Raw genomic sequence first — 100728 nt, forward strand, 5'->3', positions numbered from 1 at the left:
TTATGCTGTAAATATGATCTATCTGCTCAAAAAATGCTTTATATAGCGCACTGAGCAGTCTAAAGATTTCCCCTTCCACACCCTTTTTGTAAAGGGCAGCATCCCTTTGCCCTTGAGGTGAAAGAAACAGCACTCCAAAAATGCGGACATCCTCCAGCTGCAAGCGCTCCAATTGAGCCAGCTTCAAAAGCTCCAGCTTTATATCTGGCATTACTACCTCTATAAAGTCAGGATGTATGTGCTGTTCTGTTAAAAAGACAAATAATTCTTCTGCAACAAAGAAGGGCTTGCTGCTTTTTTTCACTTCAAGCAGGAACCGTTTTTTAACACGCTTAACAAATTCCTTATCATCAATAAAGAAAGAATGCGCATGCAAAAGATCTGCCAAATTGGCTAGGAATAATTCAAGCGAGTGCCGCTGACTGAGTTTATCGTCTACATGAAGAAATAGGACCTCTTGATAGGACCCTTTAATATCATCCATAAAGAGAAGAACCTGCTTATATAAAAGTGGGTATTTCTGCAATAATGTCCAAATCTCATGAGCAAGCTGCTCATCATTGAAATAAGCAAGTGTTCTTACCGTAAACTCTCCCGCTTCGACCTGACGAGTTATTTGGTTGATCGCAAACACAGCCTTCATATACTCTTTTGCAATCGCCGGGTCTTTTTGGAGCCTTTCCCTGTGCAGAATCTTCCCTGTTATGTCGATTATTTCTGGTTTTTCTTTATGGTTTTTTTGAAGCAATGCCAATAGAAGCTGCAAAATACCTAGCTTATCCCGTTCATAACCATCATAAGCGGTTTCCTCCAGCAAATAGATGGCACATAATCGATTATAATAGCTGATATTCAGTTGATCAGCCAGCTTTAAACCTTTCAGTGCCCTTTCTGCAAATAGGAAAAAATCATCCAGTCTTGAAGCTGTCTGCAGGGCATCATATGCAAAATCGAGGTATTCATGTTTTTGTCCTTCCATATCCACACCACTTATTCTTTTCGTTGTAAAATCAAAAACAAACTGATTTTCGAATACATGATTTCTTAATCGAATGCTCCCTGGCTCCACAAACATCAAATGAACATATTTTTGCTTTGCTGCAGCTTCCTTGAACGATACAGCCCCCAATACTGCCCTCGCAGCATATGGCAAATGTATGTACAGCAGTTCTAATAAAGTCATTGCATGCCTACTATGCTCAAGAATAGGTACATCTAGGGATATATAAACGGTTTTTCCGCTTTCTGTTGCAGCTAAACAAGCCAACAACAGTTTTTTAAAGATGCTTTCATCGATTTTCAGGCTGTAAAACAGCTCCTGCTTTTTTCTATATATATTTTCCGTCTTTTTGCAGGGAATATCCGCTAATTCTGCCAATGATTCCTCATCATCCACTTCCGTCCCATTTGCAAACTGGGCATGAAACAGTTTTTCAGGATTTTTAACCCACTCATCCTTACTCGCACCAGGAATGATAAAATAATGCGCCGATAGTATATTAGACTGAGCATTAAGCAGCTGTTGGCCGATGACAAGTTGTCCTGTTTCAGGCTGGATAAGCAGAAAAGAAGGAGGATAGTTATCCTTATGCTTATTATCCTTCTGTATCTCTGAACTGGAAAGAGGTTGAAGATACTTTTCAATAAAGTCCTCATCAAGCTCAGGAGTGAATATGGCTCTGTCTATTCCTTCCCCGATCCCTTTTTTACTCTTCATATATATGTATTGCTGAATAAAGTTATTGCCCACATGGCGCCCCTCCCTTCTGTGAAAATTGCCGATCATAAAAGAGAAACATATTTTTTAAAGCTTGCTTTGGACGTATATAGCTCGTCCGCCAAATGTTGTTTTTTATTTGTCATATAATGCAAATATTACACTATATTAGTACTACCGTAAACGGATTATTATTAGTATAATAGAACGTTTTGCAAGAAAACTGTACGAGCCGTTATATTTGCAGCAAATAAAAAAAGCAGACACGTAAATACGTGCCTGCCTATACAGAAATTGAAATACTGTCTGCTGCTTTTTTTACTGCTTTATATAGACCAAAACCGGCCATTGTGCCCACCGTGTTTAAAATAAGATCATCCACATCGCTCCATCTGTATTCCATAAACCATTGGATGGATTCAATCGCTGCCGATAAGCAGCAGCCAACTGCCGTACATAAGATAAATTGGTTAAATCTCGGTAAAGCAAGCGGCAGAAAAAAGCCGAATGGCATAAACAAGGCGATATTGCCAATGTTGTTAACGATGAAAGTAAAAACGGACCGCTCAACAAACATTTCCTTTATCATCAAAAACGGAACAAAGTTATGCCCGCCTGGTTCAATTCCGATACCTAAATAACGATTTGGAAACATTGTCATGATAAAAATAAAACAGATGGAAGCAAGCAGCATCAGCCTTTTGTTCCTTTTATTTAATTTGACCACCTAATCATCTTCCTTGCTCTTTCAATTTTGAGTTTTGCTTATCATAACACATTTTCCAAAATTTCCATAAAATAATCCTCAAACAAAAAAGAGCCTGCCTTTTAAAATAAAGGCATGACTCCTATTTTCATGAATTATCGAATTGTTAACAGCTTATTGTTTATAGAAAAGCTGCTGATAGTAAGCGATGGCAAAATCAAAAAAGTACATTAGCGAAAATCTTTCTGAGGAAAATCCTGTTTTGTCATGAGTGTCACCATTTAAATAATAAACAATATCAGCATTTTCTAAAAGGTCTTCATCCTGATTATGTGTTATTAGGATGATTTTCGCCTTCGTTTTTGTCAGCTTTGTCATTAATTCCTCATTGCCTTTAACAAATCTTCCCGACGGACTTGCAACAATCGCAACGGAATTTTCATCTAAGTCGTCCATATCTGTCTTTTGTTCTTGCACATCTGAATAAGCGCTTACAAATTTTCCTAATCTTACAAGCCTGAATTGAAAATCCTGTGCCATTGCTTGAGACAGCTGTGTGCCATAAAAAGAAACCTTATTAGCATGGTGAATGCATTCCATAATGCCCTGCACCTTTTCCACATCAATAATATTCTCTGATGCCTTCAGCCAGCCGACAATCTTTTCATAAAGCACTTTTTGCAGGACTTCGCCAATCTGCTCTGGATTATCCACTTTCTGCGACTGGAAAGCTGGTGACGCATCCATCACACTTATTTTGGCATAATCCTTAAATTCCTGAAAGTTCTTGTAGCCAATCCTGCGGCAAAACCTCGTAACAGCAGCAGGTGAAGTAAAGCAGGAATCTGCCAATGCACTTATATTCATATCTGGAATCTTATAAACATCGCCTAGCAATTTCAATGCAATGAAATAATTCGTATCCCTCGTTTTATGATTATTAATAAAGTCCAACAATCTAAATATAATATCCTTCATCTTTATCACCACTTGCTTCATAGTTGTATAGCTAAAATGAAAACCCTGCCATCTTTCCTAGTTTTATTTTGATTTCATAAGAATGAAAAAGCAAGTCTTTTGATACATACAAAAAAAACCACTCTATTTAATAGAGCAGTTTTCTATGTATATTTCTCTTACTTTTTACTGCGGAGCTCTTTAATCACTGCCATAACATCCATCTCTCCAAGCTCGCCATCAAGGGCATCCTTGTATGTATGATAGGCAGAATTTCCAATCGCATTTAATTCTCCTGTTTCCTTAGCAAGACGCAAATCCTTTGCCATATGCTTCAATGCAAAGGCAGCCGGATACTCATCCTTTAGAATGGCTGGTGTTTTCATTTTAGAAATCGCCGTTCCTACTGCACTCTCATTAATGATTGTGAGCATGTCTTCTATTTGAATTCCTTGTTTTTCGGCAAACATTACAGATTCGGCAATTCCTTGCACAGTAATGCCAAGAAGCAGGTTGATTGCAAGCTTCGCATTGCTGCCAGATCCGCTTTCTCCTAAGTAAATGGACATTTTGCACATCGGCTCAAACAATTCCTTCACCGAGTTAAAAGTTTCCTCTTCGCCACCTGCAAGCACAAGCAATTTGCCTTCCTTTGCAGGAGCAACACTTCCAGACACAGGAGCATCTACAAAGCCGATTCCCTTCTCCTTCGCCGCTGCATAGACCTGCTGCGACGTAGATGGTGCGACCGTGCTCATATCAATGAAAACCTGTCCCTTCTTTGCTGAATCCAGCAGTCCTTTTGAAAAATATAAATCCTTAACTGCTTCATCATCAGAAACCATCGTGAAAATAACATCACTGCTTTGCACAAGCTCTTCAAGGGATTGTGCTTGTATTGCTCCAGCTTCAATCAGCTCACTTGCCTTTGATGCTGTTCTGTTAAAAACTGTCACACTGTAACCTGCCTTCAACAGATTTAAGGAGATTGGCACACCCATATTTCCTAAACCGATCCATCCTAACTGCATTATTAAAGCACCATCCTTGTGGATTATTTTTCTTATATTTTACCATAATATCCATTAGCAGTGACTGGGTTGCGATAAGCGATAATCATGAAAAATAATCAAGAATGAGAGAAGTCAGCAGCCCTAAGGCAGTAATTAATCCTGTAACAGATCCACCTTCTTCATATGCTTCTGGCATCATCGTCGAGCCTACCATGGCAATAATTCCCCCGCCGGCAAACGCACCTATTCCAGCCATTAATTCTTCTGAAGCATGATCAAGGAAAACATAGCCGCAGAAGGAGCTCGCTGTTGAGATTACTAGCACACTGATCCACAGTACGAGAATCTTCTTTTTAGAATAGTTGCTTTTCAGCAGCCCAGTTGTACTAGAAAGTCCTTCTGGAATATTGCTGATAAAGATGGCGATCACAAGCAAAGCACTCACACTGTTTTGTCCTATTAAACTGGCCCCAATCATAATCGACTCAGGAATCGCATCCATAACTGTCCCAATAAAAATCGCCAGCCCTGATTGATTGCCCTCTTTGTCACCAGAAGACCTTTTCCTGTCCTTCGCACCATTTCGCGATACAAGCAAATCCAATACAAAAAAGACAACTGCCCCAGCCAAAAATCCTATACCTGTCGGCAGCAAACCTCCGCTTTCCACCGCATCACCAAGGAGCTCATATGTAGAAGCACCAATTAACACTCCTGTACCGAATGCCATTATAAAGCCTATTATCCTCTTTTTAATCGGCAGTAATAGTGCAGCTAAAGCACCTAATAAAACAGCCGAGCCAGAAATACCACCCCACATCGCTGCAGACCACATGCGTAACCCTCCTTATTCTTATGTCTTTTATATCTTTCTCTTTTTTTGTTCTATTAAAACCAGTGGTTGGTTTGGCAGAACTACAACAATGGAAATTTGCTCCATATAGTAAATTTGTGGTTATCTTAACATCATTAATTAGGAAAAAGCTTCTATATTCTCTCAGCAAACACTAACCACACTGCCCCTCCCTCGAATCTGCTATAATATTTTTAAAATAACTTATGAAAGGAGGACAACTCGATGCTAAACAGCGACAGTTCTATCCCGCTCTATTTACAGTTGAAGCAGGCCATAACGGAGAACATTAATCGCGGGGTATATTTGCAAGGTGAAAAGCTGCCGACAGAAACGGAGCTTTGTGAGGCTTATAATGTCAGCAGAATTACTGTCCGTAAAGCAGTGCTGGATTTGGTTGAGGAAGGTCTGCTTGTGAGGCAGCAAGGCAAGGGGACTTTTGTGAAGCGGCCAAAGCTGAAGAGAGAGCTTGTTTCTGTGAATGGCTATTCAGAATATATGGTGTCATCGGGAAATACACCGCATTACAAGCTGCTTTCTTATACGATTAAAGAGGCATCAAAAGATATTTCTGAGAAGCTGAATATTCCAATCGGCTGTAATGTGCTGGAGCTGAGAAGAATTCTGTACCGTGATAAGGAGCCTCTGTCTTATGAAATTTCGACTTATTCTCTCGATCTGTTTCCTGATTTGGATCAGCATATTTCAGAGGGTGTTTCCATGCACGGCATTTTAAGGGATAAATATGATGTTGCTCCTGCCCGTAACAATAAGATTCTGAATGTAGTCTTTGCGAGTTTTGAAGAAGCTGAGGCTTTAAGCTGCGGTATAAGTGATGCTTTATATGAACTAGAAAAGATTGCGTATAATGATGAACAGGTGGCTATTTATATGTCTATTCTTTACTATCACACAAATCATGTCAGCTTTACGATTTCAAGCCCCTTTGACCAACAATAGGCTGGCATCTCTTGATGCCAGCCTTAGTTTGTTTCTTCCTATTAATATTCCAATTTCCACATATATCTTCTTTTTGTAAGTGGATGATTGCGGACGATTGCCAGCTGCTCTGCATAAACTCGGATGACTCCAGAAATCAACATTGGATTAAAGTAGTCGACTACTTCGCTTGAAATCGCGGAGCCAAGGCCAAAGTCTTTCGCATCCACAACCGTTGTTTTTGCATCAAAGCGCTGGAGGAATTCTAATGCTCTCGCATCCATGCTTCTTGTTCTGCCGTCATTCATCAGCAAAAGGAATGGCACGTCTTTATCCACCACTTCGAATGGGCCGTGGAAGAACTCTCCGTCATGGAATGTGCCTGAATTAATCCATTGCATTTCCATCAGCAAGCAAATCGAGAAGGAATAAGCTACCTCATGTGTGGCACCGCTGCTCATTACATAGATGACTTCATCATCCTTATACGCATCAGCAAAATTTCTAGCTTGTGGAACAACAGAAGCTACTGCATTGTTTATTAAGCCATAAATTTTATCAAAACCATCGAGCATTTTTTCGTAATGCTCATATCCTTCAAATTGATTCAATATTTCTGTTGCCAAACCTAATACTTTTGTCATTTTTTCCATTTTAGCTGCATAGCTCTCATGAAAGCCATGGTACACAACATATTCAGCATCTGATGTAATAGCTGAATCTTCCACATGTGTAACGGCAATGACATGTGCTCCTCTTTCCTTAGCAAGAGAAGTTGCTTCGACTGTTTCCGGAGTAGCTCCTCCTAGTGAGCATGTAATAACAATGCTTGTGTCATCAACCGAAACAGGTGTAGCAAAGTTAAATTCATTCGCAGTATAAAGACTTGTTCTAAGCTGTCTTGCATTTCCTTCTAAAAAGTATTTGGCCGGATACAGCTCCGCTTTGGATGCACCGCACCCAACGAAGAATACACTTTTAATTTCGGGTTGTTGTTCCTTAATAGCTGAGATAATTCTATTCAATTCCATTTTTTCATTCCTCCTAAAGTTTTGATATATATTGTGACAGGCAGCAATGCTGCCGAATTCCCATTTTTCAATTGCTGAAATAAGGTTCAAATGCCTTCATATTGCGCTTGTCATGTTCACCAGGATTTGTGAAATATCTGGAGTCAGTAATTTCTTGGCCTAAATAGCCTGTATAGCCGTTTTGCTTCAGCGTGGCCAGAAATTCGCCGAGGTTATGATGACCATCTCCCCAAATCAAATGGCCATAAGGATTGCCGTCAACAAAATGAGTATGGATGATGTTCGCCCCAAAGACATCGAACCAGTCTTGCAATGTTTCCCCTGCAACACCCATTGCAGTTGTGTCTACCAGAATCTTCATATGTGGATGATTAATTTCATCAAACATTCTTTTCGCATCATTCACCGTAATAACAAGATTGGATTCTTCTGGCCGCAAGCTTTCGAGCGCCAAAGTGACACCTTCCCTTTCAGCCGTTGCAGTGAGTCTGGACAGCATTTCACTGGATCGCTTCCACGCTTCCTCTCGATCTTCATCAAGATAGCCCCAGCCTGAATTGCACTGCATGATTTCACAGCCCAGCTCAGCAGCTGCTTTAATGCCATTAGAGAAATATTCAAAGCTTTTTTCAAAGATTTCCGGCTTTGTTGCCGCGAACTGGTATTGGTACATACAGTTTTCCGGAGTGAAACAGACGAGCTGCAAGCCTCTTTCTACTAGCTTTTTCTTAAGAACCTTGCAGTCAGAATAGACCGTCGGATCTAAATAATAATGGGGAACTCCCGTCCAGAATTCGATAGATTGGATTCCTGCTGCAACTTGTGCATCCAAAAAGGAGTCGAGCGAGTAACGCATATAATGAATATTCATACCTGCTACTTGGTCTCTTCTTATAAAAGACATCCTTTATACCCTCCTTGTATAGTTATACCGTTTCATATACCTTGCCGTATCCGAAGGAGCCATCTACTAAGCATTGGTTTGAAGCGAAATCAGCGGCTGTCTGCAAGCTTTTCTTAATCACAGCATCCCTGCCTTCCTGCCCTTTTCCATTTAAATAATGGATAATGAAGGAGGTGATAAATGAATCTCCTGCCCCCATCGTATCGACAGCTTTTACAAGCTTTGGCTCCTGCATATAAAATCTTGCTCCATCAAAAAGCAAAGCTCCCTTTTCACCCAGTGTGCATAATACAAGCTCGCATCCTAAATCGATTGTTTTGGTCATTAAGTTTAAAATATGGTCTAATTTCATATGACTGCAGGAATAATAGGCAAAATCTATTTGGGGTGCAATCTGATTGACCTGTTCTTTGGTGAAATCAGACGAAAAATCAAAGCCGATTGGCACTCCCAGTGCTTTTATTTTCGATAATTCCTTTTCTGCGAAACCGTAAAGCCCTGTATGCACTAAATCAAATGTGCTTATATAACGATAATCTTCGTCTGTCAGGTTCAAGCCGTATTCCCGGAGAACGCCGCAGCGATTGCTGCCAATAAACACCCTGTCTCCATCCACTAGCGTTACTCTGGCACAGCCATTTTCCCCTTCATACACTTTGCTTCGGGAAACATCTAATCCAATTTCCTTAATGCTTGCTTGAACATGGTCTGCTTCTTTATCTGTTCCAAAAGCTCCTAAGAAGGCTGCTGCTGCGCCAAACCGCTGTGCATATACGGCAAAGTTGAGCGCGTTGCCCCCGGGATACATCGTTTGAGTATGTTCATATTTATCGACGACATTATCGCCTATTCCGATTACTTTCAGCATAGCTCCCACCTCATTTAAAGAACTTTTGATAGAAAATCGATGGTTCTTGGATGCTCAGGCTTCGCAAAGAAATCTTGCGGGTTATTTTCCTCAAGGATTTTTCCTTGATCGATAAATAAAATCCTGTCTCCGACCTCTTTGGCAAAGCCCATTTCATGTGTTACAACAACCATTGTCATTCCTTCCTTTGCAAGATCCTTCATGACGGCAAGAACCTCTCCGACCATCTCTGGATCAAGTGCTGATGTCGGCTCATCAAACAGCATCACTTCCGGCTGCATCGCCAAAGCCCGGGCAATGGCAATCCGTTGCTGCTGCCCGCCTGAAAGAGAGGATGGGTAAACATCCATTTTCTCCAAAAGTCCAACTTTTTTTAACAGTCCGATTGCCAAGTCCTTTGCCGCTCCTGTCTTCAATCCCTTTACACGGACAGGTGCATGGCAGATGTTTTGACAAACGGTTTTATGAGGGAAAAGATTGAATTGCTGAAAGACCATCCCCATCTTCTCCCTGACTTTATCAATATTGGTATCCTTCGATGTGATGTCCTGCTCATTCACATAAATATGACCGCTTGTCGGTATTTCAAGAAGATTTAAACAGCGCAGTAACGTGCTTTTTCCAGAACCGGAAGGACCGATAATGACGACAACCTCCCCCTTTTGGATGGTTACATCAATGCCTTTGAGCACTTCACTTTTCCCATAGCTTTTATGCAAGTTTTTAACGCCTATCACTTGTTTTCAGTCTCCTTTCAACCACTGCCAACAGTCTCGACAATGTAAAAGTCATGATTAAATAGCCAATAGAGGCAATGATGATTGGCTCTAATCCTAATGCCGTATTTCCTCTGACAATCGTTGTTTTGTACATTAGCTCTGCAACACCGATAATAGACACGATAGACGAGTCCTTAATGCTGCCGATAAACTGATTTCCAAGTGCTGGCAAAATATTCTTGAATGCTTGTGGAAGAATGATGTCAAACATTGCTTGTCTCTGACTCATACCAAGGCTTCTTGCTGCCTCCATTTGCCCAATGTTTACTGCATCAATTCCGGAGCGAATAGTTTCTGAAATATATGCTGCTGCATTAAGTGATAAAGCAATGGCGCCTACTGCCAGATCAGGAATGTCATAGCCGACGAACAACAGCGGCACCCCTATGTAAATGATGTAAATTTGTGCAAGCAGCGGTGTACCCCTGATAAACTCGACATATATATCGCCAATCCACCTTAAAACAGTAAATCTTGACCGCCTTAGCAGTGTCAGACCAACTCCAAAGATGCTTCCCAATATCACGGCAATGACAGCCAGGATAATAGTGATGTATGCCCCAGTTAAAAAGAACTGATAGTAATCCCCGAAAAATGAAAAGTTCATTGTGTCACCCCTTATCCCAAAACTGTCTCACATACAATATTTAGAGAAGGCAGCTCACAGCCCAATAAGGGGAAGCTGCCAGCCATGCTTATTAGCTATAACTACTAAACAATCAGTCTTCGAGCTCTACACCATCCATGGCATCTTTCAGCCATTTCTCATAATCTGGCTTAATTCTTTCAATTGTTCCATTGATAGCATTCATAATTTCCTCATTTGTGCCATTCGGCATGGCAATGGCTGCACCAGCAGAAGGATCTTCATAGTAAACTTGACTTGCGACAATGCTGCTGTTTGCTTTAGCAAGGAGCGTTGCTGTCGGAATGTCAACAAGCACCGCATCGACTTTCTTGTTAGCTAAATCAAGCGACAGTTCAGTAGATTTCCCAAGAAGCTTTAGGGTTGCATCTGGCAGTTCACTTTCTAAAATAGCTTGCTGAACGGAAGTTTTAATTGCTCCTATCTTCTTATCTGCAAAATCCTCTTCAGACTTGTACTTGTCCAAATCTCCCTTCCTGACCATCATCACATTGCGCCCTTTATAGTAAACATCTGTAAAGTCAGCATTCTTTTCTCTTTCCTCTGTCGGGCTCATCGCCGAAATAATCATGTCAATCTTTCCGCTTTGCAGTGCGACAAGCAGCCCGTCAAAGTCCATATCCTTAATCTCGTACTCGACCCCTAAATCTTTTGCTACCTCATCAAGTAGTTTAATGTCCGACCCGACAATTTTGTCCTCTCCATTCTCGACAAGATGGTATTCATATGGCGGGGTTGCAGCCATTGTGCCTACGACAATCTTTCCTTTTTTCTGCAGGTCTTCCAGACTGTCGACAGCGCCGCTTGAACTAGTAGCCGATGAAGATCCACATGCTGCTAAAGCCAAAATAGTTGTTCCTGCCATCATTAATGTTGTCATTGCTTTAAAGAGCCTTTTCTTCATTCATTTCTCCCCCATTTAAATAATAGTTTTATCTAACTCGGTAATAAGACTAAATATTCAAATAACTCTTTAGAAAAATTTACGGCTATTTTACTGTCCTTGCTTATCAGCTAATATTTCAACTGATACATATAAAGCTCCTTACAATTAAAACGAGTAATCCTGTATTCTCCAACAGTTGTTTTTCATCTATTTGTTATATAACGTTATATAACGTTATAATAATACCCACGCTAACACCTGTCAATATTATTCTGAAAATTTCTACTAAACTAAAAATTAATCGTACTTTCCTCCCAAAACAAAAAAAAGATAGAGCATTATACTCTATCTCTACTAAAATATTAAACTTTCATCAGGCTGTATGTCTGCCGCGCAGTGTCCAAATTTGATAAACCATCATTGCAGATTTAATGACTGTCAAATAAGTCAGCACAACCCAGCCTCCCATCAAGTACGGTTCAACATTTGCTTGCACAGAAGCGCTCGTTAAGAAATCGCGTTTATCGTAGCATAAGTAAGCAATTAACGCTACGCCAAGTATACTTAATAAAATACCTTGTGCCAGTTTACTTTTTGTTTTCCCTGATTCTGCTGCATATTGGTTTGCCCAGCCGTCCTTCTTGTTGGCGGAAAGCTTACCGAGCCATACTTGGCCAAATGTCATTAAGTTAACCCATAAATACATTTCGGGACTTATCAATAACCCTGCCATCACCACATCTATCGGTCGATACATCGGTGTTTTTATCGCAAGAATTATATTTAACACAGATGCAAGGGCAATAGGTGTCAGCCATATCCATGACCAATAATACTGGTCTGTTGCAAGGGCGAGCGCTAGCAAGACGATAAACATCACACGAATAAGCAAGTCGGAAAAGAGCTTAACCTGATTTCGCCAAATTTTCCCCTTATGTCTTGTCTTCACACTCAAATCTTTATTTGTCAGCAAGTCCACCGTTCCTGAATTCCATTTATTCCGCTGCTCCCGGAAGGTATGATAAGAACGCATCGCATCAACAAAGCAGCGTCCTTCAGGGCTGATTAACGTTTTCCAGCCGGATTTCTGCAGCTGCCAAGTAAGCAGCATATCCTCTACATCACTGTCATTTTGCCACGGTCCATCAAGTTTATTATCATTCACAACCTCCTGCAAAGCTTCAGGTCTGAACAATGTTGCCTGACCGCCAAGAACATAAGTGCTTCCGCCATGGTATTGAAGATCAAGGAGCCAGCTCGCCATATCCTGCTTCTGCTGATGTGTCCACCATCTTGCCATCGGTCCGCCATATTCTCCGTTTGCAATCTTTTCTTCATAGAAAACATCGTCCTTGCTCAGCAAGCTTTTCTTCTTAGGCATGCGCATCGTATACTTGGCCATAACGCCGCCAATATTTCGTGCGCTCATCAGGCCTTCCCATAAATGCTTTAAGCAATTAGGAGCAAGCCTGCTGTCTGCATCCATTCCAAGCACGCCTTTAATGCTTTGTTTATAGATGATTTGCGAGTCTGTCAGCTCTTTATCGTAAATATCTAGCAAATCGCCGTATAACAGCTTCCAACCAGAATTCAACGCACCAACTTTACGGAGCTTGTTTCCGTCTGTCACGATGACCTTTAAGTTCAGATTGAATTCCTCACCTGCTGCAATGGCTCTCTCCTCTGTGCGATCAGAACAATTATCAGCAATAACATAAACATCAAGGTCTACACCTTTTGGCAATGTTTGATCTCTTAAGCCAGCAAGGCAATCTCGAATCGAATTTTCCTCATTATGAGCAGGAATCAACGCAATGATCCGCGGCCTCATATATGTTTTTTTTACACCTGGCATACTAAAAATCGACATTCTACCTTGTTCTCTTTGTACTAATAATGACATATGAATTCACCAACTCTCTCTTTTTTGTTTTATAGAAAACGTATCGTTTGCTTGTTCTTTAAAAAGAACGTTTCAACCAAAAAAATAGGAAAAAGAAACTGTTCTATATTTTTCTTTCAGTTGTTCTTAACTAAGAACATATTAACATCTCTCTATTGCAGCGTCAATTTATTTTATAAATAAACCGACAAAAAATTAAGTGAACCATTCGTGAAATCCTTATCATAACCTTTGTAAAGGCAAATAAATTATTTCTTTATAAAGAACAGCTGGTTTTTACTATTATGATTATTAAATATTGTATTCCCGCCAGTATTTCATTATTATTAATGCAGCAAAGATTATAGTAAGTTTTAATGAAAGGATTGCCCATGATTGAGTTAAAAAACGTTTATAAAACATTTATACAAAAAGACAACGAAGTGCAGGCATTAAAAAATATAAATCTTAAGGTGGAAACAGGAGATATCTTTGGTGTCATCGGCTTTAGCGGTGCTGGCAAAAGCACGCTCATCCGCCTTGTTAATCTGCTGGAGCGGCCGACTAAAGGAGAGGTAATCGTTGGCGGTCAATCTCTGCTAGACCTTAACAGTAAACAGCTGCGGACAGCAAAGAAGCAAATTGGCATGGTTTTTCAGCATTTTAACTTATTAGAATCAAAGAGTGTGTTTGACAATATAGCAATACCTCTTATTCTGCAAAAAAGAAAAAAGGGAGAGATCCGCAAGCGGGTTATGGAGCTTCTTGAGTTTGTCGGCCTGGCAGACAAGGAGAAAGCTTATCCTAATGAATTATCGGGCGGACAGAAACAGCGTGTCGGCATTGCAAGAGCACTTGCCACCAATCCTTCTGTCCTGTTATGCGATGAGGCAACATCCGCTTTAGACCCGCAAACGACAAGGTCAATCCTCCGGCTGTTAAAGCGAATTAATGAAGAATATAATATTACGGTTATGATTATTACCCATGAAATGGCTGTCATTCAGGAAATCTGCAATAAGGTTGCCGTTATGGAACAAGGAGAGATTATTGAACAAGGCACTGTTCTTGACGTATTCTCCAATCCTGCTCATCACACTACCAAAAGCTTTGTGAGCACGATTGTTCAGCATGATCTTCCTGCAAGCATGAAAGGCAAATACAAAAACGAGCCTGGCAGCAGATTAGTTAAGCTAGAGTTTCTCGGAAGTGAAATGGCACAGCCATTTCTTTATGAATTAGTTACTCGCTTTGGAGTAAGTCCGAGAATATTGTTTGCCAACACGGTCGAAATTCAGGAGCATTTGATCAGCACAATGACTGTCACACTGAGTGGCGAAGACGAACAGATTATAACAGCACTTTCTTATTTAAAAGAACAAGGAATACAAGTGAAGGAGGTGGCTGAATAATGTTTGATACATTTATAACGACAGATTTATTTATGCAGGCAATCGTCGAAACTTTATATATGGTAGGATGGTCGCTTTTAATAGGTACCTTGATTGGAGGACCGCTCGGTATCCTGCTTGTTGTAACAAGAAAAGGCGGGGTCTTGGAAAACAGGCTCTTGTATAATATCCTGAATCCGATCATAAATATTATCCGCTCCCTGCCATTTATTATCCTGCTGATTGCCATCATTCCCTTTACCAGATTTGTCGTCCAAACGACGATTGGGACAGAAGCAGCGATTGTGCCGCTGATTATTTATATTGCACCATACATAGCCAGACTTGTTGAGAATTCCATCTTAGAAGTGAACCCTGGTATTTTAGAAGCTGCTGAATCAATGGGAGCAACTCCCTTTCAAGTTATCTGGTATTTTCTGCTGCCAGAGGCCTTCGGTTCGCTCATCCTCTCGATTACAACGGCAGCAATCGGCTTGCTTGGTGCGACTGCAATGGCCGGAACAGTCGGCGGCGGCGGTGTCGGCAGCCTTGCGTTAACATATGGCTATCAGCGTTTTGACACATTCGTTATGGTAATAACAGTGATCGTCCTTATTATTCTTGTCCAAGTGATTCAATCTCTAGGAACCTTTTTAGCCCGTAAAGTTCGGAGAAGATAAAAAAAAACACAAAAAAACTGACCGCTTCAATAGGTCAGTTTTTTTGGTTGTTAGGAAAATTTCCATATTTACGTGCATTCATTTAATAGAAACCACAATTCTAAATGGTAAAATAAGATAAAAGGAGTTGGTCTGATGTTTTTTAAAGAAGATAAAAATTTCGACAGGGTAAGTATAAATATAGCAAGCTATTCTGCTTTTATTTATTGGGGAATTTTTTTACTTATTAACGGCTTTTACGAAACCTATGGAAAAGGGCCGCTAGTCAATTCCCTATTTCTGCTGAATTCGGGATTAGTCATCTTTTTCACTAGTGAAATACTTGCTAAATGGATAAGAAAAAGAAGAACCAATGCATGATTCTTCCTTGTGAGTACTACCCTATTTCTTCAACAATTCCAGCACTGTCTCCAACAGCAGGTTAACTCCTCTTTCACAATCCTCCCATAATGTCAGCTCTGCTTCGCAATGGCTTTTTCCATTAATGCTCGGCACAAACAGCATTGCTGTCGGAATGTAGCTGGCGATAAATTGGGCATCATGACCTGCGCCGCTTGCCATTTTTCGATACGAATATCCAAGCTGTTTAACGGCGTTTTCCATCACAGCTAGAATAGCTTCATCAAACCAGACAGTCGTCCGGTCCCACTGCTTCTCTGCCTTCATTGCACAGCCTTCTAAAGCAGAGACCTCTGTAAGACTCCCAATAATATTCTCCACTTCACGAATGACAGCTGGTTCCTTATGTCTGGCTTCTAAAGTGAAGACAACTTTATTCGGGATGACGGTGTGTATATTTGGGGAGATATTCATTCTTCCAATTGTGTATACAAGGTCATCTGCTAAAGCTCCGAGCCTTGTTCGTATCTCTGCGATAATATTATGACTTGCAAATAAGGCATCTTTTCTCATATCCATTGGTGTTGTTCCCGCATGGTCCGACTCACCTGTCACTTCTATTTCATAACAGACCATCCCGACAACACACTCCACAATGCCAATCGACAAGTTCTCACGCTCAAGCACTGGTCCTTGTTCAATATGCAATTCTAAAAATGCCGCTGCTTCCTTTAAACGGGACTCTTTTAGCCCTGCATACTCGATTTTGTTTAATGCCTCCTGAAAGGTAATACCAGCTGTATCTGTTTTTTTCAGCATGGTATCTTTCTCAAATTTGCCAGATAGAATGCCTGATGCCATCATTGATGGTTCAAACCTTGCTCCCTCTTCGTTAGTAAAGTTGATGACCGTTATCGGAACAGCAGGTTTTACATTGTTTTCAACAAGTGTGCGCACAACCTCAAGGCCTGCGGCAACACCGAGGACACCGTCAAAACGTCCGCCTTTTTTAACCGTATCGAGATGGGAGCCGATTGCTATCGGCGGCTTAGCCTCTTGGCCGGGAAGAGTCGCATACATATTGCCTAGATCATCAACTGTCACTGCCATGCCAAGCTCTTCACAACAATCGTAAAAATAATCCCTTGCTTGCCGGTCCTCCTCTGATAGAGACAGCCTTGTTACTCCATTGTTCTTTGTTCTGCCAAAGTCTGCAAATCTCTCTAATGAATCTTGCAATCTCTTGCCATTAATCAACAGCTTTTGCCCTTCCATGCTAACTCCTCCACTTCTTTAACTTATTTAGCAAAGTTTACTGCTTGCTGCTCTATCAGCTTTACAGCAAAATATTTCCGAGCATTCGCTGTTGATAGATGCACTGTTTCCATCTCTGCCTCTTCTTCCTTAGCATCTCGTTTTGCAAAATCTACAAACGCTCCATCTAAGTTCTCTGTTACTTTGGCGATTTTATACCCTTTTTCCAAGAGGATATCCATCTGCTCTCTCTCTTGCAGGAACTGCTCATAATCTGACATAAATTGAACCCTCCTTTTACACTCTTTCAGCAGCAGCATCTGTAATAACTTCTGCCTCTATGTCTGCTCCCTCTACTGCCCAATCGCGGCCTGCCGTTATTCCTAAATACTGGCTGTCATCTGGATCAACCATTTCTGCCTGCGGATATTTTTTGAACCACCAATATTTTGCTAAAATATAATAAAGCCCAGCACCCACCACAAAGCCGACAATAGAGGAATAAGCAGACAGCATGTTGGCGATGACTCCACCTACAATCCAGGAAATGAAGCCTGCCAGATTAAAACCTTTCAAATAGCGGAACTGGCCGTCTTTTTCATATAAGTCCTGCACATTCACTCTCCTTTTACGAAGCAAATAATAATCGGCGAACAAGATGCCGACAATGCTAGTAAGAATCCCGCCAATTACAAGCAGAGCACTGTTAAGAACAGTAAACAAACTCCAAGGCTGGGCGAGCATGCCGATGATGCCAGCAAGGACAACTCCCACCCAGAAGGGCATTTTCGGTCCGCCCACATTAGAAAAGATGGTCGCAGCCGGTATAACATTGGCCGATGTATTAGTTGACCACTGTGCAAGCACAATCATAAGCATTAGAACACCTAATGTAATTCCGCTTGCCGTTTCCTGAAGGGCGACAACAGGATCGGAGTTAGCTACAGCCATATAGGAAACAGCACCAATAATGATCATAAAGGTATTCACAATTGGCATGATGATAATGCTGCCCAACAGCTGTGTTTTGTTTCTTTTAAACCAATTTCGTTCCTTTTTCGGTGCCCGGAAATAGCGGGAAAGTGTTGGCATATCGGCTGCAAGGGTAGCCCAAAAACCCATATTGCTCATAACGACAACCATAAAGGCAGTAAATGCTGCTCCCCCTGTGACTGGACTTTCCACCCATGTCCAGATATTCTTTCCCTGCTCTACCGCTTTGTCAGACAAAGCAATATACATCCAGCAGGAAATTAAGATAATAATAGGGGCAGCCAAATCGGCAAAGCGTTCGATTGACTTGATGCCAAGAGAAGTATTAATCAGCTGGAATGCTGCAAACAGCAAGAAACAAATAAACCAATTATCAAAACCAAATAATAGATTCAAAATGGCATTGATTGCTGTCGAGCCAAAATAGGTGTTAATCCCAAACCAGCATGCGGCAGTGATGCCGCGGACAATCGATGGAATATGAGTTCCGATTGTTCCAAACGGCGCCCGCATATAGACAGGAAAGGAAAGGCCATGCTCAACTCCAATATCACCGATGATGGTCATTAATACTCCAATTGCCACAGACCCAAGAAGTGTTGCCAATATCACCAGGCCAAGGGGCAGGTGTATAATTGCGCCTCCTCCAATTGCAAAAGCTGCCAGCACGATGGCCATACCGACCCAGATGACGGCAAATCCAAACGGACCAATATTCCGTTCACTTGAAGCAATCGGCAATAAATCAGGTGATCGTAAATAATTGCTTTTCTTTTCCATACCTATCTTCACCCGCCTAAACTTATTTGAATATTGAAAATATTTAAATCACAAAGCAGGCTGATTTTATATCAGCCTATTCTGTCTTTTAAATCGTAATCGTGCTGCCTGCGGAGATTTTCTTTGCTTCTCCATATTTTGCCCGTTTAATGAATTGCCCTGCCCCAGCTTGACCTGTAAACAGTTTATCTTTAATAACAAACTCTCCTCTGGACAAAACAGACACAGGCTCACCTGTTACTTCCATACCTTCAAAAGGATTATAGTCGACAGCCATATGATGTGTTTCTGCAGAGATAACCCGCTTTACATCAGGATTAAAAATGACTAAATCTGCGTCAGAACCGACGGCGATTGTCCCCTTTTGCGGATAAAGGCCAAACAGCTTTGCTGCTTTTGTTGACATGATATCCACAAACTGGTTAAGAGATATCCGTCCACCAACCACACCCTCTGAGTATAAAATACTGACACGGTCCTCAATAAGAGGACCGCCATTCGGGATTTTAGAGAAATCATCTTTGCCTAAATCCTTCTGTCCTTTAAAGTCAAAAGAGCATTGGTCAGAGCCGAGAGTCTGGAGCTGACCTGTTTTTAAAGCATTCCACAGAATTTCCTGATTATGCTTTTCTCGAAGCGGCGGTGACCAAACATATTTCGCTCCTTCAAAATCAGGCTTCTCTAAATAGGATTGATCGAGCACTAAATACTGGGGACATGTTTCTCCCCAAATATCAATTCCGCTATTTCTTGCGGCTGCGATTTTTTCTGCCGCCTCGGCACAGCTTACATGCACAACATACAGCTGTGATTTTGCCAGCCCTGTTAATGCTGCTGCCCTGCCTGTCGCTTCTCCCTCTGCTTCCGGCGGCCTTGTTAAGGCATGATAAATAGGTGCTGTATTGCCTTCTTGCAATGCTTTTTTCACTAAATAGTCGATTACATCGCCGTTTTCAGCATGAACCATCACTAATGCGCCCAATTCCTTGGCTGCAAGCAATGTTCGAAAAAGAGTCTCGTCATCTGCTTGAAACTGGTTTTTATATGCCATGAACACCTTTAAGGAAGTAATTCCTTCCTCATTAATCATCGCAGGCAGCTCGTTCAAGGCAGCTTCATTTGCTTCCACAATTTGAAGATGAAAGCCATAGTCTATGACCGCTTTTTCCTTTGCTTTTGCATGCCATGCTTCTACTGCAGCCTTTAAAGGCTTACCTTTTGTAGTCAGACAAAAGTCGATAACTGTTGTTGTTCCGCCGAAGGCTGCCGCCATTGTTCCTGTTTCAAAATCATCCTTTGTGACAGTGCCTCCGAATGGCATATCTAAATGGGTATGCGGGTCAATTCCCCCTGGAAAAATATACGAGCCAGCTGCATCAATAATCTCTGCCCCGGTTTCATCCAATTGACTGCCAATTTGGGCGATTATGCCATTTTCTATACATAGATCTGCCTGATACGTATCTGCTGCTGTCACGATTATTCCATTTTTAATGATTTTTCTCATCAATCACCGCTCCTCGTAGTTTTTTATGGACGAACAGAATTTGCTAATGCACCTAATGCGCCTTGGCGCTCGTTCCAAGTCATTGGCGGAAGTCCATTTTGCATCTGAACCATATCAATCGCCCCCTCCACAGGGCATACAATAGAACATAGATTGCAACCGACACAATCTTCCTCTCTCACTTTTAAATAGCTCATGCCGCTTGCGTCCTTTAGCATATCAATGCATTGGTGAGAAGTATCTTCACAAGCGATATGGCATTTATTGCAATTGATACAAACATCATTATTGATTTTGGCAACAACGCTGTAGTTGAGATCCAAGTCGCCCCAGTCAGAATACTTCGGCACTGACTTTCCGACTAAATCCATGACAGATGACAGTCCCTTTTCCTCTAAGTAGAAGTCGAGCCCTTCTATCATATCCTCGACAATTCGGAATCCGTGGTGCATGGCGGCCGTGCAAACTTGCACACCTGTGGCACCCATCAGCATGAATTCGACTGTATCTCGCCAGCTCGATATCCCCCCAATACCGGAAATCGGCACATTGATATGCGGGTTGCGGGCACATTCTCCAACCATATGAAGGGCGATTGGCTTGACGGCTGGTCCGCAATAGCCGCCATGGGCGCCTTTCCCAGCAACATGGGGAATTGTTTCCCATGTGTCAATATCAACACCTGCCAAGCTGTTAATGGTATTGATCATGCTGATGGAATCGGCGCCGCCATGAACAGCTGCTTCAGCTGTTGCGGTAATGTCTGTAATATTTGGAGTAAGCTTGACAATAACAGGTGTTGTGGCAACTTCCTTCGCCCAGTATGTCTGCTTTTCAACCAGTTCAGGCACTTGGCCTGAAGCGGCTCCCATCCCCCGTTCTGCCATACCGTGAGGACAGCCGAAGTTCAGTTCAAGCCCGTCAACGCCGACAGCCTCCACTCTTTTCACAATTTCATGCCATTTATCCTGCTGCGGTTCCACCATCAAGCTTGCTATAATCGCATGATTTGGGAATCTTTTTTTCGTTTCATAAATTTCCTTCAAGTTTACTTCTAATGGTCGGTCTGTAATGAGTTCAATATTGTTAAAGCCTGCCACTCTTTGCCCATTAAAGCTGACTGCAGCAAATCTCGAGGATACATTTAATATCGGGTCACCGAGTGTTTTCCAGACAGCTCCTCCCCAGCCAGCTTCAAACGCACGCTGCACTTGATAGCCTGAATTAGTTGGGGGAGCGGACGCAAGCCAGAACGGATTAGGTGATTTAATGCCTGCTAAATTAATGCTCAAGTCTGCCATAAACGACCTCCTAGTTTTAGTAAAAAGGCATGCTTATTTAAGCTGTCTCTGCTGTTTCTTGAGTCAGTTTCCTGTGAATCGCATAAGCACTTTCCTTCCCTTGCTGTGCGGCAGACACAACCATTGCCTCTCCCTGTCCTTTGCCAAAAATCGCATCTCCGCATGCAAATACCTTTTCGTTAGAAGTTTGATAAGAATTCAAATTAATAGAAATGACTCCGCCATCATGATCAAGTTCAAATTGCTCAATCAGGGGCAAATGACGTGATTGCCCAATCGCCTTTATTACGACGTCAACATCAAGCTTGAATTCCGAACCACAGACAGCTGCGGGCTTAGAGCGGCCATCCTCGTCAGGCTCGCCAAGCTCCATTTTCACACACTCCAGAGCTGTGACGTTGCCAGCCTCATCGCTGATAATCGTTTGAGGAGCTGTCAGCCACTTAAACTCTACTCCATCTTGTTTAGCAAATTCGTATTCAAATCGATAGGCGGTCATTTCCGCTGCTGTCCGACGATATACAATCTGAACTTGCTCTGCTCCGAGGCGGACAGAACAAGTAGCAGCATCAATCGCTGTGTTTCCTGCCCCGATAACTGCTACTTTCTTTCCGACTAAGTGATTCGTAATGGGCTTTGTCTTTGTTTCCTTCACGAATTCAATGGCATCATACACACCATTCAGGTTCTCACCAGCTATATTCAAGTCAGGGACATTCGCCATCCCTATTGCCAAGAGAACAGAATCATAGTTTTCGAGAAGAGCACTCGCAGAAATATCAGTGCCTACTCTTGTATTTGTGCGGATTTCCACATCAAGACTCTTCACCTGCTCCACTTCCCAATAGGAAATTTCCTTCGGAAGGCGGAACGAGACAATTCCATAAGTGTTCAGCCCGCCTGCCTCCTTCTCTGCTTCAAAGATGGTCACCTTGTAGCCAAGCAGTGCAAGCTCTCTTGCCGCAGACAGGCCAGCAGGTCCTCCCCCGACAATCGCTATCCTTTTGCCATTGCTTATGCCTGCCTTAAACATTACTTGCTTATTCTTTATTGCCCAATCTGTCGCATAACGCTGGAGATTGCCAATCATGATTGGCTTTGTAGAGGAGTTCAACACGCAAGCTCCTTCACACAATTCCTCTGTCGGACATACTCTTGCACAGCTGGCACCAACAGGATTGGCTGTCATAATTGTTTTAGCAGACCCTTTCATATTTCCTGACGCGATTTTTTTAATAAAAGACGGAATATTAATTCCTGTAGGACATGCAGTAATACACGGCGCATCATAACAGTAAAGACAGCGGTTCGCTTCTTCTGTTGCCTCCTGTGCTGAAAGAGGCGGTGCTGCTTCTAAAAAATTAGCGGATAAATTTACTTTTGAAATGAGACTCATAGAAACCTCCTTATATTTAGGGAAGGATTTACTTCCTATTGATCTATTGGGTATTCTTGTTACTCGGAGTTTTATGGTAAGTCTAGGACGAAGATTCATTGGTGGAAGGAAAGCTTACAATTTAAGGAATAGTTTCATAAATTATAATTGGTAATTATTTGTTAGTCTATATAGTATTCAATCAAGTTTAGCTTCATTACGAACAGGAGAACAAGCTCTTATCTTGCTTCATGCCAGTAATACCAATGGGAGAAGGCAAATTCCCCCATGATGGCATCCGTTATTCATTAATATTATTAATGGCAGATAATCTTACAATCTACTGACAAATATTCTCAGCCAATACTTTCTTCAATGTCCCAATCAAATACATGAGATCTGCATCTGTACTTGATAAGGGCGGACAAATGGTCAGCACATTATTGTAGCCGTCGACAGTGTCGCCATTCTTCCCAATAATGAGTCCTTCCTGCCGGCACGCTTGAACAATCTTGGCAGCAAAAGCAGACGGTGCTGGCTCTTTGCTTTGTTTATTAGCAACAAGCTCGATGCCGACAATCATTCCTAATCCGCGGACATCCCCGATGTTCGGGTGAGTCTCGGCAAGGGGCAGCAGCTCCTTGAGAAGAAAGGAGCCTTTTTCTGCTGATCTGTCTACCAGATTCTCCGCCTCGATAATTTCAAGGTTTTTCAAAGCGACAGCACAGGCGGATGGATTTCCGCCAAATGTATTGATATGGCGAAAATGGACATTCTCTTCAGTTCCTTTGAACTTCTCAAAGATTTCCTTTTTTACGGCGGTCACAGATAAAGGCAGATAGGCACTTGTCAGCCCCTTGGCCATCGTCACAATATCCGGTTTTATTCCAAAATGCTGATGACCGAATTTTTTCCCTGTTCGGCCAAACCCGCAAATCACCTCATCAATGATGAGAAGGACACCATATTTCTCGCATATCTCTTGCACCTTTTCGATATACACTTTATCTGGAATCAGAATGCCGCCGCCTGTAATTAACGGCTCCATAATAACAGCGGCGATGGTTTCCTTCTGCTCCCAGATAATTTTCTGTTCCAATTCCTCTGCCCTTAAATTACTATGCTCTTTTGCTGTCATGCCGTTAGGTCGGCGGTACGGATCGGGAGGTGCTACGTGCAGGAAGCCAGACGCTAAAGGCTCATATTTATATTTCCGCAATGCCTGTCCTGTTGCAGCTAACGCTCCCATGGAGCTGCCATGATAAGCTCGATGCCGGGAAATGAACTTATAGCGGCCTGAATTCCCATTTTGCTGGTGATATTGGCGGCTGATTTTAAAAGCTACCTCATTTGCTTCTGAACCGCTGTTTGAATAGAAAATCATATATTCGCCTTCCAGCCATTCATTGATTTTTTCTGCAAGCTGTATAGCAGGCAAGTGGCTCTGTGTTAACGGGGCATAGCAAAGCTCCTTCATCTGCTCAAATGCTGCTTGGGCGAGCTCCTCCCTGCCGTATCCGATATTCACACACCAAAGCCCTGACATACCGTCCATATACCTGTTCCCTTCATGGTCAGTCAGCCATGCTCCCTCTCCTTTAGCTGTTATCATTGCCGGCTTTTCCTCCACATATGGAGAGATATGATGCCAAACATTCCCTTGATCCTTTTCAGTCCATGAAGCAGTTCGCAGCTGATCCATTTTAATAACCCCTTTCTTTGTGCCCGTGCCCCTCCAATTGGATTGACGGCAAGCCATTTTTTAAGATAGTATCTAATTTACAGATTATTTAAATAATTGTCATTTAACATCATGTAACATAGTAAGCTAAATCATTTAACAAAAGTGGGGGCTAAAGTGATGAAGATGATGCTGACAGTTGAGGATGTTTTGCAGCGCAAGCCATTTCATTCTGCAAAGGTGCTTGCAGGGAGGAAAGGACTAAACCGTCCCGTGAAGTGGTCTCATATATTAGAAGTCAATAATGCAGAGGAATTTGTAAACGGCGAGGAGCTGATTTTAACGACAGGCATGAATCTGCAGTACGGTCAAAAAAGTCAGTTAGCTTATATAGAAAAGCTGATTAAGCTGAATACTGCTTGCATATGTATCGAGCTTGGCTCCTCCATACTTGGGATTGCACAAGATGCACTGGCACTTGCAGAGATGCATGATTATCCTGTTATTGTGTTTGAAGAAACAGTCAAATTTGTCGAAATCACGCAGGATTTGCATACTGCAATCATTAATAGTCACCACGAAATGCTGACTGACCTTGACCGGCTGTCAACGGAATTTCACTCCCTTTCCTTGCAGCCTAACGGCATCATGAAAATATTGCAGGCTGTTTACCAGTATTTTCACAAGCCAGTCTGCTTTCTCTCACCAGACTCTATTCAATATTATCCAGTTAATAAAAAGGAAGCTGCGTTTTTTATAAAGGAACTAGACTTAGAGAATCGGCCATATATGGAGCATAATGATGACATCCTTCTTTCAGCAGCAGTTCGGATGTTTGACCAGGTGTGGGGCTATATCGTCTTAATGGAAGCTGATCAAATCCATCATGATTTCTCCACACTTGTACTTGACCGAGCGGCAACTGCCATATCACAAGTGACTCTGCGCTATAAAGAATTAGCAGAAAAAAAGCATTGTTTAGAAGAGGATTTCATTCGCTCCTGCTTGTCCAACGACTCTGTCGACTTTAATCGTTTTCATTCTATCTTGCCTACCTATTATGCAAATGCAGCTTACCGGCTTCTGTGTATTCCAACACATCAAAACCTGCTTAGCTTCATGAACAGCAAAGCGGATTTTCAAAACACGCATACGGCGATGATGCTGCGGACATTATTGCAAAAGGAAGGATATTCTCCTATCATTTCAGTTCATCCACATGAAATTATTTGTATCATCTTCTCTAGTCCCAGTAATGTAAATACTAATGGCCAATGGGAAAAGCTCCGTGTAAAGCTGACTCAGCTGTGTGCTAAGCTTTTGAATGGTCAATTATTTGGAATAAGCTCGTCTTACTCGAGCCTTGAGCTTGTGACAAAGGCTTATGAAGAGGCAAATGACGTCCTGCATTTACGAAAACAGGCTGAAACAATCAGCCCTTTTTTCGACAATCTCGGCATATACCGGCTGTTGCTCCCCCTTCAGAAAACAGGGGCATTACAGCGCTATATCGAGGATTATATAGGGGGAATTATTGAATATGATAAGGTAAATAACAGCGAGCTCCTCAAAACATTGGCCGTGTACTTTGAGTGCAACGGCTCCAGAAAGATGGCGGCAGAAAGGCTGTTTATCGTCAGGCAAACCTTGTATCACAGGCTGGAGAAAATACGGAGTCTCCTTGGCGATGGGTTTACTGAGCCAACGAGCCGCTTGGCTTTAGAAGCAGCAATTAAAGGCTATGAACTTGAAAATAGCCTTCGCAAAAAGCAGGAAAATCTGCTGATTCACGAAGGCCGGAACTAATTTACGTACATTGGAAGGAAGAAATGCGGTCTGCATCTGTTCCGTAATACACCCAGCGGTTATTTCTCCAGCGCCATCCAGCAACAGAAGTTCTGCCGATATAAGTAGGATAGAACCAGAATGAGTTGCCATTGCGCAGCCACACATAAGTGTAGCGGAATCTGCATCTTCTCATAGAACCAGGATCAACTGCATACAACTGTGGTCCTTGTGGTCCCTGAAGCTGCGGTGTAAAGGTAGGCGGCGGTCCTGATGGAGGACCATATTGGTCGCCTCCTGAACCTCCTCCAAAATCCGGCTGGAAAGAAGGTCCCCCAAAATCCGGCTGGAAGGAAGGTCCTCCTGGAGAAAATGGCGGCGGACCGCTCGGAGGACCACCAGGAATAGGAAAGAAAGATCCTCCTCCGATTTGGTTTAAACGATATGGATCTTGTTCATTTGCAACATTGTATGGATTAATAGGCGGATAATACATGCATAATCCCCTTTCAGTTTTTATGCTTTACTGTATGCTGCCCGCCTAATTTGGTGCCCGTACCGTTATAAGAATCAACATTTAAATATTTAAAACGCTTTCATTAATTCAAGCAAAGCCATGGATTCTAATTTTGTTATTTTCTATGTCTACAAAATAAAACTCATAGTATGTGGGGAATGGATTGTCAACAGGACCGACCAGCACACCCTTTTCCTTTAGCTGCTCATGTGCCGCAAAGATGTCATCAGCTTGCAAATCAAGGCAATCATTGACTGGAAGCTGGTTTATTGGATTTCTCAAATAACGGTTGCATAAGGCCAATTTTGTATATTCATTTATGGTAAAGAAATAGGCGGCATCATGTCTTTCTGTAGGTTCCAGCTCTAAAATATAAGAATACCACTCTACAGCACTCTGAAGATGTTCGACATATGTCCAGATGACTACCTTGCCATTAATCATCGTTTTTGGGATAAACACTTCACTCAACCTTATCTCCTCCCCATTTTATTCTTCTTTTTTATGTACGTTATCTCTATGCTTCCTCCTCTCTTTCTTAACTATATGCTGTTAAACGATGTATTTTACATAAAAAACATAAAAGGATAAGCCTTTAAGCAACAAGGCTAAAACAACAGCTTAATGATGAGCCAAATGACAAGAATCCAAATTGGTATTGATATAATGGTGCCCCAAAAGCAGCCTGCAGCAAATGATTTTTTCACTAAATTTCATCCTTTTTATCCTAGACTGTTTTTGCTTCCTCTTTCTTTTTAAGCTTTTTCTTAAATATCGCTCCTAATACAAACAGCATCCCAGGCAGCCCTATGGCAATGCTGAGGCTGACAAGAACCCATTCCTTCTCAATGATGCCCATTGCCCGATGATGACTGCCTATCATCCAATAGCTAAAGGCACTTAGAACAAGACCAACAGGAATGATTACAGGACGATAATCCTTTAAGCCGATGATTTTTTGAACAGCTATAGAGGAGCATAAAAACGTCATCATAATTTGTGTTAAAATGGACAGCGCGAAAAAGGCAATCATAATCATTTCATAACGGTGCAAAAATAGACCGATTTCGGCACTTCTGGCCATTTGCATACAAGACACAATATATTGTGCAGCAACTTCTGGCGACAGAACACCAACCTCTAAAATCGGCCACATGACGATGATGACACCGCTGAAAATCAACCCAGACGTACTTGATCGAATCCATGTCGCACTATCTCTGACAAGGGGAAGAATCATACAAGCCATCATTGTCGCCATTGCCCAGTCTGCATCATGATGCCTGCTTGCCCATAATGTTGAGAAGAAGCCGGAGTCAAAGGTTGGCTGCAGCTCTTTAATATCAAATTCACTAATCGATCCTGCCAGAAGCAAAATATTCAACGCCATCACAGAGAAAACACCGATAAGCGCCATTCTTGCAATTACTTCTATGCCAAAATGAATGGCATATGACCCAATTAGAAAGGCAGCAACAATGAACAAAATAGTATGAGCTTCAGGTAAAAAATAATCTTTCAAATGGTAAACGAAAGTAGCCATTATCGTGCCATATGCACCTAAGAAAAACAAAAATACAAGGGCTGCGACCCCTTTGCCAATCCATTTTCCTAGTATCTGTCCATACTGATCAATCATATCTCCATTCGGGAGCCGCTTAATCGCAAAAATCACAATTGCCATAATGACAATGCCCTGAATCGAAGAAAATATCGTGGATATCCATATATCTCCACCCACTTCCCTTGCCATAATGCCTTGTGTCAGTCCAATTGACTTCGCATAAAGCATATTAATAATCAATGCCATGAACATGCCATTTGTTATTTGTACTTTCATTCTTCCTTTTTCTCCTTTTTGCCTGATGTTGTCGGCTTATAAAGCAGGGATCCGCTCTCTACTTTTGCACTAACCTTTAAATTTATCTTTACAGTTGGAAATACTTCATCCCAAGAATTAGCATAATGCTTCCACTCATATGGATATTCGTTTTGAAAAACCTTCCCTAGTTCCAATACATCTGCTCCGTAATCTTTTTGGATTTTATCCACTGTTGTCTTTATTTGACTTGTCAGCTCTTTTTCCACATTGTCTTCGAGCTTCTTTACATGCTTTTTATTAGACAGGTCAAGAGAACAGCCTGCTTCCACAACGCGGATATGCGCTTTAAAGGACGCATCATAGCTGATGTCACCATCCTTATATTTTGGCTTCACGTTAAAGGATTGATTTGTTAACTCCACACTTAGAGGCGTATTTGGATCATCAGGACAGCTCACTACTGCCACACCTGAATCGAGCTTTTCTCTGAACAAAACCAGCCCTCTCAACTCTTCTGGCTTCAATGTTCCCACAAGCTTATCCCCTTTAAAAATACCGGCCCCTGCTAAGACGACCTGCTTCGTTTGTGCTCCTTTATCAGGAGCTTTATTGTCAATTTTACTCGTTTCAAAGGCAACCCTCGCAAGCAGCGGCTCTGTCGACTCACTTAAATAAGCACTTAACAAGTCCATAATCACTGTTCTCGGCGCCTGATTAGATATGGTTGTGTAGCGAAACAGCTTTGCGAGTGCTTCGCCTGGGATTACTTCAAGACTTGTAACGGTAGAAATGACTTCATTCGCTTTCTCTGGTGTTACAGTTACCCATGTTCTCATTCTTAGTTCAGGGTTACGTGTGAAGAAATCGATGACATCCCCGATTCCTTCCTTCGCTACCTCCTCATTAATGACAATAATAAAGTTATGAGCCCAAAAAACCCTTCGTGATGACATGCTCGACATTTGACGGATTGCTTCAAAAATCGATGAGCCTTCTGTTTCCACCGTCCAAACTGGCTCTCCTGATTGACCTGATGGTGCTCCTGTCTGGCCCCGGGCATCTGCAGGTCTGGCTACTTGGGCTGTTACCTTAACTGTCCCTTCCTTTTCTCCTTTATCAAGGCCAACTGCCATCACTAAAGCTAAATCGCTAATTTCCCGCTTGCCCGAGCATGCCCCAAGCAAAAGAACAGCAGACAGCAACGCATGAAAAAGGATGATTTTTTTCATCATTTCTCATCCCCTTTTCCTTTTGGTGACTTTCGTCTCTTCAGCTGTTTAATGCCTGTCCCACCGCTGTCCTCTTTCGTTTCTGACTGCTGTTCGGCATTGCTCTCCGGCTCCTTCCGCTCAGAGGTTTCCTCTGCCTTCGTATGGGTGCTTTCTCCATGCTCATCTCCTTTTGGAGGCTGAGGCAGCTGGCTTTCCCCAATCTTAGAAGTATCATTGTCTGCTAATTGAGGGCGCTTCTTCATTGCCCACCATGGCATGCGGAAAATAGTATCCTTCTGGTCCTGCGGCTGAAAAGGCGTTGCTGGTGCTAAGTAGGATTCGCCAAATGAGCGGATGCTTAAGGCGTGAATTGCTATAAGTGCAAACATTGATGCAAAGCCAAGCAATCCTAATGTTCCTGATGCAATTAACAACGGAAATCGTATCAGCCGGATTGAATAAGAGGCTGAGTAGTTCGGAATTACAAAAGAGGATATCCCGGTAGTCGCCACGATAATGACCATAAATGGTGACACGATGCCGGCCTGAACAGCTGCTTGCCCAATAACAAGAGAACCAACGATGCTCACAGCCGAGCCGACTGGTTTTGGCATGCGCAAACCAGCTTCCCGCATCAGCTCAAAGGTCAGCTCCATCAACAACGCTTCCAGCAAGACAGGAAAGGGGACAACCTCACGCCCTGAAGCGATTGTTAACGCGAGAGGGGTTGGAATCATCTCTTGATGAAAGCTGACAAGCATCACATAAATCGACGTCAATGTTAAGCTGAGAATAAAGGCTGTATAGCGGACAATTCGAAAAAAGCTTCCTGCCATGAAACCTAAATAATAATCATCGCTCGCCTGCAGGAACTCCCAGAAATAAGTTGGTACAACAAGAACAAAGGGTGTATTATCAACAAAAATCGCCACCCTGCCCTCTAGAAGCGAGGAAGCGACCTTATCAGGACGTTCGGTGCTCATGATGGTCGTGAAAGGAGATAATGGTGCGTCCCTTATCAGCTCCTCAATATAACCGCTTTCTAATATGCCATCAATATCAATTCTATTCAGACGTTCCTTCACTTCATCGACAAGCCCTTTTTTAACAATTCCATTTATATAGGCAATATTGATGTCTGTTTTCGTACGTTTCCCTGCATTCAACTCTTCGAGACGAAAGCCTGTATCTCGTATCCTTCTTCTCACAAGAGCAGTGTTAACTCGAATGCTTTCTGTGAAGCCATCCCGCGGACCGCGCACAACTTGCTCTGCCTGAGGCTCTGATACTCCTCTTTGCGCCCAGCCTTTTGTCGGCACTTGAAAGGCTTTGTTGCAGCCTTCAACAAGCAGCACTGTGTCACCAGATAAAATCGATTTTATAGCACTCTCAAGCTCTGTCGTTTCAATGAAGTTAGTGTTCATAAGAACATGCTCTTCTAAGAGCCTCTCAATATCACGAGTATCCAAGTCATTGCGGATAATGACCTCATTTCCTTCAAACATCAGGGATTGCACTATCTTTTCAATAATTTGCGTATTTACTAAACCGTCAATATAAAAACAAGCAGCATGAACATCCTTTTTTTCTAAAAAGGTTACTTTCCGTTCAATAAAATCGGCACTGCCGCCAAGAAGCTCCTTAATGGTGGAACTGTTATAGGTTAGTGAATAGGTGAAATCTCGCTGAGGTGTATTATTTGCTACCATTATTCATCATCCTTTAATCTGCGTATCATTCACAGCTTCTTTTATCCTTCATAACCAACTGTATGCCGTTCTATTCTTTTTGTTGAAAAATGTATAATTATGACTGCTTTTGTTGATTAAATAGAATATAGTTCCAATTGCTATAATAGAATTTTACTTATTAAGGAGTATTTGCCAATGAATTTATATCATACATGGATTTACGAATATGTCCTCAATGCCAAGTGGTTCATCTGGGTGATTGTCTACACCGTGCTTGCCTTAAACGTCATGGCACCTGTGATTATTTGGGGACTGATGAATGGCACTGCTTTAAAAAAATGGGGAAAGATGATTGTGGAGAAAACAAAAAAAGAAAATGAAGCAAAAGAATCTCGAATCCTAATCTTTGCTTCATTTTCCACCTTTTATTTTATTAAATTTTTTGCAAAACCTTTTCATTCACAGACGGACGGCCAATGGAGTGGTAATGGACTCCAGCTTCTTCTGCCTCCGCAAGTGCATAGCAGTTCCTGCCGTCGTATACGTGCGGCGTTTTCATATTTTCTGTAAACAAAGTTAAAGGAGCATTCTTGATTTCCGGCCACTCTGTAAACACAAAGCAAATATCTGCATCCTGCAACGCTTCTTCTATGGTTGATGCAAAAGCCACTTCGGTCGGGTAGATTTTTTTGAAATTCTGTTCTCCTACCGGATCATAGACATGCACAGATGCGCCTTCGTTCAAAAGCAAGCGAACATTCGGAATAGACGGAGCTTCTCGCAAATCATCTGTTCCCGGCTTAAAAGTGACACCTAAAACAGCCACCTTCAAGCCAGCAAAACTGGCAAAGTCTTTCCTTGCCTTTTTGATGAGCTTAAACTTCTGCTTTTCATTAACCTCAATCGCTGCCTTCACAGTGCGAAGAACATAGCCTTCTTCCTCAGACAGCCAGTGCAGCGCCTTCGTATCCTTCGGGAAGCATGAGCCACCGTAACCAATACCAGCCTGCAGAAATTTGTCCCCAATCCGGCTGTCCATGCTCATCCCTTTCGTAACATCATCAATATTAGCACCAACTGCCTCACATAGATTGGCAATATCGTTCACAAAGGAGATTTTAAGTGCCAGAAAGTCATTGGACGCATACTTGACCATTTCCGCACTGCGGCGTCCCATATTAAGAATTGGCTGCTGGAACGGCTGGTAAATTTGTGTTAAGAGCTGTCTTGCATTCTCTGATTCTGTACCGATAACGATTCGCGATGCATGAAGTGTGTCTCTGACAGCAGTGCCTTGTGCCAAAAACTCCGGATTTGCGGCTACCTCAACGTTTATATCACGCTTCACATGCTCTTTTATAAATGCTTCGACCTTATCGTTTGTACCGATTGGAACAGTCGATTTAATCACTACTAAACAGTCTCTTTGGATATTTTCGGCTATTTGTCTGGCCACAGTGTATAAGAACGTAAGATTGGCAGAGCCATCCTCGTTTTCTGGTGTACCGACACCGATGATGATGACACTTGAATTTGCATATGCTGATTTATGGTCTGTTGTAAAAAACAGGCTGCCAGCATCCTTATTTCTGACGATCAGCTCATCTAGCTGCGGCTCATAAATAGGAGAGATGCCTTTATTCAATAAATCAATCTTATCCTGAATGGGATCAACACATGTCACTACATGGCCTGCTTCTGCCAAACATACGCCAGTCACTAATCCTACATACCCTGTTCCTGCTACTGTAATCTCCATTCGATCGAAACTCCCTTGCCTATATATTAGATAAACTTCCTATTATTTTAAATAAAAATTAATTTCCCCTTATTTTATCGGCTATATATTAAGTTAATTTGATACCAATGTAAAATTTGTATAAAACTTACCATTTACTTCGATTTAACTTCAAATGTGGAGCACCTAATTCAGCTCAATATCTATTTAGAGCTACCAAAGTTAGATTTCCACTATTCGCAGCCTGTTAATATTTCTTATATATTGAAAGCACCTAGGAAACTAACAAGAAAAAGCGCTTTTTCGGAAGGGATTTTCTGTTGAATGACAAGGACTATCAATTGTTAACCGAACAGTATACACCGATGATTCACCATTTGCTGAAAAAACTATCTATCTATAAAAATAAAGAAGAGTTTGTGCAAATTGGCCTTATCAGCATCTGGGAAGCATGGCAGAACTATAAAGAAGATAAAGGAAAGTTTCACTCTTATTTGTATATGTATATGAGAGGAAGATTTCTCGATGAACTGAAACGCCGTTCTAAAGAGGAACAGCAGACTGTATACCCTGAGGAGGCATTTTGGGAAACGGCTGGAAGTCACATGCTGACTCTAGATGAGCACTATATTCAAACATTGTGCAGTACACTTACTGCAAAAGAAGCAAAGTGGGTCAGCTATTTTTCCATCCAGCAGTTGACAATAGCTGAAATTGCTGCAAAAGAGCATGTCAGCATGTCAGCAGTGAAGGCTTGGAAAAAAGGTGCGGTAGAAAAGCTGCGTAAAATTCTTGCCCAGCAAATGTAAAAAGGACGGCTCGGGAGCCATCCTCAAGTGTTAAATCTTAAATTTATATTCACTAGCTGTTCTCATATGAAGAATAAATACCTTCAAGAGATCCTTTGTCGCTTCTAAATCCTTTATATCAATCACTTCATTTGGAGAATGTGCATATCTGGAAGGAATAGAGAGCACTCCTGTCGGTATCCCCTTACCCGCAAGGCTTAATTCTCCTGCATCTGTTCCAATTCCAGGAAACACTTCAAGCTGATAAGGAATGCTGTGTTCTTTTGCCAGTGACTGGAGCTGCTCTTTTACCTTCCTGTTAGAAATCAAGCTAAAATCCATAATTTTAATACCGGTGCCAGCACCTAAGGCAAGTGTTTTATCCATCATTTCCTCAGGAGTATCACTGACTGCTGTCGTATCAAGAGCAATTGCCACATCAGCATCCGTCTGATGGCTAACAACCCTTGCTCCCCTTAAGCCGACTTCCTCCTGAACAGTAAAGGCGCCGATAATTTCTCCTGCAAAATCAGTTGCATCAAGTTCCTCAAGTGCTTTAATTAGCACGGCACAGCCTGCTCTGTCATCAAAAGCTTTGCCGCTGATTCTTTTATCTGTTAACAGGTCGAAATGAGGCTGCCAAACAATCGAATCACCCACTTCAATCCCCAGTTCCGCTGCCTCTTTTTTGCTTGTAACACCTGCGTCTATGTATTGCTGTTTATGAGAACGAACCTTCTGCGCATCATCAAACTTCACCATATGAGCAGATATGGTGCCAATAACCCCTGAACGCAGACCTCTGCCAGTTTTGATTTGTACTCGCTGCGAAAGAAGGATTCTGTCATCATGGCCACCTAATTTCTCAAAGCGAATCAAACCATTGTCTTCTACTTTTTTGACAATAAAGCCTACTTCATCCATATGTGCAGCAACGACAATTTTTGGTCCTGGCTTGCTGCCCTTTTTCGTGACTATTAAATTACCAGCACCGTCCACTTCAATTGTATCAACAGTGCCGCGCAGGCGTGCTGCAATAAATGCCGCAACATCATCTTCAAAACCGCATGGTCCGTGCAGTGCTGTCAGTTCCTTCAATAATTCTATCACTTTGTTCCACCTCCGATAATTTCAGCCTTATTTCTATATCCGAAATAAATTCCGCCTTCCTTTATCGTAAGCTATTTTTCAGAAAAATCAATATAATAATAAAAAAAGACTGGTGTTTGGCACCAGCCTTTTAAACATTATATAAATAACCCAACTATTGTTGCAGTTAGAACAGATGATAGAGTTGCTGCAAGCAGCATTTTCAAACCAAATTTAGCAACAACATCCGCTTTTTCACCATTGATTGCCTGGATGGACCCAGAGATAATACCAATGGAAGAAAAGTTAGCAAATGATACTAGGAATGTGGAAACAATACCGACCGTCTTCTCAGACAGATTTGGAATCATTTCTTGGAACTGCAGCATCGCAACGAATTCGTTTGCCGCAAGCTTCGTACCCATAACAGAACCTGCATCAAGGATGTCATGGCCTGGTATACCCATAATCCAAGCGATTGGCGCAAAGATATAGCCTAGAATTCCTGTAAAGCCAATACCGAAGATTGCTGAAAAGAAAGAATTGATTAGTGCCAGTAAACCTACATAAGCAACAAGCATTGCCGCAACAATTAAAGCAACTCGTCCACCATCAAGAGCTCCTGCAGAGATTGCTCCGAAAATAGAATTCGTTGTAGAAACCTCTTTAATGTTGATTTCCTCGTCCTCTTCCTTTTTGATCGGGCAGAACAATGTAGAAATGATAAGGGCAGACAACGCATTAAGCAGCATGGCAATCAATACATACTTCGCAGGAATCATATTCATATATGAACCCATGATAGAAGCAGATACACTTGCCATTGCAGAAGTCGATACAACGAACAGCTTGTTGTCATTCATTTTATCCAAATGCGATTTAATCGCTAAAATAGTTTCTGACTGTCCAAAGAAAATAGAGTTAATGCTGTTGAAAGTTACAACCTTAGAAAGACCAGTAAGCTTCGCCAATGCTCCGCCGATATATTTGATAGCCAATGGCAGAACTCTAATATGAGTCAGCACAGACAATAATGTGGATGTAAAGATAATCAGCATCAGTACATTAAGGAAAAATACACTTACTCCTTCATCAACAAGACCGCCTGTAACGAAGTCGACTCCCTCATAACCAAAGCTAAGTACTTTCGACACACCATTAGAAGTAGCTTCAATAATCTTCAAGCCAAAAGTTGTCTTGAACATCACAACAGTTATTAATAATTGCATAACAATCATAATAAGAATCGCTTTAAAGTTAACGGCCTTTTTATCATTTGACAGAAGATATGACAAGCCCAATGTTAAAAGCAGCCCAATTATTCCTATTAAAATAGACATTTCCCTTTCCCTCCTGGATGTTATTCACAAATGTTGAATAATAGATTCGCACATAGTACACAATTTTTTATGATACTGGAAAGGAGCAGGAATGTCACTGCTTTTAAGCAAATAAACAAAAGTTCTATTCTTCAAAAAAGTATAGTAAATTCACAAGATTTATATAGTTTTGTGATTCAAACAATTGTTTATCCCCCCTTTTATTGGAGAGAATTTGAATTATAGAATTAAATCAGTGGAGATGTCAAATGTTAGTCTTGTTTTATTGTTTTTTTCTATTTGTCTGATTATTTTTGAGCACCTTTATCAAATTGAAATCTTAGGAACTGGATAACAAAAAACCCCTCCAATTAATGAAGGGGCTCCTTAAATCATGCAGTCTTTTCTTCTGCTTTAACTGCTGGTTTTCTGTTTGGCAATAGATTAAACAAGATGTTCAGCACAATAGCTGTAACACTTCCTGCTACAATGCCGCTTTCTGTCAGAATGCGGATTGTTTCAGGCATTTCTTTGAAGATATCTGGCACTACTGTCACACCAAGACCTAATCCGACTGAGCATGCGACAACAAGCAGGTTTCCTTGCTGGTTGAAATCAACTTGTCCCAGCATTTTAATACCGTATGCACAAACCATACCGAACATCGCTAACGATGCTCCCCCCAGCACTGCTGTTGGGATTAGGGTTGTGACTGCTGCTACTTTAGGCAGGAAGCCTAGGATAACAAGGATAATACCAGCAGAGAAAATCGCGCTTTTTGTTTTTACTCCTGTCAGCTGTACAAGCCCGACGTTTTGTGAGTAAGCTGTGTATGGGAAGGAGTTGAACACACCGCCAATTACGCTGGCAATCCCTTCAGAACGATATCCTCTTGCAAGGTCCTTTTCTGATACCTTTGTTTTTGTGATATCGCTAAGAGCTAAATATACACCAGTCGATTCAATAAGGCTGACAATTGCTACAAGTGTCATTGTTAAGATAGCTGAGAAATTAAATGTCGGCATTCCGAAATAGAATGGCTTTAAGCCGTGAACCCAGGAAGCTTCCCCAACTTCAGCAAAGTTGACTAAGCCCATGAACGCTGCAACAATTGTTCCAACGATTAATCCAATTAAAATGGAGATAGTTTTGATAAAGCCTTTTGCGTATTTGTTTAGCAACAGGATAAACACTAACACACCGAAAGACAACAGCAGGTTTTTCGGATCACCGAAGTCTGCACTGCCTTCGCCGCCTGCCATATCCTTAATAGCGACAGGAATCAATGTTAAACCAATGATGGTTACGACAGAGCCTGTCACAACAGGCGGGAAATATTTAACTAGCTTACTAAAGAAGGAAGAAATAATAATAATGATAGCTCCTGAAACGATAATCGCTCCGTATATAGCAGTTACTCCATGATTTGCACCGATTGCAATCATCGGTCCTACTGCTGTAAATGTACAGCCAAGCATGACTGGAAGACCAATCCCGAAGAATTTATTTTTCCAAACTTGCAGCAATGTAGCGATACCGCATGTCAGCAAATCAATTGATACTAAATAGGTTAATTGTTCAAATGTTAAATTCAGCGCTCCGCCAACAATCAATGGAACTAGCACTGCTCCGGCATACATTGCCAGAACGTGTTGAAAGCCTATTGACCATGTCTTTAAAGATTCCTTGCCCATATAATTAGTAACCTCCTGAATAGATGCTTTGCACTTCTCTGTCTGCAGCAAACTTCACTTTTCCTTCTTGCAGGGAAGCGATTCTTGCCAATGACTCCAAACGATATCCTTTTTTAAGAATCTCATCAGCACCAGGCTGGAAGGACTTTTCAATCAAAATACCGATACCGCTCACCTCAGCGCCAGCTTGTTCTACTAAATCTGCCAGACCGATTGCTGCCTGTCCGTTTGCAAGGAAGTCATCAATAATTAAGACACGGTCTTCCTTTAAAAGATATTTTTTCGATACAGTAATCTCATTGGATTCCTGCTTTGTAAAAGAATAAACAGTCGATGTATATAAATCGCTTGTTAACGTCAAAGATTTTCTTTTTCTCGCAAAAATGACGGGAACATTCATCGCTAGGCCCGCCATAATAGCAGGTGCAATGCCGGAAGATTCAATCGTTAGGATTCTTGTGACTCCTGCGTCTTTAAACCTTCTTGCGAACTCTAAGCCAATCTCATTCATAAGCTGTGGATCCATTTGATGATTGATGAAAGAGTCTACTTTAAGCACATTGCTGTCGAGCACAATGCCTTCTCTTTCAATTTTGTCTGTTAGTAGCTTCATTGCGTTCATCCCCCTGAAAAATAAAAAGGAGAACAGCACGTTTACTTAAAAAAGAGTAAGCGTGCTGTTCTCCAGCAGAATTAATGACACTATTCCCTAAAGAAAATAGCATCCTATTATTAATAGCTTACTCGTAGTCAGATAATTTCCGGTTATCTGGTAGAAACTCGCAGGCCATATCCCTGCTATTATACGAGATGAATATAAATGTTATATAGAAATTATATCCGAAGATTGGACTTTTGCAAACTGAATTTTTACAAAAACGAAGAATATTCGACAAAGTCCAACACGGAAGCACAAGATAAAAACCTTGCTGTCACTGTTTTTAGCCGGTTTTTCAGACTAATGCTGGGAAATGCAACCAAAAGAAGAAGCCGCCAAATTTATCGGCGGCTTTTCCTCTTATTTATATCTTGGTATGTCAAGGGTAATACTATATGACTCTAGTATATTATAAATATTATACATGCTGGATGTTTGCTTAGATGCCCAGCCAATATCTGTTGCATATTGGTGTGTAGCATATCCATTTGCAGCTGCTCCGACAGGATTCCATCTCATTTCATATATAGTATCTTGACCTCTGTCAATATAGTCTTTTCGCACAAATTCAGCACCGCCAATAATAGCTGCTTCTGGTGTAAACCAGCCTGCGCTGTACGCGAAAGCTGCTCCGCCTGAAACGGCATTATTGTCTGTTGCGCCAATTCCGTACATATTGTACACTGTCTTGCCATTGTATGTGACACCTTTTGCAAGCTGGCTCGTTCCGTTTCCTGTTTCCAAGAAGGAGTGTGCCATCAAGTAAACGGCGTTAACGCCATACTGCTCTGCAGCTTTTTGGTAGCTGCTTGCTTTTCCAGCAAGTATACCTTTTCCACTAAGAACCTTCTCATTCACTTCATCCACACTGATTGTACCCGGATCAGAAAGCTTAGCAAATTGCAGCTGTGCTTTCAGCGTTCCCTGGAAGTTAGATGGGTTGATATAATACTTCAGATCCGCTATGGAAGGCGGAACCCATCCGCCAAGCTTCATCCAGTTCATGCCGTCCGTGCCCTTTACTGTGCTAAGGACTGTGAAGTCACTGTCTCCTGCTTGGAAGCGAAGATCATGTGCACTGTAGTTCGCCCCCGGACCTGTACGAATATTCCAGCCGCCCTCAACAGCTAATCTGCCATTGCTTTTCGTATAAAAAGCATCTTCACGCAAGTAGATGTCATAGCGTTTGTCTGTTTTTGGAGCGGAATTGCTCTGGATTGTCGTCATTTGGTCAAGGGTAAGAGAAAAGTCACTGTATGTTTTAATTACTTCTTGCTTCACCGATTCGCTTATATCAAGGCTGATATTTGCGTTGCCAGTGCTCTCGAAATACTTGATTGTTACAGTGTGGTATCCTTTGTCCATGTACTTCGCTTTTACTTCTCGCTCGCCCTTCTTCGCTACCCATGAATCGATGATAGTCTTTCCATCGACAAGCAGAATGACACCGTCATCTGCATTAACAGTGAAGTCATAGTTCGTGCTCTTAGAGAAGTAGACTTGCTTGCTCATAACTGCTGAGAAGTTATCATTTGGAATACTCTTAGCAGGCGAGCCTGAACCCCAATTGAAGTTCACGTCAGATTCCTGATCGACTTCCACAAGTCCTGTGGAAGATACAGGACTGCTTGGATTAATGACGTTCGGATAATATTGAACTGTCCAAGTATCCTTATTGATTAAGCTGTTCTCATTGAATGGGGTAATCGTAAAGTCAATATTCGATTTGCCTGTCTGTTCAAGATATCTAACCTCAATCCAGTGAATATCTCCTTCTGCCCCATTCTTGACAGAAAGCTTAACTGCATCATTTTTGCTGTTGCCAGCACTCCATCTGTCGATCACAACTTTGCCGTCGACAAGCACTTGCACTCCGTCGTCAGCAATTGTGTTGATATAATAATCGCCAGCAGTCAGGCGCTTCGCCGTAACATAACGTGCTGAATAGTTATTAGCAGGCACATTTGCCATCGGCGCATCATAGCCGAAATCTTCTGTAAAGCCGTTGTTGCTGTTCGGATTGAGCACTTTCGCATTCACAGGAGCACCAGATGTTTCCATATTGTCATAATAATAGACAATCCAGTTTCCAAATGGGACTATATCAGCAAACAGAGATGCTTTTCCGGTATTTTCATAGTATTCAGCAGTAACGGTATGATTACCGCTAGAGACCTTCGGCAATGTTGCACGGTGAATGTCTCCTGAAGAGTTCGTCCACTTATCGATAAACTTGCTGCCATCAAGGCTCATGCGGATGCCGTCATCAGCAAACGCCTGTGCAAAGTAATCTTGTCCGCCTGCAATCAGTTTTCTGAAGCGAGCAGAGAAGTTATCTGCAGAAAGGCCTGAGATGGACTGCCCCGTACCCCAATTATAGCGAATGGTATCAAGCTTATTGCCGGATGTCGCTCCGCCTGCTATATTTACATAATTTCCAGACAATGTGCTGTTCGGATAGAATTGACCGAACCAGCTGTCCTTCTCAACTTCCTTATCTGCGTTTTGCAAATAGAACTCAAGACCGCTGCCGCCTGTCTGATCATAGTATTGAATTTCAATGGTATGAACATTTTTGTCAGAAGCAGAAGCTGAAGTGCGATCATTAACTTGAATAATATCAGTTGTTTCACTCTTCCAATAGCTGCTTGATTTCCATCTGTCCACAACAAGATTGCCGTCAAGATAAACACGAATTCCATCATCTGCTCTTGTGCGCAAAATATACGAACCGGCAGTTATCCTTTGTGCTGTCTTGTAGCTTACAGAGAAGTTGTCTGCATTAATCCCTGCAGTTGGTGAGCCTGTGCCATTTTCCACCTTCAGACTTTGTCCATTTCCAGAAACAGTCTTGACAGACTTAGGCATACCAGTCAGAGATGTATTGTTATAATAGGATGCAATCCAGTTTCCGAATGGTGCCACAGTTGCTGCGATTCCTGCATTGTTGGTACTTTCATAGTAATCAACAGTCAAACGGTGATTTCCAGTGCTTAAACCTGTGATTGTTCCAAAATCTGATTTTCCGGAAGAATTGCTCCAGCGGTTAATGACAGTCTTGTCATCAACGGTTGCTCTTACTCCGTCATCTGCATATGTTTGAATAACATAATCCTTGCCGCCCTCAATGAGCTTCATGAACTTAGCAGAGAAGTTGTCTGCATTCACTTCTGTATAAGGCTTGCCTGTTCCCCAATTATGAAGAAGCTCCTTCACCTTAGTGCCTGCAGTAGCACCGCCGACTGCTTTTACCGGTGTTCCAGACTGACTCGTATTATTGTAGTAAAGCTCTAGCCAGCTGTCCTTTTCAAGCTCATCACTCGCAGGATGCAGATAAAATTCCAATCCGCTGCTTTTTGTCTCCTCATGATACTCAATTCGTATGGTGTGAATATCTTTATGGTCTGCATTCCCTGTTGTATGATCCTTTACAGAGATGACATGAGTCTGTTCGCTCTTCCAGTAGCTGCTTGACTTCCAGCTGTCGACTGCAAGCTTGCCGTCAATATAAACACGCATTCCGTCGTCAGCTCTTGTACGTAAAATATAGTCGCCTGCCTTAATTCTTTGGGCAGTTGAATAGCTTGCGGAGAAATAATCGCCGCCAACCGCACTAACAGGTGAACCATATCCGTTCTCTACCTTCAAGGAAGTGCCGTCACTTGAAATTGTATTTTGTGCTGCCGGGAAGCCGCTTAAATTCGTATTGTTGTAATACCAGGCAATCCAGTTGCCCAGCGGCACTGCGTCTCCCGCTACTCTTGCTCTGCCGCCTGCTTCCATATAATCGACTTGAAGCAGATTATTGCCGGATGCAAGATCCGTAATAATTCCTGTATCCATTATTCCAGAGGAGTTGCTCCAGCGATTGATGACGGTGTTGCCATTTGCCTTTGCACGAATTCTGTCATCGGCATATGTCTGGATATAATAATCCTTGCTGCCATCAAGAAGCTTATAGTAGCTTGCTGTGAAATTATCCTCATTGATGTTTGGATACGGCTTGTTCTTATCCCAGTTATGGAAAAGCTGGCTCTGCTTTGTTCCAGCAGTAGCGCCTCCCTCAATAACAGAAGCAAGCCCGCTTAAAGAGGTATTGTTATAATATAAACCAAACCATTTATTAGCTGCAGCCTCTTGTTGAATAGTATTCAAGTAAAATTCAAGGCCGCTGCCGCCTGTTTTCTCATAATACTCGATCGTAATTTCATGGACATCCTTCTTAGAAGCATCACTTGTGCTCTTGTCCTTTATTTCGATCATATGCGCTTGTTCACTTTTCCAATAGCTGCTTGATTTCCAGCTGTCTACAGCCAATTTGCCGTCAATATAAATCCGCATGCCGTCATCAGCACGAGTTCGCAAGATATACTTGCCGGCCTTTATATGCTGAGCTGTTGAATATCTCACAGAGAAGTTATCCTTGCCAATGCCTTCTATCGGGGATCCTGAACCGTTTTCCACCTTGAGGGACTTGCCGTTTCCTTGAATAACATTCTGTCTCTTCGGAGTTCCGCTTAAAGAGGTATTGTCATAGTACCAGCCGATCCAGTCGCCAAATTCAACTGCTTCAGCAGCAAATCTCGCTCTGCCAGTCGCTTCAAGGTAATTTACCTTCATCGTCTGTTCTCCAGAGCCAACATTTGTTGCGACACCTGTATTAATAGCGCCGGATGAGTTGTAGTTTTGCTTGATTACTGTCTGACTCCCAATTTTCACTTCAATCTGATCATCTGCATAAGATTGGACAAAATAATCCTTGCCACCAGCCAACTTCTTTAAATAAGTTGCAGTGAAGTTGTCAGCAGGCAGGCCGTCCGCAGGGCTTTCACGCCCCCAGTCTTTCAGGAGCTGATCTAGCTTAGTGCCAGCTGTCGCTCCGCCTTCCACTAATGCGGGAGTGCCAGAAAACGATTTATTAGAATAATAGAGTCCTAGCCAGCTGGAATCCTCTGTTTCATCCTCATATGGATGAAGATAAACCTCAAGGCCGCTGCCGCCAGTCTTATCATAGTATTCTACCTTTATGCGGTGAAGCTGTTTGTTGGATTGACCGCTAATGTCTGCGACTGTAATCACTTTGGACTTCTCACTTTTCCAATAGCTGCTTGCAGTCCAGTCATCCACAACCTTCTTGCCATCCACATAAACTCTAATGCCGTCATCTGCCCTTGTCCGCAGGATATACTTCCCTGCAGGCATCACTTGGTCGGACTGATAAACAGCAGAAAAGTTGTCGCTGTTCACTCCGGTTGCCGGAGAATTAGTGCCGTTCTCTACTTTCAAGCCAAGCTCATTCTGGGAAATCTCCTCTTTTACGACAGGAGTTCCTGACATGCTCGTATTGTTATAGTAGCTAACAGACCATTTTGCAGCAGTTGCTGCTTCTGCATCATGACTAGCCGGAATAAATAACCCCGAAATTCCGAATGCTAAAGCCATAAATGTTACGGGTAAAAACTTCTTAATCCAAGACACCTCCTAAAAAGATTCGTCTGATAAAATAGTCTTAGCGATAAACCCTCTATAATTATGCAATATTACCCGAAATTTGTTAATAATTCTTTTGAAGCACCTACCAAAAATAGTACGATATACTCATAGATTTTGGATAAATATGAGAAAATATGTATGTTTTTGTCAAAAAATTATATTTAATGGGAGTTTTATAAATTGGTAGTCGGATAGGTATAAAGAGGTGAGGAGGCAGCATAAAAAGCTGCCTTAAAAGATGGACAGTAAATAAAAGTAATAAATTGGTTTATATCCAGCCATTATTTTGCGCCTTTGAAATTGCTTCAATTCTGTTTTTGACTTCTAATTTATTTAATACTTCAGAAATATAGTTGCGGATAGTGCCGGAAGAAAGATACAAGGTCGAGGAAATTTCTTGGACAGTTTTTCCTGCAGCCACGAGAGCTAAAATCTATTGTTCTCTTTCTGTTAATGGATTTTCTGTACCTATGCTGCCAAAAATCAATTCAGAGGCAAACTCTCTTTTTCCCTTCATAACATTGCGAATCGCTTCTGCCAGGTCCTCACTTGGTCCGTCCTTAAGCAAGTAGCCGTGAACATTTGCTTTTAACGCTTTTTCAAAGTAGCCTGGTCTTGCAAATGTGGTCAGGATAATAATTTTTATTGCAGTATTTTTTCTTTGCAGCTCTTCAGCAACCTCCAGACCGCTCCTAACAGGCATCTCAATATCCAACAGACAAACATCTGGAGAGAGGGTTTCAATCAGCTCAAGGGCTTCTTTTCCATTAGCAGCCTGCCCTATCACATCGATATCCTCTTCAAAACTTAACAGAGTACCTAAAGCTCCTCTCAGCATTCTCTGATCTTCAGAAATAATGACTGTAATCAAATTATCTCCTCCTTCCGATCCTTGATAACAATTGGGATGTTAATAGTAAGCAGCGTTCCCGCTTCTGATGACAAATGCAAGTTTCCTTCCAGTATCTCCAGCCTTTCCTTCATGCCCTTCAGCCCATTTCCGAACCAATTGCCCTCAGGTATACCCTTGCCATCATCTGTTATACTCACCGTCAGCTGTCCACTGCTGTTCTTAATTTTTATATGACAATTACTCGCACTGCTATGCTTCACTACATTTGTGACCGCCTCTTTTAAACAAAGGCTGACAATATTTTGTGTCAGTGCTGAGATGTCTTCATACTCATTGAGGCTTGCGTCTATATGGCTGACAATTCCTGCAGCCTCTAGGATAGCTTGAACTTCAACCAGTTCCTCTTGTATCGTTATTGATCTCATATCCGATACCAGTTCTCTAACCTGTCTCAATGCCGAACGAGAAATTTCCTCCATTTGCTTTGCCTCATTTTTTATCAAATCCGGCGACTTAACTGCCATCTTGCCAATCAGCTGACTTTTCAGTGTCAGCAATGATAAAGTATGGCCTAACGTATCATGTAAATCGCGGGCAATTCTTACTCTTTCCTCTCTTTTTACGAGCTCTTTAATTTGCTTATTTGCTGCATCAAGCTGCTGCTCTAATTCCATTCTTCTATCCATTGAGCGAATGCCGAATGGAGACACAAGCATGATAACAAGAAAAGGAATATAGTAAAGCAGACTACGGAAAGATATTGTCTCCCAGTGGTACAAAATCGGGATAATAAGCACGCATGCAAAGAAGCTGAGAGCTTTGGAGAATGACCGTTTGTTTGCATAATAACCAATAAAGTGGGCTGGAAAGAAACCCATAAATAACACATTTAAGTTATAAAACATACTTAAGATTAAGATGACAGCAAGTTGAATGGTCAGCCAAAAGGTATAGCCCCTTTTCTTGATAAGAAAGTAAAGCTGTCTGTAGGAGATCAGAAATAAACCAAGAAGAAAATATCCTAACACTAGTTTTGGCAATCGTTCATGTGCAATATAAACACCTGGCAAAATCATATAAACTAAGAATACATATGGAAAAAATCCAAATCTTGCAGGAAAAATCTCCAGTTTTTTAGTACTAGCCATAAATTCTCCTTATGCATATTGCCTTTTTCTAATATATATAGATAATACCATAAATAGGAAAAGGTACCCTATTATTAACAGAAAACCTTGAATTGAAGGACTGTTCCCTCTAATTATTTCCCATGCTCCTCCTGCGAAGGAATTTGACGGCAGCCATACGGAAATAGTCTGCATAAATTTCGGAAAAACTTCTACAGGCATCCACATGCCACCAGCGACTGCCAAAGCCATATAAATTAAATTGCTTATGCCAGCTGCTGTTTCTACCTTTTTCATTGAACCCACCAATGTTCCAATTGCAAGGAAAGGCAACGAGCCGAAAAGAATCCATAGCACACATAACAGCCACTGCATTGGCTCAAGGCTGACACCATTTATAATATAGCCTGCCAAAAAGATAACAAAGATCGAAAATAGATGGATAACAGTTTGTGCTGCAATCTTGGCAGCAAAATATATGCTTGTAGGCAAAGGTGTAATGTTCAAATACAAGGTCCAGCCTTCAGAGCGCTCCTGAACCATCTTGATGCCTAATGTCATAATGGAGCTTCCCATGACACTGAAGGTTGTCATCGACATTAAGTAATGGGCTTGCCACAAATCAGCATCCACATTTGGTGTGCTGACAACCTTGGTGAAGATATAATAAAAAATAATCGGCATAAGCAAAGACCAAAAAATATAATAACGGTTGCGAAACATGCGAATCAGTTCTGCCTGGCTTTGTCTGCTGAACATCTTCATTTAAACTTCCTCCTTTTTTTCCTGAAGGAGCTTGGAAAAGGCATCTTCCAATTTCCCTTGCTGAATTTCAATATCCTGGATTTTGAGCTTCATTTCGAAAATATGGTAAATTGTCTTATCTGAATCAACTGTGACAAGACTAACCCTCCCTTTCTCCCTTATCACTTCCTCTACAAATGGGATAGATTCATATATATCCAGCGCGTAATCAGCTGCTTCTTTAAAGGAAATCGTCTTTTTAGTCCATTTTGCTTTCAATTGTTCAGGAGTTCCGTCACCCACAACTTCGCCGTCACTTATCATAATAATCCTTTCTGCCGCCTCATCTGCTTCCTGCAAATAATGGGTAGTAAAAATAATTGTCTTTCCCTGACTCTTTAACGCTGCCACTGTCTCCCAGAATGCCTTCCTTGCGTTGATGTCCATACCTACTGTTGGTTCATCTAAGAAAATTAACTCCGGGTTTCCCGCGAGAGCCAAAGCAAAATGAAGCCTGCGCTTTTGGCCGCCAGATAATTTTTCTGTGCGTCTATTCCAATCCTGTTTAGAAAGACCAGTAATAGCAAGCAATTGATCAGCAGATAAAGGCTCTGGATAATAGCTTTGCACTAACTTGATAATTTCCTTTACTTTCAGACTGTCCATCACACTTGTTTCCTGAAGCATCGATCCAATTTTCTCTCTTACTTCCTTTCGTTTTGGCTCAGATTGAAACAAATGAACAGTGCCTTTTGACGGCTGTAATAGCCCAAGCATTAAGAGAATTGTCGTTGTTTTTCCCGCCCCATTTGCTCCAAGGATAGCAACTGCTTCTCCCTTCTTTATTGTAAAAGAGATATCATTCACAGCCCTTTTCTGCTGAAACTGCTTTGATACATTGGTAAGTTCGATAACCTTTTCCAAAACGTAAACCACCTCCGCTGTTGATAAACTAATTGTATAATCCTTCCACTCTCCTTTTTAGTCGTAAATGTCATGAAATAAAGATGATATTTGTCATCTCCTCAGAAAAAAGACCCCTAACTAAAGGGGTCAATCCAAAAATATCTCCTCTAAAGTCGGCTCTTCGACCTCCACACGGAAGATGTCTGTTTTGCAGGCAGTAAAGGCTCTTGTAATTTCTGCAATCTTTTTATCTTCATCCACAGTAATGAATGTCAATTTATCGCCAAACTGGACATCTGTCCCTTTGCCTTCCAACCATTGACGAAGCTTCTGTTCTTCTGAAACAGGGACAATGCTATGTCTGATTTTGACAATAATATTTGTACGGTAAAAGGCTCGCAGCTCATCCATCGTTCCAATTTTGACAATGCGTCCTTCCTTCATAATGGCAATCCTTGTACACAGCTTTTCAACCTCATCCAGATTATGAGAAGTCAAAAAGATTGTTTTGCCTTTGTTATGCAAGCTTTTAATCAGCCGCTGAATTTGAATAACGGACTCTGCGTCCATACCGGATGTTGGTTCATCTAAAAATAACAGCTCAGGATCATGAATAATCGCTTGCGCAACACCAAGCTTCTTCTTCATCCCAAAGGAGAATTTACCTGCTTTTTTATTGGCATGTTCAGCTAGGCCGACTGCCTCTAACGCTTCCATACAAGCACTTTTTTGTGCAGGCTTCCCTGAAAGAGAAGAGAAAAACCGCAAGTGCTCAAGTGCCGTAGTTGAACCATAGAAAGTAGAATAATCAGGCATCACACCGATTCTTCTTTTCACTTCTGTGGCTTCGGTATCTCCATTTAATAACGTAAATGATCCAGAAGTCGGCTTTGCAATGCCCGTCAGCATATTAATAAAAGTTGATTTTCCCGCACCATTTCTGCCAAGAAACCCAAATATCTCTCCTTTTTCCACTTTTAAGTCAATACCATTCACAACGGTTACTCCGTTATACACCTTTGTCATTTTTTGTGCTTTAATAGCTGTCATCAGCATTCCCTCCTTTTGAAGACAAGATTAGCTAAGTAAATTAGGATTCCTGCGAACAGAAGGACTACTACAAACGTATAATCCTTTTTATCGAAGTAATAATATGGATTTACATACTTCAGCCAACTAATCGCAGGATTAGTAGTGAGAACTAACCATCCCCCTAAAATAGGAAAGATTATACTTCCTATCATGCCAAAAAACATAGTAACACTTGGTTTTGGAATTAAAACTGATAAACATAGGACAAAAGCAATCTGTAATGTGAGCAGACTCATTGTCTGGGTGAATATCAAAATATTAATCTTTTTGGTAATAATGCTGATGATAAGAAATGATGTAAACAGAGAAACAAACCAAAATATCCAGATACCGAAGAATTTCCCGTAAAGAATAGAAGACCTCGACGTTTTAGTTACTAAAAACCGCATCGTCCGCTCATGTACTTCCCTGTTGATGCTATCATGGGAAAGGCTTGTAACAAACAGCTGCCCGAAAAACATAATTAAGAACATCACGCCTGCAACACTAGCTTCCTTTGTTGACAACTCCGCTATAGATGCTAATGGACCTGCGCACTTTGCAGAATAATATGCAGTAACTAAAAACAGTATAATAATCAGTATGGCTTTGACTCCTTTAAATAATTGAAAAAATTCTCTTTTGCCGATTGCAAACAAAATATTTCCCCTCCATTAAGTATCTTTATGCGTTCTTCCTCTATAATTAAGTGCCCTCCAACAGGATTATGAACAACATATGTAATATAAAAAATTCACTTCACTCCATAACTATCATTCTTTTAATTCTCATGGCTTTTTTTCTCCCACAGATGAAAGATGATCTGGCCGAACAATCCTACAATAAATAGAAGAAATAATTTATCGTAATGCTGTGCTGCAAAATCATTACCAAAATGTCTCGAAATTATAAGGAGCGCTGCTAAGGTTCCCATTACGCTGAATACTTTTTTCATTTTGTCACCTCATTTTTTAATCTATAAGGATTATATCTATCCTACCTTAACCCTGCTGAATCGGAACCTTAATTCTTCCTTAATTGCAAATAAATTACCAAAAAAATGATATGATATTTTTATATATTGTTGTATTAGGGAGATTATTTATATGGAAAATACAAGACTATTGATTGTGGATGATGAACAGGCAATCCACCAAATGTTGCGAATCATTTTGCAGAAAGAAGGGTTTGAGCGAATTGATACGGCAGAAACAGCAGAGGAAGCGCTCAGGCTTTGTGGGGTCAACAGCTACGACCTGATTTTTCTGGATGTGATGCTTCCAGACCGAAGTGGTTTTGAAATATGTCCTCTCATCAGAGAAAAAACGAATGCTAAGATTTTCTTCCTGACAGCAAGGTCTACTGATCTTGATAAACTGTCAGGCTTTGCGTTAGGTGCTGACGATTATATCACAAAACCATTTAACCCTCTTGAAGCAGTGGCGAGAGTGAAAGCCCATTTAAGGAGACATAAAGTCAGCAATGTGAAGGAAAGTGCCAATTATCAATTTGGAGATTTATCTGTCAACAGCTCTTCTGGTGAAGTTATCGTTAGAGGTGTTAAGGTGTCCTTACCAGCACAGGTGTATCAACTGCTGCTGTTCTTCTGCCAGCATCCTAATCAGCTCTTCAGTAAAGCCCAGCTGTATGAAAATGTGTGGGGGGAAGATTTTCTCGGTGAGGATAACACAATTATGGTTCATATCCGCAAGCTCAGGGAAAAAATTGAACTAGACCCCAGCAAGCCCCAATTAATCGTGACAGTGAGAGGGCTCGGCTATAAATTAGCCGCAGAAGGTCGCAACTAAATGAATATGCCTAAACGATTTATATTGCAATTCTTTTTTCAGCTTCTTCTTGTATCCTCCTTTATTGCTGTCCTTATCTTTATATTTTGGGTATTCTTCGGCTACACTTTAACAAAATTAGAAGTAAACAGTGATTTAACGAAAGCTGATGTTTCTTCTATAGAAGGCTCTTTTTCCATAGATAAAGGACAAATAACAATTGAATCTGACATAAAAAAGTTAGCTAAGAAACAGGATGGCTGGATTGCTGTACTTTCTAAGGACGGAAAACTTTTAAAAACATACAACACACCAGCAGATTTTGAGTTCACTAAAACCGATTATAAATTGCTTTTATCTGAAAATCAGTCATTGCAGCAGTACGATTATAAAATCTGGACAATACGTGAGGATACAAAAAAGCCCCTGATTATTCTCTTTGGAACAGAAAACAGCAGTAAGGGTATTTTAGAGACTATTAAAAAAGAGGTAAATTGGAAGAAAAGCCAATTGGATCTTTCAGAGGCTGTTAAAAAAAACATAAAGAACAGCCAAGGCTGGGTGCAGCTTATCAATGTGGATGGGTCAACCCAGGACGGTTTTATGGCAGATAATCAGAAGGACCACTATTCTGTTTATGAGTTATTGCAGCTGACTAAAGTGGAAAACAAGGATTCTTCAGCCTATTACTATGAACAGACAGGGCAAGTTCTCCTTGTCGGCACCGAAAAAGTGGATTACGGACAAATTGAGACTGAAATGATGAAGGCCTTTGGAAGTACTGCCTTTATCATTTTTGTTGTCAGCCTCCTTCTATTATTAGCGGTGACTATTGTGTTCGGCTATAGGTTTGGCGCCCCCCTTGTTACCATCATGAATTGGATTGGAGATCTAGGCAAAGGAGTTTATGAGGATGGACATTACAAGCACTCTGTAATAATGACGAAAAAAGGAAAGCTGAAAAAGAAATATAGAATATACAAGGAATTAATTACAACCCTGACTCAGCTGACGGAGACCTTAGAGCAAAATAAACAAGCAAGAATAAAGGCGAGTAAAGTCAGAGATGAGTGGATCAGCGGTCTTTCTCATGACTTGAAAACACCGCTTGCCTCTATTGGGGGCTATGCGGAGATGCTGCAGTCAGACCAATATTCATGGTCAGAAAGTGAGGTTCGGACATTCTCTGCCACAATTGCGGAAAAGGCGCAATATATGAAGCAGCTGCTTGAGGATTTGACCTTAACATACCAGCTTAGGAGCGACGCCTTCCCTATCGCTAAGGAAAACGTAGAGATAAATGAACAAATTAGGCGAACGGTCATTCATTATGTAAATGGACCTGCTGGACAGCAATATCAGTTTGTATTCCAGCCTTATGAAGGTTCTGTAATCGCAGCAGTAGATCCGAAATGGTTTCAGCGCATTATGGAAAATCTGCTTGAAAATGCCCTAAAATACAATCCGCCAGAAACGACTGTCACGGTATCCATCCGCAAGCTTGATCAGCATTTACTGATGATTATGATTGAGGATGACGGTGTTGGCATGGATAATGAAACATTGAACAGGCTGTTTGAGCGCTACTACAGAGGAACAAACACAAGCAGCTCTAATAATGGGACTGGACTTGGCATGGCGATAACGAAAAAGCTGATTGAACTCCAGGGCGGCTCCATCAAGGTAAAAAGCGAACTTGGTAAAGGTACTTATATTCGCATTCTCCTTCCGCTTGCTGATGAATAAAAAAGGCTTCTTCCCAATAGGAAGAAGTCTTTTTTCCATTATGCTGTCTTCGTCTTCACAGCTCTAAGCTGAACAAACAGCAAGACAAATCCGACTACTGTAATGATTGGTGCCACCAGAACAAGATCTTGAAGTGGCAAATAAGTAACCGACAAGCCTCCTGCAAATGCACCGCCGGCATTGCCGAGATTCATTGCCGATTGATTTAGCGTGCTTGCAATTGTTGGTGCTTCTGCTGACAGCCCGAGTATGCGGAACTGGAGCATTGGCACCATGGAAAAGGCAAGGACGCCGAACAGGAATATGCCTGGAATCATCAATATTGTGGAGAATTGCAGCAGATACAGAACAAAGAAGTACAGAATGAAGATAACCAATATATACTGCAAGGATAAATTAATATTCCAGTCTGCCAATTTTCCGCCCACGATATTGCCAACTGTAACTCCAAGCCCGAACACGACGAGTATCCACGATACTGCTGCAGATGGGAAGCCTGTTACATCTGTTAAAATCGGTGTGATGTATGTGAACAATGTGAACACACTGCCAAAGCAGAACATTGCAATCAACAAAGCCAGCCATAACTGATTGTTCTTGAGGACAGCAAGCTCTTTTCTTAAGTCCGCCTTTTTCTGCTCTTGCGGCTTTGGCACAAGCATATATATTCCAATAAGTGTAATAAAGCCAATGACTGCGATAATGAGGAAGCTGCTCCGCCAGCCGAGCTGCTGGCCAACAAATGTACCGAATGGCACACCGATTACATTAGCAACTGTCAATCCTGTGAACATCAATGCCATTGCGCTGGCACGGCGAGAATGCTCTACAAGACTTGCGGCCATAATTGCTCCTACTCCAAAGAACGAGCCGTGCGCCAATGACGTCAGCAAACGGGAAGCCATAAGTACACCGTAGCTTGACGCAATTGTTGCCATTAAGTTTCCGAGAATAAATATTATCATTAACAACATTAATAAGTTCTTTTGTGACATTTTATAGGTTATAAGGACAAGAATAGGGCCGCCGACTGCCACACCAAGGGCATAGCCAGTAATAAGCTGTCCTGCTGCAGCAATAGAAGAGTTAACATCCCTTGCCACTTCTGGCAGCAAGCCCATGATAACAAACTCTGTCATGCCGATTGCAAATGCGCCAATTACCAATGTCCACAATGCCACTGGATATTTTTTATTCATATAATTCCCCTTTCGATGCATCAAATAGGACCATTATATCGAAAAAAACAGCCCAATGGCTGCCTTCTCTTTAAAAAAGTAAAAAAAGAACAAGCTGCTTTTTAGCTTACCTCTACACCTCAATAAGCAAAAAGCAGCGATCATCTACCTTTATTCCTATCTCCTCATCGAGCTTTAAAAAATGGACAATTTTTTCCTTAATAGCGTGAATAGGCTCTTGTTCTTTCACCAATAAATTAAGCGTGTTAGCAGAAATGGCTTCTGTTACACCGTCTGTATATAAGAACAGTCTGCCGCCCTCTTGATAAGCAAAGCTGCTTTTTCGGAATGTTAAATCCTCAAATATGCCGATTGGCGGGATTGTTGATTTGAATTCCGTGATTTCTGTGTCTCTCCCAATCCACAACGCCGGAGGGTGACCTGCATTTATGTATTCTATCTCCTTTGTATTCGTGTCAATGGTTAAAAAGATCGCTGTACAATAATGCTTTATGCCATCACCATTGCGAAACAGAAGATGAAGCTGTGTATCAAGCTCTGCCATAATTTCCTCAGCGGTAGCGCCTTTCATAATCAACAGCTGAAACAGTGACCTGAGCGACATGGAAATCAAGGCAGACGAAATCCCATGCCCCATAACATCAAGAATGATAAATCCATACTTGCCTGGAGAAATTTGATAAAAGCTGTACATATCACCAGACAGCTCGTTTGATGACTGGTAATAAGCAGAAATGCTTATCTCCTCATTACTGAAAGGAGTGGATAAGGAAATGCCCTGAATGTTTTTAGCCAAATCCAGCTCCCTTTTGATTCGCTCCTGATATTGTTCCTTTTGTTTATTGAGTTTAATAAGCTCCTTTTGTTTAGCTTGCAATTCACAAAGAACCTTTTCAAGCTCTTTGTTTGTTTCAGCCGCTTCCTTCAAGGCTGCAGCAGCAATGTTTCTTGCCTTCAAAATCTCACTTTCAAACTCAAGTCGTTGATGCATCGGAACAAGCACACATTCAATGACAAAGACGCCTTCTTTCTTATGTCTATTTGCAAAAATCAAGGCAGGAATCTCCTCGCCGCCTTTTTTCTGCAGAGAAAAGTGCATTTCTTCAATTTTATTTTCATGACGAATTAGCGGAAAAAAATAAAGCTGGCAAAAGATCCTTGAGGGCTTCGTCAATAACTGATTCATATGCTTATTAATCAAGTCATGACGGTCAAACCCTAACAGCTCCAGCAAGGTTCTGTTAACGGACAGAATATTCCCGTTATCTGAAAGCATTAGAAAGCCGCATGGTGCTTCATCCAGTTGTCTATCCATACATCACCAGCTCCTTTCCCTTAATCAAGGGTGCCTAAATATTCTCTCATTAATTCAACCGTTTGGTCCGGATGGCTCAGATGAGGGCAGTGTCCAGCTGCATCAATTACTCTTATAAGACTGTCACGCATATTTTGATGCATATATTCACCGACTGCTTTTGGCGCAACCACATCATCTGAACATTGAATAATAAGGGATGGCACAGAAGCTTTCGCAAGTTCTTGGCGATAATCAGAGAAAAACGTAGCAATCGCAAACTGACGGGCAATAACTGGATCTGTCGAACAAATGCTGATCATCAGCTCTTCTGCAAGAGAAGGCTGGTCTTCATTCGCCATGACCATCGCAGCAAAACCTTTCGCCCAGCCGATATAGTTTTTGTCGAGCAAATCAATCAATCCGTGAAGCTCTTCCTCCTCAAATCCTCCATAGTATGGCGGCTTGTTCAAATAGCATGGTGAAGGACCAATCATGATCAGATTGCTAAAGCATTGCGGTCTTTCCAAGGATGCCAGCAAGCCGATAATGGAACTGACAGAATGGCCAACAAAAATAGCATCCTCGAGCTGCAGCTCATCGCAAATGTCGAGAACGTCCTGTACATAGCCGTGCAAGCTTTCATATTTCTCTTGATCATATTGGGAGATGTCAGATTTGCCAGAACCGACATAGTCAAACAGGACAACTTGATAGTCTTGTTCAAAAGCACTGGCTGTCCAGCGCCACATATTTTGGTCACACCCAAACCCATGGGCAAAGATCATTGTTTTGGAGCCGTTCCCACTAACTTTAACATTATTGCGATGTGTTATTTTTGGATGCTGTCCCATTTAGTCCCCTTTTACTTTTTCGTTTTAGTTGATAAGGTCATTATATGCTAAAAAGTCTTGAAAATTAAATAAAATAGTTCAAAGTTTGAATATCTTTTTTTTGAGATTTTCACTAGACAAAAAGACATCTTCCTATGAAGATGCCTGCTAGTTTATTAATTATTAATATATTTTTCAAATACGAAGCCGAAATCTTTTACATTGTATTTCTTACGGCTGTTCATGAGCCAGTTAAAAACTTGATCATTAATGTTGCGGAAATGCTCGGAAACATCTCCCTCTATTGAAGCACGCACTAATGTACTAGACGTAATTTGCAGACTTTCCTTCGCAAATTCCAAAGAAATTTCGTTTTCCTGTGTCAGTTCACTGATTCGGATTAATGCTTTATATAAATCCTTGATAGCTTCAATATGGTTTTTATGTATATCAATGCTGAATGGAACAGTTCCCATCGAAAACTTAATTTCCACATCGAGATCAATCGTGCCTGCTGTTTCCATCGACACATCAGAAATCGCATGCTCTTTATACGAATATCTTTTCAAGCTTCTCTTTTTGCTGATTGCACTCGTACCGTCAAGATGGACTAACGCCCTGTTTGTAAAGCAATATTCATCTGTCTTTGATTTAATCAAAAAGTAAATTTTTTCATTATCCTCATGAAGGATATAATCATCAGCATCTACTTTATCATAATCAGAAGGGTGAATAACACTTCCTACATCACTTAAACCTAATGCATCAGACGCGATTTTTTTAAACACGGGTGAGTTCCTCCTAAAATGGTAATCTTCTAGTATATTACTCCATTTATTTACATCCACTACTATTATTTTAGCTTATTTAAGGAAAGGTTGAAAACTATTTTTCGAAAAGTTGTGCCATTTGTATCTAGGAAGAAAGTATCTTACATAAGAAAGAATACAAACATATACTAATAATGGGGAATTTTTTGTTTATTGTAAATCTATCACACAGTCCTATCGAGGTGTTTTAATATGGAAAAGGTTTATATCGACTCTGATCTTATCGGCAGGTCATTCATCTGCTCTCTTCTATCGGCAATAACGCTTAGTCTTGTTTTTATTTTATTACGGTCAACTTATTTTTCTTTTATGGAACTTATCATTTTTTCTCTTATTATCTTTTTCTTTTATTTGTTTATCGCTACACCGCTGCAAATTAAGCTGAACCAAAAGCCTAAAAGCTTCAGTATTAAATATCTTCTCATCTATCTGATTGGCTCTGCGATTACTAATGCTGTCTTATTAATGACTATGCATCAAAATCCTTTTAATTTCCTGGAGTTTTATTTAATGGTTTTAGCTGGTGCCATTATTTTTTGGATTTATGATTCGGTTTTGCTGCAGCAGCAGGAATAGTATAAATAGTAAGGTTTTTCTTATTCCAAGATCTTAGTTTAATAGTTCTCTTCATTTTTCCTTCACAATTAATTATACTGCAACTGCCCACTTTCTTGGCAGCGTTTTCAATTCACAAACCTCTTTGCGAAACATTGAACAAAACCTTCTGGAATGCAAATCACATGATAAAATAATGCTGCATAATTAAAAGCAACCGGATTAATATTCAAGACCAAAGCCATTGGTAAAGTGCTCAAATTTTTACAACATTTCAGCTATTTCCAAAACAAACAATAAGGAGTTGAAACCGATGTCAGCAGACCAATCAGCATTTTAATTCCCATTTACTTATTCATAATGCTTGTACTAGCAGAAGAACAAAATATCGTACTAATTACCTCGATATAAAAAAAAGGGAAATCAGCGAATGGCCTGCACTCGTCCGACTTTCCCATCTGTTAGCCTTACTTTTATTCCATGTGGATGGAAAGAGGAATTTGTGAGAATATCTTTAACTACTCCAACGGTTCTCTTTCCTGTTTTTTGATCTGCTTTTAAGACGATTTCAACCGTTAGCCCGGAGGTGATGTCTTTTCTGTTTTGGCCGTTCATTAGACGCCCATTCTTCTTCGCTGGTTGTTCGTTTTTTTCGTTTGCTGGCTGTTCATCTTTTGCATTTTTGTATTGCCGTTAAGATTTGGGCCTTGCTGAGACTGTTGCTTTTTATTGGCAAGCTGCTGCTTCATTGCATCCTTTAAGCTTACTTTTTTCTTTTCTTGTTCTGACATTTTGTTTTCCTCCATTGCATTTTTGACTTGCTATTGCTACTATAACACACACCTAAATAGGAAGAAATCATTCTCTACAATTCATCGGCGAATTGATTCAGTCTTACTGCCATTTCCTGAATTTCCTCCATAAATGCACATGTTTGCTTAATGGAATTTGCCTGTGACTCCCCAATAGATGCTATCTTCTCAATCGAACGATTCATTCTGCTTGTCGCCGCCTTTATCTGTTCCATTGTAGCGTGGATTTGCTGGGTTGATTGAACAGTATCTCGGGAAAACTTTCTAATTTCATTTGCGACAACTTCAAAGCCCTTCCCCTTTTCGCCTGCTCTGGCCGCCTCGATTGCTGCATTAAGACCAAGCAAATTTGTCTGATCCGCAACCCGCTTAATAAGAGACAACACCTCTGTCGATTTATTCACCTCTCCTTCTGCTTGTTTTGATTGCCCAAGAAGTTCCTGTGAGAAATTAGCCAAAGATCCAGAGCTGTCTGTAATCATGCCAATTTGTTTGTTTGCCTGCAATAAAGAAGCGAGCATTTGATTGACAATCTCCCGCAGTTCAGTCTGCCTGCGCACTTGCACAGCAATCCCGCCAATCACCTCTCCCTTTGTATTAACAATCGGCGTTGCTGTGCCGATAAATTCAAACCCATAAAAATTTGCTGGAACGGAGGACTTGAACGCTTTTTTATCCCGAAGAGCAATGGCAAGAGGTTCCTCTCGTGAAAGCAGCTGGTTTACTTTAATTTTCAAGTCGATTGCATCTCCAGGAAAATAGGCGACAAACTTTTCTTTATCACAAATGGCAATCGACAAGTCTAACGGGATAGCCATTTTCATCATAGGGATAATGTCGATAATGCTTTCTAATGATTCTGCTCTGTTTAACAATCGTAGAACTCCCTTCCCGCGTAATACTCTTAGTATCACTTAAGCAAGGAAATACTAAACATCACTACACATTAGTTCAATCGATGTTTATAATACAAATATAACCAATTTTTTAAGTGCGGTGATTTTTTGTTCAAAATATTATTAATTGAAGATGACGCAACCCTTTTTGCTGAAGTAAAGGACCGGCTCAGCCAGTGGTCTTATGAAGTATATGGGATAACTGACTTTTCTAAGGTAATGCAGGACTTTACGACAGTAAAGCCTGATCTCGTTATCATAGACATCCAGCTTCCGAAGTTCGACGGATTTCATTGGTGCCGCATGATTCGCTCTCAATCAAAGGTGCCGATTATTTTCCTGTCCTCACGAGATCATCCGACTGATATGGTCATGTCGATGCAGCTTGGAGCTGATGATTTTGTCCAGAAGCCCTTCCATTTCGAGGTGCTAATCGCTAAAATCCAAGCAATTCTCCGCCGTGTGTACAATTACAGCCTAGAACAGACGGAAAAGAAGACTTGGTGCGGTGCAACCCTCGATTATGAAACAAACACTGTAGCTAATGAAAATGGCACAATCGAACTGACAAAGAATGAAGCTTTTATCTTAAAATTGCTTGTTGAGCAAAAGAATAAAATTGTCAGCCGAGACACGCTCATTGAACATCTTTGGAATGATAGCCGCTTTATAAGCGATAATACCCTTACAGTGAATGTTAACCGGCTTCGCAAACGGCTTGAGGAGATTGGAATCGGAAAGTTTATTGAGACGAAAGTCGGCCAAGGCTATATTGCCATTGAAGAGGACGAGGTATGATTTGGAAATTTATTAAAGAAAAACAAAGCTGGCTTTTATTTATTTTGTTTCTCCTAGCATTGAATCTGGTTGTGGCAGCACTTGATGATACAATTGCCTTCACATCAGTTCTATATACTGTATTTTTGTCTTTGCTGTTTTGCCTGCTGTATTTGTTTTGGAGATATCAAAAGGAAACAGCTTTTTATAAGACTTTGACCGAGCGGGACGATAATCTTGATTTATCAGGTATCGCTGTTCCTGAAAGTCCATTCGAGGAAATTGTCACCGAAAGTCTGAGACAACAAACCTTGTTGTTAAAAGAAGAGCTGCTCACAAATACAGTCGCATTAGAGCAAGAAAAAGACGACCTCCTCTCTTGGATTCATGAAGTAAAGACACCTATGACAACATTGCGACTTCTAATTGACCGGATTGACGATAAAGAAATGCGAGGCAATTTAACATATGAATGGCTGCGGATACATCATCTTCTTGACCAGCAGCTTCATTCAAAACGCTTGCCTTTCATGCAAAATGATTTGTATGTGGAAAAAGTATCTTTAGAGGATATTTTGTACGATGAAATTCGCACATTGCAGACATGGTGTATCCAAAAAGGAATTGGTTTTGAGGTTGAGCTTTCAGAAACCGCAGTGCTGACAGACAGTAAATGGCTGGCATTTATTATCAGACAGCTGCTGACAAATGCCGTTAAATACAGCGAAAAAGCAGATATTGTCATTACAAGCAGCAGGAAAGACGAGCAGATTATACTGCAAATCCGTGATTTTGGAATCGGCATGGAGAAAAAGGATTTGCCGCGTATTTTTGATAAAGGCTTCACATCTACAGCTAACCATCAAAACCAGCATGCGACAGGCATGGGATTATACCTTGCCAAAAAGGCAGCAGATACCCTCCATATTACAATGGAAGTCGATTCCTTGCCGCAAAAAGGAACAGCATTCACCTTGACCTTTCCAAGAAAGAATGACTTTGTCCATTTGTTAAGCAATGCAAGCATGTGACAAAACTGTCACATGCTTCTTCTATTTTGTTCGCTGATTCGAAGGATGAGACAGTTCGAGGTGCCTATAATGTAGATATAAACAAGTGGTTAGGAGAGTGACTTAATTTGATGATATTAGAAGCAAATCAAATTCAAAAAAGCTATGGAAACAAATTTAATAAACAAGAGGTGCTCAGAGGTGTCAGCCTGTCTGTTCAAAAAGGCGAGTTTGTCAGCATTATGGGAGCTTCTGGTTCTGGAAAAACAACATTGCTTAATGTGCTGTCTTCCATAGATAAAGTAAGCAACGGAACCATTAAAATTGAAGGCAGTGAAATAACCGGGATGAGGGAGAAGCAGCTTGCTCAGTTCCGTAAAAACAACCTCGGCTTCATCTTTCAAGATTATAACCTGCTCGACACACTGACAGTGAAGGAGAATATCCTTCTTCCCTTGTCGATAACGAAAACACCAAGAAAGGAAGCAGAAAACCGCTTTACAAAAATCGCCAATGAGCTCGGCATATTTGAGCTAAAGGATAAATATCCAAACGAGATTTCCGGCGGCCAGAAGCAGCGCACATCTGCAGCCAGAGCTTTTATCCATGAGCCGAGCATCATCTTTGCTGATGAGCCGACTGGTGCATTGGACAGTAAATCAGCTTCTGATCTTTTGAACAAGCTGAGCAGCTTGAACGAAACACTTGCCGCAACCATTTTGATGGTTACACATGATCCACTTGCTGCGAGCTATTGCAGCAGGGTCATTTTCATTAAAGATGGACAAATTTACACACAGTTAAATAAGGGAGAGCAGGACAGGCAGCATTTCTTCCAGGATATCATGAAGACACAAGGAATTTTGAGCGGGGTGCAATATGAACATTAATCAGCTCATTTTTCGCAACCTTGTCAAAAACATCAAGCATTATTACTTGTATGTATTTGCCTTGATTTTCAGTGTCTGCTTGTATTTCGCTTTTGTCACCCTTCAATATGATCCGTCTATGGATTCGGTGGAAGGAACGATTAAAGGCGGTGCTGCCATTAAAGTTGCCTCTATCTTGTTAGTCGTTATCGTCTCCATTTTTCTTTTTTATGCGAATATGATTTTCATTAAAAGACGCAGCAAGGAAATCGGACTGTTCCAGCTGATTGGCATGACGAAGGAAAAAATCTTTTGGCTTCTAGGAATGGAGAACTTCCTGTTATACTTTGGAGCGCTTTTCATCGGTACCTTCATCGGCTTTTCCTTTTCAAAGCTAATTATCTTAGTTTTATTTAAGATAACTGGCGTAAAAGGAATTGCAAAACTTCATTTTTCAAATGAGGCATTAGTACAGACAATTCTTGTGTTTGCAGTCATCTATATCTTCATTATGCTGATGAATTACATCTTCATTAAAAGACAAACAATCTTAAACTTGTTCAGAGTAACATCATCTGCAGAAGGCAGAGTTAAAAAAATGTCCGTCATGGAGATTATTATCGGGATTATCGGGATAGCAGGAATCATCTCAGGCTATTATGTTTCGTCAAAGCTGTTTGATGGCGATTTTCAGACAATGAATGCATTGTTTGGTGCGATGGCCTTTATATTAGGGTCTGTTATACTTGGCACCTATCTCTTCTATAAAGGGTCTGTCAGCTTTCTGTTCAATCTTGTCCGCAAAAGCAAAAACGGCTATTTAAACATTAATGAGGTCCTGTCTTTATCGAGCATCATGTTCAAGATGAAATCCAATTCGCTTCTGTTAACCATTATCACAACTGTATCAGCGCTTGCGATTGCCTTGCTGTCGTTATGCTATATCTCCTACTATTCTGCTGAGAAAAATGCAGAGACTAGCATCCCCGCTAATTTTTCATTCGGATCGAGTGAGGAAGCTGCGTTGTTTACAGAACAATTAACCAAAAATAAGATAGCATATGACGAAACAAAGATTGACGTAATAATGGCTGATATTAATATCGGCAAAATTTTAAAGGCGGATTTCAACAATCTTAATTTCGACCCGAATATGACGACACTTGCTGTTGTAAGCGAAAACAGTGTGAAAGGGGTCGATTTAGAGGAGGATGAATCATTATTCACAAACTATGATGGTGCATTAAAAGAATTTATGCCGATGAAAAACACTGGAGATATAACGCTTGAAACAAAGGACGAAGCAATCCCGCTGCACCTCATTGGTTTAGATGACGTGCCAGTTATATCCTATAAGTACACAGCTGGCGGGATGCCGACAACGATTGTCGACGAAAAGGTATTTGCTCAGCTTAACAGCAACAAAAATGACAAGCTGCAGTTAGCTTCAAGCACTTATTTCGGAGTTAATATTAACAAAAACGCGGAGATTGAAAAAGCGAATGACATTTACCATGACCTTAAATTAGAGGAGCAGGAATTCAGCCTTTCCCGTCTCGATATGGCCACTAACAACAAGTCTAATATGGGACTGACTATGTTTATCGTCGGATTTCTAGGTTTGACCTTCCTTATCACTTCCGGCTGTATTCTTTACTTTAAACAGATGGATGAAGGCGAAGAGGAAAAGCATAACTACACGATTTTAAGAAAGCTTGGCTATACGAAGGGTGATCTGCTCAGAGGAATTCAAGGCAAGCAGCTGTTCAGCTTCGGAATTCCCCTTGTGATTGGTCTTGCTCACAGTTATTTTGCTGTCCAATCAGGCTGGTTCTTTTTCGGAACAGCATGGACACCAATGCTTACTGTTATGGTCGTCTACACGCTTCTCTATTCCATCTTTGGACTATTATCTGTCCTATACTATAAAAAAGTAATAAACAACGCGCTTTAAAATCTTTACCTATTATTGGCAGTTTATCTTCTGTCAGAAGGTCTATATATACTTTATAACCTTTTAAGGAGGATGATAGAAATGAGTAACTTTGACCAATACAAAGACAAAGCTATCGATGCTGCGAAAAAGGCGCAAAGAAATGAGAAAGTCCGAGACAAAGAAAGAGATATGGGTGAAAAGTTAAAGGATAAAATGAAAGATAAGTTTAATAAATAACCCGTATAAAAAGAGCAGGCTAGTTTACGTTAGCCTGCTCTTTTCATTGGGCAAATTTGGAGTTGCTGCCCCCTCCTAACATTTCCTGTGTAAGGCTTGGCAGCACTATTTCCACAGTCGTCCCACTACCTACCCTACTTTTAATGTTTAATTGGCCGTGATGGCCCTCTTCAATTATCTTGAAGCAGGTCATTAATCCAAGTCCTGTCCCCTTCTCCTTTGTTGTATAGAAAGGTTCGCCGAGTGTCGCAAGTCTCTCTTCTTCAATGCCGATCCCTTGGTCGACAATTTGAATTGATATCTTGTCTTCTTCTAGCGCTTCTACTGTTATCGCAATAATTCCCCCGTTTGGCATTGCTTCGATCGAGTTTTGCAGAAGGTTAAGGAATACTTGCTTCAAACGGTTTTCTTCACAAAAAATCATCGGGATGTCTTCATCCATCTTCGTGTAAATTTGTGTATTATACAAATTGGACTGAGCATTGATAAAGGTGACAACATCTTTAATAATATCTTTAATATTTTTCTTTTTATAAACGTCTGCAGTCGGTTTAGAAAGAAACAAAAACTCTCCGACAATCGTATTTATTCGCTCTATTTCGGATAGAACAATATCCAAATATTCATTCTGCTTATCATCAGACTTTAACAGCTGAATAAATCCTTTGATGGAAGTAAGAGGATTGCGGATTTCGTGGGCAATTCCTGCAGACATTTGCCCGAGCAGCGCCATTTTCTCTGACTTCTGCACATATTGGTTCGTCTGCTCTTTGCGCTCTGTAATATCTGTGCCGAGGGAAAGAACGGCATCCTTGCCGTCAAAGGCAATCGACAGACAGCTGACCTCAAAATAAAACACCGATTTGTCGAATCGCATCATTTTATATTCAATATTGTGGAGCGGCTTCTTCTCTGTTTTGACAAGACTCATCCGCATTTCCCAGCGTTCCTTATATTCAGGTGCAATGAATTCTCCGAAGGACCTGCCAATCAGCTCACTAGGAGAGTTCGCCCCCATCATTAGAACTGCTGCCTTATTCACATAGATAATTTTGTTCTTGTGATGAATAAACACCGGCTCTGGCAGGGAATCAACTAGCAGCCTGTAGCTGGTCTCACTCGAACGGGCTTTTTGCTCAAAATAGCTGCCTAAGTCAATATGATAGCCGACAAACCATGCAATGGCCGTAAAAATGAAGAAGTCGATTGTAAAGAAAGGCTCTTGGTCTGCTATCTTCTGATACAACGTAAATAGGACCGAAACTAACACCAACACAACTTGTCCAGTTCTTTTCATATTTGGAGGTCTCCCCATCATATCCATTGCTCCCATGCAACATAATAGTATTAACACGTTCTTTATGATGAACATTCTTTTCTCTTATTCTACCATCTGATTGGTGGAATTGGTAAAAATTTATGATTGTTTTTTTACGGCTAGATTATGTGTCTTTTGTCAAAAAATCTGCAGAAATCGCAAAAAGATCATTTCTTTATTGTTATATAGCTTTATTTTTCTTCTACCCTTGTAGCTTGCGGTTTCAAACGCTGTCTCATTATTCACACACTATTGCAAAATAAAGAATTCTTGTTCATGAAAACCCTTTCTTATTGTACTCTCCAGAAATACAATTGTATTCTTAGGAAAAATTTATTATGATAGTTAAGTTGAATCAAGAATTATAGATAACCAGCTGAAAGATGCTTTTTAATAAAACTGCAAGAAATGAGATTGGTTTTATTCCAACTTCATCATTTCGTTGCCGGAAACCTACTCCATGAGCATTATCATATTTTGAAAATTACGGCTGCTAAATCGTGAAAGAGGGGATATAAATGTCAAACAACAACAAGCTTTCCCAAGGCTTAGAATCACGTCATATCCAGATGATTGCATTAGGCGGAACAATCGGAGTCGGACTGTTCCTAGGCTCTTCCAGTACAATCGGCTGGACAGGCCCATCCGTTTTGCTTGCATACGCAATTGCTGGAATGTTCGTATTCTTTATCATGCGGGCAATGGGAGAAATGCTTTATCTAGAGCCTAGCACAGGTTCCTTCGCCACATTCGGCCATAAATACATCCACCCGCTTGCAGGCTATATGACTGCTTGGAGCAACTGGTTCCAGTGGGTAATCGTCGGCATGTCAGAAATCATTGCTGTCGGAGAATATATGAACTACTGGTTCCCTGATTTACCGCCATGGATTCCAGGATTAATCGCCATGGCAATACTAGGTGCTGCTAATTTAGTTTCAGTAAAATCTTTCGGAGAATTTGAATTTTGGTTTGCCATGATTAAGATTGTCACAATCGTGCTCTTAATTGTAGCAGGCTTAGGCATTATCTTCTTCGGATTTGGAAACGGCGGACAAGCTGTCGGCTTATCAAATCTGTGGGCACACGGCGGCTTCTTCTCAGGCGGCTTCACAGGATTTTTCTTTGCCCTTTCTCTTGTTATCGGTGCCTATCAAGGAGTTGAATTGATTGGGATCACTGCTGGAGAAGCAAAAGATCCAAAGAAAACACTAACAAAGTCAATCAACAGCATTATCTGGCGCATTCTTATTTTCTATATTGGCGCGATTTTCGTTATTGTTACAGTGTATCCATGGGATCAGCTCAGCTCTGTCGGCAGCCCGTTTGTAGCAACATTTGCTAAAGTCGGTATCACAGCTGCTGCTGGTATTATTAACTTTGTTGTTATCACTGCTGCCATGTCAGGCTGCAACAGCGGTATTTACAGTGCAGGACGCATGCTTTATACATTAGCAATGAACAAGCAGGCACCAGCCTTTTTTGGAAAACTAACTTCAAATGGCGTACCATTATTCAGCACAATCGGCGTTATGGTCGGATTATTAGTTGGTGTTATCTTAAGCTATATCGCACCAAAGGGCATCTTTGTTTACGTTTATAGTGCAAGTGTCTTGCCAGGAATGGTGCCATGGTTTGTCATCTTAATCAGCCAAATTCGTTTCAGAAAAGCGAAAGCAGCCGAAATGGGCAGCCATCCATTTAAAATGCCATTTGCACCTGTAACAAATTATGCAACTATCGTATTTCTATTAATCGTCCTTGTCGGCATGGCCTTCAATAAAGACACACAAGTCTCTCTTGTTGTCGGAATCATCTTCCTTCTCTTAGTTGTCATCAGCTTCTTCGCTTTTGGCATCGGCAAGGAACGCCCAGACAAAAAGGACACTACTACAACAGCAAACCGTTAAATATAGAAAACAGCACTCCTTAACATTAAGGAGTGCTGTTTTTTATTTAGCTGATTTTTTTTGACCTATACAACAGGCAAGAGTTAGGAAAATGTATGGGTATGTTAATAGAATCAGCTCTAAAAATCCATATTCTCTAAAAATATGACCTTCTCTCGGGTCTGTATCATAGTAATAACCTTTACCCACCATATAGATGCCGACGAGCAAATAAGTGACAAATGATATAGTAAGCAAAACATATCCTAGTATATGGAATTTTATATTTAGAACACAATATAATAATATGCCAAAAAAGATTAATCCTAACAATAGTAACAATACACATACATATAATGGCTCATATAAATAATCACTCTCACTTCCAGGGAAGTTCATCATCCTCCCTCCTTTCTCTTATTTAATACGAGCTCGCATTTAATAAAAGGGATTCGCACTTGAATATACGATTCCCCTTTTTGCTTTCACTGCTTTTTCTTTTTACCTATACTACAGGCCAGTGTTAGGAAAATGTATGGGTATGTTAATAGAATCAGCTCTAAAAATCCATAATTATTAAAAATATGACCTTCTCTCGGGTCTGTATCATAGTAATAACCTTTACCCACCATGTATATGCCAACCAATAAATAGGTAATTATAGACAGTCCAAGAAAAACAAACCCTATCATATTAAATTTCAAGTTCAGTAAACAATATAATAATATGAAAAAAAATAGTAACCCAGCAGAAAATAACAAAAGTACTACTATCATTGGTTCATAAACAGTAGCACTTAAACTATTAATTAGCCCCATTGATTTACTCCTGTTAATAATTTTTTTTCGGATTACATGCATCTAAATATGTGTTAAGTAGAGACTTATCAGGTCTCCAAGGTTCTAAGTTCCATGATGTTTTCCAAACAGTACCTGGATTTATCGCATGACATATAAATTGATCTTTCATCCTACCATGTTTTGAGCTCGCTATACTTTTCTTGAAATTTGCATCTGCGGTAACCTCAGACCACATGTCCTTTGCAATAACAGTTGATGCAAATGTCCCTGTTAATGGTGAGCCTAAAACATAGCTTGAAGTTACGAATAATTTTGCACACGTTCTTGTATAAACAGAGAATTTACCACTGCTACTATTTCCAAAATACTTTGAGTCAGTATTATTTATGGTATCTGAACAGAACAAAGGATCAGCTTGGAGAGGGTAACTATCGCCTGTATATTCTACTGTTTGATAGATTGCATTATCCTTGAGAGTATACTGACTTTCTATAAAATCACCTTCATTATCAACAGCCCAAGGCTTCCCAATACTGAATATTATTTCTCCCTTATCATCTTTAACATAATATAATCCGTCTTCTTCAACTAAATATTGGTTTTTCTCTAACTCAATGTCAATTTTAAATTCTTTAGGCGATTCTTCAGATTCCAGTGTATAAATTTGCCTGAAACCTCCATCCAATATTTGGTTTTTCACCTGATAATCTTCATCTTCATTTTCATAAACTATAGTTCCATCATCATTTTCTTTAAACTCTAACTCTTCATCATCTAAAGAAATCTCAATACTATTTCCATCTTCATCTGTAAATTCTATACTACTTTTATCAAAATCTATCTCTGCACTGTATTCTTCTTCCTCCGATATGATACTATCCCTATTTTCTTTATAGTCACTTGTTTCAACATCTTCGATTAAATCGAATGGTAACTCCTCCATATTGGCTGCAAATTCTTCAGGAGATTTGATATTAGAAATATCCTTCGTCTCTGCTCTTGTAATTGGCAGATTAAACATACCTACAAACAGAACGGTAATTACAATTAGACTAAATATTTTTTTAAACATAAGAAATTCCCCCTCAATATTTGTAATACTTAAAGTGAAACATCTTGCTTCATGGATTTTTTTATATTTCATCTGCCCTCCTCTCTTCTTTTTTGGGTTTCTTTATTGAAGCATCCGTTTCCTTTGAGTTCACAAAATGATCATGGAAGATGGGTTATTCACATTAATTAGCACATAGTAGTATTTCTCTAAAAATTGAAAGGGAAATTTTTCATTATATTTCTACCTAAGTTAGAAGGAGAATTAATACAAAGCACTCTCTATTAATTGATGGACACAACTAACATAGAGTGCTTTTTTGGATATTTGTTCAAAAGTAAGGATTAACTATCTAAGAATAAATGCTTAGACAAAAAAGATGAGCCCAATAAAACCGGACTCACCCTTCCTTGTTAACTTTTCTGCACGACAGCTTTCCTGCCCAGATTACGAAGTCTGGACAGCCGTCTTTTAATGACAAATTTCAGCGCTGCATATCGCATCTTTTTATAAATACTTCTGCAGTTTTCCTTTGTCCAATTTAACATCACAAAATAATCATTTGCGTTTTTAGCGGAATATTTTAAGAAGTACATAACTGTAACGTACACACTGTTTCCAAACCAGTCCTCTACTTCTTTGGCATTGTAGTTGAAGTCATTAACAGCCATATTTTTGATTGTCTTTTTTTCGTTTAAATTTTCAATGATAAAGTCACTCTTTAAGTTAAAGGTGATATTATTGCCGTGAATTCGATACACACCTGCGACTGTATCAAGAAAGCCGGCATCGCCAACGAGCAGGGATCTTAAATAGATAGCAGAATCATTGACCATTTTCATGTTTACAATGTCCATCTCAATGAGCGCAGACCGCTTAAAAACAGTTGTTAGTGTGGATGCTGGCTTCGGGTAGCCTTTTTTTTCAAAGTTAATAAAATAATCATATTTTTTGACGATGGTGTTTAGCTTAAGGTCTGAAAGTTTTAATTCGAATTTGTTCGTTTTATCTAAGAATACATTAGCTGCAACAAATGAAACTTCTGGATGCTGTTCATGAAAATGGACTGCTTTGCTTATATAATTCGAATCAATCAGATAATCGTCATCATCTAAAAAGAAAATATACTCGCCGTCAGCATGTGTAACAAAGGCTTTCAACCGGTTTGTGCCTGGTCCTTCATTCTTGTTATTTCTCATATATATGACATTGGACGTACTAGCATATTTCTTCTCCATTAAAGAGCTTGTTCCGTCCTGGGAGTTATCGTCTATGATGATTAACTCAATATTTGGATAATCTTGCTTTAGAATACTGTCAATTACTTGTTCTAGAAATCTTTCTCTATTATACGTAGTAATAATAACATTCACTTTCGGTGCTGATTGTTGTGGGAACGTAAGATTATCATGCAGCGAGTTTTCCTTAAAAGCTTGAAATCTCGTTATATGAGTGAAAATTTGTTTAGCAGCTGCTTCATCTAGAAAAAATTGCGCTTCTAAATAGAAAAGAAACACTTCTTCAGACAGCTTTCCTTTTAACAGCGCAAGTAACACTTCGTTAAAATTCTCTATATAATCCTTTTGTTCGGCAGAGTCAGCTAGTTTTTCACTTAAAAACTTTTGCAGTTGTGCTATATCCACTATAGTGCTCATTTCTTGCTGATTGGTATGGAAAAAGTCAGTAATCACAGTGCCAGTTTGTTTTAGTTCATGCTCCGAATTCATAAACATCCTCCTCTCTTATGTAGAGATAGATTTTTTGCGCTTTTGTTGATTAATAAGTTTAACGATAATATCTCTTGTATATTTAAAAGCCTCTCTGTCGATAACAGCATTAACAGAAGCAAATATCACAATCGTTAATCCTAATAAAATAACGGCGCTAAGAATTGTCGTTACATAAGAAGTTGGATGAATGCTCATCGCTTTGGCTGCAGTTACGATGATTGAGAATATCACAATATTTGTCAGCCATCTTCTTATTGTCATCCACGCATTTCTTTCCAGTATCTTTTTGTTCGCATAAAGGACGATATCGATAGAGCGATATAATAATGCTGCGATTGTGCCAAGCAGCACACCATATATTCCTAAAAACTGAACAAGCGTGATGGAGCAGACTAGATTAATCGTACATTCCAATATCGCCCGGCTTTGTGTCTTCTTGAAATGCCCTGCAATATTTATGACATTATTAGAGGTTGCTCGCGCATTCACTAATAATTTAATGATGACAAATAAGGTCGGTATCCAAAAATCAATATAGTTTATATCCTTAATTCCGCTCGTATACAGCTCCATAAATGGCAAGATGAATATATAGGCGACCGTAAATAAGGAGAACACAAAGGACATGAAACAAACTTCGTAAGCATTAAATAGTTTTAAGAACTTATCTTTGCCTTCATGAAAGGTTTGTCCGAGTGCAAATGTGACACTGCTGTTGACGGTGCTGATGACTTTATCTAATACAGAAAACAGCATATTATAAAGCACATAGACACTTACAACCTTTAAATTCGTAAAGATAGTCAGAATAAGGACATCCGTATTGTTAAAGATTAGAGAAGATATTTGGTGAACCATCACTGATTTTTTTTGCGAAATGGCGTCAAAATCTGGTTTAACCTTTAAATCTAGCCATTGATAATTTCTATTAATATAGATTTGATAAATGATAATTTGCACAATCATTAACACAAAATGTGTCGATTGAATCGCAATAAGATTATAGCCTTTAAGGATAAATAGAATCTTTAATCCACTTATCACAATATTAATAAGTGTTGTGATTGATGTATCGACATAGCTTTTTCCTTCTGCAATTAAAAAAACTTTAAAGGTTCCTTGAAAATAGAAATTAATAGCTCCGCCCATACCTGTAACGAGAATTACAAACATAATCGTCATTTTATCGATGGATGAATCAATAAAAAGCGGATAGAAAACGGAAAGCAGGATAATACAGATAAAATAGTAAATACCCGTTTTTTTATAGTAGCTTGATGTAGCTGACAGGATAGAATTTATATTTTCCCGATTTGCACCTGCCACTTGTTTATATAATGCTTGTAAGGAGGCAGCTCCTACCCCTGCTTCTAATAGGGACATATAAATAATAATTTGCCCAACAGAAGATAATAATCCATTTACCTCAGAACCAAAGTTCACCAAAAGTAAACGCGGAATTAAAATGCCCAGTGCTATGATTAGTAACTGACTTATTAACCCTAAGGCTAAATTGATCAGACTTCTTTTGGCTTTCATATTTACTCCTTTTTATTTCCAGTCATTCAACAAGTATTTATCCAGCTGTAGAAACTGCAGGTTAGAATCCTTGATAATATGCTCCATATCCAGTTCTCGATACTCTACCTGTGCAAGTTCTGTAATATCAAGCTTGCCAATATCCTTGATTTCACTGTATTTTCCTTCAAAATTTATATCGTGTAACACATTGGTCATTTTTTTGCTGTAAATTATCGGAAACACTTTTTTCTTAAATAACAACCCAAGAATCATCGCGTGAAATCTTGTGGCATACATTATTTCGACTTTATGAAGCTCCGCCAATGCTGTATCTAAATCATTTTTATAGTTAACTACTTTGATGTTAGGCTTGTATTTTTCGTCCATTACTTGCAGCAGCTCAGCGATTGCTTTTTCATCACCTTCATATTTACAAAAGGAAAATAACGTGACTTGATAATCATTGTTAATAAATGATTCACAAATTTCTTTCATCTTCTGTAAATAAGCCGCTTTAAATGGTGCTAGGTTTTCCCGGTTACTCACATCTATCAGTGAAATACCAACCCTTTTCTCCACCTGAATTCCTTGTGCTTGATAATCCAAATTAAACACAACATCTTGTGCTAAGCGGACATTGGGAAGCTCTTTAAACAACTCATATGATTGATTATCTCTAAAGCAAACATCATCATAGTTTGAGAAGATATGTTGATAGCTTTCAAAAAAGCCGCTATTTTCATATGGCCCAAAATTGCAGCCTAACAAAAAATTAGACTTATTATTTAATAGCTTCGCTTTATCCTTTTTTATCTTCATTTTCCAATTCTCTTTTTCGATAAAAAGAGAGCCGCCAATATATACATGTGCGTCCATCGTTAAACCAAGCATCGTTCTAATAAAGGATTTGCTGAATAGTTTATTAGGAATCTTATCAATCACCTTATATAGGATATTCGGATAAATCACATGTAAGTTTTTTATTCCTGTGAAAGCACTAAGCTTCCCTTTATTTTCATAAATATAGAATTGTGTTTGAGGGTATCGCTCACATAAAACTTTAACGAATAAATCATCTCCTAAGTTGTTGTTTAAATATGCTGATATTAAAACCCTTTTCAAAGAAACACCTCGTTTATCCATACAGTTAAGTTAGTTAGTTAAGTTAGTTAGCTTTTTTACACAATCTTCTTTTTAAGCTGTTTCGGGTACTTTAATAAAACATCGCCTAGGAGAAACTGACCCTTTAAGTATTGATGAATTACAATTCTTTTCATTAATTTTTTTATCCCTTTATTGTTATGCTTTACGGAAGCTTCCCATTTAGGGAAGTAGCGGTCCATTGTTGTCTTTATATTCACAGCTATATTCATTCTTACAGTCGTATCTTCTACGTACATGAGTTTAAATAATAATCCATTCAAGAGATGGTCGATAAACAAATATTCAACCTTATTTAGATTCTTATTAAGCTTCCCTTGTTTTTCTAATTCCTTATACACATTTTCAACCATATAAATCTTATCGTTCAGTTTTAAAGGATTAATTGTGTTCGTTTGAGAAGTATCTCTTGAAATATCATAAAAATAGAGGGCTTGATCAATTTTTGCTATATTACTAGCATTCGCAACAACCACTGGGACAATCCCGAGATCTTCATACCAATAGCCCTCAGGAAAACGATAGTTTTCCCATAACTTTCTGCTAAACAGTTTATTACAAGGTCCGGCACTGCAGGTATGCAGTTCTGTGCCAAGATGAATATGCTGTTTCTGGCCTTGTTTATTCACTTTGTAATAGTCAAACACAATCAAGTCACATTGTTGGCTGTTGACTATATCCACACATGCTTGAACGGCATTATTGTCCAAATAATCATCGCTGTCCACAAACATAAAGTATTCGCCTTTTGCGATACTTATCCCTAAGTTTCTAGCGCTCGCTTGACCGCCATTTTCTTTGTTATAGATGCGGATTCTATTATCTGTTTTGCCGATTTCCTCTACAATGCTTAAAGAGTTATCAGTCGAACCGTCATTTATCACTACTATTTCTATATGTTTATACGTTTGATTTTTGAGTGAATCTAAACATCTCGTTATATATGCTTCTACATTATAAACAGGTATGATAATACTTATTAAAGGATTAATCATGTCTTTGTTTGTCCCTCCGCTATGTTGTACATTAGGGTAGCTCCTCTTTCGTTCATTATACTAACAATTAGAAAAGCAAAGATAATAATGGAATTTAATTAGCAGAAATAACACTAATTCTTTACAGTAACTTAAAGTTTTTCCTGTTGCTTTTAATGAACTCCCTCTCTTTATCCATCAAACTATTACAACTCTTAAAATAATTCATGGTTTAAAAAAATTCACAGCGTCTATATATAAAGTACAACACTAAAGGAGGCTGTCCAAAATGGTTAAACCGAATGATTTAAAAGACAAAACAGTGGACCGTCCACTTGATGACAAGAAAGTTGAAGAACAGGTAAAGAATATTAAAGAAGACAACAACGAGTCTGATGAAAAGAAGAATAAAGAATAAAAAATAAGCCTCCAATAAATGGAGGCTTACTTTCCGTTTATCCAAAAATCTCGCCGTCGTTTTGGTCGAGGTCCATAGCAGAGTACATATAAGCTTGATTAAAGTCAGGAGTATATTCCGGTTTATCTGACAGCTTTTTAAGATGTCTGCCTATTAAGTACTTCGTCTCACTGGAGATGAAACCAAACGGCAATTCTGCTGCTCTGCCGAAATAAATCGATGACTGCTTGCCGCTGCTTAACACAACCTTCTTGCTGTTTACCAAATATGGGCGGTCCATTTGCGTTGTATAAACGGTCTCCCAATCATTGACTGTCTCAAAGGCAATTTTGGAAAGATGGCCGCCGGAAACAGATAATAGAATAATATCTGGCTCTAAATAATCTACAAGCTTGTGCCAAGCTGGAACACCGCTTGATTCAAGGTTTTTCTGTTCACTTCTGCTGAGCGATTCCCATGTCTGATTCGTCGCAAGGGAGGAACAGATGTCTGTATGGATGGCCGTGTTTACCATATTGCCGTAGAAGCTGGCATCAAGACCGTTCAATAACGGCTCATAGGCTGGATCAAACCATTCTTTGTATGGCTTATCTTGGAAGTATTCATTTAGGGCAGCCAAATATTGCTGATTAAAATCATAATAATGATCTTTTTTCATTGGCTGAAAACGAAGGAAAGGGTCTGGGTCAGGGAACTCCTTCTTGGAAGGATTCAAACCGACTGTAATGATACGGATCGGGGATTCAAAATATTTTTTGATATTGCCAAAGTACAAAATTGGCATAGAAGATTTCACAACATAGGATAAATCTTTTTTCGATTCGAAGTTTTCCAAACACTCTTTTGCTAGACTGGTTAGTTTTGCAGGTTGAATAACAATAAAAATCACCCTTTCAAGAATTTTAAAAAAGTATTGCTCTACTAAATATTTCGCCCTCTATTTCAGTTTTCCCTTCAAAACGATTTAACACATCCAAACTTTTTTTAAAAGAATGATTCAAAATGCTTTAGACGCACGCCTTGAAACCTGCCATAATAGGAAAACCAGAGAAAGAGTAGCGTTCAAACTTTTTTTAGCAATCATTTACTATAAATGTAAAAAAGCAAACTCTTGGTTGTGGAAACGCCTTCTTTTTTAATGGATAATAATGCTAAAAGAAGGTTTGACATGATTAATGAAAAATTTTTTGCAAGTTCATTAGGAAAACAAATCCGCTATGCAAGAATGAAGAAGGGTTTATCCCTTGAACAGCTCGGCGAACGGACAAGCATGAGCCCCAATTTCATCGGCAGGATTGAACGCGGCACATCTATTCCAAAATCCTTTACTCTATATAAGCTATGCAAGGAATTGGGCATCAATCCTAGTTTTCTGTTCATTCAAGCAGAAAAAGAGTACAAGGAGCAAATTTAGCTTACTAACTCCTTTCCCCTCCCCATTTATATTCTCTCTAAATCCCTGTAATTTTTACTGTATCCAAGAAACAACAGACAATACCTCTCGCAAAAAATTTTTCCCTTCTTAAGATTAACTGCATGCAAACCTCCCTTTTCACCTACTAAAAAAGGAGTGCATCGCAATGGCTAATTTCTATGATGATTATGAAATAAGCGAAAAAACCCTCGCCTTGAAACCTGCCTATAATCTGGAGTACAGCACGATTGTTCTTGAAGGAACAGAAGAATACTATGTAAAGAAAACTCCGCTTGAGCTGATCAAACAGGCCTCCCTTTTCGGCGGGGCTGAATATGACGGACGGCGCTGTGCTGTTTCCTTTCTGACCGGCATTAAAAAGAAAATCCCCATTCCCATCAATCCGCAAAAAAACATCTACGCTTTCCCGACACAATCGCCAAGCCAAATGGACTGCCACTGGATTTTTTTCTCCCATGTTAACCTCATTTCAGGAGCATCCTCTGTCAGCAATAAAAGTACAATGATTGTTTTCCAAAATGGCAGGAAGCTGGAGGTTAAGGAATCGGCTCATATTCTCGACAAACAGATGTACAGAACCTGGATGTGTGTGAAAGCATTGAGCGGTGATTTTCCTGTCAGCACATAATCTCTTGCCAACAATAAGAAAATCGGGTATTAATGAAGAATAAAAGTTGTTACAGGAGGAAGATATGGCAGAGATTATTCGATTCATCGCCGGGATTGTCAATGAAATACATGATATTATCATGCAGGCTGCGGCCCATTTCGGCTGGCAGGCTAGTGATAAAGACTTGCATCTATGGATTATTGGCATCATTGGCATCCTCTCCTTTTTCGCGGTTCATGCCGTTTTCAAACTGCTTGCAAAATGGAGCATCACGAGCATCTCCTTCATTTATACCTTCACACTCATATTAGTACTCGTTTTTGCTATTGAAATACAACAAGGCATCACCGGCCGCGGCAATATGGAGTTTCAGGATGCAGTCGTTGGGATTTACGGATTTTTGCTGTTTTTCGGTGTTTATGTGCTGTACAGGGTTATTCGGTATGGTTTTCTGCGAATGGCACGGAAAAAGGCTAAAGCTGGGCGGACGAGAAGATCAGGGTAAAAAAAGGAAGAACCTTTTTTAGCGGTTCTTCCTTTTTCTATTTATTTGTCTTCTGTGCTGATAAGCTCATTTATTTCCAACGCACCATCTTCAAGCTTATTCACTTTATAGGAGGATTTGTACTCCTGCCTTTTTGTTGTTCCATCTTCATAAGTAATGTCATACACATCTTCTGTATCAACAACATAGCCTTCGTCTGTTTTTTCATAATCTGTCACCTCGACAGAGACAACTTCTTCTGTAATGCCCTTTTCGTAAATATACTTTACATAATCTTTCGACTCTGTGTACGCTTTGCCATTCGGATCTAAATACGGACGCACAAAGGAGAATTCCCCTGCATTCATAGCAGAAACACTAGCATAGTAATAATCTTCCATGAATGAGTTCAAAGCCTCTTCTGTTTCTTCTGGTGTATCCTCCGTAAATTCTAAATCAATATAGTTCGTGTTAATAACTTTTTGAGCAGCAGTTTTCATTACGCCGTCCTTTGTTTCATACTCTGCATGAAGACTGATAGAACCGTCTGTAGGAATTGGACCGAAATCATATACATCTGCAACCTTTTTGCCAGTACTCTTTCCATTCACAAACAGGATACTGTCATCAATATTAGAATAAATATCTACATATTCCCCTTCAAAATCAAGATAGATATCCAGCACATTAGCATAAGCATCATCAAAGTCGAGCTTTTCTGTGTGTGATAAAGAAGCATAGTCGCCTTTATAACTGCCTGCAAGCTCCGTGTCACCTGGCAGTACATCCTTTATGGTCAGATCTTCGTCCACCTTCTGCTTGCTGTCTCTATATTCTACTTCTGCTCCGTCCAAATTGGCACTTACAGTTAGCTCAAATGGAATTGCCTCGATTTTGTATTGCTGGTAAAGGCCGAATTTCTTATCTCCCTTTACAAGACGCACAATTTCATTGCTGCTGTTATCTGTAACAGTCGCCCCGGCTGTGACACCTTCATAGGAAAAGGAGCTGGATATTTCGGATTGATAGTCTTTCAGATAAGCTAAGTAGCTTTTAATGTCTTTCTCTTTGAAGTCACCATCAAATTGCTCAAAGGAAATAACCTTCTTCGCCTCTTTTACATCCTTGCTTTTGACAGCTTGTTCAAATGCTTCTATTGTCTTTTCCGGTGTATATAGACTAGCAATGAACTTATGTGCACCAAACAGAATTACCACAGCCAGCGCAGCTGAAAGGATGATGATTTTATTTTTTTTGGACATTGGCTCTCTCTTAGCTTCTGCTGTTTGATGATTAGCATTGCTGGAAGGAGCTTGGACCGTTTTGCCGGTTTGTGCAGCTTCAAATGGCTGTCCACATGAATTACAGAAATTCTGGCCTGCCTTTCTTTCCGTACCGCAATTTTTACAAAATTTCATTTTTCTCTTCCCCCATATTTTAATAAGAGGCCTGAAATACGACAGGCCCCCTAAGTTCTCTCTTTATGTTAAAAACCAAATGGATTCATCATATCGAGCATTTCCTCGATGTTTTCCAATGCTGCATCACCAATGATCATAAATACAATCGCAATCGCAATATAGGATAAAAGAATGCTGTAGAATGCATCCAATCCACCGTTACTCTGCTTTTTATAGCTGTAAATAATCAATGGAATCACAAAGGAGAATGCCGTTAATCCCAACAACAGGAAGAATACAAAAGAATAAGAACCAATTAAGGAAATAATTAGTGCAATCACAAAAAATGAGGCTGGAACTACTAAGAATGTACCAAATCTCGCTAGTACATCAAGAAAGCCGGCAGAAGATTTACCAAGCTTGACCGCTCCGAAGATAATTAGTACTACTAATGCAAGTATAATTAATAAAATAAATAATGGTTTAATTACAACAGCACCGAAGCTGATATCTGGCGAAAACCAGCCACTGTTATAGCTGCTAAATGCACTCTTTAATGCAAAATAACTCATAAGCGGAATCATCAAAGCAAATAAAACAATTGTAATGATTCCATTGATGAAATTCTCTTTCCCTGTATTTGCTGCTGCTTGAACAGGATTTTTTAATGCTGTTAAAAAGTATGAAAAGTATTGCTTGGAAACAGTCTTCGTTTTCTCTATATATGCTTGACTGCTTCCTGTCTGTCCAGCTGTTGTTGAAGCCGCTGCAGCTGCTTCCTCTTTGGACAATACTGGATTTGGGTGTGTCCCGGTTTCTGTCTGCAGATTTGCTCCGCATGATTCACAGAATCTAGCATCCCTATCATTAGGATGCCCGCACTTTACACAATTCACTGTTAAGTCTCCCCTTTTTTCTATCTATATATTGAAAATCAAGAAAAAGCTGTATTCTCATACAAAATATTCAATTCCCTAAATTTCCTCACTTATTGTAATAGGTAAATCAACTTAACACCAGTAATAATATGGTAAATAAATAATCCATTATACTCATTATCCCTTTTAAAAAATACCACTCTAGTTTTTAATGCAATTCTTAACCTCCTGCTAATACAAGGTTTAAAACAATTAAAAAAATACGGATACCCTTGTAAATTTTTCTCTGAACTTTCGTTCGACAAATTTCGAGGGTATCAGCGTAACGAATGGAATCATTTACTATTTCATCCTGCTAAAACACTACCGATATAAATTAAAAAAAGAGATTCATATAAGGACATGATGTCCAGCTGACGGCTTATCGGCCAAGGGTCTATGCCGATAAGCCGGGCTACTTTTTTCGGGAAGGATGAACACTTGTGGGGAAAATAATTTCTGGATTTTCTGCTTTTCTATTACTCTTTTCTATACCTTTAAGTACTTTTGCTCAAGAGGAGAATGTATCTTTAAAGGCAGCTAGCGTTAATACAAACTTAAACACAAGTTTGGTACCTCGGCTTGATATAAGCAAGCATCTTAACTTTGACAATGTGGAGGATTATCCGCTTATCAGGGACGGTGCTGTGGCGGGAAGCTTGACCGACAGTGTCGGCAGTACCAATACAGTTACCTATATTGGCACCTCTTCCTCTGAAACCGCAGATGAAGCGATGAATTTGCTGCTGGCTGTTCAAAATGACAGCACAAATAAGGATGCTTTTTTGGATATAGAATTTTACACAGACAATAATGGGGCCCTTGACTATATCGGCGGCATTTCAAACGATATGTCTTCCTCTTTCGGAAACATGAAGCTTGGAATAACGCTTCCAAAGTCACTTTATAAAAACAGTGCCTACATATACTTGCGTCTTGGCACCTCGAAAAGCCAGTCTGATTTATATTATTCTGATACAACTTATTTCAAGGTAGCAAACCCATTTTACACAGGAACTGCTTTAAACATAAGCAGCGGGACAAGCTATTACAGCTTAATCAGCAATGAATCTACCAATGCTTATCAAAGCGAAAATACTGGGTCATTAGAGATTAACAATGATGAATATACGTTCAACAAAAACATGGAAAAAGAAGCCTATATGCTTGATTATGTCGTTCCGTTCGAGCCAGAAGATGCGGACAAAGTAACGACTAAAAGCACCAATTCTGTAATCGCCTCCTATGATGAGGGCGACAGCAAAGCATTTTGGGTAACAAATATTGAGACAAATGAAGATTACCAGCTGACTGCAAAGCTTCTGTACAGTGGCACCTACGCAGATGTGTGGGTAAATAACAATGAAATTACGGCAGATGCGGCTGCACAGCTCGGCAAGGAATTCGATGATTCTATTCACCTTTCTGTGGCAACAAATTTCGGGAAGGAATCAGATGTTAATAATGACGGAAAGGTTAACATCCTTGCCTATGATATTAAGGATGGGTTTACTGGTAGCGGCGGCTATGTTGCTGGCTATTTCTCGCCTGTCGATTTATATAATGATACAAACTCAAATAAGTCAGAGATTTTCTATATTGATACGTACCCGCTCATGTATGACGCAGGCGATATCGATGTGTCTGAGGCTTATATGACACTTGCCCATGAATTTCAGCATATGGTCAGCTTTAACCAAAATGTGTTTATCCAAGGATCTACACAGCTGGACACATGGCTTGATGAAGGGTTGGCGATGGCAGCCGAACAAATCTATTCAAAGGATATCCTGCAAAGCAGGATTGATTATTATAATTACAGCACAAGCATCACATCAGGGCAGTCCTTACTGAATTGGGATTATTACGGGGACACGTTAGCGAATTACTCCCTTTCCTACTTGTTCCTGCAATATTTGAAATATCAGGCTGGCCAAGGGGACAGCATCTTTAAGGAAATTATCGCAGACACAAACAGCAATTACAAAGCAGTCGAGAACATCATTCATAAATATATTGATCCTAAACTAACATTCGGACAATTTATGACGAATTTTCGGGCAGCACTTGTCTTGAAGAAGGATTCTGGTCCGTATGGCTTTAAAGGCGTTTCCGCTTTTGATTCCCTTAAAGAGAAGCTGTACAGCGGGACAACAACTTTGTCTTTAAAAGGCGGCGGTGCTGTTGTAAAAGGATTAAGCTCACCAGAAGACTTTTCTGTACCATCAACGAAGGGTGCCGATATTACGTATACAATGCTGACAAACAGCAGCGGCACAGATGTGCCGACAACGCCGACTGTGTATGCAATAGGTGACAGTGATACTGCTTTAAGCGGGATTGCCGACCCATACACAACCATCTTTATTACAGCAAATGGAACAACAATCGGCAACGGCGCAGCAAGCAGCAACGGGACGTTCCAAATCACGATTCCGAAGCAAAAGGCTGGTACAAAACTAGCCGTCTATTCAATTGATACAGCTGGCAGCCGCAGTGCAGAGGCAGCTGTTACCGTGCAGGATAAAACAGCACCATCCAAGCCGAAGGTTAACACTGTCAGTGATTCTTCCACAAACGTCACTGGAACTGCTGAAGCAGGTTCGACTGTTCAAGTTCGATCAGGCTATTCAACTATTGGAAAAACAACAGCTGACAGTAAAGGTGCTTTTAAAATAACAATTACGAAGCAAAAGGCAGGCACAAAGCTGGTTGTGAATGCAACAGACAAAGCTGGCAATAAGAGCGGTGACACATCTGTCACTGTTGTCGATAAAATAGCACCAACAAAGCCAAGTGTTAGCTCGATCAGTGATGCGACAACATATGTGACAGGCAAGACAGAAGCAAAAGCAAAAGTGTATGTAAAAAGAGGCAGCACAACAATTGGCACAGCAACAGCCGACAGCAAGGGAGCCTATAAAATCAAAATAGCGAAGCAAAAGGCAGGCACATATTTAACGGTGTATGCTGAGGATGCTGCCCATAATAAGAGTAATTCTGTTTCTATTAAAGTTGCTGACAAAACAGCACCAGGCGCACCTAGTGCTAAAACGGTCACATCGAAATCAACAAGTATTTCTGGCAGTGCAGAAAAAGGAGCTACCGTTTATGTGTACAGAGGCAGCAAATATTTAGGAAAAGCGACTGTCAGCTCAAACGGAACATACAAAGTAAAATTGCGCAAACAGAAAAAAGGCACTTCCTTGAAGCTGTATGCGAAAGATAAAGCAGGCAATAAGAGTTCTTATCGAACCATAAAAGTAAAATAATAAAAACGGCGTCTCTGAAGGTGAAAACCGCTTCAGGACGCCGTTTTTTGCTAGTTAAACAAACGTTTGATTAAAGATAACTGCAGAAAAAAAAGAAGCTTCCATGGCTGGAGCTTCTTTTTTTCATCAGCTGTTCAGCTGCTTATCTACTAAATCAGCAACTAAAATATACCGTTTCGGAGCATCTCCGATATAGTTAAACGGATAGCAGGTTGTGACAGTTAATGTTGCTTTCGGTTTTGGAACGATAACCGTTCTATCATCCTTATCAACAATTCTGACCCGTTTCACTTTATACGTAAATTCCCCAGCAGCTGTCTTCACTGTTAGAAGATCACCTTTGCCAACTTCCCCAAGTCTTCTAAACACAGTATCTCGATGGCCGGAAAGCACCGTATTGTCCTCTTCACCAGGCATAACACTGCCTGCAAAATGACCAACGCCCTTTTCCAGCTCATCTTCATCTGTGCCATGAATGATTGGAAGAGTCGCCTCTAGCTTCGGAATAAGCAGATCCCCCATATAGTCCCCTACTGTTGGCATTTCTGCATAAAGCGGAGTCTCATCTGCTGGTTCTTCCGGCTCTTCCTCCACTGCCGGAGGAGCTTCCGTTTTCTCCTCTTCTTCCTTCGGCAAATCATCTGCTTTCACTTGCTCTGTCTTATAAAGGAAATAGCCCTTTAAAAAAGGATAAAAGTTGGAGCTGGTAAACCAGACTCCAACTATAATGACAGCAGCAGTCAATGAAAGAAGAATCCATTGCTTACGGCTATTTCCTCTTCTGTTTTTATTGGCTGCCCGCATTTTTTATTGTCCTTTCACCCAAACACGTCTAAACAACACAACACCAGCAAGCACAATCACAAGTCCAATGATTGTATTTTGCAAGTAGTCAGAAGCAGTGTTTGGCAGCTTTCCGCCTTTTACAGTCTTTTCAACCGCTTTAGTAGCTGTTTTCACTGGAATTTCTTTTACGATTTGTTCTGCTTCTTGAAGGTCTTTACCAGTCTCTTTGATTATTTCAGAACCGAACATTTCATTCGTTAGAATGATATCTGCCAGGAAATCACCTTGTTTATTGTAAAGCTCAATCAGCAAGTCTGCCCCATCTGTTGACGTCATCGTCATCATGCTTTGTACAGATAATGGTTTTTTCACACCATCTTTAACAAGATAATACTTCACATCAAGCTGCAAAATATCCAGCATGTCATTCGAGATATCCAATAGCTCAGCAATTTGCTCTGCTGTCAGGTCATCTGCAGAATCGAATTCACCAAATGCCATCATTCTTTCGCTCAATGTATATAGTTGATCCTCAAAATCAGGGTTTTCTTCATAAATTGTTATAAAATGCTCAAGCAATCTGTCCATTTCTTCTTCTGTCAGGTCCATGGATAGGAACAGCTCATCAATCTCTGCTTCTAAATCTGCTCCACCATTCATGTAATAATCTACAATAGAGTCAAGGTCTTCGATAAATTCATAGTGATCGATAGACTCATCAAACTGCTGAAGATACTCTTCTAATTCATCAGCAGATGCAAAGCCATATCTTTCTACAAGCTCTTGCAGGTTCTCATCATTGATAAGTGTGCCATAAGTATCATCTAAATAGTAGCCAACATAATCATAAACCTCTTCAGCGAAAAGAAGGTATTCGCTATCAAGAACGTCTTGTCCCACTTCAATATCACCATAATCAGCAAGAAGCTCATTTAACTCTTCTCTTGTTAGATCATAGTCTGTCAAAATTGGCTCGATAGATTCTTCTGTTAATGGTGTGCCCAGCTCATCAGCAGATTCGAAATCTTCCAAATACCAATCTTTGCTTTCTAAGTAATCGATATAATCCTGCTTTTCCCAGCCGATTTCTTCTAAAAATGCTTCGAAATCCTTATCATTAGATTCCATTGCAAACGAAGTTACAGGCAGAAGGCTTAAAGCCAGTAAAATAGCTGTAAACAAACAAAGTAAACGCTTCATTGGTTCCCCCTACTATCTCTATTTTTAGTTTTCAATTTATTATACTTGCAGAAAAAGGGATTAGAAACAAAAATATTTTTCTAAAATAAAATATTTTTGTTGCTTTTTTACTAGAAACCCATACTGAGTAAGAAAAGTAACTATTTTACAATAAATGCATTATACAAAGGGAGATTAGCTTGGAAAAAATCACTTAAATAAGGAAGATATCCAATCTACATCTGCCGTGTTAAGCAGCTTCAGCATCCTTTCTGCCACTTTTGATAATCTTCCTTTGTTACGGCATTTTCATAATCAAACCAAATGCCATCTTGATCTATTGATTTACTTCCCAGTCTGTACCAATTATTCATATGATGAGCTGTAACCTTATTAGGCAGAATCTCTTCTCCCCAAATCATGGTTGTTCCCTCTTTAGGACAAACAGCTAACTCCACAATAAATGAACCTCCCCATTTATTGAATTGGAAGGTAATTAAATCAATATTGTTTTCATTCCTTCTTCTGAAATGGTTAAGAGAACCTTTAAAGCCTTGTCGCCTTAAAACAGGAATGACTACCTCTTTTAACGCAATGAGCATTTCTCTTCTTTGATCTGCGAGCATTCCATTACTCCTTGTCGTGTAGTTAAGTTAGACTGCAGTACTGCTTTCCCTCAATCTTAGCAGCTGTCCTACGCTGAAAAAAACAATTTATTGCTAACACTGTAAACATTTCAAGCAAACAAGCATACTCTAACTCTTGAACAAAATAAAAAGCCCTAATAAAATTAGGACTTTTCCTCAAAAATCTTTGCACCATATATGCATGAATAACATAAGATACATCCTGGGCATAGGCAAATGCCGTTAAAAAAACACATAGAGCTCCCTTTTAGCAGGTAAGCTTACCGGCGGCCTACATTGGTATTCAGCTTTGCCAATTCAGACTCTAACAGGCTCATCAATTCCTTCACTGTAGCACCCTCATTGCCTTTATTGTACACACTCAGCAATAATGTCTTGAAGTCCTCTTTATTGTCAGCCATATTATCGCTCCATTTTTTATTTTTTTATTTCAACAAACATCAGTTCATGAACATGAAAATATTTTATATTATATGCCTGATTTCCAAGAACGTTATTTAGTGTTAAGCCCTTTCTAAAATGAAAGAGCACAATCCCTGATTGATTCCCATTTTTAACGGCTGATAAACTGGTTAGCTTGGACTAATTTACATAAATGAATAAAGCAGCTAATAACGCTTTGTTATTAGCTGCTTTTAGTTAAATGTTCTGGATAGAGAATTTTTCATGTTTATGATTAGAAGCAGAGGGTTACTTGCCGTGCATCTAGATGAATCAATATGCTATTTGATACTAAATATTTTCAAGAAGAGAAAGATATTGAAGTGAGATTTTTTATTGTTTTCTCCATTTTTTCCGCTGGAGAATAACAAATAGGGAGGATATCGTGATGCCCATCAGCAAAGCAAGCACAGCAGCGCCAATATAAAACGGGGCAGACGGCCAGTAATGGTTTGTATAGAAGATAAAACAGGCAAAAATAAGAAGAACAGCTAAAAACAGTTCAAACACTAACGTAACAAACAGAAACGCTAAATAAGGCCTGACAATTGCTTTATGCGACACATGTTCTAACGTCATGCCTTGCCACCAAAGCTCCCCGAGACGGCTGAGTTTCTTCATCCCCCATCACCTCAATTATATTGTTAATTCATTGTATGTTGGGGGTGAGGGAGATTTTCATCGTTCCTTTAAATATTATCAGCTACATAAATATTAGGATCGAGAAAAGAAGTATTGACCATTAGCAGCAAGTAACCATAAAACTTTTAATTCATTTTTATCTTCACTATTTCCTCTACGCTATTTTTATTTGTATTTAATATAAGATAGACTGCTTTAATATCTTCTACAGCAGCAGTTGCGTCTACTTCATTAAAGGAACTTTTTTCAGTTAATTCTTTAAGTGATGTTAATTTATTTGTCACCTTAACAATGGAGTCATACTCCATATATTTATATACAATTTCTAAATCGGAACTTAATAGCTTATGATAAAAATGCTGCACAGATTGTTGTATATCAGTATTCCTTACAGGAGATTTCTTAGCAATTTCATCTAAAGTATTTTCACATGTATAAATTAGCTCCTCAAGAACTTCCAATCTTACTTTAGACGCTTCTAAAAAAAGCATAAAGTTTCGCCGGTCTATTCTTTCCTTCACTATGTAGCATGTTAATAGTGTTCCAATACAAGCCACTATAACTCCAGTTATTCCTCCAATTATTTCATTAAGCATGTAGAAAAGCAGCCATATCCACAACAAAAGAAGCGCAAAAATAATTATATATACTTTATAAGATTTCATTTTTCTCAATTTACCGCCTCCTACGCCTATTATTAAGAAAAGAATATTGCTTTAATACAAATTATAACATTTTTGTATATTTATCTTAATTTAATTCTATTAAATTAAAAAACTAAAGTCGATTTCGATAAATTATATATTTATTAACTGAGCTACCAAAGATGACACTAGCTACTATAGTACTATGCTTCTGTAGAAAATTGTCGAACTTTTTTTCTTTATCTAAGTAACTATTTAAAGTAATATTAAAAATGCGACAAAATACCTATACAGGAGTTCATATGTTACATTCTATGATAGACAATCAAGAGCTAGATACAGATTGGATAGAATTGATTTCATATGCTAAGGAGATAGGTATGTCCATAGAGGAAATTAGAAAGATTCTCACTATACTTAAACCTGCTTAAGGTTCTTTTTAGCATAATAATCATTCATCATTAACTTTCTCTCCCTTCCATAAGGAAAGGAGAGTTTTTTTATTACTTTCCACTATCTCTTCTCAAATACTGGATTAAGATTTCATCCAGTCATGATAAATTCTTTATAAGATGTTGCTGCAAGTTCCCTCCCCCAATGTGTCTACAACTAATAAAAATAGCTGTTTCGCTTAGTGTTTAATGAAAAAAAGCAGGAGATTATCTCCTGCTTTTAGTACTATCTTTTATGTGATTGTTTTCACAAATATCCATTGCTCTATTCAAGCCTTACTATAACTTTTTACAGCTGTGCCGTTCTCCAAGCCCGCACATTCTCCCGTCTATACACATCTGCTTTATCCACTGACTGGAACAGATTCATTTTATATTGAACAACCTCTTTTGCAGCGTCAATGCAATCAGGATAAATAGCATTTGGATCCCACAGCTCTGTTTCAGCAAGTATTTCACGACACTTTTTGTAGAAAGCATATTTATAATCAGAGGAGATATTAACCTTCTGTATCCCGATTTTAACTGCCTCGGCAATCTCCTCATCTGGGTTGGCAGAGCCGCCATGTAAAACTAGCGGGATATCAACAACTTCTTTAATTTGGCGCAAAATATCCATGCGCAGCTGTGGCTTCATGTCTTTTGGATAAATACCGTGACAAGTGCCGATTGCGACTGCTAATGTATCAACACCAGTGCTTTCAACGAATTCCCTCGCATCTTCTGGTCTTGTGTAAATAACCTCGGTTACGCCACCTTCAATTGTTGTGCCTGTATTGCCAATTGTTCCTAGCTCTCCTTCTACTGACACGCCAAGAGGATGGGCGATATCGACGATTTGCTTTGTAACTCTGATATTTTCTTCAAGAGGTAGAAGCGAACCGTCAATCATGACAGAGCTGAAGCCGACGTGGATGGCTCTCATAATACTTTCCACACTATCGCCATGATCGAGATGAAGCACAAATGGCACATGACTGTTTTTGATCCGGGCAAGCACATAGTGAAAGAAATCATCCTTTGTGAAATCTAGCTCTGTCGGGTGCACGGCGATAATAGCTGGTGAGTTGTTTTTCTCTGCCTCTTCGACAACCACTCTTAAGAAATTACTGTCCGCTACATTAAAGGCTCCTACCGCAAATTGGTGCTCCTGTGCCACTTCTAATAATTGCTTCATGTTTACTAACATTGTCTCTCCCCATTTCGATCAGATTTTTATAAAGACTTGCCTGTTGACTCAGATAAATCCATATAATATTTAACCATTTCCTTGCCAGCCTCGACTGTACCTTGGATAAGGCGGACATAATCGACAGTCTCATTTTCCTTTAAGTATTCTTGAATGCTGTTGACTTGAGCCTTCATGAAATCAGAACCAACATTTATTTTATTGATGCCAAGGGCAATTGACTTTTTAATATTTGCTTCTCCGCAGCCTGAGCCGCCATGAAGGACAAGGGGTATATTTGTTTCTGCTTTAATTTTCTCGACTATATCAAAGCGGAATGGCGGCACATAGCCGTCTGGGTAGTCGCCATGACTTGAGCCATAAGAAATCGCTAAAGCATCAATTCCTGTTCGTCTTGCATACTCAATAGCTGCATCCGGGTCTGTGTACATATCATCATTGGTGAGATTATTGCGGGAAACAGAGCCGATATTGCCAATCTCTCCTTCCACACTGGCATCATAGGTTTGAGCAAATTCAACCATCTTTTTGGTAATCTCAATATTTTGTTCAAGCGGATAAGCAGATGCATCCATCATCACACTTGAAAAGCCGTCTCTTAAGCATCTTTTCACAAAGCCTACATCCTTGCCATGGTCGAGATTAATTGCAACCTCAACACTTGCGTCGCGTGCCATTTCGATAATCGGCTGTGTCAGCAATTTACTGCCAAGATGTGCTTGTAAATGGTCTTGCAGAAGATCAATGATAACAGGCGCTCTTAATTCTTGAGCTGCTAATATGACGGTCTTTGCTGTCTCTAAATTGAAGCAATTGATAGCCATCACAGCGTATTTTCCTTTGTTGGCACGTGCGAGCATGCCTTTCATGGAAACATACATAAGCCTCTTCCCTCCTGATTAAAATGAGATTTTTACATCAGATAAGTCCATATCTTCTTCCTCTGTTGTTTCCTCCGCTTTCTCGACAGGTTCCTTCTTCCAGAAGAACAGCATCAAGCCTGTTACAACAGAACCAATCAGTAACGCCAGACAGAAAAGAAACGGATGATTCATGGCTGGTACGATGAACATGCCGCCAGATGGGACAGGTGAGCCTACACCCCAAAGCATGGAGAAACCGCCGCCAACTGCTGCACCGAGTGTACAGGAAACAACTACTCTTACGATATCAACAGCAGCAATAGGTATTACACCTTCAGTGATCATACAAACACCCATTGGAAAGGCAATTTTGATATTATCTTCCTCTGATTTCGTATATTTCTTTTTCTTTAATGCTTTTGATAATACCCATGAGATAGCAACACCGAATGGCGGCACCATAGATGCGAGTATTTTAACGGCTTCTGGTTCATATATGCCTTCAAGCAGCAAGCCGTCGGCAAAGAGGGAGGCGACTTTATTGACAGGACCGCCGAAATCAAATGCTGCCATGCCGCCTAAGATTGCCCCAAACACAAACCTCATCGAGCCTTGCATGCTCGTCAAGAACGATGTTAAGCCATCTGTCGCCCACACAATCGGCACCCCAAGTACAAAGAACATGAGAAGCCCGACGACGAGACTGGAGATGAGAGGAATAATCATCATTGGCATAAGCCCTTCCGCCCATCTTGGCACCTTCAAGTTATTCTTTAAGAAGAGTACAAAGTAACCGACAATAAAACCGCCAAGCATGCCTCCTAAGAAGCCAGCACCAATCGCATTAGCAATCAACCCCATCAGCAAGCCAGGTGCAATTCCTGGACGATCAGCAATCGAGTAGGCAATCGCCCCGGCAATGACCGGAGCAAGCAGCCCCATTCCTAGTACACCTAATGACACAAGAGCGGATGGAATCGAGAAGGCTTCTTGGTAGTTTTCAATAACAGTCCCGCCTGTCAGATTCCCAATCGCAATTAGTAAACCTGAAGCCACTACTAATGGCAGCATATAGGAAATTGCAGTTAACGCATGCTTTTTAATTTGCAGTTTTTTCAGCATATAAAAGACCCCTTCACTGGTTTTTGTTTAATTCAGCTTCAATCTTTTTGTATAGCTGCTTAGGTGCTTTAATAGCAATATGTGTCGGCACCTCCACAATTCTTTTGCCCTTAAAACGCTCCTTTCCGCTCACCTTTATATCTGCGGCAATGATGACAAGATCAGCTGCTTTTATTTCATCCGCTGTCAGCTCATCCTCAATCCCGATTGTTCCTTGTGTCTCAATCCTGACTTTATGGCCAAACTCCTGTCCTGCCTTAATCAGCTTTTCCTTCGCAATATACGTATGAGCAATTCCAGAGGTACAAGCAGAGATTCCAACAATGTTCATAAGATATTCCTCCTGTCAGTTGTTTTCAGCAAAGATCTCAATGAATTCTTTTCTTGTCTTAAGGGACTGGAACTTTTCAATTTTCTCCTCATCAGCAAGCAAGACAGCAACCTTCTGCAGGAGCTTAATATGGGTTGTTGTCTTGTCGCTATTCTTGACAGCAAATAAGATAATAATATTAATCGGTCCCCCATCCAGCGACTCCCACTCTATCTCCTTATTTGTCCTGCCGATGGCAATTGATGTTTTTTGAACAAAGTCTGACTTACCGTGAGGAATGGCAATCCCCTTTTCCAAGCCAGTCGGCCCGGCATTTTCACGAAAAAGGACATCTTCTATAAATGCTTCTTCATCTGTTACGCAACCGTTTACAAATAAAAGGTGGGTTAATTCAGCAATAACACCAAGCTTAGTTGTCGCCTGTAAATCGAGATTAATTAACTCCTCTGTCACAACTTTTGTAAAGTCTAAGTCATCCATTTTCACATCCATTTTGATCCTCCTATTTAATTTTTTATAGCCATCATCTGTTATAGATGATTACTTGATTTTTGTAGTAATCTTTAATGAACTGATCAATCTTGTATTTATCATCTTCATTTAATATCGGGCTGACCAGGATTGTCGGCTTGTCGCTGATGCTGTGTGTTTTCACTGTGGAAATGACCAGCTCAACATCCTCATAATCAGACTGCTTAATGCGCTCTTGAGCGATGATTTTATTAATGTGAATATTCGGAAAGTTTTTCCTGATTTTTTCACTCAGCATATGAGACGTGCCAACTCCACTCGTACATTCAATTAAAATCGGAATCTGGTTCACAAAACGATCATCATAGGAAATTTGAAAATACAGCGTAATATAACCAATTTCTTCATCTGTCAGATGCTTATCATAGATACCTTCTTCCATTAATTCATTTGCCGAAAATCGAACAAGCTGAAAAATATTAGAGAAATTCGTTTTAATTGATTTCAAGATTGGATTAATAATATAAATCTGATGATTAAGGCGATAAACCATAGAGTGAAGATGCATCGTCAATCTTTCCCGCAGCTCTCTGTCCTCTGTAAAACGGTAGCCGCTGTTTCTCGAGACTCTGGAAATAAGCTGGTCTGCGAGAGCAATAACCTGGTTATTCAACAATACTTCAGACTGCTGGTTAAGCAGAAATCGGGAGTTAAGCTTATAAGCCTTTAAAATATAGTAGAGATTCAGCATTTCATAATGCTTTAATTGGAAGGAAAATTGCTTTTCAAGCTTTTCAGCTAAAGAACGAACCATTGGATAGATGGCAGAGCTGTCGTCAATCTGTTCATAGATGATTTCCTCATTAGGAAACAGCTGGAGATGATGCGCTTGCTTTTCAATAATGGATAAAAGGGAGCAAAACAAGGTTAAATAATAGGGCTGATCTAAAAGCAAGTCCTGTTCCTCCTGAAACTCATGGAGAATCTGCTTTATTTCTGCTAATCTCCCATTCTTCACCTGAATGTCCTTAATGGAATCGGGAATATCATACTGACAAAACGGATCACCAATCTGCGTTAAATAGCTTTCGATAATAACAGCCATAAGCCTATACAGAGAGAATTGATCACCACTGATGAAGGTTCCCTCATTCGTCCGAGATAAGCGGATGCCATATGGCACAAGCTTCTTCTCAATATGCTTAAAATCATTCAAGATAGAGCTCTGACTGACAAAATAGCGCTCCGAGATTTTCTGAATAGAAGTCTTGCATGGGGCAATCGAAAGGAGAAATAACAACAAATCTAAACGCCGCTCATTAGGATGCTCGAACTGATCACAATGTGCTGACTCCTCTTCTTCCAATATCTCCAGCAAATAACCATTATTCTCTTTCTTCGTGAGCCGATAAGCAGAGCAATGATTCCCAATATCCTGCATATCACGATAAATCGTCTTCCGTGAAACAGCCAGCCGCTCCGCCAACTCAGAGGCCGTCACAAACCTCCTCTCTCCCAGCAGAATTTCAATAATTTCACATTGACGCTTATTCATGAACTTTCATCACCTCGTTTCTATGCTCTTATCTTACCAACGTGTAAGCGGATACACAATTACAATTTTGGGGTGGGTTTTGTGTCCTTATTGGAGGGAGTATTGGGGGTGAAATGGAAAGAGCCCTTCCCAGTAGTGGAAAGGGCTCTTATCTATTATATTAAAGAACTATTTCTTCTTTAACCTTGAACTCTTTTACATCAGGTCTACCAATAGATTGATAGTTAATGCCTGCTTCTTTCGCTGCAGCCAATGAATAACAATTACGTCCATCATATACATATGGCGTCTTCATTTTTTCTTTGAATGAGTTCAAATCAATTGTTTTAATTTCATCCCACTCTGTAAACACAAAGCATAGATCTGCATCTTCCAAAGCCTTTTCAGGAGAATCTTCGTACACAACTTGTGTCGGATAAATCTTCTTGAAGTTCTCTACTCCAACTGGATCAAATGCATGAACTTTAGCACCTTGATTCAATAACAAACGAACGTTTGGAATAGATGGAGCTTCCCTTAAATCATCCGTACCCGGTTTAAACGTTAATCCAAGAACAGCTACCTTCAATCCTTGGAAGGTAGGGAAATCCTGTCTTGCCTTCTTAATCAGCTTGAAGCGCTGCTTTTCATTTACTTCAATAGCAGCTTTAACTGTACGAAGAACATAACCTTCTTCCTCAGATAACCAGTGCAATGCCTTCGTATCTTTCGGGAAGCAAGATCCGCCATAACCAATTCCAGGGTTCAAGAACTTATTACCAATACGAGCATCGTAGCTCATTCCGTTAGTAACATCCTCAATATTAGCACCAACTGCTTCACAAAGGTTTGCAATATCATTTACAAAGGAAATCTTTAGTGCCAAGAAATCGTTTGACGCATACTTAACCATTTCTGCACTACGACGGTTCATAGAAAGGATTGGCTGATTGAATGGTTCATAAATTCCAGTCAGCACTTCCTTCGCTCGATCACTTTCAACACCAATAACAATACGAGATGCATTCAATGTATCTCTAACTGCTGTACCTTGTGCAAGGAATTCTGGGTTAGAAGCAACTTCTACATTCACATCATGTTTTAAATGGTTTTTAATGAAGACTTCCACCTTATCATTTGTTCCAATCGGAACCGTTGACTTAATGACAACTAGGCAGTCTCTTTGAATATTCTCCGCAATTTGGCGGGCAACTGTATATACAAAGTTTAAGTTTGCTGATCCATCTTCATTTTCAGGAGTTCCCACCCCAATGAAGATAACATCTGACTGAGCATAAGAGCTTTCATAATCTGTTGTAAATGCCATTTTGCCAGCTTGAGAGTTTTTAACAATCAATTCATCCAACTGTGGTTCATAAATAGGAGAAATACCTTTGTTTAAAAGGTCAATCTTATCCTGAATATTATCCACACATGTAACCGAATGACCCACTTCAGCTAAACAAACACCTGTGACTAGCCCTACATAACCGGTTCCTGCTACTGTGATATTAGTCATAAATATTCCCCTCACATATTTATTTTCTACTCTCTTTATATTAAAGAATACAATTCCGTTATAAGACTGGTCTCAAAGACACAAATATATAAAAACACGGTGAACTATCTTTTATTAAATTATTATAAACTAAAGCTAATTTTATTAACTACTTTACCAACATACTATACATAGCTTTTTATTATTTAATACATTTTATTAAACATTAGAATCCATATTTTTCATAGACATATATACTAAAAAATAAAAGTCAAAGTATTACTCTTACATTTTTTTCTAATTCGAAATACTTGCTTTCTCCTTAGTTGTAGCATTCTTTTTCAAGGTAGTTAATAAATAGCCAGTATAAAACATAGAACTAATACCAATAACTATTACATTAGTATATGCAGCACCAAGTGCAGAGTATTTCTCAATTAAAATAATATCTAAAACCAAATTAATTACACCACAAAAAGCATTTATAAATATTAGTTGTTTTACTTTTTGCATCATAGCTAATATATTTCCAGCTGGAACTCTTAATGTGCTATCAATTAGGAATCCTATCATTAAAATTCTAAAATACATTATTCCTTCCACATACTCACTTCCAAACATTATCTTAAAAATTAAGGGAGCAAAAATCTCTAGGATTATAAAAAGAAATAAATTAAAAGAAAAAAGTGATATGGTTATCTTTTTATAATTATTAAGAATCCAATTATTATTTTTTCTATTTTTTGCAACATAAGGATAAATAAACGTCATTATGGAAACTGGTATAAATCTTAATGCAAAGGGAATTAAAGTAGCTGTTTTATACGTAGCTAATAGAATAGGGTCTTTAAGTAGTAAGCCTAGTAAAAAAATGTCTAATAGATATATAGTTTGAGCAATACCATTGTTTAGCAATGAATTTATTGCATATTTAATGAACTCTTTTTTCTCTGTTTTTTTTAATGTATAGCTGTTCTCTCTCTTAATTTCTCTACAAATATAATAGGAATACCCAATAGATACTGCATAAGCAAGATACATACCTAATATAACCCCTAATATATCAAAAAAAATAGCACCAAAAATAGAAAGAAAAAAAATACCAACTGTGTTTATGCTTGAAACCCTTGAAAATTCTTTATTTTTATAATTTGTGCGTAAATAATTTTGATAATAATCAAAAACATATATAAAGAAGGGCATTGCTATCATAAGTAAAAGTACATTTAAATTAGATTCTACATTATAATATTTTTGACTCCAAATCCCAATTACCAAACAAAGGAAAAGATTAAATGGCAAACCAATTTTCAAAGCTATATCAAAATATGCATTTTTTTTTCTAATTTCATCTGTTTCACTGCCATATTGTAAAGCAGCTGCTAAGCTTCCTAATCCTGTTAATATCATAACTATGTTTAGAATATTTTGAGAGTATACATATGCACCGAAACTTTCCTGAGTAACGAATCTAACTAAAAAGATACTACTACAAAATTGTACAACTTTATTTATTACACTTGCACCAAATATATGAAAAAAGCCTTTATTTATTATCTTAGTAATTATATCCTTCATTTTTTTCCCCTAAATTTGGTTATTTATTATTTTTAATAAAAGCCTTTATTTTTTTTAAAAATCCTAATAATGTAATTTTAGGTTTATAGCCTTTCCATGCTGTTTTAGAAAGATATTCATAATAGAATTTTTTATAAGGGTGGTTACTTTCAAGTAACCATGGTTTATAATACCCAGTAAAGTGGATTATCCCTGGAGAACTTAAAGCTTCCTTAATATTAGTAGATAAATCATCAGGTATATTTCTTGTAAACATACTAGATTGTACATTCCATTTTATATCGACAAGCTTACTACTATTATGTAACACTGCATTCAAGGCATCTTGATCATGGTAGGTTAGTTTTTCTTTATTGTTCCGTATATATTCTATAACTTTTTCTGTTATTAAATTTTCTCTCCAATATTTTAGATTCAAAACCATAACTCCTGAGTTAAAATACTGCTTTGGATTTAGCATACCTAGTTCTATATATCTATCGTAGCCTCCTAAATCACGAACTGCTCCTAAGGCATTATTTTCTAAGTCAATTGATATTAATTCATTCAAATCTTTTAAAACCAATAAATCGCAGTCCAAGTAAATAATTTTATCTATTTCATGGTTTTTTAATAGTTCTGGAATTACTAACCTATAATAGGCTTCTTTTGTAATATGCCTACTGATAGGAAATTCTAAAAAGTCATTATCATCAACTATTAAATAATTTATCTTAACATGTAATAACTTTTCAAATGTTTTATTTAGCTTCTTTTTATTTTCTTCAGTAAGATTAGAATCAATAATATATATATTAATCCTTTCAACTGATGAATTTTCGACTAATGAATATAACATAACAGCTAATGGTTGAATGTATTTATTATTCGCTACTGAGAAAACACTAATATCTTTATTATTCATTAATAAATTTCCCAACCTTCTTTATACTTATACTTTCTCGATACTGTTAATTTTAATACATTGAACACGTAACAAGAAGATAAATTTTCCAATAAACAAGACAATAAAACAAAAAGATATTTTTCATATTGGAGCACTAAAATTTTATAGCAATAGGGTATTAATATAAAAGAAGCAACTATTTCTACAAACATTTATAAAAACGTATTATTCTGATAAAAAATTTATCTTGTGTATATATTATTTCCAATAGATTTATTTACCTGTTACTTTTAATTTACTATATAGAAAACCAATTAAAAAAAGTGAAAATTTAGGTTTTGTTATAATCCTCTTTAGAACAGATAATAGTTTAAATCTTTTAATGTCTTCCTTAAATAATACCCAAGTTAATAGATTCCTATGTCTCTCCAGGCGACTCTTCAATAATACTTGAACTTCTAGTGGTATTGTATCTGACTCGTTATTTAAATAATTAGTTGTACTATTTATTAACCCCTCAAAAAGAATTTTACTATTTCTAACTAAGGAACCTTCTCTTTCTCTATAGTTATAATATCCTTTAGGTATCAATAAAACTTCTCCATGTCTTAGTACCTCTAGCAAAAATAAAAAGTCCTCACCGTATTTGACTTCTTCAGCATACTTAATATTATTCTTAATAATAAAATCTCTATTTAATATAGGTTTAAGGAGCCCTAAATCTTTATTGATAAAAAGATTTATAGGAATAGAAGTAGGTTTTATTATTTTTAATTCTTTTGAATTAAATAAAGTAGAATACGGGTTTACTTCACCATCTATAATAAAATTTATATCATCGCAGATTACATTTACGTTACTTTTTTCTATAGCTTCAATACATTTTTCAAGTCTACTATCTTCCCACCAATCATCACTATCTAATATAGCAACATACTTTCCAGTAGCCTTTTCAATTCCTTTATTTCTAGAATATGAAGGACCTTTGTTATTTTCATTAAAATATATTTTAATTCTCGAATCGCCTATATTCTCTAATATGTTTTTAGTATTATCGCTGGAACAATCGTCTACTATTATTATCTCAATATTTTTATAACTTTGACGTAAAACAGAATCCAAGGCAAACAGAATATATTTTTCAACATTATATGTAGTTATAATTACTGAAACTTTAGATAATGACGATACCAACAAATTTATTTCCCCATTTCCATAATACTATACAATATTTATTTTTTTTCATATTTAACATCTTTATATATTTGCAATATCTTCTCTATTGAATTGTAAATATTATAATCTTTTTTAATTTTTGTTTTATTGCTTTTTCTCATTACATTAAGTTTTTCTGTATCTGACAATAATAATTTTATAGCTTCACTTAAGTCCATTGTATTCCCTGGCTTAACCAACAAACCATTATCTGGTCCTAGAACAGAAGGAATTGAACCTACATCAGTAGATATAATTGGAATACCATAACTCATAGCTTCTAAAATAGACATAGGCATCCCTTCATTATAGGAAGGAAGTATATATAATATAGTCTTACTATAAATTTCTTCAATCTCCTTCTGATCAGAAATCCAACCTGGAACTATAAATAAGTCTTCCAGCCCAAGATTTTTAATTTTTCTCTTTGCCTTTTCTACTTCTCCGTTACCAGCAATTAAAAATTTATAATCATTACTTATACTATCTTTAATAAGATTAACAGCATCAATTAAGTCAAATGTACCCTTCCTCTTAGAAAGTACTCCCATACATGTTATATAGTTTTTTTCTTCATCATTACTCTCCTTAGGAAAAACAGCATTGTCTAGAGAAATGACTTTTGTATTACTTAAGTTTTTATAGTAGTCTTCCCACTGTTTCCCAAGAGCAATAATTACATTAACACTATTTATTAAATTTATAATCTCATTCTTTTTTCTTTCGCTACTACTATTAAAGAAATCCTCAAACTGGGAACCATGCATGTGTAGAATTACTGGTATTTTAGATAATTTTAAAACATTAATTATATGTTTTTTTCTCTCATAGCTACCTTTATACGACATGTGGATATGGGCAACATCATATTCTTTTTTTAGAATAACTATAAAAACAAATAACTTTATATATTGTACAATATAAAAAAACAAATTAATTAGGTGATTACTTCCGTAATAAGTTGGAAAATATTCAAACTTGGTTTTTTGTGGTAATCCTCCCTCTATATAATTTTTTACTACTCTAGTTATTCCACCTGGCACCTTAAGATGCGAACCAATCATTAGTACTTTCATGTTTACACCTATTTCTTATTGTTTTATCCATTAATAAATTCTTCAATAATATTTACAATGCTTGATGTATTGGATATATATTTTTTAAATTCCACATTATTAATCTGATCTAAGGCTTTTTCTAACTCTTCAACCTCATACACTGGATATATAAAATTTGAATCTGAGAATTCATTTATTATATCCATTTGATGATTATCTACATGTTCACCGTATTCTGCTCTCCTAGGAATACCAATAACCTTTTTCCCTTTTTTCACACTGTTAATGATAGACCCTGTTCCCCCATGACTTATAACTATATCACTGTTTTTAATAATGTCATGAAATTCACTTTTATTCAAAAAATTTACGCTCTTATAATTCCGAGGTTCATATGTTGAATAACCAATTTGAGCAAAAACCAGATCCTTTGTAATCTTTCCTTCTTCAATTAATCGATCTATTTCTATTAATATTCTATTAAATTGAAACTTTTGTGAACCTACAGTAACAAAAATCAATATATTCCACCCCCATATGTTGATTTGGGGTAAAATTCTCTTAGTTCTTCCCATTGTATAATAAACAAATCTGCAAATTTATACATTAACCTTCCAGTAATAGTAGTAGAATTGATTTTTGAAAAAGACTCAATAAATATTAGTTTTTTTTTGAAAATTTTAGCATATAGACATATTGGTATAGTAGCGAGAGCTCCCGTTGATATTACAATATCTGGCTTCTCTTTTATAAAAATATATAGACTTTGGATAAATATTAAAATCATTTTTACTAAGAATAGTAACTCACGTCTATTTACTTGTAATACTCTATATCTATTATGATTATTTGTATTATTCTCATACGAAGTTTTCTCAGTCAGAACAAAACCTCCATACTTTTCCATCAAAGGGGATAGCATCATTATTTGTTCCAAATGTCCACCAGAAGAAGCAGCAAAACATATTTTCATACATTACTCCTTTTAACAATTAAATTAGAATGCGTCTTTTGACCCAAACATTACTCTTACTGTCTTAAGTATAATTTTCATATCAAATAAGATAGATTTTTTTTGGATATACATTAAATCTAAATCTACCATTTCTTTAAAACCAATACTGCTTCTTCCGCTTACTTGCCATAATCCAGTACAACCTGGCACTGCAGTTAGTCGCTGTTTTTCATAATCTGTATATTCATCTACTTCTCTCGGTAGTGGTGGCCTTGGACCTACTAAGCTCATCTCACCCTTTAAGACATTAAACAATTGAGGCAACTCATCTACACTCGTCTTTCTAATAAATCTACCAACCTTCGTATTATAAGGTTAACCAGAAATGAAAATATTTCTAGTTGACCATTTTTTATATGGGCTTATTATAACTGTAGCCGGGGTAAAACGTAACTGCCAGTGGGACAGAGATCCCGTCTGCTAAACAG

Annotated in this window: 94 protein-coding genes, 2 pseudogenes and 1 riboswitch (1 of these 97 only partly in view); of the genes and pseudogenes, 21 read left to right on the plus strand and 75 right to left on the minus strand. The window is 39.3% G+C overall.

The window, feature by feature from the left end; all coding sequences use genetic code 11:
* The 5 genes from M3600_RS04205 to M3600_RS04225 form a co-directional block, all read right to left on the minus strand.
* Window positions 1–1750, minus strand: the 5' portion of a protein-coding gene (locus tag M3600_RS04205; RefSeq protein WP_251644791.1) for a GAP1-M domain-containing protein. The gene continues 458 nt to the left of window position 1, outside the view; only the first 1750 of its 2208 coding nucleotides appear in the window; its start codon is at window positions 1748–1750; its stop codon lies beyond the left edge, outside the window.
* A 250-nt stretch (window positions 1751–2000) separates the two neighbouring features.
* Window positions 2001–2444, minus strand: a complete 444-nt coding sequence (locus M3600_RS04210; RefSeq protein WP_233315706.1) for a VanZ family protein — start codon at window positions 2442–2444, stop codon at window positions 2001–2003.
* 153 nt (window positions 2445–2597) lie between these two features.
* A complete protein-coding gene (locus M3600_RS04215; RefSeq protein WP_233315707.1) occupies window positions 2598–3401 on the minus strand; it encodes a MurR/RpiR family transcriptional regulator in 804 nt (267 codons plus the stop codon).
* Between the two features lie 158 nt (window positions 3402–3559).
* Entirely contained in the window at window positions 3560–4411 is an 852-nt protein-coding gene (locus tag M3600_RS04220; protein ID WP_251644792.1) for an NAD(P)-dependent oxidoreductase, read from the minus strand.
* An 85-nt stretch (window positions 4412–4496) separates the two neighbouring features.
* Window positions 4497–5228, minus strand: a complete 732-nt coding sequence (locus tag M3600_RS04225) for a ZIP family metal transporter (protein ID WP_233315709.1) — start codon at window positions 5226–5228, stop codon at window positions 4497–4499.
* 243 nt (window positions 5229–5471) lie between these two features.
* Here M3600_RS04225 and M3600_RS04230 point away from each other — a divergent pair, with 243 nt between their 5' ends.
* Window positions 5472–6206, plus strand: a complete 735-nt coding sequence (locus tag M3600_RS04230; protein ID WP_251644793.1) for a GntR family transcriptional regulator — start codon at window positions 5472–5474, stop codon at window positions 6204–6206.
* Between the two features lie 41 nt (window positions 6207–6247).
* On the opposite strand, the gene M3600_RS04235 is transcribed toward M3600_RS04230, so the two are convergent.
* From M3600_RS04235 to M3600_RS04265, 7 genes are all read right to left on the minus strand, one after another.
* Window positions 6248–7216, minus strand: coding sequence for an SIS domain-containing protein (locus tag M3600_RS04235; RefSeq protein ID WP_233315711.1), 969 nt, complete (start codon window positions 7214–7216; stop codon window positions 6248–6250).
* A 67-nt stretch (window positions 7217–7283) separates the two neighbouring features.
* A complete protein-coding gene (locus tag M3600_RS04240) occupies window positions 7284–8120 on the minus strand; it encodes a sugar phosphate isomerase/epimerase family protein (protein WP_251644794.1) in 837 nt (278 codons plus the stop codon).
* 22 nt (window positions 8121–8142) lie between these two features.
* A complete protein-coding gene (locus M3600_RS04245; RefSeq protein WP_251644795.1) occupies window positions 8143–8988 on the minus strand; it encodes a PfkB family carbohydrate kinase in 846 nt (281 codons plus the stop codon).
* A gap of 14 nt (window positions 8989–9002) precedes the next feature.
* Window positions 9003–9725 (minus strand): amino acid ABC transporter ATP-binding protein, encoded by a 723-nt coding sequence (locus M3600_RS04250; RefSeq protein WP_233315714.1) that lies wholly within the window; start codon window positions 9723–9725, stop codon window positions 9003–9005.
* On the minus strand, window positions 9712–10374 hold the full coding sequence (locus tag M3600_RS04255; protein WP_233315715.1) for an amino acid ABC transporter permease: 663 nt from the start codon (window positions 10372–10374) through the stop codon (window positions 9712–9714). Before M3600_RS04255 ends, M3600_RS04250 begins: the two co-directional genes overlap by 14 nt.
* Before the next feature lie 112 nt (window positions 10375–10486).
* Window positions 10487–11317 (minus strand): transporter substrate-binding domain-containing protein, encoded by an 831-nt coding sequence (locus M3600_RS04260; RefSeq protein WP_237941946.1) that lies wholly within the window; start codon window positions 11315–11317, stop codon window positions 10487–10489.
* A 355-nt stretch (window positions 11318–11672) separates the two neighbouring features.
* Window positions 11673–13202, minus strand: a complete 1530-nt coding sequence (locus M3600_RS04265) for a glycosyltransferase family 2 protein (protein ID WP_233315717.1) — start codon at window positions 13200–13202, stop codon at window positions 11673–11675.
* 371 nt (window positions 13203–13573) lie between these two features.
* On the opposite strand from M3600_RS04265, the gene M3600_RS04270 reads away from it, so the two are divergent.
* The 3 genes from M3600_RS04270 to M3600_RS04280 all read left to right on the plus strand — a co-directional run bounded on the left by M3600_RS04270 (window position 13574) and on the right by M3600_RS04280 (window position 15612).
* Window positions 13574–14593, plus strand: a complete 1020-nt coding sequence (locus M3600_RS04270) for a methionine ABC transporter ATP-binding protein (protein WP_233315718.1) — start codon at window positions 13574–13576, stop codon at window positions 14591–14593.
* The gene (locus M3600_RS04275; protein ID WP_233315719.1) at window positions 14593–15252 is read left to right on the plus strand and encodes a methionine ABC transporter permease; all 660 of its coding nucleotides are present in this window, start codon (window positions 14593–14595) and stop codon (window positions 15250–15252) included. Before M3600_RS04270 ends, M3600_RS04275 begins: the two co-directional genes overlap by 1 nt.
* A gap of 135 nt (window positions 15253–15387) precedes the next feature.
* Window positions 15388–15612, plus strand: coding sequence for a hypothetical protein (locus M3600_RS04280; RefSeq protein ID WP_233315720.1), 225 nt, complete (start codon window positions 15388–15390; stop codon window positions 15610–15612).
* 21 nt (window positions 15613–15633) lie between these two features.
* On the opposite strand, the gene M3600_RS04285 is transcribed toward M3600_RS04280, so the two are convergent.
* The 7 genes from M3600_RS04285 to M3600_RS04315 form a co-directional block, all read right to left on the minus strand.
* Window positions 15634–16866: a Zn-dependent hydrolase gene (locus M3600_RS04285; RefSeq protein ID WP_233315721.1), complete on the minus strand. Its 1233-nt coding sequence runs from the start codon at window positions 16864–16866 to the stop codon at window positions 15634–15636.
* Window positions 16867–16889: 23 nt separating this feature from the next.
* The gene (locus M3600_RS04290) at window positions 16890–17126 is read right to left on the minus strand and encodes a hypothetical protein (protein WP_233315722.1); all 237 of its coding nucleotides are present in this window, start codon (window positions 17124–17126) and stop codon (window positions 16890–16892) included.
* Between the two features lie 16 nt (window positions 17127–17142).
* The gene (locus tag M3600_RS04295; protein ID WP_233315723.1) at window positions 17143–18618 is read right to left on the minus strand and encodes an NCS1 family transporter; all 1476 of its coding nucleotides are present in this window, start codon (window positions 18616–18618) and stop codon (window positions 17143–17145) included.
* A gap of 88 nt (window positions 18619–18706) precedes the next feature.
* A complete protein-coding gene (gene hydA / locus M3600_RS04300; RefSeq protein ID WP_251644796.1) occupies window positions 18707–20125 on the minus strand; it encodes a dihydropyrimidinase in 1419 nt (472 codons plus the stop codon).
* Window positions 20126–20148: 23 nt separating this feature from the next.
* The gene (preA, locus tag M3600_RS04305; protein WP_233315725.1) at window positions 20149–21426 is read right to left on the minus strand and encodes an NAD-dependent dihydropyrimidine dehydrogenase subunit PreA; all 1278 of its coding nucleotides are present in this window, start codon (window positions 21424–21426) and stop codon (window positions 20149–20151) included.
* Between the two features lie 37 nt (window positions 21427–21463).
* Window positions 21464–22822 carry an NAD(P)-dependent oxidoreductase gene (locus tag M3600_RS04310; RefSeq protein ID WP_251644797.1) on the minus strand — a complete coding sequence of 453 codons (1359 nt, stop codon included), beginning with the start codon at window positions 22820–22822 and terminating at the stop codon, window positions 21464–21466.
* A gap of 319 nt (window positions 22823–23141) precedes the next feature.
* A complete protein-coding gene (locus M3600_RS04315; protein WP_251644798.1) occupies window positions 23142–24503 on the minus strand; it encodes an aspartate aminotransferase family protein in 1362 nt (453 codons plus the stop codon).
* Window positions 24504–24662: 159 nt separating this feature from the next.
* Here M3600_RS04315 and M3600_RS04320 point away from each other — a divergent pair, with 159 nt between their 5' ends.
* Window positions 24663–26288 (plus strand): PucR family transcriptional regulator, encoded by a 1626-nt coding sequence (locus M3600_RS04320; RefSeq protein WP_251644840.1) that lies wholly within the window; start codon window positions 24663–24665, stop codon window positions 26286–26288.
* A gap of 1 nt (window position 26289) precedes the next feature.
* Here the strand turns inward: M3600_RS04320 and M3600_RS04325 are convergent, their stop codons facing one another.
* The 6 genes from M3600_RS04325 to M3600_RS04350 all read right to left on the minus strand — a co-directional run bounded on the left by M3600_RS04325 (window position 26290) and on the right by M3600_RS04350 (window position 33267).
* Window positions 26290–26763 carry a hypothetical protein gene (locus tag M3600_RS04325; protein WP_233315728.1) on the minus strand — a complete coding sequence of 158 codons (474 nt, stop codon included), beginning with the start codon at window positions 26761–26763 and terminating at the stop codon, window positions 26290–26292.
* A 108-nt stretch (window positions 26764–26871) separates the two neighbouring features.
* The gene (locus tag M3600_RS04330) at window positions 26872–27255 is read right to left on the minus strand and encodes a VOC family protein (protein WP_233315729.1); all 384 of its coding nucleotides are present in this window, start codon (window positions 27253–27255) and stop codon (window positions 26872–26874) included.
* A 256-nt stretch (window positions 27256–27511) separates the two neighbouring features.
* Window positions 27512–28624 carry a GerAB/ArcD/ProY family transporter gene (locus tag M3600_RS04335; protein ID WP_233315730.1) on the minus strand — a complete coding sequence of 371 codons (1113 nt, stop codon included), beginning with the start codon at window positions 28622–28624 and terminating at the stop codon, window positions 27512–27514.
* Window positions 28621–29838, minus strand: a complete 1218-nt coding sequence (locus M3600_RS04340) for a Ger(x)C family spore germination protein (RefSeq protein WP_251644799.1) — start codon at window positions 29836–29838, stop codon at window positions 28621–28623. The genes M3600_RS04335 and M3600_RS04340 overlap by 4 nt, the downstream gene beginning before the upstream one ends.
* The gene (locus tag M3600_RS04345) at window positions 29835–31526 is read right to left on the minus strand and encodes a spore germination protein (protein WP_251644800.1); all 1692 of its coding nucleotides are present in this window, start codon (window positions 31524–31526) and stop codon (window positions 29835–29837) included. Before M3600_RS04345 ends, M3600_RS04340 begins: the two co-directional genes overlap by 4 nt.
* 415 nt (window positions 31527–31941) lie before the next feature.
* On the minus strand, window positions 31942–33267 hold the full coding sequence (locus tag M3600_RS04350) for a UDP-glucose dehydrogenase family protein (protein WP_251644801.1): 1326 nt from the start codon (window positions 33265–33267) through the stop codon (window positions 31942–31944).
* A 299-nt stretch (window positions 33268–33566) separates the two neighbouring features.
* Here M3600_RS04350 and M3600_RS04355 point away from each other — a divergent pair, with 299 nt between their 5' ends.
* A complete protein-coding gene (locus M3600_RS04355; RefSeq protein WP_251644802.1) occupies window positions 33567–34055 on the plus strand; it encodes a sigma-70 family RNA polymerase sigma factor in 489 nt (162 codons plus the stop codon).
* 30 nt (window positions 34056–34085) lie between these two features.
* Here the strand turns inward: M3600_RS04355 and M3600_RS04360 are convergent, their stop codons facing one another.
* The 12 genes and pseudogenes from M3600_RS04360 to M3600_RS04415 all read right to left on the minus strand — a co-directional run bounded on the left by M3600_RS04360 (window position 34086) and on the right by M3600_RS04415 (window position 49943).
* Window positions 34086–35144, minus strand: coding sequence for a M42 family metallopeptidase (locus M3600_RS04360; protein WP_237941955.1), 1059 nt, complete (start codon window positions 35142–35144; stop codon window positions 34086–34088).
* Between the two features lie 137 nt (window positions 35145–35281).
* The gene (locus M3600_RS04365) at window positions 35282–36463 is read right to left on the minus strand and encodes a NupC/NupG family nucleoside CNT transporter (RefSeq protein WP_233315737.1); all 1182 of its coding nucleotides are present in this window, start codon (window positions 36461–36463) and stop codon (window positions 35282–35284) included.
* A 371-nt stretch (window positions 36464–36834) separates the two neighbouring features.
* Window positions 36835–38136 (minus strand): nucleobase:cation symporter-2 family protein, encoded by a 1302-nt coding sequence (locus M3600_RS04370; protein WP_233315738.1) that lies wholly within the window; start codon window positions 38134–38136, stop codon window positions 36835–36837.
* A gap of 4 nt (window positions 38137–38140) precedes the next feature.
* Window positions 38141–38749, minus strand: coding sequence for a xanthine phosphoribosyltransferase (locus M3600_RS04375; protein WP_233315739.1), 609 nt, complete (start codon window positions 38747–38749; stop codon window positions 38141–38143).
* A gap of 114 nt (window positions 38750–38863) precedes the next feature.
* A riboswitch (purine riboswitch) is annotated at window positions 38864–38965 on the minus strand.
* A 189-nt stretch (window positions 38966–39154) separates the two neighbouring features.
* Window positions 39155–44272 carry a PA14 domain-containing protein gene (locus M3600_RS04380; protein WP_251644803.1) on the minus strand — a complete coding sequence of 1706 codons (5118 nt, stop codon included), beginning with the start codon at window positions 44270–44272 and terminating at the stop codon, window positions 39155–39157.
* 283 nt (window positions 44273–44555) lie between these two features.
* Window positions 44556–45158 (minus strand): annotated as a pseudogene (locus tag M3600_RS04385) (response regulator).
* A complete protein-coding gene (locus M3600_RS04390; protein WP_237941959.1) occupies window positions 45155–46288 on the minus strand; it encodes a sensor histidine kinase in 1134 nt (377 codons plus the stop codon). Before M3600_RS04390 ends, M3600_RS04385 begins: the two are co-directional and overlap by 4 nt.
* A gap of 9 nt (window positions 46289–46297) precedes the next feature.
* Window positions 46298–47032 (minus strand): ABC transporter permease, encoded by a 735-nt coding sequence (locus M3600_RS04395; RefSeq protein ID WP_237941960.1) that lies wholly within the window; start codon window positions 47030–47032, stop codon window positions 46298–46300.
* The gene (locus M3600_RS04400) at window positions 47033–47935 is read right to left on the minus strand and encodes an ABC transporter ATP-binding protein (RefSeq protein WP_237941961.1); all 903 of its coding nucleotides are present in this window, start codon (window positions 47933–47935) and stop codon (window positions 47033–47035) included.
* 129 nt (window positions 47936–48064) lie between these two features.
* Window positions 48065–48967, minus strand: a complete 903-nt coding sequence (locus tag M3600_RS04405) for an ABC transporter ATP-binding protein (RefSeq protein ID WP_251644804.1) — start codon at window positions 48965–48967, stop codon at window positions 48065–48067.
* Complete coding sequence (locus M3600_RS04410; protein WP_251644805.1) at window positions 48967–49647, minus strand: ABC transporter permease; 681 nt, start codon at window positions 49645–49647, stop codon at window positions 48967–48969. Before M3600_RS04410 ends, M3600_RS04405 begins: the two co-directional genes overlap by 1 nt.
* A gap of 122 nt (window positions 49648–49769) precedes the next feature.
* Complete coding sequence (locus M3600_RS04415) at window positions 49770–49943, minus strand: hypothetical protein (protein ID WP_233315747.1); 174 nt, start codon at window positions 49941–49943, stop codon at window positions 49770–49772.
* A gap of 151 nt (window positions 49944–50094) precedes the next feature.
* On the opposite strand from M3600_RS04415, the gene M3600_RS04420 reads away from it, so the two are divergent.
* Together M3600_RS04420 and M3600_RS04425 are read left to right on the plus strand one after the other, a co-directional pair.
* Complete coding sequence (locus M3600_RS04420; protein WP_251644806.1) at window positions 50095–50796, plus strand: response regulator transcription factor; 702 nt, start codon at window positions 50095–50097, stop codon at window positions 50794–50796.
* Complete coding sequence (locus M3600_RS04425; protein ID WP_251644807.1) at window positions 50797–52521, plus strand: HAMP domain-containing sensor histidine kinase; 1725 nt, start codon at window positions 50797–50799, stop codon at window positions 52519–52521.
* A 38-nt stretch (window positions 52522–52559) separates the two neighbouring features.
* Here M3600_RS04425 and M3600_RS04430 read toward each other — a convergent pair whose 3' ends face one another.
* The 4 genes from M3600_RS04430 to M3600_RS04445 all read right to left on the minus strand — a co-directional run bounded on the left by M3600_RS04430 (window position 52560) and on the right by M3600_RS04445 (window position 56635).
* Complete coding sequence (locus M3600_RS04430) at window positions 52560–53720, minus strand: MFS transporter (RefSeq protein WP_251644808.1); 1161 nt, start codon at window positions 53718–53720, stop codon at window positions 52560–52562.
* 112 nt (window positions 53721–53832) lie between these two features.
* Window positions 53833–55035 (minus strand): SpoIIE family protein phosphatase, encoded by a 1203-nt coding sequence (locus tag M3600_RS04435; RefSeq protein ID WP_251644809.1) that lies wholly within the window; start codon window positions 55033–55035, stop codon window positions 53833–53835.
* A gap of 20 nt (window positions 55036–55055) precedes the next feature.
* On the minus strand, window positions 55056–55868 hold the full coding sequence (locus tag M3600_RS04440) for an alpha/beta fold hydrolase (RefSeq protein ID WP_233315751.1): 813 nt from the start codon (window positions 55866–55868) through the stop codon (window positions 55056–55058).
* Between the two features lie 155 nt (window positions 55869–56023).
* Complete coding sequence (locus tag M3600_RS04445) at window positions 56024–56635, minus strand: PH domain-containing protein (RefSeq protein WP_251644810.1); 612 nt, start codon at window positions 56633–56635, stop codon at window positions 56024–56026.
* Between the two features lie 234 nt (window positions 56636–56869).
* Between M3600_RS04445 and M3600_RS04450 the strand changes: the two genes are divergently transcribed.
* Window positions 56870–57253, plus strand: coding sequence for a UPF0715 family protein (locus M3600_RS04450; RefSeq protein WP_233315753.1), 384 nt, complete (start codon window positions 56870–56872; stop codon window positions 57251–57253).
* A 402-nt stretch (window positions 57254–57655) separates the two neighbouring features.
* On the opposite strand, the gene M3600_RS04455 is transcribed toward M3600_RS04450, so the two are convergent.
* From M3600_RS04455 to M3600_RS04465, 3 genes are all read right to left on the minus strand, one after another.
* Window positions 57656–57847, minus strand: coding sequence for a YwbE family protein (locus M3600_RS04455; protein WP_233315754.1), 192 nt, complete (start codon window positions 57845–57847; stop codon window positions 57656–57658).
* Complete coding sequence (locus M3600_RS04460; RefSeq protein ID WP_233315755.1) at window positions 57847–58023, minus strand: hypothetical protein; 177 nt, start codon at window positions 58021–58023, stop codon at window positions 57847–57849. Before M3600_RS04460 ends, M3600_RS04455 begins: the two co-directional genes overlap by 1 nt.
* A gap of 74 nt (window positions 58024–58097) precedes the next feature.
* A complete protein-coding gene (locus M3600_RS04465; RefSeq protein ID WP_233315756.1) occupies window positions 58098–58919 on the minus strand; it encodes a methyl-accepting chemotaxis protein in 822 nt (273 codons plus the stop codon).
* 129 nt (window positions 58920–59048) lie between these two features.
* On the opposite strand from M3600_RS04465, the gene M3600_RS04470 reads away from it, so the two are divergent.
* The 5 genes from M3600_RS04470 to M3600_RS04490 all read left to right on the plus strand — a co-directional run bounded on the left by M3600_RS04470 (window position 59049) and on the right by M3600_RS04490 (window position 63769).
* On the plus strand, window positions 59049–59738 hold the full coding sequence (locus M3600_RS04470) for a response regulator transcription factor (protein ID WP_251644811.1): 690 nt from the start codon (window positions 59049–59051) through the stop codon (window positions 59736–59738).
* On the plus strand, window positions 59735–60748 hold the full coding sequence (locus M3600_RS04475) for a sensor histidine kinase (RefSeq protein WP_251644812.1): 1014 nt from the start codon (window positions 59735–59737) through the stop codon (window positions 60746–60748). The genes M3600_RS04470 and M3600_RS04475 overlap by 4 nt, the downstream gene beginning before the upstream one ends.
* 107 nt (window positions 60749–60855) lie before the next feature.
* Window positions 60856–61617: an ABC transporter ATP-binding protein gene (locus M3600_RS04480; protein WP_233315759.1), complete on the plus strand. Its 762-nt coding sequence runs from the start codon at window positions 60856–60858 to the stop codon at window positions 61615–61617.
* Window positions 61607–63550 carry an ABC transporter permease gene (locus M3600_RS04485; protein WP_251644813.1) on the plus strand — a complete coding sequence of 648 codons (1944 nt, stop codon included), beginning with the start codon at window positions 61607–61609 and terminating at the stop codon, window positions 63548–63550. The genes M3600_RS04480 and M3600_RS04485 overlap by 11 nt, the downstream gene beginning before the upstream one ends.
* A gap of 81 nt (window positions 63551–63631) precedes the next feature.
* Complete coding sequence (locus M3600_RS04490) at window positions 63632–63769, plus strand: hypothetical protein (protein WP_233315761.1); 138 nt, start codon at window positions 63632–63634, stop codon at window positions 63767–63769.
* Between the two features lie 43 nt (window positions 63770–63812).
* Here M3600_RS04490 and M3600_RS04495 read toward each other — a convergent pair whose 3' ends face one another.
* Entirely contained in the window at window positions 63813–65066 is a 1254-nt protein-coding gene (locus M3600_RS04495; RefSeq protein WP_251644814.1) for an ATP-binding protein, read from the minus strand.
* 539 nt (window positions 65067–65605) lie between these two features.
* Here M3600_RS04495 and M3600_RS04500 point away from each other — a divergent pair.
* Entirely contained in the window at window positions 65606–66997 is a 1392-nt protein-coding gene (locus M3600_RS04500) for an amino acid permease (protein ID WP_237941972.1), read from the plus strand.
* A gap of 42 nt (window positions 66998–67039) precedes the next feature.
* On the opposite strand, the gene M3600_RS04505 is transcribed toward M3600_RS04500, so the two are convergent.
* From M3600_RS04505 to M3600_RS04535, 7 genes are all read right to left on the minus strand, one after another.
* Window positions 67040–67378, minus strand: a complete 339-nt coding sequence (locus M3600_RS04505) for a hypothetical protein (RefSeq protein WP_237941973.1) — start codon at window positions 67376–67378, stop codon at window positions 67040–67042.
* A gap of 83 nt (window positions 67379–67461) precedes the next feature.
* Entirely contained in the window at window positions 67462–67794 is a 333-nt protein-coding gene (locus M3600_RS04510; protein WP_237941974.1) for a hypothetical protein, read from the minus strand.
* Between the two features lie 13 nt (window positions 67795–67807).
* Window positions 67808–68920, minus strand: coding sequence for a DUF2599 domain-containing protein (locus tag M3600_RS04515; RefSeq protein ID WP_251644815.1), 1113 nt, complete (start codon window positions 68918–68920; stop codon window positions 67808–67810).
* Window positions 68921–69240: 320 nt separating this feature from the next.
* Window positions 69241–70554 (minus strand): glycosyltransferase family 2 protein, encoded by a 1314-nt coding sequence (locus M3600_RS04520; protein WP_251644816.1) that lies wholly within the window; start codon window positions 70552–70554, stop codon window positions 69241–69243.
* A gap of 15 nt (window positions 70555–70569) precedes the next feature.
* Window positions 70570–72096: a polysaccharide biosynthesis protein gene (locus M3600_RS04525; protein ID WP_251644817.1), complete on the minus strand. Its 1527-nt coding sequence runs from the start codon at window positions 72094–72096 to the stop codon at window positions 70570–70572.
* A 12-nt stretch (window positions 72097–72108) separates the two neighbouring features.
* Complete coding sequence (locus tag M3600_RS04530; protein WP_251644818.1) at window positions 72109–73200, minus strand: polysaccharide pyruvyl transferase family protein; 1092 nt, start codon at window positions 73198–73200, stop codon at window positions 72109–72111.
* Window positions 73201–73256: 56 nt separating this feature from the next.
* Window positions 73257–74234 (minus strand): glycosyltransferase family 2 protein, encoded by a 978-nt coding sequence (locus M3600_RS04535; protein ID WP_251644819.1) that lies wholly within the window; start codon window positions 74232–74234, stop codon window positions 73257–73259.
* A gap of 268 nt (window positions 74235–74502) precedes the next feature.
* Here M3600_RS04535 and M3600_RS28850 point away from each other — a divergent pair, with 268 nt between their 5' ends.
* Window positions 74503–74631: a hypothetical protein gene (locus M3600_RS28850; protein ID WP_282581406.1), complete on the plus strand. Its 129-nt coding sequence runs from the start codon at window positions 74503–74505 to the stop codon at window positions 74629–74631.
* 37 nt (window positions 74632–74668) lie between these two features.
* On the opposite strand, the gene M3600_RS04540 is transcribed toward M3600_RS28850, so the two are convergent.
* Complete coding sequence (locus tag M3600_RS04540; RefSeq protein WP_251644820.1) at window positions 74669–75466, minus strand: hypothetical protein; 798 nt, start codon at window positions 75464–75466, stop codon at window positions 74669–74671.
* 333 nt (window positions 75467–75799) lie between these two features.
* On the opposite strand from M3600_RS04540, the gene M3600_RS04545 reads away from it, so the two are divergent.
* The 3 genes from M3600_RS04545 (at window position 75800) to M3600_RS04555 (ending at window position 77181) form a co-directional block, all read left to right on the plus strand.
* Window positions 75800–76045 (plus strand): helix-turn-helix domain-containing protein, encoded by a 246-nt coding sequence (locus tag M3600_RS04545; RefSeq protein WP_233315772.1) that lies wholly within the window; start codon window positions 75800–75802, stop codon window positions 76043–76045.
* 166 nt (window positions 76046–76211) lie between these two features.
* On the plus strand, window positions 76212–76694 hold the full coding sequence (locus tag M3600_RS04550) for a competence protein ComK (protein ID WP_233315773.1): 483 nt from the start codon (window positions 76212–76214) through the stop codon (window positions 76692–76694).
* Between the two features lie 64 nt (window positions 76695–76758).
* On the plus strand, window positions 76759–77181 hold the full coding sequence (locus M3600_RS04555) for a hypothetical protein (RefSeq protein WP_233315774.1): 423 nt from the start codon (window positions 76759–76761) through the stop codon (window positions 77179–77181).
* Window positions 77182–77222: 41 nt separating this feature from the next.
* On the opposite strand, the gene M3600_RS04560 is transcribed toward M3600_RS04555, so the two are convergent.
* On the minus strand, window positions 77223–78578 hold the full coding sequence (locus M3600_RS04560; protein WP_251644821.1) for a zinc ribbon domain-containing protein: 1356 nt from the start codon (window positions 78576–78578) through the stop codon (window positions 77223–77225).
* 68 nt (window positions 78579–78646) lie between these two features.
* Window positions 78647–79456, minus strand: coding sequence for a zinc ribbon domain-containing protein (locus M3600_RS04565; RefSeq protein ID WP_233315776.1), 810 nt, complete (start codon window positions 79454–79456; stop codon window positions 78647–78649).
* Between the two features lie 464 nt (window positions 79457–79920).
* Here M3600_RS04565 and M3600_RS04570 point away from each other — a divergent pair, with 464 nt between their 5' ends.
* The gene (locus M3600_RS04570; RefSeq protein ID WP_251644822.1) at window positions 79921–82749 is read left to right on the plus strand and encodes an Ig-like domain-containing protein; all 2829 of its coding nucleotides are present in this window, start codon (window positions 79921–79923) and stop codon (window positions 82747–82749) included.
* A 126-nt stretch (window positions 82750–82875) separates the two neighbouring features.
* Here the strand turns inward: M3600_RS04570 and M3600_RS04575 are convergent, their stop codons facing one another.
* The 6 genes from M3600_RS04575 to M3600_RS04600 all read right to left on the minus strand — a co-directional run bounded on the left by M3600_RS04575 (window position 82876) and on the right by M3600_RS04600 (window position 87118).
* Entirely contained in the window at window positions 82876–83553 is a 678-nt protein-coding gene (locus M3600_RS04575; protein ID WP_233315778.1) for a class D sortase, read from the minus strand.
* Window positions 83554–83556: 3 nt separating this feature from the next.
* Window positions 83557–84735, minus strand: coding sequence for a processed acidic surface protein (locus tag M3600_RS04580; RefSeq protein WP_251644823.1), 1179 nt, complete (start codon window positions 84733–84735; stop codon window positions 83557–83559).
* Between the two features lie 239 nt (window positions 84736–84974).
* Window positions 84975–85340, minus strand: coding sequence for a DUF4304 domain-containing protein (locus M3600_RS04585; RefSeq protein WP_251644824.1), 366 nt, complete (start codon window positions 85338–85340; stop codon window positions 84975–84977).
* 281 nt (window positions 85341–85621) lie between these two features.
* Window positions 85622–85762 carry a hypothetical protein gene (locus M3600_RS04590; RefSeq protein ID WP_233315781.1) on the minus strand — a complete coding sequence of 47 codons (141 nt, stop codon included), beginning with the start codon at window positions 85760–85762 and terminating at the stop codon, window positions 85622–85624.
* A gap of 373 nt (window positions 85763–86135) precedes the next feature.
* Window positions 86136–86423, minus strand: a complete 288-nt coding sequence (locus M3600_RS04595) for a hypothetical protein (protein ID WP_233315782.1) — start codon at window positions 86421–86423, stop codon at window positions 86136–86138.
* 146 nt (window positions 86424–86569) lie between these two features.
* Window positions 86570–87118: a hypothetical protein gene (locus M3600_RS04600; protein WP_251644825.1), complete on the minus strand. Its 549-nt coding sequence runs from the start codon at window positions 87116–87118 to the stop codon at window positions 86570–86572.
* 284 nt (window positions 87119–87402) lie between these two features.
* On the opposite strand from M3600_RS04600, the gene sinI reads away from it, so the two are divergent.
* Window positions 87403–87519, plus strand: a complete 117-nt coding sequence (gene sinI, locus M3600_RS04605) for a DNA-binding anti-repressor SinI (RefSeq protein WP_233316137.1) — start codon at window positions 87403–87405, stop codon at window positions 87517–87519.
* Window positions 87520–87829: 310 nt separating this feature from the next.
* Here the strand turns inward: sinI and M3600_RS04610 are convergent, their stop codons facing one another.
* From M3600_RS04610 to M3600_RS04675, 14 genes and pseudogenes are all read right to left on the minus strand, one after another.
* Window positions 87830–88729, minus strand: coding sequence for a ketose-bisphosphate aldolase (locus M3600_RS04610; protein WP_233315784.1), 900 nt, complete (start codon window positions 88727–88729; stop codon window positions 87830–87832).
* A 26-nt stretch (window positions 88730–88755) separates the two neighbouring features.
* Window positions 88756–89610, minus strand: coding sequence for a class II fructose-bisphosphate aldolase (locus M3600_RS04615; RefSeq protein WP_251644826.1), 855 nt, complete (start codon window positions 89608–89610; stop codon window positions 88756–88758).
* An 18-nt stretch (window positions 89611–89628) separates the two neighbouring features.
* Window positions 89629–90711, minus strand: coding sequence for a PTS fructose transporter subunit IIC (locus M3600_RS04620; RefSeq protein ID WP_233316138.1), 1083 nt, complete (start codon window positions 90709–90711; stop codon window positions 89629–89631).
* A 16-nt stretch (window positions 90712–90727) separates the two neighbouring features.
* On the minus strand, window positions 90728–91045 hold the full coding sequence (locus M3600_RS04625) for a PTS fructose transporter subunit IIB (RefSeq protein WP_233315786.1): 318 nt from the start codon (window positions 91043–91045) through the stop codon (window positions 90728–90730).
* Between the two features lie 15 nt (window positions 91046–91060).
* Window positions 91061–91531, minus strand: coding sequence for a PTS sugar transporter subunit IIA (locus tag M3600_RS04630; protein WP_396953783.1), 471 nt, complete (start codon window positions 91529–91531; stop codon window positions 91061–91063).
* Window positions 91532–91568: 37 nt separating this feature from the next.
* A complete protein-coding gene (locus tag M3600_RS04635; RefSeq protein ID WP_233315788.1) occupies window positions 91569–93071 on the minus strand; it encodes a BglG family transcription antiterminator in 1503 nt (500 codons plus the stop codon).
* A gap of 160 nt (window positions 93072–93231) precedes the next feature.
* Complete coding sequence (locus M3600_RS04640; protein WP_251644827.1) at window positions 93232–94569, minus strand: UDP-glucose dehydrogenase family protein; 1338 nt, start codon at window positions 94567–94569, stop codon at window positions 93232–93234.
* Window positions 94570–94845: 276 nt separating this feature from the next.
* A complete protein-coding gene (locus tag M3600_RS04645; protein WP_251644828.1) occupies window positions 94846–96126 on the minus strand; it encodes an oligosaccharide flippase family protein in 1281 nt (426 codons plus the stop codon).
* A gap of 19 nt (window positions 96127–96145) precedes the next feature.
* Window positions 96146–97030, minus strand: a complete 885-nt coding sequence (locus M3600_RS04650; RefSeq protein WP_251644829.1) for a glycosyltransferase family 8 protein — start codon at window positions 97028–97030, stop codon at window positions 96146–96148.
* Window positions 97031–97285: 255 nt separating this feature from the next.
* On the minus strand, window positions 97286–98209 hold the full coding sequence (locus M3600_RS04655) for a glycosyltransferase family 2 protein (protein ID WP_251644830.1): 924 nt from the start codon (window positions 98207–98209) through the stop codon (window positions 97286–97288).
* A gap of 35 nt (window positions 98210–98244) precedes the next feature.
* The gene (locus M3600_RS04660) at window positions 98245–99303 is read right to left on the minus strand and encodes a glycosyltransferase family 4 protein (protein WP_251644831.1); all 1059 of its coding nucleotides are present in this window, start codon (window positions 99301–99303) and stop codon (window positions 98245–98247) included.
* A 23-nt stretch (window positions 99304–99326) separates the two neighbouring features.
* Window positions 99327–99806 (minus strand): PssE/Cps14G family polysaccharide biosynthesis glycosyltransferase, encoded by a 480-nt coding sequence (pssE, locus tag M3600_RS04665; protein ID WP_251644832.1) that lies wholly within the window; start codon window positions 99804–99806, stop codon window positions 99327–99329.
* Window positions 99803–100258, minus strand: coding sequence for a PssD/Cps14F family polysaccharide biosynthesis glycosyltransferase (pssD, locus tag M3600_RS04670; RefSeq protein ID WP_251644833.1), 456 nt, complete (start codon window positions 100256–100258; stop codon window positions 99803–99805). Before pssD ends, pssE begins: the two co-directional genes overlap by 4 nt.
* 24 nt (window positions 100259–100282) lie before the next feature.
* Window positions 100283–100615: pseudogene (locus tag M3600_RS04675) on the minus strand (sugar transferase); the annotation flags it as partial.
* Window positions 100616–100728 lie beyond the last annotated feature (113 nt).

It is taken from the genome of Niallia sp. MER 6, from assembly GCF_023714395.1.
Classification (GTDB): domain Bacteria; phylum Bacillota; class Bacilli; order Bacillales; family Cytobacillaceae; genus Niallia.

Bases quoted from the DNA above. Each gene is read 5' to 3' on its own strand.
- M3600_RS04215 (WP_233315707.1), bottom strand. From the start codon at position 3,401: ATGAAGGATATTATATTTAGATTGTTGGACTTTATTAATAATCATAAA.
- M3600_RS04220 (WP_251644792.1), bottom strand. From the start codon at position 4,411: ATGCAGTTAGGATGGATCGGTTTAGGAAATATGGGTGTGCCAATCTCC.
- M3600_RS04225 (WP_233315709.1), bottom strand. From the start codon at position 5,228: ATGTGGTCTGCAGCGATGTGGGGTGGTATTTCTGGCTCGGCTGTTTTA.
- M3600_RS04230 (WP_251644793.1), top strand. From the start codon at position 5,472: ATGCTAAACAGCGACAGTTCTATCCCGCTCTATTTACAGTTGAAGCAG.
- M3600_RS04235 (WP_233315711.1), bottom strand. From the start codon at position 7,216: ATGGAATTGAATAGAATTATCTCAGCTATTAAGGAACAACAACCCGAA.
- M3600_RS04240 (WP_251644794.1), bottom strand. From the start codon at position 8,120: ATGTCTTTTATAAGAAGAGACCAAGTAGCAGGTATGAATATTCATTAT.
- M3600_RS04245 (WP_251644795.1), bottom strand. From the start codon at position 8,988: ATGCTGAAAGTAATCGGAATAGGCGATAATGTCGTCGATAAATATGAA.
- M3600_RS04255 (WP_233315715.1), bottom strand. From the start codon at position 10,374: ATGAACTTTTCATTTTTCGGGGATTACTATCAGTTCTTTTTAACTGGG.
- M3600_RS04260 (WP_237941946.1), bottom strand. From the start codon at position 11,317: ATGAAGAAAAGGCTCTTTAAAGCAATGACAACATTAATGATGGCAGGA.
- M3600_RS04265 (WP_233315717.1), bottom strand. From the start codon at position 13,202: ATGTCATTATTAGTACAAAGAGAACAAGGTAGAATGTCGATTTTTAGT.
- M3600_RS04270 (WP_233315718.1), top strand. From the start codon at position 13,574: ATGATTGAGTTAAAAAACGTTTATAAAACATTTATACAAAAAGACAAC.
- M3600_RS04275 (WP_233315719.1), top strand. From the start codon at position 14,593: ATGTTTGATACATTTATAACGACAGATTTATTTATGCAGGCAATCGTC.
- M3600_RS04280 (WP_233315720.1), top strand. From the start codon at position 15,388: ATGTTTTTTAAAGAAGATAAAAATTTCGACAGGGTAAGTATAAATATA.
- M3600_RS04285 (WP_233315721.1), bottom strand. From the start codon at position 16,866: ATGGAAGGGCAAAAGCTGTTGATTAATGGCAAGAGATTGCAAGATTCA.
- M3600_RS04290 (WP_233315722.1), bottom strand. From the start codon at position 17,126: ATGTCAGATTATGAGCAGTTCCTGCAAGAGAGAGAGCAGATGGATATC.
- M3600_RS04295 (WP_233315723.1), bottom strand. From the start codon at position 18,618: ATGGAAAAGAAAAGCAATTATTTACGATCACCTGATTTATTGCCGATT.
- hydA (WP_251644796.1), bottom strand. From the start codon at position 20,125: ATGAGAAAAATCATTAAAAATGGAATAATCGTGACAGCAGCAGATACG.
- preA (WP_233315725.1), bottom strand. From the start codon at position 21,426: ATGGCAGACTTGAGCATTAATTTAGCAGGCATTAAATCACCTAATCCG.
- M3600_RS04310 (WP_251644797.1), bottom strand. From the start codon at position 22,822: ATGAGTCTCATTTCAAAAGTAAATTTATCCGCTAATTTTTTAGAAGCA.
- M3600_RS04315 (WP_251644798.1), bottom strand. From the start codon at position 24,503: ATGGATCAGCTGCGAACTGCTTCATGGACTGAAAAGGATCAAGGGAAT.
- M3600_RS04320 (WP_251644840.1), top strand. From the start codon at position 24,663: ATGAAGATGATGCTGACAGTTGAGGATGTTTTGCAGCGCAAGCCATTT.
- M3600_RS04325 (WP_233315728.1), bottom strand. From the start codon at position 26,763: ATGTATTATCCGCCTATTAATCCATACAATGTTGCAAATGAACAAGAT.
- M3600_RS04335 (WP_233315730.1), bottom strand. From the start codon at position 28,624: ATGAAAGTACAAATAACAAATGGCATGTTCATGGCATTGATTATTAAT.
- M3600_RS04340 (WP_251644799.1), bottom strand. From the start codon at position 29,838: ATGATGAAAAAAATCATCCTTTTTCATGCGTTGCTGTCTGCTGTTCTT.
- M3600_RS04345 (WP_251644800.1), bottom strand. From the start codon at position 31,526: ATGGTAGCAAATAATACACCTCAGCGAGATTTCACCTATTCACTAACC.
- M3600_RS04350 (WP_251644801.1), bottom strand. From the start codon at position 33,267: ATGGAGATTACAGTAGCAGGAACAGGGTATGTAGGATTAGTGACTGGC.
- M3600_RS04365 (WP_233315737.1), bottom strand. From the start codon at position 36,463: ATGTCTATTTTAATAGGAATAATTGGGCTGCTTTTAACATTGGGCTTG.
- M3600_RS04370 (WP_233315738.1), bottom strand. From the start codon at position 38,136: ATGGGCAAGGAATCTTTAAAGACATGGTCAATAGGCTTTCAACACGTT.
- M3600_RS04375 (WP_233315739.1), bottom strand. From the start codon at position 38,749: ATGAAGCTACTAACAGACAAAATTGAAAGAGAAGGCATTGTGCTCGAC.
- M3600_RS04390 (WP_237941959.1), bottom strand. From the start codon at position 46,288: ATGGCTAGTACTAAAAAACTGGAGATTTTTCCTGCAAGATTTGGATTT.
- M3600_RS04395 (WP_237941960.1), bottom strand. From the start codon at position 47,032: ATGAAGATGTTCAGCAGACAAAGCCAGGCAGAACTGATTCGCATGTTT.
- M3600_RS04405 (WP_251644804.1), bottom strand. From the start codon at position 48,967: ATGACAGCTATTAAAGCACAAAAAATGACAAAGGTGTATAACGGAGTA.
- M3600_RS04415 (WP_233315747.1), bottom strand. From the start codon at position 49,943: ATGAAAAAAGTATTCAGCGTAATGGGAACCTTAGCAGCGCTCCTTATA.
- M3600_RS04420 (WP_251644806.1), top strand. From the start codon at position 50,095: ATGGAAAATACAAGACTATTGATTGTGGATGATGAACAGGCAATCCAC.
- M3600_RS04425 (WP_251644807.1), top strand. From the start codon at position 50,797: ATGAATATGCCTAAACGATTTATATTGCAATTCTTTTTTCAGCTTCTT.
- M3600_RS04430 (WP_251644808.1), bottom strand. From the start codon at position 53,720: ATGAATAAAAAATATCCAGTGGCATTGTGGACATTGGTAATTGGCGCA.
- M3600_RS04435 (WP_251644809.1), bottom strand. From the start codon at position 55,035: ATGGATAGACAACTGGATGAAGCACCATGCGGCTTTCTAATGCTTTCA.
- M3600_RS04440 (WP_233315751.1), bottom strand. From the start codon at position 55,868: ATGGGACAGCATCCAAAAATAACACATCGCAATAATGTTAAAGTTAGT.
- M3600_RS04450 (WP_233315753.1), top strand. From the start codon at position 56,870: ATGGAAAAGGTTTATATCGACTCTGATCTTATCGGCAGGTCATTCATC.
- M3600_RS04455 (WP_233315754.1), bottom strand. From the start codon at position 57,847: ATGAACGGCCAAAACAGAAAAGACATCACCTCCGGGCTAACGGTTGAA.
- M3600_RS04460 (WP_233315755.1), bottom strand. From the start codon at position 58,023: ATGTCAGAACAAGAAAAGAAAAAAGTAAGCTTAAAGGATGCAATGAAG.
- M3600_RS04475 (WP_251644812.1), top strand. From the start codon at position 59,735: ATGATTTGGAAATTTATTAAAGAAAAACAAAGCTGGCTTTTATTTATT.
- M3600_RS04485 (WP_251644813.1), top strand. From the start codon at position 61,607: ATGAACATTAATCAGCTCATTTTTCGCAACCTTGTCAAAAACATCAAG.
- M3600_RS04490 (WP_233315761.1), top strand. From the start codon at position 63,632: ATGAGTAACTTTGACCAATACAAAGACAAAGCTATCGATGCTGCGAAA.
- M3600_RS04495 (WP_251644814.1), bottom strand. From the start codon at position 65,066: ATGAAAAGAACTGGACAAGTTGTGTTGGTGTTAGTTTCGGTCCTATTT.
- M3600_RS04500 (WP_237941972.1), top strand. From the start codon at position 65,606: ATGTCAAACAACAACAAGCTTTCCCAAGGCTTAGAATCACGTCATATC.
- M3600_RS04505 (WP_237941973.1), bottom strand. From the start codon at position 67,378: ATGATGAACTTCCCTGGAAGTGAGAGTGATTATTTATATGAGCCATTA.
- M3600_RS04510 (WP_237941974.1), bottom strand. From the start codon at position 67,794: ATGGGGCTAATTAATAGTTTAAGTGCTACTGTTTATGAACCAATGATA.
- M3600_RS04515 (WP_251644815.1), bottom strand. From the start codon at position 68,920: ATGAAATATAAAAAAATCCATGAAGCAAGATGTTTCACTTTAAGTATT.
- M3600_RS04520 (WP_251644816.1), bottom strand. From the start codon at position 70,554: ATGAATTCGGAGCATGAACTAAAACAAACTGGCACTGTGATTACTGAC.
- M3600_RS04525 (WP_251644817.1), bottom strand. From the start codon at position 72,096: ATGAAAGCCAAAAGAAGTCTGATCAATTTAGCCTTAGGGTTAATAAGT.
- M3600_RS04535 (WP_251644819.1), bottom strand. From the start codon at position 74,234: ATGATTAATCCTTTAATAAGTATTATCATACCTGTTTATAATGTAGAA.
- M3600_RS28850 (WP_282581406.1), top strand. From the start codon at position 74,503: ATGGTTAAACCGAATGATTTAAAAGACAAAACAGTGGACCGTCCACTT.
- M3600_RS04545 (WP_233315772.1), top strand. From the start codon at position 75,800: ATGATTAATGAAAAATTTTTTGCAAGTTCATTAGGAAAACAAATCCGC.
- M3600_RS04550 (WP_233315773.1), top strand. From the start codon at position 76,212: ATGGCTAATTTCTATGATGATTATGAAATAAGCGAAAAAACCCTCGCC.
- M3600_RS04555 (WP_233315774.1), top strand. From the start codon at position 76,759: ATGGCAGAGATTATTCGATTCATCGCCGGGATTGTCAATGAAATACAT.
- M3600_RS04560 (WP_251644821.1), bottom strand. From the start codon at position 78,578: ATGAAATTTTGTAAAAATTGCGGTACGGAAAGAAAGGCAGGCCAGAAT.
- M3600_RS04575 (WP_233315778.1), bottom strand. From the start codon at position 83,553: ATGCGGGCAGCCAATAAAAACAGAAGAGGAAATAGCCGTAAGCAATGG.
- M3600_RS04580 (WP_251644823.1), bottom strand. From the start codon at position 84,735: ATGAAGCGTTTACTTTGTTTGTTTACAGCTATTTTACTGGCTTTAAGC.
- M3600_RS04585 (WP_251644824.1), bottom strand. From the start codon at position 85,340: ATGCTCGCAGATCAAAGAAGAGAAATGCTCATTGCGTTAAAAGAGGTA.
- M3600_RS04590 (WP_233315781.1), bottom strand. From the start codon at position 85,762: ATGGCTGACAATAAAGAGGACTTCAAGACATTATTGCTGAGTGTGTAC.
- M3600_RS04595 (WP_233315782.1), bottom strand. From the start codon at position 86,423: ATGAAGAAACTCAGCCGTCTCGGGGAGCTTTGGTGGCAAGGCATGACG.
- sinI (WP_233316137.1), top strand. From the start codon at position 87,403: ATGATAGACAATCAAGAGCTAGATACAGATTGGATAGAATTGATTTCA.
- M3600_RS04610 (WP_233315784.1), bottom strand. From the start codon at position 88,729: ATGTTAGTAAACATGAAGCAATTATTAGAAGTGGCACAGGAGCACCAA.
- M3600_RS04615 (WP_251644826.1), bottom strand. From the start codon at position 89,610: ATGTATGTTTCCATGAAAGGCATGCTCGCACGTGCCAACAAAGGAAAA.
- M3600_RS04625 (WP_233315786.1), bottom strand. From the start codon at position 91,045: ATGAACATTGTTGGAATCTCTGCTTGTACCTCTGGAATTGCTCATACG.
- M3600_RS04635 (WP_233315788.1), bottom strand. From the start codon at position 93,071: ATGAATAAGCGTCAATGTGAAATTATTGAAATTCTGCTGGGAGAGAGG.
- M3600_RS04640 (WP_251644827.1), bottom strand. From the start codon at position 94,569: ATGACTAATATCACAGTAGCAGGAACCGGTTATGTAGGGCTAGTCACA.
- M3600_RS04645 (WP_251644828.1), bottom strand. From the start codon at position 96,126: ATGAAGGATATAATTACTAAGATAATAAATAAAGGCTTTTTTCATATA.
- M3600_RS04650 (WP_251644829.1), bottom strand. From the start codon at position 97,030: ATGAATAATAAAGATATTAGTGTTTTCTCAGTAGCGAATAATAAATAC.
- M3600_RS04660 (WP_251644831.1), bottom strand. From the start codon at position 99,303: ATGAAAGTACTAATGATTGGTTCGCATCTTAAGGTGCCAGGTGGAATA.
- pssD (WP_251644833.1), bottom strand. From the start codon at position 100,258: ATGAAAATATGTTTTGCTGCTTCTTCTGGTGGACATTTGGAACAAATA.